This window comes from Nocardia sp. NPDC056064 (assembly GCF_042266925.1).
Classification (GTDB): Bacteria; Actinomycetota; Actinomycetes; order Mycobacteriales; family Mycobacteriaceae; genus Nocardia.
In genome coordinates this window covers 2,552,713-2,667,203 of sequence record NZ_JBHJWO010000001.1, presented here as the reverse complement: position 1 = coordinate 2,667,203, position 114,491 = coordinate 2,552,713, and the positions used below count along the sequence as shown (strand labels likewise).

The window sequence follows — 114,491 nt, the reverse complement described above, 5'->3', positions numbered from 1 at the left end:
CCGCCCGAATTGCCCGTCACCAGGCTTTATCGTAAATCGTCTATCGATACCGGCTGTATTGCTTCTCGCAGGAATTCTGCGAGTTCGCTCAGTGCCCGCGCGGCCTCGGTGACCAGCGCGGCCTGCAGTTGCGCGACATGCCACAGGCCGCGGGTTTCGCTGAAGCGGACGTGCACACCCGCCCCCCGAAGGGCCGTGACCAGCTGTCGGCACTGATCGTGTAACAGTTCGCTCACATCGACCTGCACGTAGGTGGGAGGCAGGCCGAACAGGTCACCGAGCAGGGGCGCGTAGCCCGCCTCGGTGACGGCGGCGTCGCCCAGATAGTGGGCGGCACACGCCTGTGACCACGCCCGGTTGATCACCAGGTCGCGGTCTTTGGTCGGTACCTGGGTCGGGTCGACCCAGGGTGCGATCAGGCCCAGCGCGGCAGGCGCGATGCCGTGGCGGGCCAGCAGTCGCTGCGCCAGGGCCAAGGCCAGGCCGCCACCGGCCGAGTCACCCGCCAGGCAGATCTGCTCGGGCCGGTAGCCGACGTTGTCGACCAGGTCGAGGAACGCGGCCTCGGCGTCGTCGAGGCCGGCCGGGAACGGGTGCTCGGGGGCCAGCCGGTATTCCAGCGAGTACACCGCGCAGGCGCTCTCCCTGGCCAGATGGGCCACCAGCGAGCGGTGCGTGGCCAGCGAACCGACCACGTAGCCACCGCCGTGCAGGTACAGGATCGCGCCGGCGGCGCGCTCCGGCGGGACCGCGTGGGTACGCGAACCCGGAATCGCGGTCTCGGCGATGACCCGCTCGGCCGGGCGGCCCCCCAGCTGCAGCCGCTGGACGATGGAACCGTCCGGCACCAGCTGCAGCAGGGAGACCGCGTCGAGCAGAGCGCGTTGCGCCGCGATCGGCAGGCGGGCGTTGAGTGTCACCCGGAAGACCGGGTCGAGCACCGCCCGCACGATCGGCAGCGGAATCTTGAACTCGCGCATGGGCGTCGTCCTGAGGTCAGTGCGGCATGAAGCGGCCGTTGACCACGGCCGAGATCCGGTTGTAGCCCGAGGCCAGGAAGCGCACGCTCGCGTCGAGCACCTTGGCCTCCCAGCCGATCAGCACGCGCGCGTGACCCTTGCGCACACCCTCGGTGATGGTCTGCGCGGCCATCTCCGGGCTGTGGATCGCCAGGTACTTGTCGAACAGCGAGGCGGTGTTGGCGCCGTCGATGCCCTCGGCGTAGGTGGCGTTGCGCGCCACCGCGGTCTTGATGCCGCCGGGGTGCACGCAGGTGACCTTGACCGGCGCCTTGGAGATCTTCATCTCCTGGTAGAGCGCCTCGGTGAAGCCGCGCACCGCGAACTTGGCCGAGTTGTAGGCCGCCTGGCCGGGCACGGTGACCAGGCCGAACAGGCTGGAGACGTTGACGACGTGACCGTCGCCGGAGTCGATCAGCATCGGCAGGAACGCCTTGGTGCCGTTGACGACGCCCCAGAAATCGACATCCATGATGCGTTCGATGTCTTTGAAGTCGGTCTTGACCACGTCACCGTGGTAGGCGATACCGGCGTTGTTGTAGATCTGGTGCACGACACCGAAGTGGGCCTTCACCGAGTCGGCGTAGAGCAGGAACGCCTCGCGCTCGGCGACATTGAGCCGGTCGGCCTTGACCTGCGCGCCCAGCGCCTCGACCAGGCGCACGGTCTCGGCCAGACCCTCGGCGTCGATGTCGGACAGCGCCAGCTTGGCGCCGCGGCGGGCCAGGTTCTCGGCCAGCGCGCGGCCGATGCCGGACCCGGCGCCCGTGATCACACAGACCTTGTTCGTGAAGTAAGCATCTTTGCTCACTGTGCTGCCACCACTTTCAGTTCGGTGTCGGAGTCGGTCGAAGAAGTCGTGTCGTAGGCAGCGACATCGAATTTCTTGGTCAGCCTACGGAACTGGAAGGTGAAATCGGGCCAGAGCGTGGTGTTGTTGCCGTGCTTGTCCATGTACCAGCTGGCACAGCCGCCGTTCATCCACACGCTGTCGGCCATCTTCGCCTGCAGTGCGGTGTTGTACGTGTCGACCACGTCTTTGCGGACCTCGACGGTACGCAGGCCCTCGGCGTCGATGGTGGCCAGGGCGTCGGCCACGTAGTTGATCTGCGATTCGATCATGAACACCATCGAGGTGTGGCCCAGGCCCACGTTCGGGCCGAGCAGGAAGAACATGTTGGGGAAGTTCTCGATGGTCGAGCCCTTGTAGCCGCGCTGGCCGACCTCGTCGAACTGCTCGGCCAGGGTCTGTCCGGTCTTGCCGATGATGCCCTCGAAGGCGGGGGAGTCGGTGACGTGGAAGCCGGTGGCCACGATCAGCGCGTCGATCTCGCGCTCGGTGCCGTCCTTGGTGACGATCGAGCCCGCCTTCACCTCGGCGATGCCGTTGGTGACGACCTCGACATTGTCGCGGTCGATGGCCGGGTAGTACTCGTTGGAGATCAGCATGCGCTTGCAGCCGATGCGGTAGTCCGGGGTGACCAGCGCGCGCTTGACCGGGTTGCGGACCTCGGCCAGCAGCTTGCCGCGCGAGATGGTCTCGAAGATCTTCATCAGCGCGGGGTACTTGGCCAGGCCGACCACCTGGGTCTCGCGGGCGGCGTAGATGGCCGCGCGCGAGAGGCGCTGCACGCCCGGGATGTACTTGAACGCCAGGCGCTCGGGCAGGAAGTACGGGCGGTCCATGCGCGGCAGCAGCCAGGGCGCGGTGCGCTGGTAGAGGTCGAGGTGGGCGACCTTGCTCGCGATGGCGGGCACGATCTGGATGGCCGAGGCGCCGGTGCCGATCACGGCGACGCGCTTGCCGGTCAGGTCCACCTCGTGGTCCCAGCGGGCCGAGTGGAAGATCTCGCCGGCGAAGTCGTTGATGCCCTTGATGTCGGGTAGCGAGGGCTCACAGAGGGCCCCGACCGCGGAGACGACGGTCTCGGCGGTGAAATCGCCCTTGCTGGTGGTGATGTCCCAGCGGGCGGTCTCGGCGTTCCAGCGCATGCCGAGCACATCGCAGTCGAACAGGTGCTTGTCGAGCACATTGTTCTTTTCGGCGACGCCGCGGATGTAGGCCTGGATCTCGCCCTGCTTGGAGAACGAGCGCGACCAGTCGGGGTTCAGCGCGAAGGAGTACGAGTACAGGTGCGAGGGCACGTCGCAGGCGGCACCGGGGTAGGTGTTGTCGCGCCAGGTGCCGCCGACATCGCTGCCGCGCTCGAGCACGAGGAAATCGTCACGACCCTGCTGATGCAGGCGGATGGCCATGCCGAGGCCCGCGAACCCGCTGCCGACGATGATCGTCTTGATGTGGCGGGCGGCGCTGCGGTCGACAACTTTGTCTGTAACCTTGCGACTCATGTACAGCAGACTACGGTCTTATTGAGCCGGAGTCAACAGCTATTGAATCGAGTTCAGTAGCGCTACGATGGGCGGCGTGACCATCAGGACTTCCGGCGAGACCAAGCGCATCCGGCTCAGCCCCGAGGAGCGTCGGCAGCAGCTGATCACCCTCGGTGCCGAAATGCTGGCCGGGCGTTCGCTCGAGGACATCTCGGTCGACGACATCGCCAAGCAGGCAGGCATCTCGCGTGGCCTGCTGTTCCACTACTTCGCGTCCAAGCAGGAGTTCCACGAGGCCATCGCCCGGCACGTGATCGAGGAGTTCTACACCGCGATCGCCCCGAACCGGGAGTTGTCGCTGTTCGACATGCTGCGCGATTCGATCGACCGTTTCGTCGACTACGTCACCGAGCACTCCGCGTCCTACCGCTCGGTGCTGCGCGGCCCGGCCAGCATCACCCCGGAGATGTCGGGCTACGTCGACAGCACCCGCGCCACCATCGCCGACCTCATCGTCAGCGAACTGCCGCTACCGCCCAGCGACCCGGACCTGGCCCGGCTCACCCTCGCCATCCGCGGCTGGATCGCCTTCGTCGAGGAGACCATCCTCACCTGGATGCTCGAAAAGCCGGTCACCCGTGAGCAATTGGTCGAACTGCTGGTGGAGTCACTGCCCGCGCTGGCCTTGAGCCCCGCGCTGATCACCGCGCTCCAGAGCTGAGGTCAACGCTGTGCGCGGCGGGCGAGCAGTCGGATCGTCACCACGGCCGCGCAGGCCGCCGCCGCGACCACCACGAGCGCCGTGATCGAGGGCGATGTCCAGAACATCAGAACCAGCGCTGCCAGGCCGACCGCGCACCAGCTCGCCAGGCCGGGTCGGCGGATGATCGCCGCCCAGCCCGTCGCGATCCGTGCCCGCACCGCTCGCGCGGGACGTGACGGCCCGGTCAGCAGCGCGAACACCACCAGCACGGCGCCGTAGGCGGCGACCACGCGCAGCTTCTCGCGCACCGGGTCGGTGACGGTGTCGAACAGCAGGCGCGCGACCTCCGGATTCAGCGACACCGCCGAGAGGTAGAAGTGACGGCCGAGCGCGATCGCCACCGCGAGCAGTGCCATGGCGGCGATCAGGATCGCGCCGTGCAGGGCGACCGCGCGGCGGCGGGTGCCCGGTGGGGCGATCACGATCGCGGCGACGGCCAGCAGCAGCGCGAGCACCGGCAGCCCGGTGGCCGCCCGGTCGAGCAGTCGGGTCCAGTGCTGGGCCCGCGCGATCCGTTCGTCCTGGAAGACGACCACTTCCGCGGTCATCGTGCGCGATTCGCCGGAGACCTCCACGCCGCGCTCCCGCAGCCGTTGTCGCACGACCTCCACGACCTGGTCGAGCGGGACGCGCACCGTGCCGTCTTCGTCGACCTCGAGTGGTCCGGAGCCGGTGAGCACCCCGCTCACCGCGGTGTGCGCCCCGCGATTGGCCGAGGTCCACAGCTCGGCGAACTGCTCGCTGCGCACCACCGATTCGGTGGTCTCGCGGACCAGATCGTCGAGCTCGGCGCGGAGCAGAGCGGGCAGGGCGCGCAGGGCGGCCTGCAGGCGGGGTGAGTCCGCGGCGGTGTCGTCATCGGTGAGGGCGGCGGCGAGGTCCTGGGCCAGGGATGTGTCGTCGAGGCGGTTCAGGATCGCCGCGCTGACCTGGTCGGTGACCGCGTCCTGGATGGCCGGTTCGGTGGCCAGTGGGCCCACGATGGCGACGTAGCGGTCGGTGTCGAGCAGGTCCGAGTGCAGATAGCGGGCCAGCACCCCGGCGATCACCAGCACGCCGGTGAGCAGCAGGAGCACGACGGTGACGGTGAACCGGAACCGGCTCGCCTTCGGGGAATGCCGCTCGCCCATCTGCCCTCCTCGGCGGAAGTGCTGGTCGGGCTCAGAATACGACCGTGGGCGAGGATCGCCGCCGGTCCCGGCCGGACGGGCGCGTTGCGGGATCGAGACCGTTGTCGCGGCTAACGAAGCGGTGTCCGCGTCCGACATACGGGTGCGGGGAAAGCATGTTTTCCGGTGTCGGGAAAGACCCCAAAACTGTTGTGCCCCTTGGTAATTCGTATTCCGAATCGAGACCTTTACGGTGGTTAACGGCTTCTGTGCCTGCCGCGAAGTACGGAACATGACTCTCACGAACAGCAAGTCCTCGCTTCCCCGCCGCGCCGGGATCGCCACCTTGGCCGCCGTCGCCGCCCTGGTCGGTCTCACCGGCCCGGCCACCGCGATCCCCAGCGATCCGACGGTCCAGTTCACCCCGACCCTCAGCCGCACGCCCGGTGCCAACTGCGCCGCGATCATCAATGCCTCGACCGTGCCGCAGCCGCAGTCCGGCCAGTTCGGCGTCAAGGTGAACATCACCCAGACCGGCGATTTCTGCCAGTCCTACCGCATCGCGGTGCGCTGGCGGAACCTCGACTCCGGCTACAGCGACGGCCAGTCGCACCGCGTGGAGAACGGCGCGCTCGTCGGCCTGCCCGACGGCGTGATCACCGGCATGGGGATGGGCCCCGGCGCGGGCCGGGTCGAGGCCTGGATCGTCACCACCGACGAGACCCTGCTGCAGCACCAGGAGCTCGAGCACATCTCCGGCCGGGCGAGCTTCACGCTCGGCTGATCGTCAGTCCGAACCCCGGGGGCGGGCGCGCAGATGAGCGCGCTCGCCCTGCTTGCCGAAGAGGCTGAGGAACTCGACCGGCTGGTCGTCGGCGGCGCCGAACCAGTGCGGGACATGGGTGTCGAACTCGGCGGCCTCGCCGGGGGTGAGCACGATGTCGTTGTCGCCGAGGATCAGGCGCAGGCGGCCGTTGAGCACGTAGAGCCACTCGTAACCCTCGTGCACCTGCGGGGTCTGCGGCCGGTCGGTCGCGCCCGGGGCGATGATCATCTTGAACGCCTGGATGCCGCCCGCGCGCTTGGTGAGCGGGAGCATGGTCATGCCGTGGCGGGTGATCGGACGCATGTGGATGCGTGGGTCGCCGGTGGCGGGGGCGTCGACGAGTTCGTCGAGGGTCACCCCGTGTGCCTTGGCCAGGGGGAGCAGCAGTTCGAGGGTGGGTTTGCGGTCGCCGGACTCCAGTCGCGACAGCGTGCTGACCGAGATGCCGGTCTCCTGGGAAAGGTCGGCCAGGGTGGTGCGGCGCTGCGAGCGCAGGGCGCGCAGGCGGGGGCCGACCGAGTCGAGGGTCTGTTCGAGGTCGTCCATGTCATCCAGTTTGCCATAGCGGCAAATAACCTTGCCGGTTCGGCGGGGTGGTCGGCATGGTGGTCGGCGAAGGAGGTCGAGATGAACGATTCGTATGACGTGGTGGTGATCGGCGGTGGCGCCGCCGGCCTGAACGGGGCACTGATGCTGGCCCGCTCGCGACGCTCGGTCCTGGTGATCGACGCGGGCTCGCCCCGCAACGCACCCGCCGAGGGTGTGCACGGACTGCTGGCCCGCGACGGGACGCCGCCCGCGCAACTGGTCGCGCAGGGGCGGGCCGAGGTGGTCGGGTACGGCGGGGAGGTGGTGGACGGGGTTGTCGTCGCGGTCGATCGGATCGACGGGAGCGATCAGGACTCGGTGCCCGGTCTCGCCGACGTGGCCGATCCTCGCGGTGCGGAAACGCTTGCCGGGGCGCAGGATTCGCCCGGATTCCGGGTGACCCTCGCCGACGGGCGGACCGTGCGGGCCCGGCGCCTGCTCGTGACCACCGGCATCACCGATGTGCTTCCGGAGATCCCCGGTCTGCGCGAACACTGGGGGCACGACGTGCTGCACTGCCCGTACTGCCACGGCTGGGAGGTGCGCGATCGGCGTATCGCCGTGCTCGCGAGCGGTCCGATGTCGGTGCACCAGGCGCTGCTGTTCAGTCAGCTCAGCGACGATGTCGTCTACCTGGCGCACACCGCGCAGGCACCGGGTGACGAGGATGCCGAGAAGCTGGCCGCGCGGGGCATCCGGATCGTGGAAGGCGAAGTCACCGAGGTCCTCTCGGCCGCCGACCGGCTCGCCGGAGTCCGCCTGGCCGACGGCACTGTGCTCGAACGCGACGCCCTCGTGGTCGCCCCGCGCTCGAGCATCCGCGCCGATTTCCTCACCGGTCTCGGACTGCCCCCGCAGCCGCACCCGTCGGGCATGGGTGATCACCTCCCCGCCGACCCGGTCGGCCGCACCGCCGTCCCCGGCGTCTGGATCGCGGGCAATCTCAGCGAGCCCACCGCCCAGGTCGGCGCAGCCTCGGCCGCGGGCGCGATGGCGGGCGCGCAGATCAACGCGGAACTGGTGATGGCCGAGACCGCCGCCGCGGTCGCCGCCCGCCGCGTCACCCAGCCCGTGCGATCGTGATCCCGGGGGCTGGTCCGCGGGTGCTGTCCACGCCTCGCGGACCAGCCGCCGCGCTGCGTCTGAGCAGCGATAATGCCCACTTGGTGCCGCTGCCGGTGTGCCATACTGGGCGGTGTCAGATGATCGCCGTACAATGAGCGAGGAACCGATGACAGCGGAGCCGATGCCACCGGGGGGCCGGGCCCCGTTGAGCTGGCCGGTGCCGCCACCGGGGGGATATTTCGCCGAGGACCTGGACCATCTGAGTGAACTGCCGCCGCACACTCAGTTGATCGACGGGAGCTTGGTTTTCGTGAGTCCGCAGATGATGTTTCACCTGCTTCTCATCCGATTCCTCGAATGGCAGCTGCTCGCGCAGATTCCCGGGGAGTACACCGTCATCCGTGAGATGACAGTGACGCTGGGTGCGCGGCAACGACCTGAACCCGACGTCATGGTTGTCGACACGGCGGCATTCACCGGGCTCGACCAGACCACGTTCCGTCCGGAGGACGTCGTCCTCGCGATCGAGGTCGTCTCCCCGGACTCCGTCGAACGCGACCGTCACCGCAAGCCCCAGCTCTACGCCGAAGCGGGTATCCCACACTTCTGGCGCGTCGAGAATGTCGACGGCCGGGCGGTGGTCTACGCCTACCAGCTCGACCCGGCGACAGGGAAGTACTCGACCACCGGCATCCACCACGGCCGCATGAAGGTCGACCTCCCCTTCCCCCTCGACCTGGACCTCGCCCGCGCCGTCGACCCCAAGGGCTCCGCCGACTGACTTCCCCGATTCACCGCCGCGCGAGCGCGGTGTCGATCGCCGCGGTGAGCAGGGTGTGGGCCCGGTCGGGGGAGATCTGGCCGAGGGTGGCGTGCAGGGCCAGGCCGTCGAGGAGGGCGAGGAGGGCGTCGGCGGCGGTGGTGGGATCGGGGTGGTCGGGGAGCATCGTGGCGAGATAGTCGCGGAAGGACCGTCCGTTGGTGGCCATGGTCGCGGCGACCTGGGGGCGGACGGACGCGAATGCCAGATAGCCGATGAGGCTGCGGGCGTCGGCGGCCGAGTCGGCGTCGGTGGGGAGCAGTGCGGTGAGGATCTGGCGCAGGCTGGGGTCCGTGCCCGCGGTGGCGACGCGGGCGCCGATCCGTTCGGCGATGGCGCCCGCCGCGTACTCCATCATGGAGTCCTTGCTGGGGAAATAGTGCTGTACCTGCCCCGCCGAGACGCCCGCTTCGGCGGCGACATTCCGCAGGCTGATGGCCTCCAGGCCCTCGCGCGCGAGCAATCGCATCACCGCGTCGCTGATCGCCGCCCGCCGTGCCTCATGATCCACCCGTTTCGGCATGGACCCATCTTTTCACGATGCAGTCGTATTGCCATATGGGCCTGCCGTTCTTTACGATGCATCTGTATTGCAAAGGAGGGGTTCGATGCGTGCGATGGTGCTGGGGTTCATCCGGCTGGAGACGGATATGTGGGTGAGCCTCGTGCGGGCGGTCGCGCGCAGGCCCGACACCGCCGACGGCGTGCCGATTCGCTACGCGGGCGCGGAATCGCCGGTGCTGTGGGCATTTCTGGTGGTGAGCGCGATCGAGATCCCGGCCGTGCACTTTCTCATCCCGTGGGCGCCGGTGCGGATCGTCGCGCTGGTGCTCGGCATCTGGGGAGTGCTGTTGATGATCGGCATGATCGCCGCGCATCATGTCTATCCCCATGTGCTCACCGGCGAGCGGCTGCGCGTGCGCTACCTGCGCCGCACCCGTCTCGACCTGGATCTGGACGAAGTCCGCGCGGTACACCAGGATCTGAGCGGCTACGACGGGAAATCCTTGCAGCTCAACGGAAAGACGCTGGCGGTCGTCGCGGGGAGTTCGACGAACGTTCGCCTCGACCTCGCCGAGCCCCGGACCTTCGTGACACCGCACGGCGAATTCACGGCGTCGGTCGTCGCGTTCTGGGCCGACGAACCCGGCGCGGCGGTGTCGGCGATCCGCGCGGGAATCGCGCTGAGCCGCACCGGGCGTGACGGCTGAGGACTACTTGTGCCCACCGCCGTGATCGTGACCGGTGGCGCACGTGTCGGTGCGGCGGCCGTCGGTGCCGGCCTGGCCCGCGCCGTGGCCTTCCAGCGCGGCGAAGGGGCCGCACTGGTGGGGCGCGATCCAGACGTGGACCATCGGGTTGCCGGAGCCGGGGTTGATGGAGTTGGGCGGGCAGTTGCCCTGCTCGTCGGTGACGCCGGCGACCTGCGGCCCGTTGTCGCCCGCGCGCCAGCAGAGGTTGTCGTGGACGTGCCACTGCATGAGGGCGCCGCCGTAGTCGACCAGGTCGGGGTCGTCGATCTTCTTGCCCTTGGCGATGTACATGGCCGAGACGAGTGTGCGGTTCGCGCCGTCGACGCGGTAGACCAGCGATTCGGGGCGGGTGGCGTCGAGGAAGGCGTCGTCGCGGAGGTAGCCGGTGTTGATGAAATGCTCGTAGCCGGTGGCGGAGTCGCCGATCGAGCGGAAGCCCAGGGCGCCGACGGTGTTCACGTCGGCGAAGGCGGGCAGGCCGTCGAGGGTGCTGCGGATCAGGGCGGTGGCGCGCTGTTCCTGCTCGGCGGTGACGCCAGGGACGCCGGAGACGTCGACCGGCTGGGTGGGGTCGAACGGGCGCGGCCAGGCGTCGCCGGTGTCGGGATGCTCGCCGTGGGAATGGTCCTCGCCGGCGGCGTGCGCGTGGTCGCCGTCGCCGTGACTGTGCACGTGCCCGACACCGTTGAGCATCGCCGCGAGCGCCAGCACGCCGACCGCGGCGGCCGCGATCCCGGATCGCAACGGCGGCAGACTCGCCCCGGGCCGCACCAGCCCGACCCCGACCGCGAGCACGGCCAGCGCACCCAGCGCGGCACACACCGTGTCGGCCACCTGCGGTGCCTCCGCGGTCAACCCGGCGATCCACGGCACATCCGCGAACCGGGTGAACACCCACATCGCCGCCGCGAACCCGTTCACCGCGAGCACCGACAGCGCGACCGCCTTGCGTTCGGTCACCAGCACCAGCAGCCCGGTCACACACTGCGCCGCCGCGAGCACCACCATCAGCCGCGCCAGTGTCGCGTGCTCGGTGTGCATGCCCGCCGCCAGGAAATGCACGGCGCCCGCCCCGATCGACGCCATCGCGCCGACCAGCAGGTACCCGTTGCGTGTGCCGGTCATCTCGACTCCTGTCCGTCCGTCCGGCGGACACTACCGGCCGGCCGTGAGCCGCACCGGGGAGCCGGATAAGAGAACTCTGTCAGTTGCGCCACGGGAGGGCCGTCGGCTCGGTGCGGGTCTAGTGTCGTCCCGGTGGGGGACATTCGGGGAAGCGCAAAAGCGGGAGGCGGCGGCCTGGTCCCCGCCGTGATCGGGTTCGTTCTCGGGCTGCTGGTACTGGCGGTGGTCATGGTGCTGGACAGCCAGATCCACCCACACCACGTCGTCGACCAGAACCGGCAGCCGGATACGGTCAGCTACGCCGACGGGTCGACCCACTACGTGGCGATCTACGAGACACGCACCCTGCTCGGCAGGGACCGCCACCACCAGATCTATTCCGGCCGCGACCCCTCCCTGTCCTACGGCCACTTCGTCCGCGTCGACTTCACCGGCACCGACAACCTGGAATTCGCCGCGGTCGACTGGCTTCCCGAAGGCGTCCGTCTCCGCTTCGATTCCGGCCACGAACTGTTCATCCCCGCCGAGAAGTTCGTCGGCGGCCGCTGAACGGCGGCCGAGCGGGTGCCAAAGAAATTGTGGGACTGCGAGATTCGTGGTTTGCTATGCGGTTCCGATCCTCGGGACCGTGTAAGAGGAGGCGGCCGCTTCCGTGCGGGACCGCTGTGGCGGCGGGGCGGACTGCCAGGTCATGACGTGGGCCAATGGGTGCGGGGCGTTGGTGTGGAGCGATCAGGGGTGGGTCACGGGCGCGTCGGGACGCACTCGTAGCGAGGCGATTCGCAAGGCCATCGACAACATGTCGGAGCACGTCCCGGTCGCGCGACTGGCCAACTTCGGGTCCTCCGAGCTCAGCGGTACCGAGGTCGTCGACGTGCTCTGCACAGCGAACGCGCGCTGACCACCGACCGGCCGACGGACGCCGGGTGAATCGTGTCGGCCCGCGCCGACGGTGTCGTGCGGTGGCCCACCAAGGGAGGCGAGTTGCCCGGGCCATCGTGGGCACCTAGATTCGATCCGACCCAGGGGTGTCGGGCGATGTCGCGCCCTGGACGGCGCGGTAGAAGGTGGGCAGGGGTGGAACGCGGAACACTGTTCGCCGGTTACACGATCGAACGGCTCCTCGGCACCGGCGGGATGGGGGCGGTGTATCTCGCCGAGCACCCGCGGCTGAACCGCCGGGTCGCGATCAAGGTGCTGGGCCACGGGCTGTCGCTGGACAGCAAGGCGCGCAACGCCTTCGAGCGTGAGGCGACGGTCGCCGCGCGGCTCGAGCATCCCAATATCGTCTCCGTCTACGATCGCAGCGGTCCGCAGGACCCGGTGCTGTGGCTGTCGATGAAATATGTCGCGAGTGGGGACGCGATCGGTCTGCTCGAGGCCGAGCCCGGCGGGCTGAACCCGGCCCGGGCCCTGCGGCTGATCCAGGGCGCCGCCGCGGCGCTGGACTTCGCGCACGAACAGGGTGTGCTGCATCGCGACGTCAAACCCGCGAACCTGCTCGTCGAACGTGACGCGGCGGGCCGGGAGACGGCGCTGCTCACCGACTTCGGTATCGCCCGTACGCTCGATGACACCGTCACCCTGTCCGGGATGGCGGCGACCTTCGCCTACGCCGCACCCGAACGGTTCCACGGGGCCACGGTGGATCATCGGGCCGACATCTACTCCCTCGGCTGCACGCTGTTCCAATTGCTCACCGGCCGAACACCTTTCCCACGCAGCGATCAGGCTGCCGTCATCGCCGCGCACCTCGGCGCGTCACCGCCACGCCCCTCCGAGCTCCGGCCGGAGCTGCCGCGCGCCATCGACGCGGTCATCGCGACCGCGATGGCGAAACGGCCCGAGGATCGATTCGCCCGCTGTGCCGATCTCGCCGCCGCGGCGACCAGGGTGTTCGAACCCGCGGCACCGTCCCCGAGCAGTTCGCCCGCTCTCGCGGCCGGGTCGCCCGATCAGCGGCGGAAACGACGCGGGCCGCTGCTGCCCTGGGCGCTCACCGCCGTGCTGACAGCGGCCACGGTCGCCCTGCTGGTCGTCATGACCACCACCGACCTGATCCGTGGCGAACCGGCCCGGGTCTACACCACGCAGAGTGTCGCGAACGCCTGTGAGCTGCTCGATCCGGCCGCCCTCGAACAGCTCGGCGGGTCGGCGCCCGAATCACCCGTGCACTCCGAATCCGGTGACTCCGATCCGTATTCGAGTCATCACTGCTCGGTCTCCTATCGCGGTCTCGGGGTCACCGTGCTCGCCAAGGTCGTGAACGACGGCCACAGTGCCGAGGCGTTCTTCCACAGCGACCGGGAGTCGGCGCGCGTGTCGGCGACCGGCACGACCGCGGGGGCGCGCACGCTCGGGGTCGGTGACGATTCCTATCTCTACGTGCGCCGTCTGGCCTTCATGTACGGCCCTACCTGCGAGTTCGGCCTCTTCGACGACAACGTGGTCGTCGCGGTCACGCTGCACACACCCGCGACGACGACGGTGGACGAAGCGGAGATGGTGAGTGCCTGTGAGCAGCAGGGACGAGCAGTCTGGGAGCGCCTCGCATGACGCCACGACGACGGTTGTCGCTGCCCTGGCTGGCCGCGTCGGTGTCGGCCTGTGTGCTGGCGGTGGTCCTCGTGATCGCCGCCGCGATGTGGCTGGGGCGTGGGGCGCAGGATTTGTCATGGATACCGGGCACGCCGATCGACACCCCGGCCTCGCGCAAGTACCGCGAACTGGAGCCCGACGATCACTGCGAGCTGGTGGATCTGGCGGAACTCAGGCGTCGCGGCAGCGCCGAGTGGCGGCAAAGCGACGGGGAGCCCCTCGGTTCGACCGGCTTCTGCTCCGGCACCTTCGGTGATCTCACCGTGTCGCTGACCCTGAAGGTCACGCGGGCGGATGGTGATCGGCGACGGCAATACGACAACTTCACCTACCTCGTCGGCGACCGTATCGCGGACCCGGACACGAGTTTCGAATACCTGGCCGGGCTCGGCGAAGACGCGTTCGTGCAGGAGAGCGCCGAGGAGGACGGGCGTGCGGTGACCGAGGTGCGCATCGGTGTGCTCGACGAAAACGTGTACGTGGACACCACACTGACGGTTCGCGGCAACCGGATCGGCCGCGCCGAACTGCGCGGGCTCACCGAACAGCACGTCCGCACGGTCCTGCGGAACCTGCTGGCCTGACAACGGCCGACGCCGGGTGGATCGTGGTGATCCACCCGGCGTCGGCCGTTGTGCTGGAAGAGATTACGCGGTCGGCTCGAAGGCCTCGGCGATGATCTCGGCCTGTTCCACGGCGTGGACCTTCGACGAACCCGAGGACGGGGCCGACATGGCGCGCCGGGAGATGCGGCGGAGCTTGCCGAGGTGGTCGGGCAGGACCTCCGGGAGGTTGAGGCCGAAGAAGGGCCAGGCGCCCTGGTTGGCCGGTTCCTCCTGGACCCAGGCGATGTCGGTCGCGTTGGGGTACTTGGCCAGTGCCTCGTTGAGGCGGTAGGTCGGGATCGGGTAGAGCTGTTCGATCCGGACGATGGCCACGTCCTCGCGCTTGTGCTTGGCCTTCTCCGCGGCCAGCTCGTAGTAGAGCTTGCCGGAGGTCAGCAGGATGCGCTTGACCTTGGCGGTGTCGCCGACGCCCTGCTCGTAGGTGGGCTCGTCGAACACCGAACGGAACTTCGACTCGGTGAAGTCCTTGATGTCGGAGACCACGGCCTTGTTGCGCAGCATCGACTTCGGGGTGAAGACGATCAGCGGACGGCGGATGCCGTCGAGGGCGTGGCGACGCAGCAGGTGGAAGTAGTTCGCCGGAGTCGAGGGCACCGCCACGGTCATCGAGCCCTCCGCGCACAGCTGCAGGAAGCGCTCGATACGGCCGGAGGTGTGGTCGGGACCCTGGCCCTCGTGGCCGTGCGGCAGCAGCAGCACCACGTCGGAGAGCTGGCCCCACTTGGCCTCACCGGAGGAGATGAACTCGTCGATGATCGACTGCGCGCCGTTGACGAAGTCACCGAACTGGGCTTCCCACAGCACCAGGGCGTTCGGATTGCCCAGGGAGTAGCCGTATTCGAAGCCGACCGCGGCGTACTCGCTCAGCGCCGAGTCGTGCACCGCGAACCAGCCCGGCTTCTCCGAGCCGATGTTGTGCAGCGGGGTGTACTCGTCGGCGTTGACGCGGTCGATGATCACCGCGTGGCGCTGCGTGAAGGTGCCGCGGCGCGAGTCCTGACCGGTCAGGCGCACGTCGTGGCCCTGGTCGATCAGCGTGCCGAAGGCCATCAGCTCGGCGAAGGCCCAGTCGACCTTGCCCTCGTAGGCCATCTCGCGGCGCTTCTCCAGCACCGGCTTGACGCGCGGGTGCACGTTGAAGCCGTCCGGCGGGGTGTTGAACGCGTCGCCGATGCGCTGCAGGATCGACTTGTCGACGGCGGTCTGCACGGTGGCAGGCACCTTCTGGTCGTCCTCGACCGACTCCGAGGGCTCCGGGCTGTACTTCTCCAGCTCGCGGACCTCGTTGAACACGCGCTCGAGCTGCCCCTGGTAGTCGCGCAGCGCGTCCTCGGCCTCCTTCATGGAGATGTCGCCTCGGCCGATCAGCGATTCGGTGTAGGCCTTGCGGACCGAACGCTTGGTGTCGATGACGTCGTACATCTCCGGCTGGGTCATCGAGGGGTCGTCGCCCTCGTTGTGCCCGCGGCGGCGGTAGCAGACGAGGTCGATGACGACGTCCTTGCGGAACTTCTGGCGGAAGTCCACGGCCAGGCGCGCGACCCAGTCGCAGGCCTCCGGGTCGTCACCGTTGACGTGGAAGATCGGCGCGCCGATGAACTTCGCGATGTCGGTGGAGTACTCGGTGGAGCGGCTGTTCTCCGGCGCGGTGGTGAAACCGATCTGGTTGTTCACCACGATGTGGATGGTGCCGCCCACGCGGTAACCACGCAGACCCGAGAGGTTCAGCGTCTCGGCGACCACGCCCTGACCGGCGAACGCGGCGTCACCGTGCAGCATCAGCGGCATGACCGAGAAGCCGTCGGGGCCGTCGCCCTTGTCGAGCAGGTCCTGCTTGGCGCGCACCAGACCCTCGAGAACCGGGTCGACCGCCTCCAGGTGCGAGGGGTTGGCGGTGAGCGAGACCGCGATCTCGTTGTCGCCGAACATCTGCAGGTACTGACCGTGCGCGCCGAGGTGGTACTTCACGTCGCCGGAGCCGTGGGTGGCCGCCGGGTTCATGTTGCCCTCGAACTCGGTGAAGATCTTCGAGTAGGGCTTGCCGACGATGTTGGCCAGCACGTTGAGGCGGCCGCGGTGCGGCATACCGATGACCACTTCGTCCATCGCGTACTCGGCGCACTGGTCGATGGTGGCGTCCATCATCGGGATGACGGCTTCGGCGCCCTCGAGCGAGAAACGCTTCTGGCCGACGTACTTGGTCTGCAGGAAGGTCTCGAACGCCTCGGCGGCGTTGAGCCGGTTCAGGATGTACTTCTGCTGCGCGACAGTCGGTTTGACGTGCTTCTGCTCGACCCGGTCCTGGATCCACTGCAGCTGGTCGGTCTCGAGGATGTGGGTGTACTCCACCCCGACGTGGCGGCAGTAGGCGTCGCGCAGGATGGAGAGCACATCGCGCAGCTTCATCCGCTCCTGGCCGTGGAAGCCTGCCACGTTGAAGGTGCGGTCGAGGTCCCACAGGGTCAGGCCGTGCTGGGTGACGTCGAGGTCGGGGTGGCTGCGGAACTTGTCCTTGACCAGGCGCAGCGGATCGGTGTCGGCCATCAGGTGACCGCGGTTGCGGTAGGCCGCGATCAGCTCGAGCACGCGGGCGCTCTTGTCCACGCCGCGCTCGCTGATGTCCTTGCGCCAGCGGACCGGCTCGTACGGCACGCCGAGGCCGTGGAAGATCTCGTCGTAGAACTCGTCGGAGATCAGCAGGTTGTGGATGGTGCGCAGGAAGTCGCCGGACTCGGCGCCCTGGATGATGCGGTGGTCGTAGGTCGAGGTGAGCGTCATCAGCTTGCCCACGCCGATGTCGGCGATGCGCTCGTCGCTCATGCCCTGGAACTCGGCCGGGTACTCCATGGCGCCCGCGCCGACGATCGCGCCCTGGCCCGGCATCAGCCGCGGCACCGAGTGCACGGTGCCGATGGTGCCGGGGTTGGTCAGCGAGATGGTGACGCCGGAGAAGTCGTCGGCGCCGAGCTTGCCCTCGCGGGCGCGGCGGACGATGTCCTCGTAGGCGGTGTGGAACTGGCCGAAGCTCATGTCCTCGGTGCCCTTGATGGCCGCGACCACCAGCGAGCGGTTGCCGTCCTTGCCCGCGAGGTCGATGGCCAGGCCCAGGTTGGTGTGGGCGGGGGTGACCGCGTTGGGCTTGCCGTCGATCTCGGCGAAGTGGCGGTTCATGTTCGGGAACGCCTTGACCGCCTGCACGATCGCGTAGCCGAGCAGGTGGGTGAAGGAGATCTTGCCGCCGCGGGTACGGGCCAGGTGGTTGTTGATCACCAGGCGGTTGTCGATCATCAGCTTGGCCGGGATCGCGCGCACCGAGGTGGCGGTGGGGATGGTCAGCGAGGCCGACATGTTCTTGGCGATGGCAGCGGCCGGGCCACGCAGCACCTTGGACTCGTCGGCGGCCGCTGCGGCCTTGGGCGCGGTGGTGGCCGGTGCGTTCGACACCGGGGCAGGGGTGGTCTGCGGTGCGCGCACGGTCGCGGGCTTGGGCGCGGCGGCCGGGGCCGGTGCGGGCTTCGCGGCGGGCGCGGGCTGCGGTGCCGGCTTCGCGGCGGGTGCGGCCTTCGGCGCCGGCGCCGGCGCGGTGGCCACGGCCGACTTGGGCGCCGCCGCGGCGGCCGGAGCCTGCGGCTGGCTGTTAGCGGACTCGCTCGCTTCGGGGGTGTAATCCGCGAGGAACTCGTGCCAACTGGCGTCGACCGAGGACGGGTCCTGTTTGAACTTCTGATACATCTCGTCGACTAGCCACTGGTTCTGTCCGAACTGGGAAGTTGAGCTGCTCACAGCTGGTGTTCGCCTCATTTCGTTCTTCGCGCTGCGACGTTTGTGACGTGCCCGGCAGGGGTATCAGCGGATGGCTGCCGATGCGCCCTCACCGAGCATATGCCCAGCGGCATATCGGCGTTGCTACTGACCCGATCTCCTCACCTACGACCGGTCCCGCGCCGACAGTATTCCCTCGGCGCCCGCACCCGCCGCCCAGAGTCGCGCGTAACGACCGTCGCGGTCGAGCAGTTCCCGGTGCGTCCCGAATTCGATGACACGTCCGGAATCGACCACGCCGATCAGGTCGGCGCGCGCGGCCGTGGCCAGCCGGTGCGCGACCACGACGGTGGTCCGGCCCCGGGCCAGTGATCGGCTCGCTACCAGCACCGATGCCTCGGTTTCGGGGTCGAGGGTGGAGGTGGCCTCGTCGAGCAGCAGCAGGTCGGGATGGACCAGTTCGGCCCGCGCCAGGGCGACCAGCTGACGCTGTCCGGCGGACAGGCCACGCCCGCGTTCACCGACCGGCTGGTCCATTTTCCGGGGTAATCCGGCGATCATTTCGGCCGCGCCGACATTCGCGGCCGCGGTGCCGATGTCCACTGCCGAGGCGAAAGGTTGCCCGAATGCAATGTTGCTCGCCACGTCACCGGTGAACAAGTGAGCTTCCTGAGGCACAATTCCCAGCCGCCGCCGGTAGTCGGTGAGCACAAATTTACGTAGTTCGACCCCGTCGACCCGGATCGAGCCCGCCGCCGGGTCGTCGGGCAGGTCGTAGAGACGGGCCAGCAGCTTCACGATCGTCGACTTGCCCGCGCCGGTCGCGCCCACCAGCGCCAGCGTCGCGCCCGCCGGAACGGTGAAGGAGACGTCGTCGAGGGCGGGCGTGTTCGCACCCGGGTAGCGGAAGCCGACCCGGTCGAAGACGATCTCGCCGTCGAGGCGGGTGACCGGCAGCGCGTCGGGGGGATCGGCGGCGATCGAGGACTCGGTGCGCAGCAGTTCAGCGATGCGGCGCAGGCCGACCCTGGCCTGCTGGTAGCCGTCGAAGACCTGGGACAGCTCCTGGATCGGGCTGAACAGCAGCCCGAGATAGAGGACGAAGGCGACCAGGGTGCCGGTGCTGGTTCGCCCGTCGGCCACGGCGGTGGCACCCAGGTAGACCACCACCGCCAGCGCGACATCGGCCCAGGCCAGGCCGAAGGAGAAATAGGCGGCGATGGCCCGCTGGGCGCGCACGCGGGCGTCACGGTAGCGGTGCGAGTACTCGGCGAAGCGGCGCGCGGCGACCGGTTCGTTGCGCGCGGCCTGCACCGCCCGCAGGCCCGCGATGTTCTCCTGGAAATCGGCGTTGACCACCGAGACCCGCTCGCGCGAGACGGTGTAGGCGCTCGACGAGACCCGCCGGAAGGCCAGCGTGGCCAGCAGCATGGGCGACACGGTGGCCAGCACCACCAGCGCCAGCCCGGCGTCGATGAGCACCAGGCCCACCGCGACGCCGACCAGGGTGATCATCGCGACCAGCCCGGTCGCCACGCCGGTCTGCAGGAAGGTCGACAGGGCGTCGACGTCGGTGATCATCCTGGTCATGATCCGGCCGGACAGTTCGCGCTCGTAGTAGTCCAGGCCGAGGCGCTGCAAGTGCGCGTAGCTGCGCACCCGCAGACCGAACAGCACCCGCTCACCGGTGCGCGCGGTGAGCACGGTGACCGCGGCGCCCACGGCCAGTCCGGCCAGCACCAGGCCGATCCCGGCGATCCCCGCGACGGCCAGCGCGGTGCCGTCGCCCGCGGTCACGCCGGTGTCGATGGCGTAGCGCACCAGCGGCGGGAAGGCGACGCCGATCAGCGCGTCGGCGGTGAGCAGGGCCATCACCGTCAGCACCAGGCCGCGCACCGGGCGCAGCAGCGCGCGCAGGCCGAAATCGGGCTGCGGCGCGCGCAGGTCGCCGGGCAGCCGGGGCGCTTCGGTGGCCGGGGGCAGGGCGTCGACGGCGGCGCGCAGTTCGGGGGTCTCGCTGAGTTCGGTGGCGGTGGCCGACATGGTGCGCGGCTTGCCGAGGTCGGCGCGCGGCCGGTCGGCGGCCGCCGGGCTCGGCACCACGGCCACGGCGGGGGCGGGCAACCGGATGACGCGATCGGCCCTGGCCAGCGTGGATTCGCGGTGGGCCAGGATCAGCGTGGTGCGCCCGCCGGGGTCGGGCAGACGGCGGAAGATCTCGGCCTCGGTGACGGCGTCCACGGCGGAGGTGGCGTCGTCGAGGACGAGCACGCGCGGGCGCGTCAGCAGCACCCTGGCCAGGGCGATGCGCTGACGCTGCCCGCCGGAGAGGGTGAGGCCGCGCTCGCCGATCACCGTGTTGTAGCCCTCGGGCAGCGCGGCGATGAACTCGTCGGCGGCGGCCGCGGTGGCGGCGGCCCTGATCTCGGCGTCGGTGGCCTCGGGGCTGCCCAGGGCGATATTGGCGGCGATGGTGTCGGAGAACAGGAACGGGTCGTCGAAGACCACGCCGAGCGCGCCGCGTAGGTCCTCGGCGCGCAGGTCGGCCAGGTCGGCGCGGGTGCCGTCGGCGCCGACCAGGCTGATCCGGCCCGCGTCGGGGGCGTAGAAGCGGGGCAGCAGCAGCGACAGGGTGGACTTGCCCGACCCGGCCGGGCCGATGATCGCCACGGTCTCGCCGGGACGCACGGTGAGATCGAGTTCGCGCAGCACCGGCTGTCCGGGATCGAAGCCGAAACGCACCGCCTCGAACTCGATGCCCAGCGGGCCCGGCGGCAGGTCGACCGGCCGGTCCGGGTCGACCAGCACCGGCGCCGCGTCGATCACCTGGAACACCCGGTCGACGGCGGCCTTGGTGAGCTGACCCATGATCACCACCGAGGTGATGGTGCGCGCCGAGGCCGTCATGGTGGCGAGGTAGGCGGTGAAGGCGAGGAAGGTGCCCACACCGATGGCACCGTGCCGGGCCAGCACGCCGCCGACGATGATCACCGCGACCAGCCCGGCCTGCGGCAGCGCCGAGACGACCGGCGCGAAACGGGCATTGATCCTCGCGGCGCGCAGCCGCTCGGCGAACAGCGCGCGGCCGTGCTCTTCGAGGATGTCGACCATCCGGGCTTCCTGCCCGAAGCCCTTCACCACGCGCACCCCGGTGACCGTCTGCTCGACGTGTTCGGCGAGGTCGGCGGCGCGCTGCTGGGCCGACCAGGTCGCGGCGTAGAGGCGGGGCCGCACCCGCAGCACGACCACCACCATCGCGGGCGCCACCAGCAGCGCGGCCAGGGCCAGCGGCGGGCTCAGCCACACCATCACCACCGCCGAGAGCACGAACTGCAGCACGGCCAGCCCCGACCAGGGCACCATCGCCAGCAGGCCCTGCACCAGTTGCAGGTCGGTGATCGAGCGCGAGACCACCTGTCCGGTGCGGATCGCGTCCTGGCCCGCGCCGTCGAGGCGTTGCAGCGCCGACAACAGGTCCACCCGCAGGGTGTGCTGTACCTCCAGCGAGAGCTTGCCCGCCCAGAGCCTGCGCGCGAAGGTCGCGGCGAAGCGGCCCACCGCGAGCAGCGCCAGCAGCGCGGCGGCACCACCGATCACCGCGGTATCGCCCGCCTGGGCGGCGTCGACCGCGCGCTTGGTGGCCAGCGGGGCCGCGATGGCGACCACCGCGCCCGCCAGCACCGACAGCGTGATGCCCGTGAGCAGCCGGGGATGACCCAGGCACTGCCGCCAGAGCCTGCGGATCCAGCCCGCCTCGGCGCGCACTACAGGTCGCGGGTGCGCAGGTCCCACCATCCGGCGGCACCGACCGCGGCGGTCCACAGCACCAGCACGACCAGGGCGGCGGGCGTCGGCGCGAAGACCTCGGCCTCCTGGAACGACCCGGCGCTCACCCCGGCGACGGTGGCCGACACGGGCAGGATCGCCGCCATGCCGCCCGCGCCGAAGCCCTTGGCCACCAGCCAGATCAGCGGTTCGAGCACGAAGGCCCAGCCGAGCACGAGCCAGATCGCGCCGCTGAGCGTGCGCAGCAGCAGCCCGATGCCCGCCCCGAGCACCGCCCAGCACACCGCCACCAGCAGCCCGGCGCCGAGCACCTCGACCAGCTGCCAGCCGAACTCGAACTTGCCGCGCCCTGCACCGAGCAGCACCAGGAAACTCGCCAGTTCGGCGACCACCGCGGTGGCGAGGGCGAAGCCCGCGGTGACCAGGTACTTGGCGGTGACGAGCCGGTCGCGGTCGGGCGAGAGCAGCACCGACAGCGCCATGGTCCGATGCCGGTACTCCCCGCCGGTGGCCGCGATGCCCAACAGCGCGGCCGCGGCGAACACCGCGATCATCCCGAGGTAGAGCCCGATAGTCGCGGCGCCGGTGGCGGGCTGACCCGTCGGATCGGCGGGCCCCGACATCAGGGCGGTGATCAGCGTGCCGACCAGCGCGAGCACCACCGGCGCGCCGAGCAGCAGCCGGACGCGGGGGACGGCGACGATCTTGCGCGCCTCGGTCTCGGCACCGGGCAGCAGGTCGGCGGGCAGCACAGCGGTCATCGGGGCATCCCATACGGGGTCGGTGCCGGGGCGAAGCCGCCGGGATTCGCGGGTGGGGTGGGGACGTGATGGGCGTGCCTGCGCGGTTTGGTCAGCGAGGCCAGCACCCGGTCGGGATGGATCGGGTCGGACACGATGCTGCCGATGCGCACCTGGGCCGCCTCGGCGATCGAGCGGATGGTCGCCTCGTCCGCCTCGGCCACCGCCAGGCGGCCGTCCGGCCGCATGACCGCGTCGGTGAAGCCCCGCGCGGCCAGCGCGGTGGCCAGCGCGATCGAGGGCTGCGCGGCCACGACCAGCCGGTCGGGATGACCGCGCCGCAGCTTGGCCGGGGTGCCCTGCCAGACCACCGCGCCCTCGCTGAGCACCACCAGCTGGTCGGCCACCGACACCACATCGGCGAGCGTGTCGGCGCTCACCAGCACCGCGCCGCCGCGCTCGACATGGCCGCGCAGCAGCCCGTGCAGCCAGCCGCGTTCCATCCCCTCGGCCCCGGCGAACAGGTCGTCGAGCACCAGCAGCGGGGGATCGGCCAGGATGGCGATGGCCAGCGCGAGCCTGCTCTGCTGCACCGGATGCAGCCGGGCCACCGGGGTCTCGGCGACCGCGGCCAGCCCGGTGTGTTCGAGTACCGCGGTGACCCGCCGACGCCGCACCCCGACGACCGGGGCGTAGCAGGCCAGCTGATCGCGCACGGTGCGCGCCGGATGCAGTCCGCGCGGGGTGAGTACCCCGCCCATCGCCGCGGGTCCGCTGCCCGGCACGTCGACGGTGATCTCCCCGGTCGTCGGCCGCTGTAGGCCCAGCACCATGCGCAGCACCGTCGACTTGCCTGCGCCCGCGGGCCCGACCAGCGCGGTCACCGCACCGGCGGGCACCGCGAAATCGATACCGTCGACGGCGACCGTCTGTGCGAACTGCTTGCCGACACCGCGCAGGCGGACAGCGTCACCGCGGCGGGCACTCACCGGTTCTTCACCTCGACGGACTCCAGCGCGGGCAGGGGATCGGCATCGATGACATTGTGCAGCGGGGTGGCCCAGCGCGCGGGCGCGGGCCCGAACGCCTTGCGGGCATTGTCGATGGTCACCTTGCCCAGCGCCCGGTTGCCCGCGCCACCGATGGCCGCGCCGATCCCCGCGGGCAGCACCTTGCCCGCCATCAGCGCGGCGCGCTTGGTGATGAAACGCTTGATGAACTGCTGCAACAGCGAGCTGTTGATGGCCCCCAGCCCGGGCACCTTGCCCGCCAGCGCGCCCGCCCAGTTCTTCGACGAGGTGCGCAGGCCCTTCTGCACGATGGCGATGCCGGTGTCACCGAGCACGACGGCCAGGACCATCGCGCGGCGGGCCTCCTTGTTCTCCGGCTCGATGCCGTGCACGTAGGCCTGGGCCAGGGTGAACAGGGCCGAGGCCTCCATGAAGAAGGCGGTCTCCGCGCCGACGGCGCCGAGCGCGGCGAGGGTGCCCACACCGGGGACGGCCGCGGTGGCGCCCACCGCGGCGCCGCTGCCGGTGACGGCGAGCAGGTACTGCTTCTCCAGCCGGGTCACGATCTGGGCGGGGTTTTCCGCCGGATGGCGTTCACGGAGGAATTCGACGTAGCGCCGCACGGCGGGCGCCTGCAGCTTGGAACCGGTGTCGAGTACATCGACCACGGCCTTTTCGATCGCGTTCTTGAACACGGCGTCGTCCTCCTCTTCGCCCAACGAATCGAACTGTAGGGCACTTCCGTGCGGGACAGCTCATCATGTCAACGACCACCGACATCCCGGGGTTCCTCGGGTTCTACGCTGACCGGATGAGTGAAACCAAGGCCACACGTCTGACGCGCGAATTCACCGACGCCGGTGCCGAGATCGCCACGATCACCCTCGCGCACCCGCCGCTGAACCTGTTCGATCGCGCGCTGATCGATGCGCTGATCGCCGATATCGCCGCTGTCGGCGCGCAGCCCCCGCGCGCGCTGCTCATCGACGCCGAGGGCAAGGTCGTCTCCGGCGGCGTGGACGTCAACGTCTTCGACGGGCGCAGCGTCGAGGAGGGCGCGCAGCTGTGGCGCGAACTGTTCGAGCAGATCATCCACCCGATCGAGGCGCTGCCGTGCCCGGTGGTCTTCGCCGCGCACGGGCTCACCCTCACCGCCGCCTTCGAGATCTCGCTGGCCTGCGACATCATCCTGGCCGCGCCGAAGGCGAAGTTCGGGCTGGTGGAGACCGTGGTCGGGCTCACCCCCTCGATGGGTGGCCCGCAGCGGCTGGCCGAGCGCGCGGGCTCGGGCCGGGCCCGGGAGTTCGTGATGACCGGTGACCTCTACGACGCGGCGACCATGGCCGAGTGGGGCGTGGTCAACGCCGTGCACGACGACGTCGCCACCGCCGCGCGCGCCCTGCTCACCCGGCTGGCCGAGGGCCCGACCAAGGCGCACGCGGCCACCAAGCAGATCATCGAGGCCTGGCGTTCCGGCGGTGTGGCACACGCGGATTCGGTGACGCCCGAGGTCTCCGGCGAACTGTTCGGCACCGCCGACCTGCGCGGCGCGGTGCGCAGTTTCCTCGAGGTCGGGCCGGGCAAGGCGACCTATCGCGGCGAGTGAGCGCGCCGAGTGCCTGACAGCACTGTGATCCACGTCATATAGTTCAGGTGCGGTGCTGCATCGACGTACGTGGAGGTCCGGATGGGTCACAGCGAGCACGAACCGGGCGCGACCATCATCGAGTTCCCCGGTAGCGGTGCGGCCGCGCCGCTGCGACGGGGTGCCGACGGCGTGCTGCGCTACGGCGATCTCAGCCCCGCGCTCACCGAACTGCTCGACCTGCGGGTGCACGCCTTCACCGGACGCGAGGCCGTCGTCGAGGTCGGCGGCCCGCGTCTGACCTATCGCGAACTCTGGTACAGCGCCGCGCGCATCGCCGGTGGACTCCAGTCGCACGGCATCGGTTACGGCGACCGGGTCGCGGTGCACATGCCGACCAGCGCCCGCTGGGTGCAGGCGTTCCTCGGCGCGCTGCTGTCGGGCGCGGTGCCGGTGCTGGTGCCCGACGCCCTGCCCGCGGGCGTGGCCGAACGCGTGATCGCCGACGGCAGAGCCGATTTCGTGCTCGGCCCCGAGGGCCCGCTGCCCGACGGCACCGCCTACATCGACGACGGCGCCGCCCTCGACGACCCGGCCCTGCTCTGCTACACCGGCACCGCCGCGCGTCAGCCGCTGCCGGCCGGGGTGGAGCTGAGCAACGAAAACCTGCTCTCGGCGGTCTCTTCGGTGGTCGCGGCGCTGGACCTGCCCGCCGACGGCCTGCGCAACCTGGTGCTGCTGCCGCTCGCCCACGCGAGCGGCTGTGTGGATCAGCTGCTGCCGACCTTCGCCGTCGGCGGCACGGTCGTCCTCGCGCCGCGCGCCCGGCGGCTGAGCGAGGTGCTCGACGCCGAACGCGTCGACACCGTCTCGGCCACCCCGCGCATTCTCGCCGGGCTGCTACCGGAACTGGCCGCGCGACAGGCGGGTTCGGCCGTGCGCCGGATCAGCAAGGCCTGTCACCGTTCCGAGCGCGCCGCCGCCGCGGCCCCCGCCACCCTCACCGCCGCCCTGCGTGGCCTGTTCCCTGCGGCTCGGCAGTGGTCGGTCTGGGGCGCCACCGAGACCAGCGGCATCGGCCTGATGGTCGACGACACCGACCTCACCGACACTGGCTCCACCCTCGGATTCGCCTTCGGCGGCACCGAATTGGCCCTGTCCGGCCCCGACGCCGACCGTGGCCGCGGCGAATTGCTCTGCCGCGGACCGAATGTCAGCCGCCGCTACTGGAACGACCCGGTGGCCTCGCGCGCCCGCTTCAGCGGATCGTGGTTCCACACCGGCGACCAGGTGAGCATCGACCGCGACGGCCTGGTCCGCGCCGAAAAGCAGGCAAGCGGCTGGTAGCCCACCCCGCAAACCCAACCACCACGGGTTTTCGGCCGCCTCGCGTCCGAGGGGCGAGACGTAACGGCGAAGCCGGAGTATCGCCCCTCGGACGCGAGGCCCAAGGGGCCGAGAACCCCGCGGCGCCAGCCGCCAACTACACCAACCGCAGGCGTAGTGCCTCGCGGAGTTCGCCGGTGAGGCCGATCTCGTCGAGGTAGCCCTCGGTGCCGCCGTAGCGCGCGTGCACCGTGGCGTCGGCCGTGCGCAGGTATTCCTCGTGTACCCCGAGCAGGTCCTGGGACAGTGCCGCGCCGTTGCCGATCTTGGGTTCGAGCAGCCGGCGCAGTGGTTCCACGGCGGCGTTGCTGGCCAGGAAGTCGGTGTAGATCGCGTCCTCGGTGACGCCCACCGCGCGCAGTACGGTCGCCACCGCCCAGCCGGTGCGGTCCTTGCCCGCCGCGCAGTGCACCAGCGCGGCGCCCTGGCCCGCGGCGATCGAGCCGGCCAGCCGGGTGATGGCGGTGTGGGCCTCGGGCAGCACCGGGAACTGCCGGTAGACCTCGATCATGTGGGCCTTGGCCGAGGTGGTCGCGGCCTCGTGCGGCGGGGCCTCGTCCATGCGCGAGTCGAACGGGGTGACGTGCAGGCGTACGTCCTCGGGCAGGGTGTCGTGGCCGATGTGGGCGATCTCGGCGTGGCCGCGCAGATCGTGCACGTCGGTGACCCGCAGTTCTCGCAGGGTCGCCAGTCCCTGCGCGTCGAGTCCGCTCAGCTGGGCCGAGCGCAGCAGCACGCCGGGGCGCACCGTGGCGCCGTCGGCGGTGCGCAGCCCGCCCACATCGCGGAAGTTGAAGGTGCCGCTGAGGGCGAACTGATCGGCAGAGGGGGAGAGAGTCACTTGTCCAGGTTATCGGCGGTTCCGCGCGCGACGCGCCCGAGTTCGTCCAACGGACACGCACTGTGTCGTGTCCGTTCCGTCGGGTGTCGCTGTGTCGTCTCCCACACGCGGGTAGCACCCCGATGTGGACTTGTACAATCGACCAGTATGTGCTTTTCGGCGGGTGGGGGCGCCGGATGTTTTGGAGTGCGAACAAATTCAGGCCGTATGGTCGGTTTTACAAAAGGTCGCATTCGGATAACAAAACAATCTTTCAGTCTGAAAAGGACGGCTGAACCAGTTCGTGAATCCAGAAAACCTTCTAAGATCGAGCTCGCTGGATAGGACGATCCGTGATCGAACGACCTGTCTACAGTGCTCGCATCGCCGCGGGCAGCGAAATTTGTTGCCGAGGAGTTGTCGTTGAGCGCCAGTTCTGAACTTACCGAAGCCCCGTTGCGACCTGCCGTCTGCGACGCGGTCGAACAAGCCGCCGCCAGTATCGACGTCACCGGTCTGCGGGCCCTGCGGGTATTCCTGCACGCGGGCATGAGCGCCTACTGGCCGCTGATCAAGGCCGCCCCGGTGCGTCAGGTCGCCGCCTACGAGTCGGCCCTGCAAACCCTGCGGCAACGGTGGTCGGCCTCGGGCGAGACCATCGGCGACCCGACCGCGGCCGCGATGTTCCGCCAGATGGACGAGGAGGCCGTCGCCTTCCTCGGCCTGTGCGCCCAGCGCTCGGGCACCCAGTGGATCGAACCGCTGGACTCGGTGGCCACCTACCTGGTCTCGGTGCTCTACGGCGCGGTGCTGCGCTGGCTCGCCGACGGCAACGACGAGACCACCCTGGTGGTCATCGACGACCTCGTCGGCTGCCTGACGCTCAAGGCCGCCGAAGTCTGATCGCGCCAATGCTGGACGCCTGACCAATTAGGTGGTTCAGTAGGGGAGTGACCGCCACGACATCGCTGCCCGAGCTGCACGCGGCGACCGCCGAGCTCGACCCGCCCCTGGCCGCCCTCGATCTGGCCGCCCTCGACGCCAACGCCGCCGACCTGATCCGCCGCGCGAACGGCGTCGCGGTCCGCGTGGCGAGTAAGTCGGTGCGCTGCCGGGCCGTGCTCGAACGGGTTCTCGGCTCCGGCCTCACCGCGAGCGGCGGCTTCGCCGGGATCATGGCCTACTCGCTGCGCGAGGCCATCTGGCTGGCCCGCCTCGGCGCCCGCGACATCCTGCTGGGCTACCCCGTCCTGGACCGGGCCGCCCTGGCCGAACTCGCCGGCGATCCCGGGCTGCTGCGCGCGATCACCCTGATGATCGACGATGTCGACCAGCTCACCCTCACCCGCGCGGCCCTCGGCACCGACCTGGTCCACCCGCGTGTCTGCCTCGATGTCGACGCCGCCCTGCGCATCGGCCCGCTGCACCTGGGCACCCGCCGCTCCCCGGTCCGCAGCCCGGACCAGGCCGCCGCGCTGGCCACGCGGGCCCGCCGTCTCGGCTTCGACGTGGTCGGCGTGATGACCTATGAGGCGCAGATCGCCGGCCTGCCCGACAGCAATCCCGCGGTGCGCGTGGTCAAGCGGCTCTCGGCGCTCGAGATCGGCCGCAGGCGCACCCGGGTGCTCGACGCGGTGCGCGCGGTGACCGGCCCGCTCGAGATCGTCAACAGCGGCGGCACCGGCTCGATCGAGGTGTCGATCAGCGACCCCGATGTCACCGAGGTGACCGCGGGCTCCGGCCTCTACGTGCCGACCCTGTTCGACCACTACCGCTCGTTCACCCCGCGCCCCGCGCTGTTCTTCGCCACCCCGGTGCTGCGCAAGCCCACACCGCGCATCGCCACCGTCTTCGCGGGCGGCTACATCGCCTCCGGCCCCGCCGGACCCAGCCGGGTGCCGCTGCCGGTCTGGCCGACGGGCCTGAAGCTGCTCGGTTCCGAGGGCGCGGGCGAGGTGCAGACGCCGCTGGCCGGCGCCGCCGAAGTCGAGATCGGCGACCGCGTGTGGTTCCGCCACGCCAAGGCCGGTGAGCTGTGCGAGCGCTTCGCCGAGATCCACCTCGTCGACGAGTCGGGCACCCGCGTCACCGTGCCCACCTATCGCGGCGAAGGGCAGTGCTTCGGCTGAGTCCTCAGCGCAGCAGCGCGACGACCTCGGCGTCGGCGAGCTGATGGAAATCGCTGTAGGCCATGCCCACTCCGCCCAGATCGGCGGGCGTCCACAGACACACCAGCTCGTCGCATTCCGGGCGCACCCGCCGCGCGGCCTCCGGCGACGACACCGGCACCGCCACCACGATCCGCGCGGGCTCCTGCTCCCTGGCCACCCGGCAGGCGGCGGCCACCGTCGCCCCGGTGGCCATGCCGTCGTCGACGATGATCACCGTGCGCCCGGTCAGCGGGATCGGATCGCGTTCGCGCAAGACCGCCTGCCTGCGCGCGAGTTCGGCCAGCTCGGCCTGCTCGACATCGAGGAAGGCGGTCTGCGAGACCCCGCTGCGGTCGACCACATCGCGATTGAGCACCACCACCCCACCCTCGCCGAGCGCGCCCATCGCCAGCTCCGGCTGCCAGGGCAGGCCCAGCTTGCGCACCAGCAGGACGTCGAGATCGCCGCCGAGCACCTCGCGCACCGCCGCGGCCACCGGCACGCCACCGCGCGGCAGGCCGAGCACCAGGGGGTCGGTGTCGCGCAACTGCTCCAGGGCCGTGCCGAGGACGCGGCCCGCCGCCTCGCGATCCGGGTACACCATCGCCTCGAACGCTACTCCGCGCCGGGCTCCGGCGATACGCGCTCGACGACCGCGAAGCGGCGCAGCGACAGGCTGGGGTTGGCGCTGCGCACCCGGGCCAGATGGGCCGGATCGACGGTCGCGACCAGCACGCCCGGCTCGTCGCCGAGTTCGGCCGTCACCGCGCCCGCCGGGTCGACGATCATCGAGGCGCCCGCCCCGTGCGGCGCGCACTGATCGGCGGCCGCCACGTACACCGTGTTCTCGATGGCGCGGGCCCGCAGCAGCGTGGTCCACTGGTCGACCTTGGCCGGGCCGGGAATCCACTGCGCGGGCAGCAGCAGCACGTGCGCGCCCGCCGCGGCGACACGCCGACAACCCTCCGGGAAACGCAGATCGAAACAGGTCTGCATGCCGACGATCACACCGTCGACGGCGAAGGTGGCGGGTTCGGTCACCGGACCGGGCACCACGACCTCGGATTCGTGATGGCCGAACGCGTCGTAGAGATGCACCTTGCGATACACCGCGACCACGTCGCCGCCGGGTCCGTGCGCCACCAGGGTGTTGCTGATCCGGCCGGATACACCGGCCGGGCGCTCCACCACACCGGCCACCAGATACACCCCGAATTCGGCTGCGAGCGCGCCGAGTCCGGTGGTGAACGGCCCGTCGAGCGGTTCGGCGACCGCCACCACGCGTTCGTCGAGGCGGGTCACCGCAAACATCGAGTATTCGGGCGCGAGCACCACCCGCGCTCCCGCCTCGGCGGCGGTGCGCACGTGTTCGCGCAGGGACGACAGATTCACGGCGGGGTCGGTCCGCGGCGCGAATTGGACGACCGCGATCGGCACCGTCACCGGCGCCGGTTCCTGATGCTCTGACCGGTTCTGCAGTTGCATAGGTCTCACCGTATTCACCTGGTGGTTGGGACAGCTACCGCCAGGCAGTAAACTCCTGGTCAATGAGTACCAATGAGGTCGACAGCGTTCCTGCCGACGACGACAGGCACGACGACGGCCCGACCTTCGCCGACCTCGGGATCGATGACCGCGTCCTGCGGGCCATCGCCGATGTGGGCTATGAGTCGCCGTCCCCGATCCAGGCGGCGACGATTCCCCCGCTGCTCTCCGGCGCCGACGTGGTGGGCCTGGCCCAGACCGGCACCGGCAAAACCGCGGCATTCGCGATCCCGATCCTGATGGGTCTGGACACCGCGCAGCGCAAGCCCAGCGCCCTGGTGCTCGCGCCGACCCGCGAGCTCGCCATCCAGGTCGCCGAGGCCTTCGGCAAGTACTCCTCGCACATCCCCGGCCTGCACGTGCTGCCCATCTACGGCGGCCAGAGCTACGGCGTGCAGCTGTCGGGCCTGCGCCGCGGCGCGCACGTCGTGGTCGGCACGCCCGGTCGCGTGATCGACCACCTGGAGAAGGGCACGCTGGATCTGAGCCAGCTGCGCTACCTGGTGCTCGACGAGGCCGACGAGATGCTCAAGATGGGCTTCCAGGAAGACGTGGAGCGCATCCTGCGCGATACGCCCGACGACAAGCAGGTCGCGCTGTTCTCGGCGACCATGCCGGGTGCGATCCGCAAGATCTCCAAGCAGTACCTGCACGACCCGGTCGAGATCACGGTCAAGTCCAAGACCCAGACCAACACCAACATCACCCAGCGCTACGTGCAGGTCTCGCATCAGCGCAAGCTCGATGCCCTCACGCGTGTCCTCGAGGTCGAGGACTTCGAGGCGATGATCATCTTCGTGCGCACCAAGCAGGCCACCGAGGAGCTCGCCGAGAAGCTGCGCTCGCGCGGATTCTCCGCCGCCGCGATCAACGGTGACATCGCGCAGAACCAGCGTGAGCGCACCATCGGCCAGCTCAAGTCGGGCGCGCTCGACATCCTGGTCGCCACCGACGTGGCCGCGCGTGGTCTGGACGTGGACCGCATCTCGCACGTGGTGAACTACGACATCCCGCACGACACCGAGTCCTACGTGCACCGCATCGGCCGCACCGGTCGCGCGGGCCGTTCCGGTGAGGCGCTGCTGTTCGTCGCCCCGCGCGAGCGCCACCTGCTCAAGGCCATCGAGCGCGCCACCAAGCATCCGCTCACCGAGATGCAGCTGCCCAGCGTGGACGACGTCAACGCCCAGCGGGTGTCGAAGTTCGGTGACTCGATCACCGAGAACCTGTCCTCGGACAATGTGGCGCTGTTCCGCAAGCTGATCGAGGACTACGAGGCCGAGCACAACACCCCGCTCGTCGACATCGCCGCGGCCCTGGCCGTCGCCTCCTACGACGGCGACAACTTCTTCATGGCCGCCGAGCCGGAGCCTGCCCCGCGCCGCGAGCGTGACCGCGACCGCGACCGCGATCGCGACCGTGAGCGCGCCCCGCGCCGCTACGACGACGAGGACCGCGGACCGCGTCCGCCGTCGTTCTCCCGTGAGTCCGGTCAGGAACTGGCCACCTACCGCATCAGCGTCGGCAAGCGGCACCGCGTGGTGCCCGGCGCGATCGTCGGTGCCATCGCCAACGAGGGCGGCCTGCGCCGCAGCGATTTCGGGCACATCAGCATCCGCCCGGACTACAGCCTCGTCGAGCTGCCCGCCGATCTGCCGCACGAGACGCTGGAAGCCTTGCGGCGCACCAGGATCAGCGGCGTGCTGATCCAGCTGCAGCCCGACCAGGGTCCGCCCGCGCAGCGGCTCGCCTCGCGGGGCCCGCGACGCGACCGCGATGCCCGGCCGCGCACGGAACGGCGCAAGCCGCGTTCCTGAGGCGAGGTCGGGGAGCCGACATGTCCGCGGGTAGCGCCCTGGTCGCCCGCGACGCTGGTTAAGGTGTTGCCGTCGGGTGTGCGTGAACACAGGAGGGCCGCGGTTGTTCGTGTCCGGTGATCGGGTGGTCGGTGCCGTCGGCGATCTCGCACGCGCGGCGAACTGCGAGTTCGCGCTCCTGCGGGCCGTCGACGCCGCCCTGGGCAACCTGCCCGCCGTACCGGACTCCCTTGCGCCGCTGCTGCGCTCGCGCCCGCCTGCTCCGGAGTTGCCGGCCCACTTCGGTTCCCGCCTGACCCGCATCCCGTCCCCGGAGATCCCGGGCGCCGACCCGGCCGCCCGCATCGCCGCGCTCACCATCGCCGCCACCTGCACCGCCGACGCGGTCCGCGCCGGCGCCGAGGCGATCGTCGGCGCCGTCTTCTTCGACGGCCGATTCGCCTGCGGGGTCGACCTTCTGCTGCGCACCGGCGACGGCCCCCGCTACACCATGTACGCGTCCATCGGCTCCGACACGGTCCGGCTGCCCGCCGGCCTGCGTCACCCGGCGATGGTCGGTGCCGCGTCCGACGGGCGCAGGGTGGACCGGCCGGGCACCCCGGCGGGCGACGGCGGACCGCGCGACTCCGAGCAGCGCCCCTGGGGCAACTCACCCGGCGCGACGGTGCGAGACACCGACCGGCGCGGCGGGTTCGATGCGGAGAGTCCTTCTCGGGCAACTGGTTCCGTCCGGGCGGATACCCGTTCGGGCGATCTCGGCAACGTGGATGGGGCTCGCGCGCTGCGGCGGGAAGTGGTCGCGGGGCGGACGCCCTTCGAGCGGGTGGCCGCGTCGGTGCAGGTGGCGCCCGCCGATCCGGTGCTCGAGGCTCTCTGCGCGCGGCTCGAATTCGCCGCCGTGGCTGAGGAACTCGCGGCGCTGGGGGCGAGTGTCGATCCGGTCGCGTATCTTTCGGGCCCGCACGGCGAAGAGCGCACGGCGGCGGCCGAACTCACGCCGCTGTACCGGGCCCGGCGGGCGCGCGTCGAGCACATCATCGAGGACAAGCTCGCCGAGCTGCTGCCGGTGCAGTGGGGCGACCCGCGCTACCTGGCCTGCGGACACTGCCCGATCTGCCGCACGGCCGTGGCCACGGCGCGGGACCTGTTGCTGGTGGCCGGAATCCGGCCCACCCAGCGCGCCCGGCTGCGCGAAGCGGGCGTGCTCACCGTCGACCGGCTGGCCACCACCAGCACCCCGGTGCCGGGCCTGACCCCGCGCACCGTGCACGCCCTGCGCCGTCAGGCCGAGATCCAGCTGCACCGCGAACGCACCGGCGAACCGACCTTCGCGCTGCGCGACGCGACCGTGCTGGGCGCTCTGCCCGCGCCGTGCCCCGACGACCTGGCCCTGATCATCGACCTCGACCACCACGGCGTCGTGCGCGCCGTGGAACTGGCCGACGCGGGCGCCGTCGTCTACCGGCCCGAGGTCCCGCCGGTGGCCGACGCGGCGCTGCTCGACGAACTGCTCGACATCATCGCCGAACACCGCGCGGCGAACCCGGACGTGCGTGTCTACCACTACGGTTCGGCCGTGCGCACCGCGCTGCTGGACTGGTCCGGCCGGGTCGGGGCCGGCGCCGATCTGCTCGACGCGCTGCTGGCCGCGGGTGCCCTGGTCGACCTCGCGCCGATCGTGCGCACCGCCGTGCTGATCGGCGAACAGTCCTACGACATCACCGGTCTGGCCGCCCTGCTGCCCGGAACGCACAGCCGCGCGGCCACCGTGCTCGCGCTGCGCGACTGGCTGCTCGACCGGGCCGCCGGCGCGGGCATCGAGGTGCCGGGCAGCCGGTTCGCCGTGGCCGCCGCCGATTTCCCGCCCTCGCTGCGCACCGGTTCGCTCGAGGCCGCGCTCACCGAGTTCGCCGCCGAGGGCACCGGCGACGCCGCCAGGGCCGCCGCGCTCACCGCCGCCGTGCTCGGCTACCACCGGCGCGAACGTCAGCCGCGCTGGTGGGCGCACATCGACCGGCTCGGCCTCCCGGTCGGCGAATGGGCCGACGAGCCCGGCGTGCTCATCGCCGACCGCGGCACCGTCGACACCAAATGGCATCGCACACCCCAACTTCCGACCATGCGCCGCTACCTGACCCTCACCGGTCGCCTCGGCACCGGCGCCACCCTCACCCCCGGCACCCAGATGGTCACCATCTACGACGGCGCCGCCGCGGCGGGCATGACCCAGACCCTGGGCCGCCGTGCCACCGCCACCGCCACCGTGCTCGGCTGCGCGATCGACGCCGACTTCGACGACACCGTCCGCCTGGAGGAACTGCTGCCCGCGGGCTGCCCGTCCTACGACGACCTGCCCGCCGCCATCGCCCCCGGCCCGCCCGACGGCGAGGCCGAGATCGAGGCCGCGCTCGAGTCCACCGCCCAGAACCTGCTGGTGACCCTGCCCAGGGTCCCCGAGAACGCCGTCTACGACCTGCTGCTTCGCCGCCCGCCCCGCCTGCGCGAGGGCATGGCCCTGCCCGAGGTGCACGGTGATCCGGCCGCCGCGCTGGCCACCGCGGTGGGCGCGCTGGAATCGTCCTACCTGGCCGTGCACGGACCGCCCGGCACCGGTAAGACCGGCACCCTCGGCCATGCCATCGAGCGGCTGGTCACCCGGCACCGGTGGCGGGTCGGTGTGGTGGCGCAGTCGCACGCGGTGATCGAGCGGATCTTCGACGCGGTGGTCGAGGCGGGCCTGCTGCCCGAACTGGTGGCCAAGAAGGACGTGGCCTCGGTGGGCCCGGAATGGTCGGCCATCGACGCCGCGCGCTACCCGCGCTTCCTCGACAATGCCGTCAACGGCTGCGTGATCGGCGGTACCCCGGCGGATTTCGTCGACGACGCGTTGATCCTGCCCGGCAGCCTGGACCTGCTGGTGATCGCCGACGCGGGCGAGACCTCGGTCCCCGACACCGTCGCGGTGGCGGTGAGCGCGCGCAATCTGCTGCTCGTCGGCGACCCGCAGCCCCCGCGTGCCCAGGCGGCGCACCCACTGCCCGTGCAGGTCTCGGCGCTGGGCTGGCTGTGCGACGGCGCGCGCACGCTGCCCGCCACCTACGGCTATTTCCTCGACCGCACCTGGCGCATGCACCCGGCGGTGTGCGCGCCGGTGTCGGCGGGCTGCTACGACGGCAAGCTGCGCGCCAGCGAAACCGTCACCCTCGCCCGCGATCTGGCCGGGATCGCGCCCGGGGTGAGCACCGTGCTCGTCGAACATCGCGGCAATGCCACCGAGGCCGACGCCGAGGCCCGCGAGGTGGTGCGCCGGGTGCGCCTGCTGCTCGGCGAGACCTGGACCTCGGCCGGGCGCACCCGCAAACTGCACCCGCACGACGTATTCGTGGTCGCCCCCTACGCCGCCCAGGTGGCCCGCATCCGGACCCTGTTGGCGCGAGCCAAGATCGAGGACGTCCTGGTCGGCACCCCCGACCGGTTCCGCGGGCGTGAGGCGGCGGTGGTGCTGCTGTCGATGACCACCTCGACCCCCGCCGACGCCCCCTTCGGCATGCGGGCCCTGCTCTCGCCCACCGTCATCCACGCGACCCTGAGCCGCGCGATGTGGAAGGCGATCATCCTGCGCTCCCCGCTGCTCACCGAATACCTCCCGGACACCCCGGAGGAACTCTCGGCCCTCAACGGATTCCTCCGTCTGGGAACCGAACCCACCGCGTAGCCGGAGGGATCAGACGTTGCGCAGCAGGTGACGCAGCCAGTCGACGGAGGATTCGGCGGTGGCGGGGGTGATGTCGACCCGGTGGGCGGTGTGTACGAGGTAGCGGCCGTCACCGGTGACATCGATCCACGACAGCACCCCGGACGGGTCCTTCTCGCGGCCCGCGGCGACCAGGATCTGGCCGATGCCGGTGCGCGGGCGTTGCAGCAGCCGCCGCACGCGCGCCGCGTCCGAGGGACCCGCGACGGGCGCGGTGACCAGATCGCGGCTGTCCTCGCGGACCTTGGCGACCGGGGCACCGAGCCGCGGCAGACTGCCTGGCCGCTGCGCGGGTATCCGCGAGAAGATCTGGGCGGCAAGCCGTCTCGTGCTGCCGACCTGCACGTGGACCGTGCCGCCGCGATCCTCGGCGCTGCCGGGCTCCTGCACCGCGAGCACCGCGATATCGGCGCTCACCGCACCGAGCATGCGCACCGGGACGGTGGTCCGGCCGCAGACCTCGACGCGGATCTCCGGATCGGCCAGCACCCGCAGCGCGGCCGAGAGATCGGCGTCGAGTACGCGGGCGCACCAGGCGTCGAGCGCGGGTTGCTGCGCGGCGCGCTCGACGGTGTCGCGAGCCGACGCGCGGACGGCGAGCGGATACGGGATCCGGTCGCCGTCGACGCGCGCCCAGGCCAGCGCGAACTGGTCCGGGGTGACATGCCAGTTCACTCGCGTTCGGTCCACTCACCGAGCACGGCGGGACTGGTCGGCTCCATCCGGCCGATCAGGGCGTTCACCTCGTCGGCGGGCTCGAGGTAGGTCGGTTCCTCGTCCAGGAACCGCAGGAACTCGTCGTCCTCGTCGTCGGGTTCCTCCGGCGGCGCGGGATGGCGGGGGCCGCCGGGCGAGCGCTGATTGTCGGCGGCGATGGCACCACCCATGAGCCCGCCGATCGCGCCCGCGCTCATCCCCGCCGCGGCCTCGCCCCCGGCGCCGGTGGCGTCGCGCTCCGGCCGCGCGTCGGTGGCGGCGGTGCCGGTGTCGTCACCCGACGTGCCGGTGGCGGGCGAGGTTCCGGCGGTCACGGTGGCATCGCCGGGGCGTGATGCCGGGTGCGTGGTGCCGTGTTCCGGTGTCGTGTCGGCGCCGAGGACCGGCGTCGTGGGGGCACCGTCGGAGTCGACGGGGGCGCCGGTGCCTGAGGTGCCGGCCGGTTTCCCGGAGCGGTCGCGGCGGGTGCGGGAGTCGACGCCCGGCAGCGAGCCCGCGAGGGTGCCGGGGGTTGCGGTGGACGCTCCGTTGCCCGCGGTCGAGGTCGTGGCGGACGGGGTGACCACGCCGCCCGGCCGGGTGGTGGCCGGTACGGTCGGCGCGGCGGCAGCGGTGACCGTGCCCGGGGCGGAAGTCGTCGCCGGGGTGGTCGAGGGGGTCTGCGGCTGGCTCTGGGTGGGTGCGGTGGTGTCGGCGGGGAGCACGGTGACCACGCCTGCCACCTGGGTCTCGCCGGTGGTGGTCGTCGACGGGTCCGCCGCGGACGGGTTCGCGCCGGTGAGCATGACCGCCGGGGTAGCGCCGGTGAGGGTGGTGCCGGTGCCGGGCGCGGTGCCCGCCGCGGTGTCGAGGACGGGGAACGACGGCACGCCCGAGCCCGTCGGTACCAGGGCGCCGCCGTAGATGGTCTCCATCGCCCGCACCGCGTCGAGCCGGGCGTTCTCGGCCCCGCGCACCAGGGTGGCGTTGTCGGCGGCCTGCTGGGAGTCCAGCAGCGCCGCGGACGGATCAGGTTGCGCCGCATCGGGTTCGGCGATGGCGGCGCGCACGGATTCGGCGGCGTCACCCGCGCGGGCCAGCCGCACGCCGACGGCGGTGAGCACATCGGCGATGCGCCTGCCCGCCTGCTCGAACTCGCTCACCGCGTCCACCGCCTGCTGGGCGGCGCCGCCGCGCCAGCCGTCGGCCAGTGCCGCGCGGATCTCGCCGTGCGCGTTGTCCACCTCGTCGCCGAGCCCGGTGGCGGTGGTCAGGAAGGCGTCGCCCGCGGCGGCCAGGGCGGCCGGGTCGAGCTGTTGCACGGCCTGGTGGATCTCGGCGTGCGAGAGATTGTCGAAGACCTCGACCACCGGCGCGTAGTCGGGATCGGTGCCGGAGAGCTTACGCATGGCCGTCCCCCTGGCGGTCGAGCGCGGCGGCCAGTGCCTGATCGTTCTCGCGGTAGGCCGCACCGGCCGCGCGGAACACCGTGGCCAGCTCGCGCGCGGTGCGCGCGTAGGCCCGCAGCTGATCCAGCGCGTCCCCGGTCTTGGACTCGAAGCCGGTGCGCAGCGCGGCGCCGGAGGCCAGCCCACCGAAGCCCGGCAGGGTCTGCGCCGCGCCGAGGACCTGCAACTGGGCCTCCACCGCGTCGGCCAGCCGCTCGTAGCGCAGCGCGCACCGCTCGGGTGCGCCGTCGGCCACCAGCACGCCGTCGATCCACAGCCCGCCCTCGTCGACGGCCGTGCCCAGTGCGGCCGTGTTCGGCAGCCCCGTTCGATTCGGTTGCACCGTTTCCCCCTTCGTCGTCATCGCCGCGTGGCGAGTACCCACTGCGCGATATCGGCCGCCACGCGCCCTCGCACCGGTTCGTGCAGCAGGTCGTGGCCCGCGTCGGCGTACTCGCGCAAATCTACCGATCCGTGGCGCGCTGTCCATAGCCGGATCACATCGATCGGCGCCCGCCGATCGTCCACGCCGTGCACCGCGAGGACCGCTCGCGCGGGGTCCGGGATGATCTCGGTGCCGCGGCGTGGAGTGCCGCAGAGCACGAGTCCGGCGAGATCGGGTGGCGCCGTGGCCGCCACGGTCAGCGCGGTGGCCGCGCCGAGCGAATGGCCCATCAGCACCGGCGCGCGCTCGTGCGCGGCGTGTGCCAGGGCGAGCAGTCTGCGGGCATCACCCGCGAGCTCGTCGAGGGTGCCCGGCGCGTCCGGATCGCCCTCGCTCAAGCCCTGCCCGGCGGTGTCGAGGGCCCACAGCTCGATCCCGGCCCGGCCCAGCGCGGCGGCGAACTGGTGGTAGTGCCCACTGTGCTGGCCGGTGCCCGGCAGCAGCACCACCGTGGCCGCAGGCCGCGCGAGCGACCACCGCCGGTAGTGCAGGCGGCCGCGGGCGCTGTCGAAAGAGGGCACCGCTCGATTATGGCCGTCCGGGCCGCGGTGAGCGTAGGGGCAGTGCACCGGATTTCGGGACGCGCTCTTGTGACACAGCGGCCCGGCTGCCGAATCATCCTGTGCGACAAGATCAGTCCGTGCGGGACTCGCCGTGCAAGCTGCCGCGTGCGAGGCTGATCCGGAGTGCAGAGTGCGCTCACCATCGATGCGCCGGAGCCGCTACACTTCCCGCGTCGAACTGAGTCAACAGAGTCGAGGTTTGTGCATGTTGTCGATCCGTCGTTGCGTCGCCCACGTCGTCGTCGGCGCGGCCGTGGTGACCACCGCCTCGATCGGCACCGGGACCGCGAGCGCGGCGCCGGTGGCCTCCTGCGCGCAGGCCCGCGAGGACATCGCCATCCGGTCGGCCGTGCCGCTGCTGGACTGGTCGGAGAACTTCGGCATCGACGGCGCCGGGAACCTGTGGGTCGCCCGGGTCATGCGCGGTGAGGTGCAGCGGTACGACGGCGACGGCAGGCTCACCGGCACCGTCGCGGTGCCCTCGCCCGGCGCGGTCCGCCTGGGCCCCGACGGGCTGCTCTACGTGGTCACCGGCAATTCGCCGCTGGCGGGCGCGGGCGGCATCGTCCGCTTCGACCCGGCCGCCGCCGACCCCACCCCGACCTCCTTCGCCACCGGTTTCGCGCACCCCAACGGTGCCGCCTTCGACGACGCGGGCAACCTCTACGTCACCGCCTCCGACGGCGTGCACCGCCTGCGTCGCGACGGCAGCGAGGACATGGACTGGTGGGCCGACGTGGCCGTCGACGGCCCCAACGGCATTGCCGTGTCCGGTGATTCGGTCTACGTCACCGCGAACTTCGTCGCCGGGTCCGGTCCCGTCGGGCGCGTGCTGCGCCTGTCGCGCACCGACCCCGCCGACAGCACCACCATCGCCGACCTGACCTCGCTCGGCTCCCTGCCCGACTTCGTCGACGACCTGGTCGTGCGCGACGGCGACCTCTACGTCACGACCCTGGCAGGGCACCTCGTGCGCGTCGACCCGGTCACGGGCACGGCCTGCACTGTGCTGTCCACCCAGCCGCTCACCGCGGTGGTCGCCGATCCGGCCGATCCGTCGGCGCTGCTGGCGGGTTCGGAAGAGGGCACCGTCCTGCGCATCCACCCCCAGGGCTGAACCACTCGGGATCGTCTGCGCGGCAACCGGTTCCAGGGCGCTACCAAACGCGATGGCTCGCCGGCCGCCGACGATGAGTGGCTGGGGCGGTCAGCCGTCGACGGTCACGGCCGACGGCGCGCTCGGTGCGGCCGGCGCCGGCGAAGGTGTGGTCGTCTCCGCGGGGGCCGGAGCCGGTGCGGGAGCGGGGGTTTCGGGTGCCGGGGCCTTGGAGGTGTTCGGTCCGCCGGAGTTCGATTCGCCCGAGCCGGGGCTGATCGGTTCGGGGGTGGGCGGGGCCGCGGGGGCCTCGGTCTGCTGGACCGGCAGATCCGGGACCACGAAGGTGCCCACGGTCGGGGTCATCACGCAGCGCGCGCCCGGGTAGTCGATGGCGCCCCACATGGAGGCGATCACCGTTCCGGCACCGGTGTGCACGGTCTTCGACAGCGAGGGCAGGTGGTATTCGGTCTGGTCGTCGAGGGCGACGATGCCGCTGTGCCCGGTGTTCACATTCACCCAGGCCACGCTCAGGCCCGAGGCCAGCGGCACACCGGAATGGCGCGGGCTCGCGCTGAAGCGCATGTCACCGGGGGTGAGACTGAATTCGTCGCGCGGGCCGGGGCCCTCGTAGGTGGCGGCGGCGATGATCGTGGTGATCGGGCCGTTGCTGCCGCAGCCGAAAGTCGGTGCGGCGTAGCTGAAGGGGGTGAACTGGGCCGCGACCTCGCGCAGCGCGTCCCCGCCGACGATCTCGGTGAAGCTGGTCAGCGCGCCGACCCCGGCCCGGGCGGCGGTGTCCTCCCCGGCGATCTCGGTGAGGTGGGTGAGGCCGTCCTCGAGTGGCGCGGCGCTCGCCGGTGCCGTCAGCAGCGCCAGGGCGCCGATGCTCGCCGCGGTGACCGTCGCCGCCCTACCTGCGATGGATCTGCCGTTCACCCGTACTCCTCGATGGATGCTCCGCGCCGGTTCCCCGGCCCGTCTGGCAACGTACCAGGTCGTCGGCGGGCCCGTAGACCACCGATGACGCGGCCGAGCCGGGCGTGCGATGGGTGTGATGTAGTCGACATCCGGGTTTACCAAGGGGTAGGTTTTCCCTCGACGGCTACGAGACGCTGGGAGACCCGTATGAAGCTGGCCTTGTCCCCCGAAGAGCTCGCTTTTCGTGACGAGCTCCGGCAGTTCTATCGCACCGAGATCCCCGCCGAGATCCGCGACCGGGTGAAATACGGACACGAATTGTCCCGCGAGGACATCGTCACCGCCAACAAGATCCTCAACGACCACGGCCTGGCCGTGCCCAACTGGCCGGTGGCCTGGGGCGGCAAGGACTGGACGCCCATGCAGCGCCACCTGTGGCTCGACGAGATGCAGCTGGCCTCGGTGCCCGAGCCGCTGACCTTCAACGCCTCGATGGTCGGCCCGGTCATCGCCCAGTTCGGTTCCGAGGAGCTCAAGCAGCGCTTCCTGCCGCCCACCGCCGCGCTCGACATCTGGTGGTGCCAGGGTTTCTCCGAACCCGACGCGGGCTCCGATCTGGCCTCGCTGCGCACCACCGCTATCCGCGACGGCGACTCCTACATCGTCAACGGCCAGAAGATCTGGACCACGCTGGGCCAGTACGCCGACTGGATCTTCTGCCTGGTGCGCACCGACCCGAACGCGCCCAAGAAACAGGCGGGCATCTCCTTCCTGCTCTTCGACGTGAAGTCCCCCGGTGTCACCATGCGCCCGATCAAGCTGATCGACGGCAGCTTCGAGGTCAACGAGGTGTTCTTCGAGAACGTCCGGGTGCCCGCCGACCAGCTCGTCGGCGAGGAGAACCAGGGCTGGACCTACGCCAAGTTCCTGCTCGGCAACGAGCGCACCTCCATCACCGGCGTCGGCAAGACCAAGGTCAAGATCGGCCTGGCCAAGGACCACGCCCGCTCGGTGAGCACCGGGCACGGCACGTTGCTCGACGATCCCGTCTTCGCCGCCCGGGTGGCCGAGCTGGAGAACGAGCTGCTGGCCCTGGAACTCACCCAGCTGCGGGTGGTGTCCAATTCCGCCGACGGCAAGCCCAATCCGGCGTCCTCGGTGCTCAAGCTGCGCGGCTCGGAGCTGCAGCAGGCGGCCACCGAACTGCTGCTCGACATCGCCGGCGCCGACGCGCTGCCGGTGGACGCCGAGGGCATCGCCTCCCCGCCGTGGGCCCAGCACAGCGGCCCCGGCTATCTGAACTACCGCAAGGTGTCCATCTACGGAGGCTCGAGCGAGGTCCAGCGCTCGATCATTTCCTCCACGATCCTCGGATTGTGAGGCGCTGCCATGGATCTCGCACTGACCGAAGAACAGACGATGCTGCGCGACACCGTGCGCGATCTGCTGCGCCGTTTCTACGACGGCGAGGCGCTGGCCAAGGCCGGTGACACCGACCCCGGCTGGAACCGCACCGTCTGGAAGCAGCTCGCCGACCTGGGCGTGCTCGGCCTGACCATCGACGAGGACGAGGGCGGCGCGGGCGCGGGCCCGGTCGAGGCCATGCTCGTGCAGGAGGAACTGGGCCGCGCGCTGGCACCGGAACCGGTGCTGGACGCGGTGGTGATCCCGGCCGAACTGCTCAAACTGGTCGGCAGTCCCGAGCAGCGGTCCCGGCTGCTGCCCGCGCTGGCCGCGGGGGAGAAGCTGCTCGCCTTCGCCCACACCGAGCCGGGCAAGCGCTGGCCGTCCACCGAACTCGCCACCACCGCGAGCGGTCAGGGCGATTCCTACACGCTGACCGGCGTGAAGAATCCGGTGTTGCGTGGTGACTGCGCCGACGAGCTGATCGTCAGCGCGGTGCTGCCGGGCGGCGGGGTGGGGCTGTTCCTGGTCGACCCGACCGGTGCCGGGGTGGTCCGGCGGACCTACCGCACCTTCGACGGGCGCCGCGGCGCCCAGGTCGAACTCGACGGCGCCGCGGGCGAACTGCTCGGCGACACCGTCGACGCGGCCGAGCAGATCGCGCTGGTGCAGGGCTACGCGCAGGCGGCGCTGTGCGCGGAGTCGGTGGGCGCGATGGAGATCGCGCTCACGCTGACCACCGAATACCTCAAGGCTCGCAAGCAGTTCGGCGTCACGCTCTCGAAGTTCCAGACGCTCACCCAGCGCGCGGCCGACTGCTACGTTTCGCTGGAACTGGCCCGCAGCATGAGCCTCTACGCCACCGCGGCGCTGGCCGACGGCGGCAACGACCCGGTGGTGGCCTCGCGCGCGCGGCTGCAGATCGGCAAGTCCGCCGAGCACATCGGGCAGGAGGCGGTGCAGATGCACGGCGGTATCGGCGTCACCGCGGAATATCCGGTGAGCCACTACGTCGCCCGGCTGACCGCGATCGGGCAGACCCTCGGTGGCGCGCTGGAACATCGCCGGGTGCTGGCCGACCGGGTCGGCTCCTACGATCTGCCGCAGCTCTAGCGTTCGGTACCGATGGTGCGTGCCCGGCTCGGGTGCGCACCATCGTGCTGTCAGCCGTCGGCGCGCGGGGTGGTGGTCGCCTCGGTGGGGGCGAGGGGAATGCGGGTGGGGGTGGGCCGGGGTGTGGTGTCGGCGGGATCGGTCGTCGCGTGGTCGTAGGCGTGGGTGGGTGGGAAGTCGGGGATGGTGACTTCCTCGTCCTCGTCGTCCGGCGTCGGGATCTGCAGCGGGGTGGTGATGCGGGGCGGGACGGTGCGCGTCGGGGTGGGGCGGGTGGTGGTGACGCGGGGCCGGGTGGTGGTCACCGGCTGGTCCTCGACGGTGGTGGTCTCGGGCGGGTGCGATTCGGTGGTCGCCTCGGACGGCCGGGAGCCCTCGGTCGGTTCGCCCTCGGCGGGCGGTTCGCTGGGGGAGGTCTCGGTGGAGCTGAGGCTGAACGGTTTCCGCGGTGACATCTGCGGTGCGATGCGCCAGCTCGGCGACGGCGGGATCGAGATGGTCGAGCTCGTCGAGGTGGTCTGCTCGTCGGCGACCGGGGCCGGTGCCACCGCCAGCTCCGCCTCGATCGGCGGGGGCGGAACATAGACGTCCTGCTGGCCGACACCGCACGCACCGATGATGATCAGTCCGAGCGACACCGCGCCAACAGCGATCGCCGGACCTACGATCTTGGCCCTGCTGTCATCCATCGCCTACTACTCCTCGTCGGCTTCGAGTCGCCTCACAGTAGTGCAGGTCGGCCGAAACAGCGCATTTTAAATGGTGACGGTCCACATATCGGATTGATCTCTTCGGCGTGTCGTGGGGACGTGTCGCGCGCGTTCGGCGTCCCCGAGTCGTAGCGTGTGTGAGCAAAGTTACGCATGAGACGCCCGGAACGAAACCCCTGAACGCGCGAAGCTGCGCGACGCAAGAATCTGATCGGCGTCATCGAGGGAGAATCTGATGGGAGCTTACTCGACATCCCGGCTGGAAAAGGCGGCGATGAACCATGATTCGGCCGCCGCGGCGCAGTTGCAGCAGGCACTGTCGACCGCGTCGGGCAACCGTGGGTTCGTCGTCGTGGCCCGGGTCCTGGGCTGGTTGTTCTTCGTCGGCGGACTCGTCGGCGCCGGGCTCGGCCTGGCCGGGCTGCACGTGGAGATCACCGTCGCGGGCCTGATCCTGGCCTGCACGGCGGGCCTGATCCTGCTGAAGCTACGCACCGATCGGGACGTGCTCGAAACACCCTGAGCGGCACCGAAAACCGGCTGCGAGCCCCGCCCGGGCCGCCTACCGTCGACAGGGTGCACGTCGACATCACCACGGGCGCGGCCCGGTTCCTGACCGCGGCCGAACCCTTCCTGCGCGCCGATCCGCTGCGCCACACGGTCATGGCCACCTGTGTCGTCAGCCAGCTGCGCAATCAGAGCGGCGGGATTCGTTTCCTCGCTCTCCGTGACGACGCGGCTGCGGTCACCGGGATCGCCCAGTGCACCACCGACGGCCGCGCCTACCTGGCCGCCGTTCCGCCGCCGGGTATTCCGGCCGTGGCCGACGCGTTGTCCGCCCTGGACGGGCCGCTCACCTGTGTCGAAGGACCTGCCGAGTCGGTGGACGCCTTCCTCGCGCACTGGTCGGCGACCACCGGCGGCACCCACCACCCGGACTACACCGCGCGCCTCTACGCCCTGAACACCCCGCACCAGCCCACTGCCCCCGGCGAACCCCGTCCGGCGACGGCCGCCGATCTCGCGTGGTGTCTGCGGATGACCCAGGAATTCGCGGCGGAGACGGAATCCACGCGCGGCATCTCCCGTGCGGTCGCCGAACGGCAGATCGAGGCCGGGATGTGGTGGTTGTGGGAGCGCGAGGGTGTCGCGAGCGCGTTCGTCGCCCGGCAGACCGAGGCGTTCGGCTGGGCGCGGATCGGTCCGGTGTACACCCCGCCCTCGGCGCGCGGCAACGGTTACGCGAGCGCGCTGAGCGCGGCGGTCGCGGCGCGGATCCGGGCCGAGGGCGCCGAGGTCTGCCTGTTCGCCGACGTGGCCAACCCGACCTCGAACAAGATCTACCGGGCCATCGGGTTCGAGGCGGTGTGTGACTTCGTGAACCACAGGCTGGTTCCCGCCTCGGCGTGAGTCCGCGCTCAGACCAGCGGCGCCGCGTGCCACCACGCGAGCATCTCGGCCTCGTCGGCGATGAAACCCCGGCTGTACATGAGCATCGCGGCGCGGCCCGGGTCGGCGTCGAAGCGGGTGACCATGCGTGGGGATCGCGCGGCGCTGTCGTGCAGGACGAAGTTCGTGTAGTCGCGTCCCGTGTGCACGGTGGGGCGGGCGTCGTTGGCGGGCAGGGCCGCGACCGCCGCGCGGGCCGCGTCGGCCGACGGGTAGAGGAAGAACTCGTAGGTGGCCTTGTTGCCGCCGCCGAAACAGCGCCACATGACCGACCAGTCGCCCATGTCGGCGTCGTCGCCATCGCGGCCGGCGGTGGCCGGGTCGTAGGCGAAACAGCCCGCGCTGCCCAGCCCGGAGCCCGCGTGCACCAGCGTGCTGGCCGTGGTGTGCGGGAGCATGCCCGGGAATTCGTCGCTGAGCTGGGCCGCGTTCGCGCCGATCACCGCGCGGTCGGCGGTCGTCGGCGCGGCGGTGGTGGTCCGCCGGCCGACGGTGGTGACGGAAGTGGTTGTGCTGTCCACGGTTTCGTTGGCCGCCGCGGCCGAGGCGTTGTCGTCCGCGGGCATGGTCAGGATCTTCACGGCGAACAGGACGACCAGCGCGATCAGGATGATCATCACGATCCACCCGCCGGGAGTGGCCTGCCAGCGTGACTTCCGTTTCGGGCCGAGGTAGGACTCGGCGACCGACTTCCGGCCCGAGCCGTTCCCGTCCGCGTCGGCGAGACGCTGTCCCGCGCGCGCGTTTCCGGGGACGTGCTGCCCCGGCCCGGAACCCGCCCACGCCCCGGGCACGCCCTGATTCCCGCCCGGCCACGAGCCTGCGCTCGCCCACGAGGCAGCGGGGGTTTGCCCGGTACCCGGCCTGGAGTCGGCGGGTGGTTGTCCGGCGCCCGGCCAGGAGTTGCCAGGCGCCTGGCCGTTGCCCGCCCACGACTGGCCGGGGCCGGAAACCGCGCCCGCGGGCCAGGATTCGGGGCCTGGCGCGGGCCAGGCGCCCGGTGTGGGGATTCCGCCGGTGCCCGGGATCGGGTAGCCCGGGGCCGGGGTGAAGGGTGAGTTCGGGGGATAGGTGCGGGTGGGGGCCGAGGCGGGGAAGGGGTGGGCGCCGGCGAGGGCCTGTTCGGCGGCGGTGGCGAATTCCACGCAGGTGGCGAAGCGTTCGGCGGGCCGCTTGGCCATGGCGCGGGCGATGACCGCGTCGAGGGCGGGCGGGAGTTCGGGGCGCAGGGCGCGGGCACTGGGCGGGGGGAGTTGCAGGTGGCCGGAGATGACCGCGACCGGGTTGCCGGACTCGAACGGCGTGGTGCCGGTGAGCAGCCGGAACAGGGTGCAGGCCAGCGAATACTGGTCGGCGCGACCGTCCAGGGCGATGCCGGAGAGCTGCTCGGGGGAGGCGAAAGCCAGGGTGGCGGTGAAGGTTCCGGTCTGGGTGAGTTTGGCGGCGGTGTCGTCGTGCAGGCGCGCGATACCGAAATCGGTGAGATACACCCGCTCGCCGCCGTGCGCCTGCTCGAGCAGGATGTTGGCCGGTTTGACGTCCCGGTGCAGCACCCCGCGGCTGTGCGCGAAGTCCAGCGCCGCCGCGGTCTCGGCGACGATGCGCACCGCCCGCGCCGGGTCCACCGGCACGGGCAGCGACGCCGCGTCGGAGCCCTCGATGTAGCGCATCGAGATCCACAGCTGATCGTTCTCGACGCCACGGTCGTAGACGGTCACGATGTTCGGATGCTCGAGCTGGGCGACCAGATCCGCCTCGCGCTCGAACCGCGCCCGGATCTCGTTGTCGCCGAACAGTTCCCGGTTCAGCAGCTTCATCGCGGTGCGCCGGGGCAGGCGCGGATGACGGGCCAGGTAGACCGAACCCATGCCGCCGCGGCCGAGCAGCCGCTCGATGGTGTAGCCGGCGAACACGCCGGTCTCGTCGTGCATCGTCAGTTCAACGGTGCCGAGCGCCACCAGCGCAGCACGTCGTCGGGGTCGCCGTAACCGTCGGTGAACATCAGGAACTGGGCGCGATCGGGATCGCCGGTGAACTGGGTGATGATCTTGTTCCCGTTGTCGGTGTACTTGTAGTTGGTGTACTGCTTGCCGCCGTTGCTGTCGGTGGACTTGGTGTTGGACGGCAGGCCGTTGATCACCGCCTGCACGTCGGCGGCGGAGTTGTAGACGTAGAACCGGTAGAACGGGTCGTCACCGGAACCGCCGCCGCCGTCGTAGCAGCGCCACTGCCACACCCACGCACCGAAATCCGGGTCGCCGTCATTGGCCGAGGGGGTGTAGTTGGTGTCGGTCTCCCAGCAGGTGGCCTGGTTGTAGCCGGTCTCGCCGTCGACGGTCGCGGGCACCATCCGGCTGAACGCGGCGCTGATCGCGTCGGCGTTCGGCGTCACCTGCTTGCCCGCCACCACGCTGGTCGTGGTGGAGCCGGTGGTGGTGGACTTGTCGTCGCTGACGGCCACCCCGATCGCGATGAGCAGCACGATCACCAGCAGCACCGCCACGACGATGCCGATGATCAGCCCGTTGTTGGATTTGCCCGGCGGGCGCGGGCCCTGCGGGTACTGGGCGAAGTTGCTCGGCGGCGAGGTGGGCGGCGTCGGGTACTGCGGCCGCGACTGCTGGGTGTAGGGATGCTGGGCGCCACCCGTGGACTGCGGGGTGGGCATCTGATTGGCGGTCATCGGGCCCTGGGTGCCCGCGCCGGTCATCGGCGCGGCCACCGGGTACGGCGAGCCGGTGTGCGGGATGGCGCCGCCGGTGGTCGGGCGCGGGCCGCCGGTCTGCGGAATCGCGCCGCCGGTGGTGGGACGCGGGCCGCCGGTCTGCGGGTAGGCGCCACCAGTCTGCGGGTAGGCGCCACCGGTGGCCGGATGCGGGGTGCCGGTCTGCGGGTACGCGCCGCCGGTGGCGGGTTGCGGACCGCCTGCCAGCGGATGCGCGCCGCCGGTGCCGGGGCGCGGGCCGGTGATCGGGAGGGCGGGCGAGCTCGGATTGTTCAGCGCGGCCAGCGCGGCGGTCGCGAAGTCCGAACAGGAGTCGAAGCGGTCGTCGGGGCGCTTGGCCATGGCCTTGGCCAGCACCGCGTCCAGGGCGTAGGGCAGGCCGGGCCGCACATTGCTCAGCGGCGGCGGCGGCTGCTGCAGATGGCCCTGGATGACCGCGGCCGGATTGGTCGCGGTGAACGGACCCGAGCCGGTGAACAGCCAGAACAGGGTGCACGCCAGCGAATACTGATCGGAGCGGTGATCGAGCGCGGCGCCGGTGAGCTGCTCGGGGGAGGCGTAGGCCAGGGTGGCGGTGAAGGTGCCGGTCTGGGTGAGATGGCCGGTGTCGTCACGCAATCGGGCGATACCGAAGTCGGTGAGGTACACCCGCTCGCCGCGGCCCGCGCCGGAGCGGGCGAGCAGGATGTTGGCCGGTTTCACGTCGCGGTGCAGTACTCCCATGCCGTGCGCGTAGTCCAGCGCGTCGGCTGTCTCCTTGACGATCTGCAGCGCGCGGGCGGGCGGCAGCGTCTGCGGGTCCACCGAGGCCGCGTCGACGCCGTCGATGAACTGCATGGAGATCCACAGCTGTTCGTCGTCGAGACCGCGGTCGTAGACGGTGACGATGTTCGGATGATCCAGGCGCGAGACCAGATCCGCCTCCCGCTCGAACCGCGCCCGCACCTCCTGATCGAAGAACATCTCGCGGTTGAGCAGCTTGAGCGCGGTCATCCGGGGTAGCCGGGGGTGCTTGGCCAGATAGACCGATCCCATGCCACCGCGACCGAGTTGCCGTTCGATGACGTAGCCGGCGAAGACATCTCCGTTGGCCAGCATGTCTGCTCCACTTCCCGCCGTGCGCCGGGACCCACCAGCGCACGCGCGTACAGCACGAAAGCCGCGGCCGGGTGGCCCGCCACGGGAAAATCAACGAAACCTTAGCAGCCGATCGGGACGCCGACCGGTGCCTCGATCACGACGGACGACGGGGCTGGGGCGGCACGATGAACCCGGGATGGTTACGCCCACCGGGGAAATCGATGGTCGCCGGTCGCGGCGCGACCCGGCGCCCCGGCGCCGACGGCGGACGCGCGGCATGCGGATGCGGCTGCGCGGGCGTCACCGGTGGCGGTGGGGACACCTGGGGATAGGGCTGCGGCGGTGTGTTCGGCCGCGCGTAGCCGGTGGGCTGCGGATACTGCTCGCGGGCGCGCAGGACGACGCCGGTGGCGGTGGGCTGCGGCCGGTGATGCCACGGACCCGGCGCGGCGAACAGCGCCGCCTTGGCGGCCTGCGCGAACTCCGCGCAGCTGGCGAAACGCGCCTCGGGCCGTTTGGCGGTGGCCTTGGCCAGTACGGCGTCCAGGGTGCCGGGCAGGTCGCCGCGCTGGCTGCGCAGCGGCGGCACCGGGGCGTTCAGATGCGCCTGGATGACGGTGGCCGGATTCGGGCCGGGGAACGGCACCGAGCCGGTCAGCATCCAGAACAGCGTGCAGGCCAGCGAGTACTGGTCGGCGCGATGATCCAGCGGCGCCCCGGCGAGCTGCTCGGGGGCGGCGTAGGCCAGGGTGGCGGTGATCGTGCCCGCCGAGGACAGGGTGGTCTCGCTGTCGCGCACGGCCGCGATGCCGAAATCGGTGAGCACCACCCGTTCCGGGCGGCCGATCGGCGGCTTGGCCAGCAGGATGTTGGCCGGTTTCACGTCCCGGTGCAGCACCCCGCCCGCGTGCGCGAAGTCCAGCGCGGTCGCGGTCTCGCTCACGATCTGCACGGCGCGGTCCGGGGTCAGCACGTTGACGTCGGCGGTCGCCACATCGGTGCCCGCCACGAACTGCATGGAGATCCAGAGCTGGTCGTCCTCGGTGCCGCGGTCGTAGACGTTGACGATGTTCGGGTGCTCGAGCTGGGCGACCAGATCGGCCTCGCGCTCGAAACGCTGCCGGATCTCGGCATCGGCCGACAGCTCACGGCTGAGCAGTTTGAGCGCGGTCAGCCGGGGCAACCGGGGATGACGCGCCAGATACACCACGCCCATGCCGCCCTGACCCAGTACACGCCGGATCGTGTACCCGGCGAACACGTCGCCTTTGCGCAACACGCGAAGTCACCCCCTCCAGGGCAGAGCACCCGTCGAAATTCTACCGATGTATCTCGGGTAGCTCCCAGAGTGCAACATCCCCCGATCCTGTCGGTGCGGGGGTTTAGGGTTTGGTCATGCGCATTGGAGCACACGTTCGTGAGGAGAGCGATCCGATCGGGTTCGGCGAGAAGCTCGGCGCCGAGGTCATCCAGATGTTCGTGGTGGACCCGCAGAGCTGGGACAAACCCCAGCCGCACCCGAAGGCCGCCGAGATCGTGGCCAGCCCGATCGACGTCGTCGTGCACTCGTCGTATCAGATCAATGTGGCCAGCCTGAACAACCGGCTGCGGATGCCCTCGCGCAACGCGGTGGCCCAGCAGGCGAAGGCCGCCGCCGAGCTGGGCGCGTTCGGCCTGGTCGTGCACGGCGGGCACGTGCGTTCCGACGCCGAGCGCGACACCGGAATCGACAACTGGCGCAAGCTGTTCGAACGTCAGCAGGACAAGGGCGGTTTCGCCGTGCCGATCCTGATCGAGAACACCGCGGGCGGCAATCACGCCATGGCCCGCCATTTCGATTCCATCGCCCGGCTCTGGGACGCCGTCGGCGACTACGGCGCCGGTTTCTGTCTCGACACCTGCCACGCGTGGGCGGGTGGGGAGGAACTGGTCGGGGTGGTCGAGCGGATCAAGGCGATCACCGGCCGGATCGACCTGGTGCACCTGAACTCCTCGCGCGACGAGTTCGACTCCGGTGCCGACCGGCACGCCAATTTCGCCGACGGCACCATCGACCCGCAACTGCTGGCCGAGGTCTGCCGGACCGCGGGTGCGCCCGTCATCCTGGAGACCCCGGCCGAAGGTGTCGCCGAGGACCTGGCCTACCTGCGGGAGAACCTCGGCTGAGCGGTTGCGATCAGCCGGAGGGAAAACCTGTCTGCCGAACGGATTTCGCGGTGTGCTTGATGCACATCAGCAACCGATCGAAGACAGTGAAGGTGATCCCATGACGGTCGACCACGCCACCCCCGCCACCGTGACGGTGACCAAGCTCGGCGCGCACATCGGCGCCCTGGTCGACGGCGTCCGGCTGGGCGGTGACCTGGACGCGGCGACCGTCGCGACCATCCGCCGCGCGATCAACGAGCACAAGGTGATCTTCTTCCGCGGTCAGCAGCACCTCACCGAGGACGGGCAGCACGAGTTCGCCGCGCTGCTCGGCAGCCCCACCACCCCGCACCCGACGGTGACGTCGCAGGGCGTGAAGAGCCTGGCCATCGATTCCGAGAACGGCCGGGCCAACTCCTGGCACACCGATGTGACCTTCGTCGACCGGATTCCGAAGGCGTCGATCCTGCGCGCGGAGTACCTGCCGAGCTACGGCGGCTCCACCACCTGGGCCTCCACCGTCGCCGCCTACAACTCGCTGCCCGAGTCGCTCAAGCTGCTCGCGGAGAACCTGCGGGCGGTGCACACCAATGTGTACGACTACGCCGCGCGCAATGTCGAGCCGATCCGGCCGAACTCGGAGAAGTACCGCGCGGAATTCCAGTCGACCTACTACGAGACCGAGCACCCCGTCGTGCGCGTGCACCCCGAGACCGGCGAGCGCGCGCTGCTGCTCGGCCACTTCGTGAAGAACTTCGTCGGCCTGTCCACCAGCGAGTCGCAGGCGCTGTTCCGCCTGTTCCAGGACCGCGTCACCCGCTTGGAGAACACCACCCGCTGGACCTGGGCCGACGGTGACGTCGCCATCTGGGACAACCGCGCCACCCAGCACTACGCCATCGACGACTACGACGACCAGCCCCGCCGCCTGACCCGCATCACCCTCGCCGGCGACATCCCGGTGGGCGTCGACGGCAAGCAGAGCACCGTCATCGAAGGAAACGCCGACCACTACTCCGTGGTCGAAGACGTAGAACTCCTCGCCTCGTAAATCGTCACACCGGACCGCAACCACCACGGTGTGCGGCCCGCCTCGCGTCCGAGGGGCGAGACGTCACGGCGCAGCCGAAGTATCGCCCCTCGGACGCGAGGCATAGGGGGGCCGCACACCCGCGGCGCCAGCCGCCATACTCAGAGCATGAGTATTCGGCCGTTGGACGGTGTGCGGGTTCTGGAGCTCGGTAACTATGTCGCCGCGCCCACGGCCGGACGCATTCTGGGCGACTTCGGCGCCGAGGTGATCAAGGTGGAGCGGCCCGGCACGGGCGACGAGCTGCGGAATTGGCGGTTGTACGGGGGTGACACCTCGATGCTGTACCGGACCGTCAACCGGAACAAGAAGTCGATCGTGCTGGACCTGCGCACCGAGGCGGGCCGGGCGGTGGTGCTCGAGCTGGTGAAACAGTGCGATGTGCTGCTGGAGAACTTCCGCCCGGGCATGCTCGAGAAGTGGGGGCTGGGGCCGGAGGTGCTCGAGGCCGCCAAGCCCGGGCTGGTGATCACGCGGATCTCCGCCTACGGCCAGACGGGGCCGATGGCGGCGCGCCCGGGGTTCGCGGCGGTCGCCGAGGCCGTGGGTGGGCTGCGGGAGCTGGTGGGTGATCCGGATCGGCCGCCGGTGCGGGTCGGGGTGTCCATCGGTGATTCGATCGCGGGCATCTACGCCGCGTTCGGCACGGTGATGGCCTTGTTCCAGCGGGAGCGGGTCGGTGCAACGGTGCCGCAGGCCGAGCGGATCATCGATGTGGCGCTCAACGAGTCGATCCTGTCGGTGATGGAGTCGCTGGTTCCGGATCATCTCGCCTACGGCATCACCCGGGAGCGGGTCGGCGGCCGGATGGAGGGCATCGCGCCGAGCAACGCCTACCCGACCAGCGACGGGTACAGCATCATCATCGGTGGCAACGGCGACGCCATCTTCCAGCGGTACATGAAGGTCATCGACCGGCCGGATCTGGCGGCCGATCCGGAGCTGGCCGACAACGCGGGCCGCTGGCGTCATCGCGAGCGCCTCGACGCCTCGATCGCGGAGTGGACCGTCCGGCACACCCGCGACGAAGCGCTGAAGCTGCTCGACGCGGCGGCCATCCCGTGCGGGCCCATCTACACCGCCGCCGACATCGTGGCCGACGAGCAGTATCGGGCACGCAATATGATCCAGACGTTCCCCGTCGACGTGGGCGAGCCCGAACCCCGGCAGGTGGGGTTTCCCGGCATCGTCCCGGTCATCGGGGGCGAGTCGCTGCCGATCCGGAATGTCGGCCCCGACCTCGGCGAGCACACCAGAGAGGTGCTCGGCGGGTTGCTCGGAATGACCGAGGACCAGATCGACGCGCTGGAGGCATCGTGACGAGGCGAGTACACGGCAGGCGCCGCCCGCCGGTGCGCAGCAAGTGGGAACCGCGCGGCCCCGGCCATGTGCGCCCGACCGTGCACCCGACCCCGGCCAGCGTCGGGGACAAGCCCTGCGGCGGGGTCATGTGTGTGCCGCATCAGGAGCCGGAGCAGCGGCGATGACGGCACCGCTGCTGCGCGATGTCACCCTGCGCGACGGCCTGCAGCTCACCGGCAAGGTGCTGGCGACCGAGCAGAAGGTCGACGTGGTCCGGCGGCTGCTGGCCGCCGGTGTGCCCGCGCTCGAGATCGGGTCCATGGCCCGCCCGGATCTGGTGCCGCCGATGGCCAACTCGCTCGAGCTGATCGCCGCGCTCACCCCGGAGGAACTGGCGAAATGCTGGGTCTGGGTGGCCACGCCGCGCCATGTGGACAAGGCCGCGGCGGCGGGCGCGCGCAACTTCCAGTACTGCTTCTCGGTCTCCGACGCGCACAACAAGGCCAATATCGGCCGCGACACCGAGACCTCGGTGGCCGCCATGCCCGATGCCATCCGCCTCGCCGAGCAGGCGGGCGGACAGCTCCAGCTGTGCCTGGCGACGGCCTTCACCTGCCCCTTCGACGGACCGGTCGACCCCGAGCGCGTGCTGGCCATCGCCCGCGACCCACGCACCGAGGGCGCCGCCGACATCGTGCTGGCCGACACCCTCGGCCAGGCCCATCCCGGCCAGGTGAGCGCCCTGGTCACCGCCGTGCGCGAGCAGACCCCGCCGCGCCGCATCGTCTTCCACGGCCACGACACCTGGGGGATGGGCGTGGCCAACACCCTCGCCGCCGTCGCGGCGGGCGCGTCCATGGTCGACGGGGCCCTCGGCGGCCTGGGCGGCTGCCCGTTCGCGCCGGGCGCCAGCGGCAACACCGCCTCCGAGGACATCCTCTTCGCCACCCGCCCGGACTGGTTCACCCCCGAGCGCCTGGCGAGCCTGGTCGGTCTCACCGAGGAACTGCTCGCCGATCTCGGCGAGCCGAACCGCTCCCGCGCCGCGCAGGGCGCGCGCTCGGAGGCCGCGGCCTTCGACTGGGTCATCCGGTAGGTCTCGGGGGAAATCCGGATGGCGAAGCGCACCACCGCCCGCCAGACTGGACACCATGACTTCACACCCCATGGGGACCGAGGCCGTCGACCCGGCGGCCGTCACCGAGCCCGCGGCCGCAGCGCTGGATCTGGTGAAGCTGTACGGCACGGGAGATACGCAGGTCAAGGCCTTGGACGGGGTGTCCGCCGAGTTCGCCAGGGGCGAGTTCACCGCGATCATGGGCCCCTCCGGCTCGGGCAAGTCCACCCTGATGCACTGCCTGGCCGGCCTCGACAGCGCCAGCTCCGGCGAGGTCCGCATCGGTGACACCGCCCTGACCGGCCTGTCCGACAAGCAGATGACCGCACTGCGCCGCGACCGTATCGGCTTCGTGTTCCAGGCGTTCAATCTCGTCCCCACCCTGACCGCGCTGGAGAACATCACCCTCCCGCTCGACATCGCCGCCCGCAAGCCCGACCAGGACTGGCTCGACACCGTGGTCAAGCGCCTCGGCCTCGGCGACCGCCTCGACCACCGGCCCTCGGAACTGTCCGGCGGCCAGCAGCAGCGCGTGGCCTGCGCCCGCGCCCTGGTCGGCAAGCCGGAGATCATCTTCGGTGACGAACCGACCGGCAACCTGGACTCGCACTCCTCCGGCGAGGTGCTGTCCATCCTGCGCGCCTCGGTCGACGAATTCGGCCAGACCGTCGTCATCGTCACCCACGACCCGCGCGCGGCCTCCTACGCCGACCGGGTGGTCTTCCTCGCCGACGGCCGCATCGTCGACGAACTGCGCGACCCCACCCAGGACTCGGTGCTGGACCGGATGAAGGCGCTGGAGACCAAATGAGCGCCGATGTCACGCGCGGTGGGGGCAACCCCATGCGCAAGGTCGCGCTGCGCAATCTCGCCGCGCACAAGGTGCGCCTGGCGCTGACCCTGCTGTCGGTGGTGCTCGGCACCGCCTTCATCTCCGGCTCGTTCGTCTTCACCGACACCCTGCAGCGCACCTTCGACAGCATCTTCGAGGGCCAGGCCCAGGGGGTCGACGTGCGGGTCGGGCCCGAGGCGCAGCAGTCGCTGGGTGTGCCGACCAATATCGTCGCGGCCCTGTCCAAGACCGAGGGTGTCGCGCGGGTGGCGCCGGGCGTGAACGGCCCGGTCGTGCTGCTCGAACCCGACGGCAAGAAGGCCGTGCAGACCGGCGGCGCGCCGAGTTTCGGCCTGTCCTACCTGCCGCCGGACAAGGCGGTCGAGGACCCGCAGACCTTCGTCGCGGGCACCGCGCCCGCCCGGCCGAACGAGATCGCGCTCAACACCACCGGCGCGGAGAAGGCCGGGCTGAAGGTCGGTGACAGGACCAAGGTGCTCATCCCGTCCAAGGGCGACCCGTTCGAGGTCACCCTGACCGGCATCTACGAGATGCCCGGCACCGAGGGCGGCGGCGTGCTGGCGGTGATGTTCACCGAGCAGCAGGCCACCGAGCTGTTCACCGACGGCACCCACGTCGCCTATGCCGATATCGCCGCCGCGCCGGGCACCTCGCCCGACGAACTGCGCGACCGTCTCGCCACCGCCCTGCCCGACTACAAGGTGCAGAACGCCGACGAGGTCCGCGCGGACATGAAGAAGCAGATCTCCGAAGCTCTCACCTTCATCAACTACTTCCTGCTGGCCTTCGGCGCCATCGCGCTGATCGTCGGCACGTTCATCATCTACAACACCTTCTCGATGATCGTGGCCCAGCGTCTGCGCGAACTGGCGCTGCTGCGCGCGATCGGCGCGAGCAGGTCGCAGGTCGGACGGTCGGTGGTGTCGGAGGCCGTGGTGATCGGCCTGATCGGCAGCGCGCTCGGGCTGGCGGCCGGTATCGGCCTGGCCTTCGGGCTCTCGGCCCTGCTCAACGCCTTCGATCTCGGCCTGCCCACCGGCTCGCTGACGGTGCTGCCGCGCACCGCGATCGTGGCGCTGCTGGTCGGCCTGATCGTCACCGTGGCCAGCGCCTACGCCCCCGCCCGCCGGGCGGCGAAGGTGCCGCCGGTGGAGGCGATGCGTTCGGAATTCGCCAGCGCGGGCGACTCGCTGCGGCTGCGGACCGTGCTCGGCGCGGTGCTGGCGGTGGCCGGTGGCGTGCTCGTCTACGTGGGCGCGCAGGGCACCGGCAAGGGTGCCGCGGTGACGGTCGGGCTCGGCGCGCTCGGGCTCATCCTGGCCGTGCTGCTCGCCGCACCGGCGCTGTCGCGGCCCATGGTGCTCGTGCTGGGCGTGCTCACCCGGCCGTTCGGGGCGATCGGCCAGATGGCGCGCAACAATGCCGTGCGCAATCCGCGCCGCACCGCCGCCACCGCCTTCGCCCTCACCCTCGGGCTCATGCTGGTCTCGGCCATCGGCATTCTCGGCGCCTCGGCCAAGACCAGCGTCGGGGTGCTCATCGACAAGGGCGTGAAGGCCGAATACGTACTGGCCGGGCCGCAGATGATCGGCGCCCCGATCGGCGCGGTGGACGCGGTGCGCAGCGAGGTGCCCGGGATCAGCGACGTGACCGGAATCCGCGTGGTCGCGTTCAAGGTCGACGGGGAGCAGCTCGCGGCCACCTCGCCGGACGGCCCGATCGACCCGGTGATGGACATCGACATGATCGGTGGCAGTTCCACCGTGGCCGATCGCGGCGTGCTGGTCGCCGAGACCGAAGCGGGCGATCACGGCTGGAAGCTGGGCGACAAGGTCGAGATCACCAGCCTCGACAACAAGAAGCTCGAGCTCACCGTCGGCGGCGTCTACGCCGACAATCCGCTGCTCGGGCCGATGGTCGTGGACCCGGGTGTCTACGAACAGCTGATGCCACCCAGCCTGCGCACCAATATCTTCGTGCTGGTCAAGGCGGCACCGGGCGCCGACCTCACCGCCATGCGGACGAATCTGGAGAAGGCCACCGAGCCGTTCGTGGTGGTGCAGGTTCAGGACCACGAGGAGTTCAAGGGCGCGCAGGGCAAGCAGATCAACACCCTGCTCGCCATCCTCTACGGCCTGCTCGCGCTGGCCGTGGTGATCGCGGTGCTCGGCATCATCAACACCCTGGCGCTGTCGGTGGTGGAGCGGCGCCGCGAGATCGGCATGCTCCGCGCGGTCGGCACCCAGCGCTCGCAGGTGCGCCGCACGATCTACCTCGAGTCCATGCTGATCGCCATCTTCGGCGCCATCGTCGGCCTGGTCCTCGGCGTCGCCCTGGGCGTCGGCTTCCTGCGCACACTGCGCGATCTGGGCATCGACCAGATCACCATCCCGTGGTCGCAGCTGGTGACGGTGCTCATCGCCTCGGCGGTGGTGGGTGTGCTGGCGGCGGTGTGGCCGGGCATCCGGGCCGCGCGCACGCCTCCGCTGGCGGCCATCGCGGATCTGTAGACGGGCGGTGGTGCGGCCGCCGGGGGAGGTCGCACCACCGGTCAGGCGGGGTAGCGGTCGACCCAGGTGTTCGGGGGGCGGCCGTGGGTGTCCTTGGGCGGGTTGAGGCCGAACTCGGTGCAGTAGTCGGTGGCGAGGCGGTGCAGGACCGGGGCGGCGTCGACGGTGCCGGACCAGCGGCGGGGCAGGGCCGGGCGGCCGTAGCGGGCGCCGAGGAGGCTGCCCGCGAGGGAGCCGGTGGCGTCGCTGTCGCCGGAGTGGTTGACCGACAACAGCAGTCCGGTGCGCACGATCTGGTGGGCCGGGCCGCCGATCGTTTCGGCGGCGAGCATCGCGAAGACGGCGACGGCGAGTGCTTCCGGGGCGATCCAGCCCTGGCCGAGGGATTCCAGGTCCTCGGGCGTGGCGGTCCGGCCCGCTCGCGCCAGGCGCGCTGCCAGCGTGCTCGCGGCGTCGAGCGCGGCCGAGGTCTCCTGGTGGCCACGATAATTCGCGAGTTCGGCGCGGGCCTTGTCGAGGGCGGTGGAGGTGTCGGTGCCGCGCGACAACTGGTAGACCAGCGCGGCCAGCGTGCCCGCCGGTAACCACCCGCTCGGATGACCGTGGGTGAGCGCGGCGGTGTCGCAACCCAATTCGAAGATGGCGCTCAGCGCCGCCCCGCTGCGGTCGGCCGCGTAGCCGAACCCGCAGGGAGCCGCCCGCATCACCGCACCACTGCCCTTGGAATCGTTGACCGGCCGCTCCCTGGTGCCGAGCGGATCGGTCGGCGCCCGGCGCTGCGCGGCCCGTCGCAGTGCCGTGTACACCGAATTCGCCAGTCCGCGTTGCTCGACCAGCTCGGTGTGCCCGCTCAGCGTGCTGAACAGCCCGCCCGGCTGCTCGGGCACCTCGTCGACCTGCCCCCGCAACCACACCAGCATCCCCTGCTGCAACAACCCCAGTGTCGCCCCGCCGACACCATCGGCCCTGGCCCGCACCGACCCCCGGATCAGCGCCTCCACGGTGAACGCGGTCAGCTGCGTCTCCTCCGAGATCCGCAGCGCCGCCACCTCTCGCACTCCCGCCGGGCCGTACTCGCTCCGGATCTGGCGCAACGATTTGTTCTCCACCGGCGCCCCGAGGGCGTCCCCGAGCGCCCCGCCGAGCAGACACCCGTGCACGGCGTCGAGCCAGGCCGGTGCCGCGTCGCCGCCCACGGTGGGCCGGACGGTCGGCGGCGCGGGTTCGCTGACATTCGGGCGACCGGCGGCGGTGCTGGGCGCGGTGGTGGCGAGACGGCTGGGGTCGTGGGTCGAGGCGCCGGGCACTGCACGGAGGGACCCGGTCGGGGTGCGGGTGCGCAGGGCGGTGGTGAGGGCGGTGGCGAACTCGGCGCAGGTGGGGAAGCGGTGGGCCGGGTTCTTGGCCATGGCCTTGGCGAGGACGGCGTCGACGGCCGTCGGCAGCGTGTCGCGGCGGGTGCTGGCCGGTGGTGGAGGGGCGTTGAGGTGGCCGAGCATGACGGTGGCCGGGTTGGGGGCGTCGTAGGGGCCGGTGCCGGTGAGCAGGCGAAAGACGGTGCAGGCCAGGGAGTATTGGTCGCCGCGGCCGTCCAGTGGCGCGCTGCTGAGCTGTTCGGGAGAGGCGTAGGCGATGGTGGCGGTGAACTGGCCGGTGCGGGTCAGGCCGCCGGTGTCGTCGAGGAGTTTGGCGATGCCGAAATCGGTGAGCAGCACCCGCTCGTCGAAGCCCGCGCCGACACCGGCCGTGCGCGAGAGCAGGATATTGGCCGGTTTCACGTCCCGGTGCAGGACGCCCTGGCGGTGCGCGTAGTCCAGCGCGCTCGCGGTCTGGGCCACGATCTGCGCGATCCGCTCGGTCCCGAACTCCCGCACCGGCACCGCCGCCGCGTCCAGCCCGTCGACGAACTGCATGGCGATCCAGAGCCGGTCCTCGTCCATCCCGCGGTCGTAGACGGTGATGATGTTCGGATGGTCGAGCTGGGCGACCAGGTCGGCTTCCCGCTCGAACCGGGACCGGATCTCGAAGTCGGTGAACAGATCCCGGTGCATGAGCTTGAGCGCGGTCAGCCGCGGCAGCCGCCGGTCCCGCGCCGCGTACACCGCGCCCATCCCGCCGCGCCCCAGTTCCCGCTCGATGACGAAACCGGCGAAGACCTCCCCGTGCCGCAACATCGCCTCACCCCGTTCACCGAACTCGATCGTTCGCAGCCTAGTTGGCCCCGGCCGGGAACGCTCCCGAGTCCACCGCACCGCCGTGCGCCGACGGGATCACACCGCCGGTGCGTGGGTGTCGGCCCAGCGGGTGATGTCGCCGCGGTCCAGCGCGGTCGCCAGCAGATCCGGGAACTTGTCCGGGGTGCAGGCGAAGGCCGGGATGCCGAGGGCGGCCAGCGCCGCGGCGTTGTCGCGGTCGTAGGCCGGGGCGCCCTCGTCGGAGAGCGCCAGCAGTACCACCACCTGCACCCCCGCCTCCTTCATCGCGTTCATCCGGCGCAGCATCTCCTCGCGCACCCCGCCCTCGTAGAGGTCGGAGATCAGCACGAACAGGCTGTCGGTGGGCCGGGTGATCAGCGACTGCGAGTAGGCGATGGCGCGGTTGATGTCGGTGCCGCCGCCGAGCTGTGTCCCGAACAGCACGTCCACCGGATCGCTGAGCTGCTCGGTGAGATCGACGATCTCGGTGTCGAACACCACCAGCGAGGTCTTCAGCGACCGCATCGAGGCCAGCACCGCCCCGAACACCGAGGCGTACACCACGCTGGCCGCCATCGACCCCGATTGATCGATGGCCAGCACCACATCACGCTGGACCGCCTGCGCCTTGCGGCCGTAGCCGACCAGCCGCTCGGGCACCACGGTGCGCTGTTCGGGCAGGTAGTTGGCGAGATTCTTGCGGATGGTGCGGTCGAAGTCGATATCGCGCAGCTTGGGCCGGTGCGTGCGCGCGGCCCGGTTGATCGCGCCCGACACCGCGGCCACCGTCTTGGCCGCGATGCGCCGCTCGATCTCGCGCACCACCTTCTCCACCACCATCCTGGCGGTGGCCTTGGTGGTCTCGGGCATCACCCGGTTGAGCCCGAGCAGCGTGCCCACCAGGTGCACATCGGGTTCCACCGATTCCAGCAGTTCGGGTTCGAGCAGCAGCTGGGTGAGATTCAGGCGCTGCACGGCGTCGCGCTGCATCACCTCGACCACCGTCGCCGGGAAGTAGGTGCGGATATCGCCGAGCCAGCGCGCGACCCGCGGGGCCGAACCACCCAGTCCGCCGGACCTTTTCGTCGACCCGCTCGCCTCGCCGGTGTTGTAGAGCGCGGCCAGCGCCTGATCCATCGCCTGGTCGGCACCGCCGGACAGGCCGCCGAGCTGTTCCTCGGCGGCGGTGCCGAGCACGAGCCGCCAGCGGCGCGAACGGGTTTCGTCGGAATCCGTCATCCTGTGTGCTCCTGGTGGTCGTGCACGGGGCGGTGCGTCGGTTGTGATCGGGCGGTCGCGGGCCTCGCGTGGTGGACTTCCCGTGCCGCGCGGTCGGTCGAGGACGGGAACCGGTGGTCGCGGTGCCACGCGGAGACCGCCCGCAGGGCGATCATCCGGCGGCGCCGAGGATCGTGGTGGCGGCCAGGAGCGCCCGTTGTCCCCGGGCGGGGTCGACGGCGGTGGTACCCGAGGCGACCGGGGTGGTGGTGCCGGTGTCGCGCAGGGCCTGGCCGATGGCGCGGCGCTCGCCGGATTCGAACGAGCCGAAGGTGCGGCGCAGCAGGGGGAGGGTGGCGACGAACTGGTCCTCGGCGAGGCCGCGCAGCCATTCGTCGATGCGGCGCAACAACTCCCGGTCGTGCACGAGCAGCAGGCCGCGGCCGCCGAGGAAGCCGTCGATCCAGGCGGCCTTGGCGGCGGGCGTGTTGCCGACCGACAGCGCCGCGGCCAGCCGGCGCGCGGAATCGGCGTCGTCGATGCGTTCGGCGTCGCACAGCAGCCGGACCGCGCGGCCCGCGATGGCGCCGTGCACGTCGTCGCGGTCGGCGATGCGCTGGAGCGTGGCGAGCCATTCGGCGGTGGCGTGCTCGTTGTCGCGGGTGCCGATCGCGGTGTGCGCGGCATCGATCTGGGCGCGCAGGGCCTCGGCGGCGTCGGTGTCGAGGCCGGTGACCGCGCCGGGCAGGCCGGCACAGATACGCACCAGCAGGCCGTCGGCCACGTGCGCCAGCGCCTTGGTGTCGGTGCCGCGGACATCGCCGTAGCGCAGAGTCCGGGTGAGACCGGGCAGCGCGGTGAGCAGATGGGTGACGTCGTGGTCGAGCGCGGCGGCGGCCTCGAGCCGGGTGATCAGACCCTCGGTGGCACCGCCGAGATCGGCCAGCAGCGCCAGCTCGAGCGCGTCGGCCAGCGCCGCGACGGTGACGTCGTCGCGGGACGCGGTGTCGAGGATCTTGGCCTCGGACGCCGTGCGCAATGTCGTCCCCCAGACCGCGGCCTCCACGATCCTGACCTCGAATTCCGGTTCCCAGCGCAGCGACCAGGTCTCGCGGAAGGTGCCGGTGTTGCGGGTCTCGCCGACCGTCGGTGTGCCCCAGTCGATCCCGAGCAGCCGCAGCCGGTGCAGCAGATGCGAGCGTTGCACCTCGCGCTCTTTGCGCAGGTCCAGGTCGACGGTGCGGGCCAGCGGCTCCTGCTTGAGCCGCAGGGTCTTGATCCGCGCCCGCAGGTCGGCGGCCAGCGGCACGGTGGGGGTGTCCTCGGGGACGCCGCCCAGGGTTTCACCCACCACGAGCTCGTCGACCACCAGCCGCAGCATGGTCTCGTCGCCGCCGCACATCACCGAGCGCACGGCCTCGGTGACCTCGGACAGCCCGGCCAGCGGCCGCCCGCGCAGCGCGGCCAGGGTGTCGGCCAGCCGCACCGATTCGATGATGTGCGCGCTCGACACCGGCAGATCGTGGGCCCGCAACACCCCGGCCACCTTGGTCAGCCACCGCGCCACCGGCCGCTCGGTCTCGCTGAACAGGTGGTGGTACCAGCCCGGCGAGGTGACTCCCGCGCCGTAGCCCGACCCGGCGGCCAGCCGTGAATGCGTCCAGGGCACCCAGGTCAGCGCGGCCTTGGTCTTCGGCAGACCCTTGAGCAGCCGCGTGTCCGGAGCCGCCGGGCCGAGCGGTCCGGTCAGCGCGGGCGCGTGCCACGCGCCGCACACCACCGCCAGCCGCCGCGCCCCACCCTTGAGCACCTGCCGCATGGTCTGGCGCATGTGCGCCTCACGTCGCAGGGTGTGCTGGTCGACGACGAGCGGAGCGAATTCCCTTGCCGCCGTGGCACTGCCCTCGCCGGGTGACGCGCCCGGGGCGCCGTCGAGCGTCTCCGGCGGTTCGACCGCCGAGGGGTCGGCGTCGGTGGCGTCCGTCTCCGGGGACACCGGCGCGTCTTCGCGCAGCGCGGCCATCGCCTCGGTGATGGCGTCGAAAGCGGTGCTGTCCGGGACGGATTCGACCACCGCGTCCCACCAGCGTTCGGCGTCGTCGTAGCCCGCCGCGGCGGCCAGGGTGCCCAGCGGGTCGGTGCGGTCGCCGCCGCGGTCCGCGTCGTCAGCGGCCAGGACCTGGGACGCGGGCAGGTCACAGAAACGGACCGGGACCGCGTGGTCGACGCCGTAGCGCATGGCCTGCCACTCCGGGGAGAACACCGCGAACGGCCAGAAGGCCGCGCGGGCAGGCGAATCCGGGACGTAGGCCAGCAGTGCGACCGGCGGGGTCATGGTGTCGGCGGCGACGAACCCGACCAGCGGATCGGCGTCGGCGGGACCCTCGATGAGGATCGCGTCCGGGCCGAACTCCTCCAGCGCCAGGCGCAGGGAGCGGGCCGAGCCGGGACCGTGGTGCCGGATGCCGAACACCCGCGTCACGGGTGTCGCCCCGGCGTCCCCGTCCGGTCCGGGAACCGTCGCGGTCCCGCCGGGCAGCGGGTTGGCGCCGTCGTCTGTCTGTTCACTCATCGAAACCCCATCGGTGCTGTGCGATCCGTCCTCCCCCGCGGTGTGCGGGTCAGCCGGCGATCTCGCGGCAGGCGCGGTAGAAGTCGGCCCAGTCGGGGCGCTCGCGGACGACGGCCTCGAGGTATTCGGTCCAGATCACCGAGTCGGCGACCGGGTCCTTGATCACCGAACCGAGCACCGCGCCCGCGATGTCGGAGGCGCGCAACACGCCGTCGCCGAAGTGCGCCGACAGCGCCAGGCCGTTGGTGATGACCGAGATCGCCTCGGCGGTCGAGAGCGTGCCCGAGGGCGACTTGAGCTTGGTGCGGCCGTCGGCGGTGATGCCCGAGCGCAGTTCGCGGAAGACGCGGACCACGCGGCGCACCTCTTCGGCGGCGGCGGGCACGGTCGGCAGTTCCAGTGCGGCGCCGAGCTGTTCGACCCGGCGGCTCACGATGGCCACTTCGGAGTCCTCGTCGGCGGGCAGCGGCAGCACCACGGTGTTGAAGCGGCGGCGCAGCGCCGAGGACAGATCGTTGACACCACGGTCGCGGTCGTTGGCGGTGGCGATCACATTGAAGCCCTTGGCCGCCTGCACCTCCGCGCCGAGCTCGGGCACCGGCAGCGTCTTCTCCGACAGCACCGTGATGAGCGCGTCCTGCACATCGGAGGGGATGCGGGTGAGCTCTTCGATGCGGGCGATGGCGCCGGTGCGCATGGCCGTCATCACCGGCGACGGGACCAGCGCGGCATCGCTTGGCCCCTCGGCCAGCAGGCGCGCGTAGTTCCAGCCGTAACGGATGGCCTCCTCGGCCGTGCCCGAGGTGCCCTGCACCAGCAGGGTGGACTCGCCGCTGACGGCCGCCGAGAGATGTTCCGACACCCAGGTTTTCGCGGTGCCCGGCACCCCGAGCAGCAGCAGGGCGCGATCGGTGGCCAGGGTCGCGACGGCGACCTCCATGAGCCTGCGCGGGCCGACGTACTTGGGCGTGATCACCGTGCCGTCGTCGAGGGTGCCACCCAGCACATAGGTGACCACCGCCCACGGCGAGAGCTTCCACGACGGCGGCCGGGGCCGGTCGTCGACGCGGGCCAGGGCGGCCAGTTCGTCGGCGAAGGCCTGTTCGGCGTGCGGGCGCAGCAGGGTGGTGGTGGCTTCGGCAGTGGTCATCGGAGCTCCTCGAGCATGGTCGCGCGGTCGGTGAGATCGTGGGCGAGTCGGTGGAAAGCCTGTTGCCAGGCCGGATCGTCGGTGGTGTCGGCCAGCGCGGTGATCCGGCCTGCCAGGGTGACGGGCAGGTGGACGCCCGCCGCGGTGAGTACGGCGCGATCGGCGTAGACGCCTGCGTTCGCGTGGGGTTGGCGGGCGGTGGTGCGGGCCCGCTCGCCCAGCAGCCGCACCACGTGTGCCGCGACCTGCTCCGGCCACGGATGGGCGAGGCCGGGCAGGATGGCGTGCAGTTCGGTGAGCTGGTGGGCGTCCAGGTCGAGAATGTGCGCGACCCGGTCGGCGGTGTCGAGCAGCGTGAACAGCTCCCGGCGGCGCAGCACGGCCTGCTCGGTCGGCGTCGCGCGGCCGAACAGTTCGCGCGCCCAGACGCTGTCGCGGGCGGCTAGCGCGGCATCGACCCACCCGTCGACGATCGCCTTCGCGTACCGGGCGGGCAGCGGGGTCGACAGGGCGGCCGTCGCCGTCGCGGCGGTACCGGCGGTGCCGAGAATGCCGGTCCAGGCCCCGAGCGGTGTCGCGGCGATCACCTGGTGCAGGGTCTGCACCGTGGCGTCGACGGTGTCCCAGCGCAGTGTGGGCTGGTCGGTGCTGTCGGTGATGCCGTCGCGGCGGGTCTGCGCGTCGACCTCGGCGGGTACCTCGACGAGCAGCGCGCCGTCCGCGCCCACCGTCACCCAGGTCGACAGCCGCGCCGTCATCCGCGCGCCGAACGCCGAACCCGGCAGCCGCGCCAGCAGCCCGGCCGCCGTGCGCCGTACATCCCCGCGCCGATCGTCGAGCGCCCGCTCGAGCAGCGGCTCGTCGGCGGGACCGAGCCCGGTCTTCAGCAGCCCGAGCAGCTCGGCCTTGACCGGCCCGGACTCCTTGGGCCACGCGGCGTCGAGCACCGCCAGGGCCGCGGCGGCGTCCGAACCGCGCAGCTCCCGGAACCAGTCCTTGCGTTCGCCCGCGGTCCCGAACAGCCAGATGTCGTGCCCCGGGAGGGTGCCGGTGGTGGCCTCCTCACCGGGAGCCGTCTCCGACGACAAGGTGTCACCGGTGGTTCCCGAGTCCGGCTGTGCGGCAGGCGCGGGTTCGCCCGAGGCCACGGTGCCGAGGGCGGGCTCGGCCGATTCGAGCACGCCGCGGTCGATGGGGAATTCGTCGGCGAGCTTGGCCCAGGCGGGGTTGCGGGCGGCCAGCCAGCGGCCCCGCCTGCCCGCCAGCCGCAGCAGCCTGCCGCGCGAGGACGTATCGGCGGCCGCGGCCGACAGCGCCTGCACGCACAGCACATCGGGCAGCCGGAAGTCGAAAGGTTCCGCGGCGGCGAACCATTCGGGCAGGAACGGCGACTTGTCGGCGAGCAGGCGGCTGAGCCGGGCGGCGGCCTGGCGTGGCAGCACGGGACGCGGGTCGTCCACGGCGGGAGCGGGTCTGGGGGCGGTGCCGGGCAGACGGCCCGCGCGCAGGTAGAGGTCCTGGAGAGCGGCGGTGTCGAGCAGGCGCGTCGCGGGTTCGCCGGCGCGCTGGGGGACAGCGGTGGTCACCGCGGAGTCCAGCGTGATGCCGTCGACACCGCGCCGGGCGGTGCCCATCAGCGCCACCGAGACCAGTTCGGCCAGTTCGGGAGTCGTGGTGGTGACGGTGGGGAACTCGGTCTCCAGGTCGGTGATCTGGCCGACGGCCAGCACCGAGACCGGATCGAATCCGTTGGCACCCCACTCGCCGGTCACCGTCACCGGATGACCGCCCGCCACCGCGACCAAACGCCACGGATGCACGCCGGCGGGCAGCGGCAGCGCCACCCCGTCGGCGTCGACGAGCTGCCAGCCGCGCTCGTCGAGCACGGGGACCACGTCGGCCAGGACGGCGGGCAGGCCCCGCAGCCACGGGTCGGCGCCCAGCGCGGCGGCGTAGGCGTCGAGCGCGTCGTCGATGCCGGTGCCGCCGACGGCGGGCACGGTGGTGAACGGTTCCGGCGCGCCGTGCCGGGTGCCCCACTGCGCGCGCAGCGGCACGGGACCGGGGTAGTAGTGCAGATCGGCGTCGACCTCGCTGCCCGGCGCGGGCACCTCACCGGTGAAGTTCGGGGTGCCGAAGGAGTGCTCCACCAGCACGGCCCAGCGACCGCTGGAGCGTCCACGCAGCCAGGTGCGGCGCGTGTGCAGGCGTTGCTCCTCGCTGACGCGCATCCCCAGCACCGACCAGCGGTCGCGCACCGCGGGCTCGGCCAGCACCGACTCGGCCTGCACCGGATAGCCGACCTGGGTGCGCACGCCCGCCCGCAGCGGTTCGGGCAGCGCGTCCAGCGAGCGATGCGCCTGCACCAGCAGATGCAGGCGGGCGTACTCGCGCAGCAGCACCTCGGGCCAGTGTTCGGTGGTGACCACCGCGGCGGGCAGCCTGCGCAGGGCCTCGGCGATGCGCGGCGCCTGCGCGTCCACCATCCGGGCCGCGATGGCCTCGTAGGCCGCGAACGAGCGGTCGGCCTGGGCCAGGCCCGTGCGGATCTGATCGGTGAGCCACACGTCGAGCTCGGTGAGGCCCGCCGACACCCGGGCGCGCCGTTGCTCGGCGGTTGCCTCCGACGGAACCTTCGCGGCCTTGGGCGCGGCGGGCGCGGCCGCCTTCGCCGCCCGGCCCGCCAGCCACTGCGCCGCGAAATCCGCCGGGTCCGCCGCCGCGGGCACCGCGCCGCCGGCCCAGGTGAGCAGCAGCGACAGGGCGTGCTTGCAGGGGAACTTGCGGCTCGGGCACGAGCACTTGTACGCGGGACCGGCCAGATCGACGATGGTCTGATACGGCTTGGAGCCGCTGCCCTGGCACAGCCCCCACACCGCGTTCGACGCGGTGCCGGTCTCGCGCCAGCGACCCGCCAGCTTGCGGGCGGCAGTCAGCGAGCTCGCGTCGGGTGCCAGCGCGCGGACCTGATCCTCGGTCCACGGTGTCTGCGCTTCGGTCATCGGTTCCCCCGTTCTGTGTCGCCGAAATATCTACCGCAGCACACCGACAACTTTCGGTCCGAGCACGGAAACCGCTGGAAAACGTTGGTGCGATGGCAGATTCGCGCGACCGCACTTGCCATGAACAGCAATGTCTGGCATTCTGACCTGTTCGGCTCGCCCGGACCACCCGCTCCGCTCGAGGGAGCGTATCGCGGGTGTGAGCACCTCATCGAGCTGCCCGCCGGGGTGGGCGAGGGGTGGACATCGAGGGCCCGCCGCGGCTCCGCGATGGCCATTCCACTCCCGCGGGCAGATTCGCTGGGGCCCAAGGCATCCCCTGGGCGAACGCCCGGCGATCGGGTAGCGTTCCGGGCAGGGTCACGGCGCCCGGGCAACCTGGTCGCCGCGTTGCGCGCGGGCGCGAAGGGGGTTGTCGGTAGTGTGCTCCGATCGGATCGCCGAGGTGGTCGCGCGCGAGCTCGCCGCCGATCCGGCTGTGGAGGACCGGGTCGCCGAATGCGTGCTCGCCGCGCTCACCGAGCTCGACGGTGAACAGCCCGCCGGGGAGGCGGGCGACACCGGCGTGTTCCTGCGCGCGATCACGGTGCACGGCTTCCGCGGCATCGGGCCCACGGCCACCCTGCGGCTGAATCCCGGCCCGGGTCTCACCCTGGTGGTCGGCCGCAACGGCAGCGGCAAGTCCAGCTTCGCCGAGGCCGCCGAATTCGCGCTGACCGGGGGAAATCGCCGCTGGGACGGGCGGTCCACGGCCTGGCGCGAAGGCTGGCGCAACCTGCACGAACCCGACCTGGCCCGGATCGAGGTGGATCTGCTCACCGCGGGTGACGAACCCGACCGCACCATCGCGACGTACTGGGCGCCCGGCACCGACCTGTCCGACGCGCGCTGGACCGAACGCCGGGGCGAGGCCGCACCGCGGCCGATCGACCCGCGCGCGCGGCGCAGGCATCTCGAGCTGTACCGCCCGTTCCTGTCCTACAGCGAGCTCGGCGCCCTGGTCGACGGCAAACCGAGCGACCTGTTCGACGCGCTGCACCGCCTGCTCGGCCTCGACGACCTGGCCGCGGCCGCCGAACGCATCCGCCTGCGCAAACTTGAACTCGAACGCGCCGTGAAGGATTCGCGGCAGTCCCGCGCCGACCTGCTCGCCGAGCTCGCCGAGGTCGACGACGACCGCGCCCGCCGCGTCGCCGAACTCCTGCGCGCCCCCGACCCCGACCTCGACGCGGTGGCCGCCGAGGTCAGCGGCCCGGCACTGGGTGCCGACGAGCTGCGCGCGCTGTTGCGGCCTGCCCTGCCCGACCCGGCCCTGGTCGCCGCCACCACCGATCGCCTCGCCGAGGCGGGCGCCGATCTGGCCCGGCACGCCACCACCGACGCCGAAGCCGACCTGCGCGTCCTGGACCTGCTCACCCGTGCCCGCGCCCACGCCACCGCGACCGGCACCTGCCCCTGCCCGGTCTGCGGCCGCGGCGATCTCGACACCGCCTGGCTCACCGCCGCCGACGCCGAAATCACCCACCGCCGCGAGCAACTCACCGCCCTGCGCGCGGCCCGCGCCGAATTCGACACCGCCCTCACCGCCACCCGGGCCCTCCCGACCCCGGTCCCACCGGAACTGGCCATCACCGCGCCGACCACAGACCACGCAGAAGTGGTGCGGCGCAGGTGGGCGGCATGGGCCGCGCTCGCGACGGCGGACCCCGGGGACGACTTCGCCGAACGGGTGCGTGACACCTTCACCGCGCTCGCCGCGGAGCTGGCCGCACTGCACGAGCAGGCGCGCGGCGAACTCGAGCGGCTCGATGCGGTGTGGTCGCCGCTGGTGCCGCGGATTCTCGCGTGGCTCGATCCCGCGCGGGCGGTCTCGGCCGACGCGGGGGAGTTGCGGGTGGTGAAGAAGGCGGCCGAGTGGCTCAAGTCGGCGACGGCGACCATTCGCGGGGAGCGGATGCGGCCGTTGGAGAGCACCGCGCGGTGGGTGTGGAGCACGCTGCGCCAGCAGAGCAATGTGGAGCTGGGCGCGATCCGGTTGCAGGGCAGCGCGGGGACGGCGCGGCGGGTACTGCTGGATGTGACCGTCGACGAGGTGGACGGCGCGGCGCTGGGTGTGATGAGTCAGGGGGAGCTGCACGCGCTGGGGCTCTCGCTGTTCCTGCCGCGGGCGACGGTGGCGCACAGTCCTTTCCGCTTCGTGATGATCGACGACCCGGTGCAGGCGATGGACCCCGCCAAGGTCGACGGGCTCGCGCGGGTACTCGCCGAGGTGGCCGTGGCCCGGCAGGTGGTGGTGTTCACCCACGACGAGCGGCTGGCCGAGGCGGTGCGGCGCATGCAACTCGACGCCACGGTGCTCGAGGTGCAGCGCCGTGACCGCTCACTGGTGGAGGTGCGGGTCACCGGTGACCCGGTGCGCCGCTATCTCGACGACGCCCGCTCGCTGGTGCGCACACCCCAGCTGCCGCCCGCCATCGCCGACGAACTGGTCGCCACCTGCTGCCGTTCGGCGATCGAGGCGGCCGGGCTGGCCAAGGCCCGCCACGAACTGCTCGCCCGCGGCCTCGATCACGCCGAGGTGGAACGCCGCGTGCGCAACGCGCACACCACCCGCGCCATGATCACCCTGGCCATCATGGGCCCCGGCGCCCGCGTCGACGATCTCAACAAGCACCTCAGCGCGGTCGGTGGCCGCTGGCTGGTCGGTGTCCTGCGCGACGCGACAGCGGGCGCGCACGTGCCGATCGACCGTCCGATGCGCGAATTGATCAGCGACACCGAACGTTTCATCACCTGGCTGCGCGCCCACGAACCGACCCTCACCCGCTCGTGAATCGGCGGGGCAGGCCCGCACGGGCGAAGTTCACGCGGCGGCCTTCGGTGGAAGAGCGGCTCGCCGCGGCCGAGCACCTGCTGACGGGGGCGGTGCCGGACGCGGGCGGGGTGTGGTCGCGCGCGGTGGCGTGGATTCTGCGGCTGGCGCTCGAGCAGGCGGTCGACGAGTTGTGGGCGCAGATCGCCCCGGAACTCATGCGCTGCCCGATGCGCGCACAGTTGCTCGCGCTGCGCGTCTACGCCGGACCCGAGACCGCCGGACAGGTCGGCGCGCTGTGGGCGGCCCTGTCGCGCGCGGCCCACCACCTCGACTACGAGATGGCGCCCGGTGTCACCGACCTGAGCCGCTGGCGCGAGCAGACCGCCGCCCTGGCCGCCGCCCTCGCGCTCGTCCCGCTGGCACACCAGCCGTTCGGCTGAGGCCGGTCGGCCGCCGCCGTCGCGGTCCGGCAGGATGAGCGCCGTGGCTGATCCGAAACCGTGTCCGTGCCGTCGCGGCGAACCGTTCGACCTGTGCTGTGGGCCGATCCTGGCCGGTGAGCGGGCGGCCCCGACGGCCGAGACGCTGATGCGCTCGCGCTACACCGCCTTCGTGGTCGGCGACGTGGACTACCTGCTGCGGACCTGGCATCCGAACACCCGGCCCGCCACGCTGGAACTCGACGCGGGGCAGCGCTGGCTGTTCCTCGAGGTCGTCCGGACCGAGCGGGGCGGGCCCTTCGACGACAACGGCACCGTCGAATTCATCGCCCACTACCGGCTCGACGGCGCGCGTGAATCCCTGCACGAGGTGAGCACGTTCGTCCGGGTCGACGGCGCCTGGGTGTACCTGGACGGCACGTTCCAGAGCTGACGCGGGGGATACTGCACCCATGCCCCGGATCGCGATCGAATACTGCACCCAATGCCGCTGGCTGTTGCGCGCGAGCTGGATGGCGCAGGAACTGCTGAGCACCTTCGCCACCGACCTCGGTGAAGTCGCGCTGATCCCCGGCGAGGGCGGGATCTTCCGCATCACCCTCGACGGCGAACAGCTGTGGGAACGCAAGGCCGACGGCGGTTTTCCCGAGATCGCCGTCCTCAAGCAGCGCGTGCGCGACCGCATCGCCCCCGACCGCGACCTCGGCCACAGCGACCGCCGCGACTGACCACGGGCCTCAGCAGCACCCGCCTCCACCACAGCAACCGCCGCCGGTGGGCCGCGGGGCCGGGGCAGGCGCCGAACCGCGTCCCACGGCCGCGAAGGTGGTGAGCAGTTTGACCGTGTCGTCGTGCCCGGCCGGACACGACGCCGGGTCCGACGACCGCGCCATCGGACGGCTGACCTCGAACGTGTCGCCGCAGGAGCGGCACCGGAAGCTGTAGTTCGGCATCGGCCCAGTGTAGGCACCGCCCGGGTTGGGATCACCCTGCGCTGAAGCCTTCGCCGCGCCCGCCGCGCTCCGTACCGTGATCGGTCACGAGTGACGGCGAGGTGTGGCACATGACGAACAGCAGTGCGGGGGCGGTCTTACAGGCGGTGCTCGCACTGGGCTCGGCGCCGCGCAGCATCGTGGCCAAACGGGCCGGAGTGTCCCCGGCGACGGTGACCTGCCAGAGCCGCGCGCTGCTCGAGGCCGGTCTGCTGGTGGAACTGCCGGAGACCGCGGGACCCGGCGGTGTGGGGCGCCCGCACAGCCCGATCGCGCTCGACAGCGCGGGCAATGTGGTGCTGGCGGTGCACATCGCGGCCGCGCAGAGCACCGTCGCGGTGGTCGACATCGCGGGCACCGTGCTGCACACCGAACAGCTCCCGCACCGCACGCTGGCCCCCTACGACATCCTCGACACCGCCATCGAGCGGGTCAGGGCCGTGGCCGAGGGCCTCGACGACAGCAGGCGTATCCGTGGTCTCGGCGTGGCGATCGGTGGCCGCGTCGACACCACCACCGGCTCCGTCATCGACCACTCCTACCTGCGCTGGCGCGACATCCCGGTGCGCGAGTACTTCGCCGCCCGGACCGGTCTGCCGGTGAGCGTGGACAGCCACACCCGCGCGCTCATGCACGCCGAGCAGCTCTACGGTCATCTGCGCGAGACGGCCAGTTCGATCGTGCTGTTCGTGGGCAATGTCATCGACGCCGCCTTCGCCGTGCATGGCCGGGTGCACTACGGCCCGCACTCCGGGGCCGGGTCGGTGGCCCGGTTGCTCAGTGCGACAGCCGATCCTGCCACCGATCTGGCCGACCTGGGCGATCAGGCCCTGCTGATCAAGGCGGGTGGGCAGCACGCCACGGTCCCCGAACTGGTCGCGGCCGCCGCCGCGGGCGGACCCGAACGCGCCTGCTTCCTCGAACGCGCCGCGGCCATGGGCGCGGTCGCGGCGGCCCTGATCGACCTGCTCGACCCGGAGGCCCTGGTTCTGGTGGATCGCGGCTTCGGGCTGATACCGGGCCTGCGCGAGGCCTACGACGACGCGGTGCGCGCGCATTCGGTGATCGGGGCCGACCCGGCCGAGGTGATCGTCGAATCGGCTTTTCCCGGGCGGGTGCTGGTGATGTCGGCCGCCGGCGTGGTGCTGCACGAGCTGTTCCGTGACCCGCTGGGGACGGTCGCCGCGCAGGCGGTTTGATTCGTGGTTATTTTAAGGCGGTCGAATATTGACCGGAATGGGCCCGGAAAGCGACAGTTGTCGGCATGAACGAAATGCACACCGGCGACGTCCGGGAAATTCCGGGTTCGCGGTGTTGTCGCGGTTCGAATTCTTATCGCACCATTCCATCGATTCGATCCGAGAAATCATCATGCGCAAAACCATTCGACGAATAGCTCTGCTCGCCGCGGCCACCTCGCTGCTGGCGGTGTCCTGCGCGACCGGCGAGGAAGACGACTCCGCGCTCACCGCCCCGCTGCCCACCGCCGTTCCGCCCGGTGTCTCGCTGACCATCGCGGCCAACAACGCGCGCGTCGCGCTGGAGGCCTCCGGCGAGCTGGGCAAGCTGCCGTTCACCGTGTCGTCGTGGCCCGCGGTCTCCGCCGGACCCGATGTGATCCAGGCTTTCCGCGGCGGGTCGGTCGACCTGGCCACCAACGCGGGCATCCCGCCGATCCACGCCCACGCCACGGGTTTCGACGCCAAGATCGTCGGCGTCAAGGTGCGCACGACCCCGCTGTACAAGCTGGCCACCGCGCCCGGTTCCGGCATCAACACCCTCGCCGACCTGCGCGGCAAGAAGATCGCCTTCTCGCCCGGCCAGGCGCAGGGGCTGGTGGTGCTGCGCACGCTCAAGGCCGCGGGCATCCGCACCGACGAGGTGCAGCTGGTGGAGATCACCGGCCCGAAGTTCCTCACCGCGCTGCAGGCCAAGGAGATCGACGTCGCCCCGCTGAGCGAGCCGACCATCACCAAGTACCTCGACAAGTACGCCTCCGAGGGCGCGACCGCGGTCGCCACCCCGGCGGTCGACGCGCTGAGCGTGCTGTGGGCGCCCACCTCGGTGCTGCGCGACGAGAGCAAGGTCGCGGCCGTCGCCGAATTCGTGAAATTCTGGGCGCGCGGCGAAGTATGGGCCTGGGAACATCCCGACGAATGGATCGACGCGTACTACGTGAAGGACCAGTCGGTGTCGGTGGCCGACGGCAAACGCATTCTGACCACGGTGGAAAAGCCGTATTTCCCGGAGAAATGGGACGAGGCGATCGCCTGGGAACAGGAAACGATCGAGCTGGTGACGAGCGCCGGATTCTTCGGTAAGTCGTTCGACGCCGAGCAGCTGTTCGACCGGCGCTTCGAGAAGATCGCCTACGACGCGGTGTCGGCGCCGTACCGCAACAAGGGGGCGTGATGACCATCGCCCTGCCCCGTGCCGCCGCGCCGGGCGTCGCGCCCGCCGACGACGGCTTCGTCGAACGCCGCACCCTGCGCAGGCTGGGTCTGCGCAAGGCCGTGCCCGCCGCCCGCCTGCTCGGCGTGGCGCTGATCCTCGCCGCCTGGGCCGGTGGCGCCCTGTTCGGGCTGATCGACCCGCGCAAACTCTCCGCCCCGTGGACGGTGCTGCAGACCGGCTGGGACCTCACGGTGAACGGCCCGCTGCTGGCCAATCTCGGTGTCTCGCTGCAACGCGCCATGCTCGGCCTGGTCATCGGCGTGCTCATCGGCACCACCCTCGCGGTGATCGCCGGGTTGTCGCGGTTCGGTGAGTCGATCATCGACGGCCCGGTGCAGATCAAGCGGGCCATCCCGACCCTGGGCCTGATCCCGCTGATGATCCTGTGGCTGGGCATCGGCGAGCAGTTCAAGGTCGTGCTCATCACCCTCGGCGTGATCGTGCACATGTACATCCAGACCCACGCCTCGCTCACCACGATCGACCAGAAACTGGTGGAACTGTCCGAGGTGCAGGGGGTTTCGCGGGCGGAGTTCATCCGCAGCGTGGTGATCCCCGGCTCGCTGCCCGGCTTCTTCCTGGGCCTGCGGCTCTCGGTGACCAGCGCGTGGCTGGTGCTGATCGTGGTCGAGACGGTCAACGCGACCGACGGCCTCGGCAAGATGATGACCAACGCCCAGAACTACGGACAGGCCGACGTGATCCTGGTCGGCCTGGTGGTCTACGGCGTCTTCGGCCTGGTCTCGGACTCGGCGATCCGGCTGCTGGAACGAAAGGTGCTGTCATGGCGACGCACGATCGCGGGGTGAACGCGACCAAGGTCGCCGGGGTGGCCGTGCGCGGGCTGACCCGCCGCTTCGGTGAGCGCACGGTGCTCGACTCGATCGACCTGACCATTCCGGCGGGCCAGTTCGTGGCCCTGCTCGGGCGCAGCGGGTCGGGCAAGAGCACGCTGCTGCGGGCCCTGGCCGGACTCGACTACGACGTCGACGGCAGCGGCACGCTGCGCGTCCCCGCGAAAACCTCGGTGGTATTCCAGGATTCGCGGCTGCTGCCCTGGCAGCGGGTACTGCCCAATGTGCTCTACGGGCAGCCGCGCACCCGGCGCACCGCCGCCGAACAGGTGCTCGCCGAGGTCGGGCTGGCCGGGCGCGAACGGGCCTGGCCCAGCGAACTGTCCGGCGGTGAACAGCAGCGGGTCTCGCTGGCACGCTCGCTGGTCGGCGAGCCCGACCTGCTGCTGGCCGACGAACCCTTCGGCGCGCTCGACGCGCTGACCCGCATCAAGATGCACGCGCTGCTGCGCGATCTGATCGCCCGGCACCGGCCGACCGTGCTGCTGGTCACCCACGATGTCGACGAGGCGGTCGCGCTGGCCGACCGGGTGATCGTGCTCGACGAGGGAAAGTTGTCGGTGGACACCCTCGTCGACCTGCCCGGCGGCCGCGATGCGAGCCTGCCCGCCTTCCAGCGCGTCCGGCGCACCCTGCTCACCGCGCTCGGTGTCGCCGACGACGTCATCCTCGAACCCGCCACCGTCGCCTGATCCGGCGACGACGCGGCCCGAAAGGCAAACCCATGTCCGAGAAACACCTGCACCTCAACGCGTTCCTGATGTCGGTCGGTCATCACGAGGCGGCCTGGCGGCTGCCCGAGAGCGACCCGCACGCGCACACCGACATCGACTACTACGTCAAGCTCGCGCAGACCGCCGAGCGCGGCAAACTCGATTCGATCTTCTTCGCCGACAGCCCCGTGCTGATGGGCGATCCGGGCCGCAGGCCCAGCGGCAAGCTCGAGCCCACGGTGATCCTCACGGCGGTGGCCGTGCAGACCAGCCGGATCGGCCTCATCGCCACCGCGTCCACCAGCTACAACGACCCCTACAACCTGGCCCGCCGGTTCTCCTCGGTGGACTGGGCCAGCAACGGCCGGGCCGGCTGGAACATCGTCACCACCGCGGGCGGGGACGCCGCGCGCAACTTCGGCCTCGACGACACCCCCGAACACAAGCTGCGCTACGAGAAGGCCGCGGAGTTCGTCGAGGTCGCCACCAAGCTGTGGGACAGCTGGGACGACGACGCCGTGCTCGCCGACAAGGAACTCGGCATCCACACCGACGCCTCCAAGGTGCGCAAGATCCTGCACCACGGCGAGCACTTCCGCGTCGACGGCCCACTGAACGTGCCGCGCTCCCCGCAGGGCTATCCGCTGCTGGTGCAGGCGGGTTCCTCGGAGGACGGCAAGGAGTTCGCCGCCCGCTACGCCGAGGCGGTGTTCACCGCGCAGCAGACCCTCGAGGACGCCAAGGCGTTCTACACCGACCTCAAGGCGCGCACCGTCGCCGCGGGTCGCGATCCGGAGACGATCAAGATCCTGCCCGGCATCGTGCCGATCATCGGTGACACCGAGGAGGAGGCCAAGGCGCTCGATGCCGAACTGGCTCGCCTGATCTCGCCGGAATACGCGCGCAAGCAGCTCGCCGACCGGTTCAAACTGCCCATCGACGAACTCGATCTCGACAGCGAACTGCCCGAGGACCTGCCCACCGAGGACGACATCGAGGGCGCCAAGAGCCGCTTCACCCTCATCGTGAATCTGGCCCGGCGCGAACGGCTCACGCTGCGCGAGCTGATCGCGCGCCTGGGCGGCGGCCGTGGCCACCGCACCTTCGCGGGCACCGCGGTGCAGGTCGCCGACGCCATCGAGGACTGGTTCCGCCAGGGCGCGGCCGACGGGTTCAACATCATGCCCGCCGTACTGCCCTCGGGGCTGGAACGTTTCGTCGACGAGGTGGTCCCGATCCTGCAGGAGCGCGGCCTGTTCCGCACCGAGTACACCGAGACCACCCTGCGCGGCCACTACGGCCTCGCCCGGCCCGCCAACCAATTCGACACCGCGGACGCGCTCGTGGCCGCCCGATGAGATCGGATTGGATCCGCTACCTGGTCGCGCGCTGTCTCGAGCACCGGCGGCTGGTGATCGTCAGCTACGCCGGTGCGCTGGCGGCGGCGCTGCTCACCGCGGCGCTGCCGCTGGTGGTGCGCCATGTGGTCGACACCCTCAGCGCCACCGCCGCCTCGGTGGCGCCGTGGGTGGTGGTGCTGCTGGTGCTCGGCGGGGCGCGGTTCGCGGCGTCCTACGCGCGGCGGGTGGCGTCCTCGGAACTCTCGCTCGGGGTGCAGCACGACCTGCGCCGTGACCTGTTCGCGGCGCTGCTGCGCCTCGACGGGCGCGAGCAGGCCCAGCTGCGCACCGGGCAGGTGGTGAGCCGGGCGATCACCGATGTGACGCTGATCCAGATGTTCCTGCAGCTCATCCCGATGATCGCGGGCAATGTGGCGCTGCTGGCCGCGGTGCTGGTGCTGATGACGGTGATGTCGCCGGCGCTGACGGTGATCGCGCTGCTGGTGCTGCCGGTGCTGTGGATCGTCACCCGGCGCAGTCAGCGTCAGCTGTTCCCGGCCAACTGGGACGCCCAGGCCCGCGCGGCCGAGGTGGCCATGCGGGTCGAGGCCGCGGTCGCGGGCGTGCGGGTGGTGAAGGGCTTCGGGCAGGAACGCTACGAACTCGACCAGCTCGGTGACAGCGCGCGCACGCTGTACCGGTCGCGGTTGCGGGTGGCCCGGATCACCAGCCGGTTCACCCCGCTCGTGCAGGCGATCCCGGCGGCCGGGCAGGCGCTGGTCCTGATCGTCGGCGGGCTGCTCGCGCTGCGCCAGTCCATCACGCTGGGCACCTTCCTCGCGTTCATGACCTACCTGAGCGCGTTCGTTGGCCCGGTGCGGCAGTTCTCGATGCTGCTCACCGTGAGTCAGCAGGGCAAGGCGTCACTGGACCGGGTGCGCGAGGTGATCGAGGCGCCCGCCACCGGCACACCGCCCGTGGGTGACCGGAGCGAGCCGGACGACACCGTGACCGCCGCGCCGCCGTCGATCGAATTCGACGCGGTCACCTTCGGTTTCGACGACACCCCCATCCTCGACCGGCTCGACCTGCGGATCGGGTCCGGCGAGACCGTCGCCATCGCGGGCGGCGCGGGCAGCGGCAAGACCATCCTGGTCTCCCTGCTGCCCGCCCTGCTCGACCCGGACTCCGGCGCGGTGCGTTTCGACGGCGTCGACCTGCGCGAGCTGCCCGATCCACGGGCCAAGGTGGCGATGGTCTTCGAGGACACCCACCTGATGGCCGACTCGATCCGCGCCAATGTCGCCTACGGCAGGCCCGAGGCCACCGACGAGCAGGTCCGGCACGCGCTGTATCTGGCCGCGGCCGACGAGTTCGTCGCCGCCCTGCCCGACGGGCTCGACACCACCATCGGCGAACGCGGGCAACGGCTCTCGGGCGGGCAGCGCCAGCGCATCGCCCTGGCCCGCGCCCTGCTCACCGACGCGCCGGTGCTGGTGCTCGACGACGCCACCTCCGCCATCGACGCCCAGGTCGAGGAACTGATCTACCAGCGCATCGGCGCCGAACTGCGCCAGCGCACCACCATCGTGGTGGCGCACCGCATCTCGACGCTCGCGCTGGCCGACCGGGTGGCCGTCCTCGACGGCGGCCGGGTCGCCGAACTGGGCACCCTGCGCGAACTGCAACACTCCGGCGAGCTGTTCCGCGCGCTGTTCACCCCGCCCGAGGTGGTCGGGATCGGTGCCGATCCGCAGCGTGACACGGCCCGCGTGGCGACCGAGGAACTGTGGGTGGCCCCGGAGGTCGACCAGGACGACGAGCGCACCATGGAACACCTGGCCAAGGCGTTCGCCCGTCGCTCCGCGGGTGCGCCCGCCGGGCCCGGTGGTGGTGCGGGCGGCGGCATGATGGCCAGTGCGCCGCCCAGCGGTGACATCGTCGCCCTGCTCGACAAGCTCCCGCCGGTGTCCGGCGAACCGGAGGTCGACGAGTCGTTCTCGCACACCCCCGATACCGCCTTCTCGCTGTCGCGGCTGCTGCGCCCGTTCACCTGGCCGCTGCTGGCCGGGCTGGGACTGGTCGGTCTGGACGCCGTCGCCCAGGTGCTGATCCCGTTCCTGGTGCGCTACGGCATCGACCACGGGGTGCTGGCCGGGGCGCGCGATGTGGTGCTGGGGGCGGCGGCGCTGGCGATCGTGGTGGTGGTGATCGACTGGGCGATCAGTGTGGCCCAGGTGCGCGTCACCGGGCGGGCGGGTGAGCGGCTGCTCTACGGGTTGCGCGTGAAGACCTTCGCCCATCTGCAACGCCTGGGCCTGCAGTACTACGAGCGCGAGCTCGGCGGCCGGATCATGACCAGGATGACCACCGATGTGGACGGCTTGTCGGCCTTCCTGCAGACCGGCCTGGCCACCGCGCTGACCAGCACCGTCACCATCGCCGGCGTGGTCACCGCGCTGCTGGTGATCGATGCCGGGCTGGCCGTGGTGGTGCTGGTGCTGCTGCCGGTGCTCGCGGTGGCGACGGTGGCCTTCCGGCGGGCCTCGGTGCCCGCCTACAACCTGGCCAGGGAGCGGGTCAGCGCGGTCAACGCCTATCTGCAGGAGAACGTCGACAACATCACCGTCACCCAGGCGTTCCGCCGTGAGGCGGTCAACCAGACCGAGTTCGAGCGCCGGTCCTGGGCCTATCGCACGGCGCGGCTGCGCTCGCAGGTGCTGATGGCGGTGTTCTTCCCGTGCATCGAGCTGATGTCGGTGATCGCCACCGCCGCGGTGCTCGCCGTGGGCGTGCACCAGGTGCGTGAGGACCTGCTCACCGCGGGCACGCTCATCGCCTTCCTGCTCTACATCGAGCTGCTGTTCGCCCCGATCCAGCAGCTCTCGCAGGTCTTCGACAGCTACCAGCAGGCGGTGGTCGGCGTCGACCGCATCGGCGAACTGCTGCGCACCCCCGTCGACACGCCGGAGGCCGACGATCCGCTGCCGGTGACCCGCCTCGACGGCGCGGTCGAACTGCGCTCGGTGAGCTTCGGCTACGCCGCGCGGACCAAGACCGTGCTCGACGGACTCGACCTGCGCATCGAGCCCGGCCAGAAGGTCGCGCTGGTCGGGGAGACGGGAGCGGGCAAGTCGACGCTGGTCAAGCTGCTCGCGCGGTTCTACGACCCGACCGAGGGCGCGGTGCTCGTCGACGGGGTCGACATCCGGCGGTTCCGGCTGCGGGAGTTCCGCAAACGGCTCGGCGTGGTGCCGCAGGAACCGTTCCTCTTCGGTGACACCGTGCGCGAGGCCATCGCCTACGGGCGTCCGGAGGCCGAACCCGCCGAGATCGAGTGGGCCGCGCGGGCCGTCGGCGCGCACGAGATGATCGCCGCGCTCGAACACGGCTACTACCAGCCCATCGGCGCGCACGGGCGCAGCCTGTCGGCGGGGCAGCGCCAGCTGCTCGCGCTGGCCAGGGCCCAGCTCGTCGACCCGGACATCCTCATCCTGGACGAGGCGACCGCGTCGCTGGACCTGGCGACCGAGGCCAGGGTGCGTGCCGCCGTCGACGTGCTGACCACCGGCCGCACCACCATCGTGGTGGCGCACCGGCTGGCCACCGCGGCCGACGCCGACCTGATCGCGGTGGTCGGGTCGGGGGCGCTGGTGCAGGTGGGCACCCATGCCGAACTGCTGGCGACGGACGGCCCGTATCGGCGATTGTGGGCCGCCTACGTCGGCGACGAACCGCAGCGCATTTCCAGCTAACCGGCGTGGAGTCGGCTGCCGTCCGGAGGGGGTGCTCCGGGCGGCAGCCGGTTTTCCGGTCGTGGGGGCCGGAAAACGTCGGTCGGCCGGTTTCACCGGTGTTGCGTGGAGTAACAGTTACCTGCGGGAATGCCGCGTTGCGGGCGCATTCGGGTCCCGCGCACGTACGCTCGTAGTGAGTCACCAGGTGCTGTGACCCGCGGAGCTAATACCCAGGCACCCCGTGCGGTCGCACCGGCTAGGAGGTGTGCGATGAGCATTCAGCCCGAGATCGAGCCCGAGGTGCGGGCACCCGAGGCCGAACCGGTGGCGCGCACACAGGACGGAATCGTCCGCGGGATCTGGGACGGGCCGGTCGCGGTGTGGCGCAGCATCCCCTACGCCGCCCCACCCGCCGGACCACACCGCTTCGCGCCGCCCCGCCCGCCCGAGCCCTGGGACGGCGTGCGCGACTGCGCGGTCTTCGGCGAGATCGCCCCGCAGGCCATGGGCGCGATGGTGCCGGTGGACTCCGACCTGCGGATGGGCGAGGACTGCCTGTGGGTCAACGTCTGGTCGCCGCGCCCCGAGCCCAGCGACGACGAACCCCGGCCCGTGATGGTCTGGCTGCACGGCGGCGCCTACTGCCTGGGCACCGCCGCGCAGACCATCTACGACGGTCGCAGACTCGCCGAGGCGGGCGAGGTGGTCGTGGTGTCGGTCAACTACCGGCTGGGCGTGTTCGGGTTCCTCGACCTGTCCTGCTTCGGCGAGGAGTTCACCCCGAATCTCGGCCTGCGCGATCAGCTCGCCGCGCTGGCCTGGGTCCGCGACAACATCGCCGCCTTCGGGGGCGACCCGGGCAATGTGACCGTCTTCGGTGAGTCCTCCGGCGCGGGTTGTGTGACCGCGCTGCTCACCTCGCCCGCCGCGTCCGGGCTGTTCCACCAGGCGATCGCCCAGAGCCCGCCCGCCACCACGGTGTTCGGGCAGGAGCGCGCGGCCGTGGTCGCCCAGCGCTATCTCGAGCTGCTCGAACTCGGCGCGGGGCAGGCGCGGCAGCTGCTGGAACTGCCGGTCGAACGGCTCGTCGAGATCGGGGCCGTGCTGCTGGACGAGGTGCCCACCCGGGAACCGGGCAGGCTGGCGGCCGCGCCGGTGGTCGACGGGGATCTGCTGCCCGGGTATCCGATCGACCGCTTCCAGCAGGGACGTTCGCATCGGGTGCCGCTGCTGATCGGCACCAATCGCGACGAGGCGTCGCTGTTCCGGGTGCTGCGCTCACCGATCATGCCGGTGACGCCCGACGCGGTGAACGCCATGCTGCGCGATGTGGCCGCCTCGCATCCGGAGATGTCACCGGAGCGGATCGCCGAGATCACCTCCGCCTACCCGCATCTGGCGAAGACCAGGGGCGCGCTGGCCATGTCGACCGACGCGGCGTTCCGGATGCCCGCGGCCTGGGTGGCCGAGGCGCACGCCCAGCACTCACCGACCTGGATGTACCGCTTCGACTACGCCACCCCGATGCTCAAGGCGGCCCGCGTCGGCGCGGGCCACGCCACCGAATTGCCCTATGTCTTCGGCAATTTCGGCACCCTCAACCACGACCCGACCTTCTGGCTCGGCGGCCGCAAAGCCTCCGTCGCCGTCTCGGGCCGCATGCAACGCCGCTGGCTGGCCTTCGCCGAACACGGCGTCCCCGCCGCCCTCGACGGCTCCAAACACTGGCCGCACTACCGCCCGGCCGCCCGCACCACCCTGCTCATCGACACCATCGACCGCGTAGTCGACAACCCCGACGCCGACCTGCACTCGGCCTGGGGAGACCAGGCGGTCGGCTTCAGCTGACCTACACGTCGGTCGAGAAGCGGATGCCGCCGTCGGGAATCTCCACGCCCGGCCACACCCGGGCGCCGCGCAGCAGTTCGCAGCGGGCGCCCACCTGGGCGCCGTCGCCGATGACGCCGTCGCGGACCAGGGCGCGGGGGCCGATGCGGGCGCCGAAGCCGACGATGGAGCGTTCGACGGTGGCGCCGGCTTCGACGACGGCGCCGTCGAAGATGACCGCGCCGTCGAGGCGGGCACCGGCGCCGATCTCGGCACCCCGGCCGACCACGGTGCCGCCGATGAGCAGCGCGCCGGGCGCGACACCCGCGCCGGGGTGCACCAGCGATTCGCCGCGCTGACCCGGCAGGGCGGGGGAGGGGGCGATGCCGCGCACCAGGTCGGCCGAGCCGCGCACGAAGTCCTCCGGGGTGCCCATGTCACGCCAGTAGGAGGCGTCGACGTGGCCCTGCACCCGGGCGCCCTCGGCCAGCAGCGCGGGGAAGACCTCGCGCTCCACCGACACCGGGCGACCGGACGGGATCTTCTCGATGTACTCGCGGCGGAACACGTAGCAGCCCGCGTTGATCTGATCGGTCGGCGGGTCCTGGGTCTTCTCCAGGAACGCGGTGACCCGCCCGTCGGCGTCGGTGGGCACACAGCCGAAGGCGCGCGGGTCGCTGACCCGGACCAGATGCAGCGTGACGTCGGCGTTCGACTTCTCGTGGGTGTCGAGGATCGCGCCCAGATCGGTGCCGCCGAGCACGTCACCGTTGAAGACCATCACATTGTCGGCGCGCAGCTTGGGCAGCACATTGCGGATGCCGCCACCGGTCCCGAGGGGCTCGGTCTCGGTGACGTACTCGATCTCGAGCCCGAGCTCGGCGCCGTCACCGAAGTGCTCCTCGAAGACCTCGGCCTTGAACGAGGTGCCCAGCACCACGTGGGTGATCCCGGCCTCGGCGATGCGGGCCAGCAGGTGGGTCAGGAAGGGCAGCCCGGCCGTCGGCAGCATCGGCTTGGGCGCCGAGAGGGTGAGCGGACGCAGCCGCGTGCCCTGTCCGCCGACGAGGATGACCGCGTCGGTGCCTGAGTTGCCTGCCATCGAGTTTCCCCTGTTCACAGTGACGGCACCCTGTCTCAGGCGCCGGTGCGCGCTTTCTCGCGCAGCGCCGATCGAACCGCAATCCGGGAGCGAACCGCAAGTCCGGCCCGCAACGCACCCCGCAACGGGGCCTGCCACCAGTGCGGATGCCGGTCGGCCTGGAAGCGGTAGGCGCTGGCGTGATGGGCCGGGAGCATGATCTCCGGGTGCTTGCCCGCGGCGTGGCCCTTGGCGTGGGTCACCTCGGCGTCCGGGACGAACACATTGTGCCAGCCGGCCTTGCCCATGCGGTCACCGAAGTCCACGTCCTCCATGTACATGAAGTAGCGCGAGTCGAAGCCGTCGATGGTGTCGAAGGCGGCCCGGCGCACCAGCAGGCACGAGCCCGACAGCCAGCCCACGATCCGCTCGGAGACCTGCTCGTTCTCCTGGCGATACCGCACCGACCAGGGGTTCTTCGGCCAGATCGTGCCCAGGATCGCGTGGCCCGCGCCGTCGGCGAGGCCCGGCACCCGGCGCGCCGAGGGATAGACGCTGCCGTCCGGCTCACGCACCATCGGCCCGATCGCGCCCGCGCGCGGCCAGCGCCTGGCGGCCTCGAGCATGATGTCGATGGAATCCACGCCCCAGCGGATGTCCGGGTTGGCCAGGATGACGAACTCGACCGACGGATCGATCTCGGCCACGGCCCGGTTGATGGCACCGCCGTAGCCGATATTGCCGCCGGTGCGCAGCAGCCGCACGTGCGCGTTGGCCTCGGCGACCAGCTCGGGCACACCGTCGGTGGACCCGTTGTCGGCCAGGATCACCTGCGGCTTCTCGCTGGTGGCGTCGGCCAGGGTGGTGATGAAGTGCTCGAGGTGCTCGCCCGGTGAATAGGTCACCGTGACGACCGCGAGGCTCGCGGGGGCTGGAGAATCGGCTGCTTCGGCTGCGTTCACGACTGCGGAGCCTAGTCGGACAACTCGCGCAGTGTGGCGGTGAGTGCGCAACGCCAGGACCGCAGCGGGGTGAGCCCGGCCGCGTTCCAGGCGGCGGGGGACAGCACCGAATAGGGCGGGCGCGGTGCGGGTCTGGGGAAGGCGGCGGAGTCGCAGGGCAGCACCCGGGCGGGGTCGGCGCCGAGGTCGGTGAACACGGCGACGGCCAGGTCGAACCAGGTCGCGGCGCCGGAATTGGTGGCGTGCAGCACACGCGGGGAGTCCGGTCGGGTGCTCAGTTCCAGCAGCGCGGCGGCCAGATCGGCGGCGCTCGTCGGCGAGCCGAGCTGGTCGTTCACCACGGTGACGGTCTCGCGTTCGCGTTCGAGCCCGCGCATGGTCGCGACGAAATCCCCCTCGACACCGGAGTACACCCACGCGGTGCGCACCACCTGGGTGCCCGTATACGCGAGCACGGCCTGCTCGCCCGCCAGCTTCGAGGCGCCGTAGACGGTGGCGGGGCCGGTGGGGTCGCCGGGTTCGTAGGGGGCGTGGGCGGTGCCGGGGAAGACGTAGTCGGTGGAGACGTGGATGAGCCGGGCCCCCGCGTCGGCGCAGGCCGCGGCCAGCACGGCCGGGCCGGTGGCATTGGCGGCGAAGGCGGCCTCGCGGTCGGTCTCGGCGGCGTCGACGGCGGTGTAGGCCGCGCAGTTGAGCACCACCGCGCCCGGGGCCAGCACGGCGTCGACCGCTGCCCGGTCGGTGATGTCGAGTTCGGCGCGGCCGAAGCCCTCGGCCGACGGTGCCAGTCGCAGGATTTCTCGCCCCAGCAGACCGCGCGCGCCGGTTACGATCAGGCGGGCGGGGTCGGGGAAATCGGCGTTCACGCGGCAAGTCTGGCACGCCGGAGCACCTGCGGTTGGGCCCGGCTGTGGTAACTGTTGGTTAGCCTGTGATGGCTGCCGGGCGAAGGGGTTGTGCGGGGAGTTCGTCGAGAGGATGCGCGAGTGCGAGAGTCGACACGGCCGCCAGCGGTCAGCACCCCGATGGGTGCTGTCGGTCCGGCCAAACTCATGGTGGCGATCTCGGCCGTGCTGGTCCTGGCACTCACCGGATTCGCCTGGCGCAGTGTCGACAACCTCGTCGCCAACATCGATCGCATCGGCGGCCTCGGGCTCGGCGGCGAACGCGACGGCGCGGTCGACATCCTGCTCGTCGGCGTCGACAGCCGCACCGACGCGCACGGCAACCCGCTGACCACCGCCGAGCGCAACATGCTGCACGCCGGTGACGAGGTGGGCACCAACACCGACACCATCGTGCTGGTCCGGGTGCCCAACGACGGGCGCTCGGCCACCGCCATCTCCATTCCGCGCGACTCCTACGTCGACGTGCCGGGCCAGGGCAAGGCCAAGATCAACTCCGCCTACGGCGCCACCAAGGAGACCGAACGCGCGAAGCTGCTGGCCGACGGCAGCTCCGAGGCCGAGGCCGAACGGGAGTCGACCAAGGCGGGCCGCACGGCGCTGATCAAGTCGGTGGCCACCCTCACCGGCATCACCGTCGACCACTACGCCGAGGTCAGCCTGCTGGGGTTCGTGCTGCTCACCGATGCCGTCGGCGGTGTCGAGGTGTGCCTGAACGAGGCGGTGGACGAACCGATGTCGGGCGCCGACTTCCCCGCCGGGTCCCAGCGCCTCGACGGGCAGCAGGCCCTGAGTTTCGTGCGCCAGCGCCACGGGCTGCAGCGCGGTGACATCGATCGCATCGTGCGCCAGCAGGTGTTCATGGCCCAGCTGGTCGGGCAGTTGCTCAATGCCAAGGTGCTGGCCAATCCGGGCAAGCTCAGCGATATCAGCGAGGCGGTCGGGCGCACGGTGGTGCTCGACGAGGACTGGGACGTGCTGGCCTTCCTGCAGCAGCTCAAGGACCTGTCCGGCGGCAAGGTGGAATTCGAGACCATCCCGGTGGCCGACCTCAACAGCATGACCCCGGCGGGTGAGTCGGTGGTGCGGGTGGAACCGAAGAAGGTGCAGGCGTATGTGAGCGGCCTGGTCGGGGAGGAGAAGGAGGCCGCGGCGGAGACGCCGAAGATCGATCCGTCGACGGTGACGGTCAGCGTCTACAACGCCGGTGGCGCCACCGGCCTGGCGGGCAAGGTGTCGAGCGCGCTCACCGGGAAGGGTTTCACCGAGGGCACCGTGGGTAACTACACCGGTGGCAGCGTGACCTCGAGCCGAGTGCTCGCCGCCGACACCGCCGATCCGAAGGCCGCCGCGGTGGCCGAGGCGCTCGGTGGTCTCACCGTCGTCGCGGATTCGTCGCTGTCGGCGGATACGGTGAGCGTTGTCCTGGCGAGCGACTACTCTGGTCCCGGCTCGAACGCGGCGAGCATGTTCGACCTCGACTCCTCGTCCACGGCGACCGCGACGCCGGTACCGCCCGCCCCGCCGATCGACGCAGGCCAGAACGGACCGAAATGTGTGAATTGATCCATGCGTGAGCCGAATTCGACGCTGACCGACACGCTCCTCGACCCGATCCTCGAACGCGACCCCGCGGGCCCGCGCGTCACCTGGTACGACGACGCGACCGGCGCCAGGATCGAGCTGTCCGGCCTCACCCTGGCCAACTGGGCGGCCAAGACCGCCAACCTGCTGCGCGACGAGTTCGCGCTCAGCCCCGGCGCCAGGGTCGCGGTGCTGCTGCCCGCGCACTGGCAGACCGCCGCGGTGCTGCTGGGCTGCTGGTGGGCCGGGACCGAGGTGGTGCTCACCCCCGATCCCGACGCCGACCTTGCCCTGGTCACTCCCGACCGGCTCGACGACGCCGACGGGGTCGGCGAGGTGGCGGTGCTGTCGCTGGACGCCATGGGCACCCCCGTGCGCGATCTGCCGCCCGGCGTCACCGATTTCGCGACCGCGGTGCGGGTGCACGGTGATCAGTTCCGCCCCGGTGGTTTCCGGGCCGCCCTCGACGGGCTCTCGGTCGGCGAGGTGCTCGACGCGGCCCGCAGATCGGCGCAGCTGCAGGGCATCGCGGCCGGGGACCGGGTGCTGTCGAGTACGCCGTGGGAGACGGTCGAGGAACTGGTCGACGGTTACCTCGCGGTGCTGTCCGCGGGGGCGTCGCTGGTGCAGGTGGTCAATCCCGATCCCGCCGCGGTGGCCCATCGCGTCTCGACCGAACGGGTCACGGTGCAGCGCTGACCGCTCCGGCCACGCCCGGCGCCCTCTCTCCTACCCAGGTATAGGCCGGGCTCCTTCCGTGGGACGTGTCGTGTGTCACAGGGTGCCGGTACCGTGAATGACACGTTCGACACGGCGGCACAAAGGGGTGGCGATGATTCCGCGGTACTGGTGGCGATGGTCGGCCGAGCACGGGGCGCCCCGTGCCATCCTGCGCTGGCGCTCGTGGCGCCGCGATCCGTTCGCGATTCTGCTCAGCGGTGAGCAGGGCCTGCACGACCCCTATCCGCTGATCGACGAGTTGCGCGCCGAGGGCGGCCTGCGCCGGACCCCGCTGGCGTATGTCACCTTCGAGCACGCCCAGGTGCGGGCCATCCTGCGCGACAACCGCTTCGGCGTACGCCCCGCGATCACCCAGGACGTCCCGCCGCCGTGGAAGGGGCTCGCCGACCGCGTGGCGGTTCCGCCCAATCCGGTGGAGCCGCCCTCGATGCTGGTGCTCGACCCACCCGAGCACACCCGGATGCGCAAGCCGGTGGCCTCGGCCTTCACCCCGCGCGCCATCGCCCGGCTGCGGGATCGGGTGGAGGTGGTCACCGCCGAACTGCTCGACGCCATGCCGTCGCACGGCTCGGTCGACCTGATCACCGATTTCGCGGCCAGGGTGCCCATCGCGATCATCGCCGAGATGCTCGGTTTCCCCGCCACCGACCGCGAGCTGTTCCTGCGCTGGGGCGACCGGGTCACCCCGCTGCTCGACATCGGCACCTCCTGGCGCACCTACCGCACCGCCCTGGCCGCCATCGAGTCCATGGACGACTACCTCGCCGCCCACATCGCCAAACTGCGCGAGCGGCCGGGCGAGGACATCCTGTCCACCCTGGTCACCTCCGGCGACCTGAGCCTGCCCGAGTTGCAGGCCAGCGCCAGCCTGCTGATGGGCGCCGGGTTCGAGACCACGGTGAACCTGATCGGCAACGCCATCGCGGCCCTGTCGGCGTATCCCGACCAGCTCGCCCTGGCCCAGGCCGACCCCGACCTGTGGCCCGCGGTGGTGGAGGAGACGCTGCGCTTCGATCCGCCCGTGCAGACCACCGCCCGCCAGACACTCGAGGATGTGGAGATCGACGGCGTGCGCGTGCGGGCCGACAGCACGGTCATCCTGTCGCTGGCCGGAGCCAACCGCGACCCGGCCGTCTTCGGCGACCCGCACCGCTTCGACATCACCCGCCCCAATGCCAAGGACCACGTGGCCTTCAGCAGCGGCATCCACTCCTGCCTCGGTGCCAGCCTGGCCAGAATGGAAGCGGTCCACGCCCTGCGCGCCCTCTACGAGCGCTATCCGGACCTGCGGCTGCGCGGCGAGCCCACCCGCCGAAACCTGTTCACCCTGCACGGTTTCGAACACATGCCGGTCGACCTGGGACCCATCGCCCGCACCACCGCCCCCGACGACCTGGCGGGCGCCGCGCACCGAGGATGAGCTATGCCCCCGCGCGCCAGCGGTAGCGGGTCTTCGGCCTGCCCGCGCGGCCGTAATCCGCACGGCGCTCGGCCAATCCGTCATCGGCCAGCTTCTCCAGATACCGCCAGGCGGTGATCCGGGAGACGCCGACGACCGCGGCCGCGTCGGTGGCGGTGATGCCGGACTCGGCCGAGCGGACGGCCCGCGACACCTCCTCCAGCGTGTGCTGCACGACGCCCTTGGGCGCACCCGCGCGCTGGTCGGCGGTGCGTAGCGCGCCGAGGGCCCGGTCGATGTCGTACTGCGACAGCGCCGCCTCGCCCGCGGGCAGCGCGGTGTCGAAATCGCGGTAGCGTTCCAGCTTCTCGCGGAAGGCGGCGAAGGTGAACGGCTTGAGCAGATACAGCACCACGCCGTGGGCCACCGCGTTGCGGACCATGGTCAGCTCGCGGGCGGAGGTGATCGCGATGACGTCCGGGCGCGGTTGCAGGGCGTTGAGCGCCGCGGCTACCTCCAGCCCGCTGATGTCGGGCAGGCCGATGTCCATGAGCACCAGGTGGAACGGCTTGTCCGCGTCGATCGCCTCGGCCGCCAGCGCGAGCGCGTCGCGGCCGGTGTGGGCGACCCCGCCGGTGACGAAACCGTCGAGCCGTTCGAGATAGGCCCGGTGGGCCTGCGCGATCAACGGCTCGTCCTCGACGATCAGGACGCGGATCATGGCTTCTCCCTCAACGGAATACGAACGATGACCGCGCTGTGTGGTGCGGCCGTGGTGGTGATGGCGCCGCCGTGCCGGTCGACGAGGCGGTGCACCAGCGCCAGGCCCAGCCCGGCGTGGTCGGATTTCGTGGTGTAGCCGCGTTCGGCGGCCCGCACGAACATGTGGGCCGACATGCCCGGTCCGCTGTCGGCGACGCGCACGACCAGGTCGCCGTCGTGGTGATGCACCGACACCGCCACCCGCTTGTCCACGGTGCCCGCCGCGGCGTCGATGGCATTGTCGATCAGATTGCCGACCAGGGTGACGGTCTCCTGGGCGGAGAGCGGATCGGTGGAGTCCAGCGCGGTGTCCTCGGTGATGGCCAGGCCGACCCCGCGCTCGGCGGCCTGGTCGACCTTGCCGAGCAGCAGCGCGGCCAGCGCCGCGTCACCGACCGCGGCCAGCAGCCGGTCGATGAGTACCTGCGACAGCTTCAGCTCGGCGGTGGCGAAGGCGACGGCTTCCTCGGGTTTGCCCAGTTCCACCATGGTCACCACGGTGTGCAGCCGGTTGGCCGCCTCGTGGGCCTGCGCGCGCAGCGATTCGGCGAACCCGCGCACCGAGTCGAGCTCGCCGAGCACCGCGCGCAGCTCGGTCTGGTCGCGGATGGTGAGCACGGTGCCGATGGCCTTGCCCTCCCAGCTCACGACGTCCTGGTTCACCAGCAGGACCCGGTCGGTGGTCACGTGCGTCTCGTCGCGCACCACGCCCCAGCGCATCTGCTGTAGCGAGACCGGCAGGTCGCTGCGGTGCACCGGGCCGTCGGGCAGATCCAGCAGCGTGCGGGCCTGATCGTTGACCACCTCGGCGGGCCCGAGCTCGGCCCCGAAGACCACCAGCCCCTCGTGCACCGAGTGCAGCACCGCGTCGTGGTGTTCGTAGAGCGCGCGCAGTTCCTCCGGCGCCAGGCCGTGGGTCTGGCGCCGCAGCCTGCGGCTGAGCAGGAACGACGAGAACGCCGCCAGCGCGAGCCCCGCCGCGGAGACCCCCAGGATGACCGGCACCTGCGAGGCCACCTGCGTGCCGATCTTGGCGCGGGTCACCCCCGCCGAGACCAGCGCCACCACCTTGCCGTTGTCCAGGACGGGCGTGACCGCGCGGATCGAGGGGCCCAGGGTGCCGGTGAAGGTCTCGGTGAAGGTCTGCCCGGCCAGCGCCTTGTCGATATTGCCGACGAAGGGTCTGCCGATCATCTCCGGGGTGGTGTGGGTGAAGCGGGTGCGGTCCGGGGCCATCACCACGATGAAGTCCATGCCGGTGTCGGCGCGGATGCGTTCGGTGGTCGGTTGCAGCAGCCCGCTCGGGTAGGGGGAGTTCACCGCGGCCAGCGTGGAGGGGGAGCGGGCCACGGTCACCGCCACGTCGCGGACCTGCAGTGTCGTCGCCACATCGTGGTCGTGGCGCGCGTCGAGCACCGCCAGCACGGTCCCCGTGCCGATCATCAGTGCCAGCACCACCAGCTGCCAGACGAAGGCCTGCCCAGCGAGCGACAGCCGTCCTCGTCGCATCGTGCGTCCGACCTCGTTCCTCGATGTTCCAGAAACGCGACCCTACCGACTGGTTGTGTTGTGCGGCGACCTTCACCCCGATAACGGCGAAAGGCCCCGCGATGATCGCGGGGCCTTGCTGCCCGGGAGTCGCCGGAGTCACATCGCCAGGGCGACCGGGCGTTCGGCGGTGACGCCCCGGTGTTCCAGCAGCAGCAGACCGCCGGTGAGGGCGACCAGCAGCGCGGTGAACCCGTGCACACCCAGGGCGGCGGCCGTGGACCCGTGCCAGCTCAGCACGGTGATCATGTCGCCGAGCGGCACGAGCGCGATCACCAGCGTCACGATGCCGAGCGCGAAGCGCTGGCGGGCGGCCAGCAGCGCCAGGATCAGCAGGCCGCTGACGGTGTCGCGCACGCCCTTGAGGTTCAGGAACGCCGACGCCTCGCCTTCGGGCCAGGTGGGCAGGCCGAAGCCGGGGGCGATGGTCTCCGGGGTGATCAGGTAGCTCAGACCGATATAGAGGATGAAGGCCGCGCCGATCACGGACAGGACGGTGGCGATACGGGAGACGTTCATGGGGTGCTCCTGGCTTCAATTGTTGTGCTCGAAAATCTAGCGTCGCTAGGTGTCGAAAGGAACGATAGCGCGCTCCGAATCTCCTGTCTAGCTTTGCTAGAATTTCGAGCATGAGTACGCAGACGCGCAAGGAACGGGACCGCGCCCAGCGGCGGCAGGCGATCGTCGACGCGGCCAGGGAGCTGTCCGCCGCCGACGGCTGGGACGCCGTCACGATCCGCAAGCTCGCCGAGCGGATCGAATACAGCCAGCCCGTGCTCTACAGCCACTTCGCGGGCAAGGCCGCCATCGTCGGCGCCGTCGCGATCGAGGGCTGCGTCGAACTCACCCTCGCGCTGCGCCGCGCCCACGACGTCGCGCGCACCCCCCGCGAGGTGATCGACAACATCGCCCGCGCCTACCTCGACTTCGCCGACGCCGACCCCGCCCGCTACGACGCCATGTTCGTGCTCACCACCGACCTCACCTTCGGCCTGGACGCCCCCCAGCCGCTGCGCGACGCCTTCGCCGCCATGGAGGCGATGTTCCGCGGCACCGCCGAGGGCGACGAACTCGGCGCCCGCACCGAGGACGCCTGGAGCGCCCTGCACGGCCTGGTCACCCTGGACCGCTCCGGCCGGTTGCGCCCGGAACTCCGCGAACGCCGCATCGAACTGCTGGTCGACATGTGGAGCTCATTGAGCTGAGCCGCCACGCGGTGACCCTGCCCAGTGACCACCATCGCGTCGGCGCGCACGCCCGGCCCGCGTACGTTGGAGGCAACAGAACCGTCGAGCTGGGAGGACATCGATGGCGGAGGTCGTAGTAGTCGGCTCCGGCCCGAACGGCTTGGCCGCCGCGGTGATCGCGGCCAGGGCCGGGCTCTCGGTGCGGGTGCTCGAGGCCCAGGACCAGGCCGGCGGTGGTTCGCGCACCGCCGAACTCACGCTGCCCGGGTTCCACCACGATGTCTGCGCGGGCGCGCACCCGATGGCGCTGGCGTCCCCGTTCTTCCGCGCCTTCGACCTGGCCGCGCACGGCGTCGACCTGCTCGCGCCCACGGTCTCCTACGCCCACCCGCTCGACGGCGGCATCGCCGGATTGGCCTGGCGCAACCTGGAATCCACGGTCGCCGACCTCGGCCGCGACGGTCCCGCCTGGCGCTCGCTGTTCGCCCCGCTGATCGAGCACTGGCCCGACGTGGTCGAGCTGGCCATGTCGGATCTGCGGCATCCGCCGCTGCGGATACCCACCGGCGTGCGCTTCGGGCTGCGGCTGCTGGAGCAGGGATCGCCGCTGTGGAACAACCGTTTTCACGAGCAGGTCGCGCCCGCGCTGCTGACCGGTGTCGCCACGCACGCCATCACCGTGCCGCGCGCGCTGCCCGCGGTCGGCGCAGCCCTGCTGCTGGGCACCCTCGCGCACGTGGGCGGCTGGGTGATCCCGCGCGGCGGCAGCCAGGCGATCCCGAACGCGCTGATCGCGGAACTGGAACGGCTCGGCGGCGAGGTCGTCACCGGTCACCGGGTCGACGATTTCGCCGAACTCGCCACGGCCCGCGCGGTGCTGTTCGACACCTCGCCCGCCGAATTCCTGCGCATCGCCGGTGACCGTCTCCCCGAGCGCTACCGCCACCGCCTGGGCCGGTTCCGCTACGGCGGCGCCGCCTGCAAGGTGGACTTCGCGCTGTCGGGCCCGGTGCCCTGGGCCGCGCCCGGCGCCGAGCTGGCGGGCACGCTGCACCTGGTCGGTACCCGCGCCGAGGCGATGACGGCCGAACGGCAGGTCGCCGCAGGACGATTCGCCGACCGCCCCTACGTCCTGGCCATCCAGCCGGGCGTGGTCGACGACACCAGGGCCCCCGCCGGTCAGCACACCTTCTACACCTACGCCCACGTGCCCAACGGTTCCGACCGCGATATCAGCGAGACCGTCATCGCCCAGGTCGAACGCTTCGCCCCCGGCTTCCGCGACCTGATCCTGGCCACCCATGTGCGGCCTGCCGCCTTCATGCCCGCCCACAACGCCAACTATGTCGGCGGTGACATCTCCGCGGGCGCGATGACCCTGCGCCAGACCGCCTTCCGCCCATTGGCCCGCTGGAACCCCTACGCCACCCCGATCCCGGGCAGCTACCTGTGTTCGTCCTCGACGCCACCCGGCCCCGGCGTGCACGGCATGTCCGGCCTGCACGCGGCCGGGCACGTCCTACGCACGCGCTTCGGTATCGTCACCGACCCGCTCGACCTCCTGCGCGGCGCGACACCCTCGTATCACCGCTGATCACGGTCCGGCCGGCTGCCCGGCCGGATCATGTCCGGCTCCAGATAGACCGTGCCGGTGGTGGGTACCGCCGCGTGAACCCGCTCGTCGGCGGCATCGAGCGCCGCGCCCACCTCGGCGATATCCAGCTCCGGCCGCAACGCGATCTTGGCGTTGACCAGCATGTCGCTGGGCCCGAGGTACTGGGTCTGCATCCGGATGACCCGCACGATCCGCGGATCGGCCAGCAGCGCGGCGCGAATCGCGGCGTCCTCCTTGGCCGTCGCGCCCTCACCGATGAGCAGGCTCTTGGTCTCGACGATCAGCACGATGGCATTGCACCCGAGCAGCAGGCCGATGCACAGGGTGCCGATCCCGTCCCACACGGGATTGTCGGTCGCCATGGTCAGCCCGACCCCGGCCAGCGCGAACACCAGGCCCAGCAGCGCGCCCGCGTCCTCGAGCAGCACCACCGGCAGTTCCGGATTGCGGGTGTTGCGGATGAAATGCCACCACGAGTGCTTGCCCTTGAGCGGAGCCGACTGCCTGCGCGCGGTCCGGAAACTGGCGCCCTCGAGCACCATCGACACCAGCAGGATCACGATCGCCACCGTCGGCGATTCCAGCTGCTCGGGGAACCGGATCTTGTGGATCGCCTCGTTCACCGCGAACAGGCAGCCCATGGTGAACAGCACCAGCGCCACGACGAACGAATAGAAGTACCGGTTGCGCGAATACCCGAACGGGTGCAGCGCGTCGGCGGGCTGACCGGCCCGCTTGCGCCCGACCAGCAGCAGCGCCTCGTTGCCGGTGTCGGCCACCGAGTGCACCGCCTCGGCCAGCATCGACGACGACCCCGTGATGAACGCCCCGACGAACTTCGCGATCATGATCCCGGTGTTCGCCGCCAGCGCCGCGATGATCGCGATCGCGCTGTCTTCGCCCTGCGCCGCCATACCCGGCGACGCTACCCGCCGATCCGTACGGCCCCGTCGACTTCACCCCCGGTGTCGGCCGAAAACCCCGCGGCGCCAGCCGCCGACGTCACAGCGTGCGGTACAGGTCGGGCTCGAGATAGATGAGGCGCGCGGTCGGCACCGCCGTGCGCACCCGCATCTCCGCCGCGTCGATCGCCTCGGCGACCCCGGCGATGTCGAGCCCCGGCGCGATGGCCACCTTGGCCGCGACCAGCATCTCCTCCGGTCCCAGGTACTCCGACTTCAGGTGGATCACCGAGGTGATCAGCGTGCCGTCGACCAGATTGTCGCGGATGGCGCGGTCCTGCTCGGGAGTGGCGCCCTCGCCGATGAGCAGGCTCTTCATCTCCACGATCAGCACGATCGCGATGAGACCGAGCAGCACACCGATGCACAGGGTGCCGATGCCGTCGTAGATCGGGTCGTCGGTGACCACGGTGAGCCCCACCGCGCCGAAGGCCAGGACCAGACCGATCAGCGCGCCGGTGTCCTCGAGCAGCACCACCGGCAGTTCGGGGCTGCGCGAGTTGCGGATGAACCGCCACCAGCTCGCGGACCCCTTGAGCGGCTTGGATTCCCGTACCGCGGTGAGGAAGCTGAAGGTCTCGAGCCCGATCGCGATGCCCAGGATGACGATCGCGACGATCGGCTGACTCAGCTCCTCGGGATGCTGGATCTTGTGGATGCCCTCGTAGATCGCGTACACCGAGCCGAGGGTGAACAGCACCAGCGCCACGACGAAGGAATAGAAGTACCGGTTGCGCCCGTAGCCGAACTGGTGCAGTTCGTCGGCGTCCTTGGCGGCCGCGCGCTGCCCGAACAGCAGCAGACCCTGGTTGGCCGTGTCGGCCACCGAGTGCACCGCCTCGGCCATCATCGACGCCGATCCGGTGATCGCCGCGCCGACGAACTTCGACACCGCGATTCCCGCGTTGGCCGTCAACGCGGCGATGATCGCCTTCTTACCACCACCAGCCGACATATCCGCCCGCCCTTCCGCTTCGCTGAACACCTTCGTGCCCGCAACAGCCTAGGCGGCGCACGGCGATCCGCGCGCTCCGGCTCAGTGCCCGGTGCCCACGCAGGCGTTGAACAGCTGGGCGGGCCCGCGCACCGCGCGGGCGCGGATGTCGCTGTCGGTCGCCGAGATCCAGGCCGCGCTGCCGCGCTCGACGGTGAGGGTGCGCCCGTTCTGGGACAGTTCGACCGTGCCCGCGGTGCACAGCACGATGCCCGGCCCGGCGTCGGCCAGCACCACCGCGTCGCCGTCGGCGGGCAGGTCGAAGCGGCACAGCGCGAATTCCGGTGCGGGCGTGCGATACCGCACCCCGCCGTCGGCGCCGGGCTCCGGTTCGATCACCGGCAGGTCGACCGGCTCGAAATCGAGGACCCGCAGCAGTTCCGGCACGTCGACGTGCTTGGGGGTGAGCCCGCCGCGCAGCACATTGTCGGAGTTGGCCATGATCTCCACGCCCACGCCACGCAGGTAGGCGTGCAGGTTCCCGGCATCGAGGAACAGGCCCTGGCCGGGTTCGAGGGTGAGCCGGTTGAGCAGCAGCGCGGCCAGGACGCCCGCGTCACCGGGATACACCTCGGCCAGTTCCAGCGCCGTGCGCACCTCGGCGGCGAACGGGCGCGGACCACGCCCGGACAGGTAGCGCACGCAGCCTTCGAGCACCGCGGGCAGCAGGGTGGACAGCGCCGCGGGTGGCAGCGTGATCCAGGTGGTGAACAGCGTGCGCAGCCCGGCCGAATCGGGCTGGGCGGCAAGCAGTCCGGCGTAGACGTCGAGACCGGGCACGGCGAGCGCGCGCAGCAGCTCGACGGTGCGGTGCGGGTCGCGGAATCCGGCCAGTGCCTCGAACCGGTCCAGCGCGACGACCAGTTCGGGCTTGTGGCTGTCGTCGCGGTAGTTGCGCATGGGCGAGTCCAGCGGCACCCCGGTGCGGTTCTCCCGTTCGAAGCCCGCCTTGGCCTGCGCCGAACTGGGGTGGGCCTGCAGCGACAGCGGTTCCTCGGCGGCCAGGATCTTCAGCAGGAACGGCAGCCGGGTGCCGAAGGTGTCCGCGGCCGGTCCGAGTTCGCGGATCGGGTCGGCGCTGACCACCTCGAGCAGCGAGAGCTTGCCGTCGACGGTCCGCACGTGGGCGGGGTCGGCCGGGTGCGCCCCGAACCAGAGTTCGGCCTCGGGATGGGCCGAGGGCACCGGGCGGCCGCACAGCTGAGCGAGCGCGGTGCGCGATCCCCAGGCGTAAGAACGCAGCGCACCAACGAGTTCCTGCACTAGTAGCGTCCCCCGTCGTGGAATCGGTCCGGGCCGGGCGCGGTCGCGCCGCGCGCCTCCAGGAGTCGGAGATAGGCCGCCGCCATGTCCAGGCGCAGCGCCAGCACGGCCAGTTGCTCGATCTCGCTGCCGTGCCCGCCACCGGCGGCGGAGGTGGCCGCCGCGCTCTCCTGGGCCGGGGCCACGCCGGGTTCGGCGAGCTGGGATTGCAGCACGTCGACATCGGCGTGCACCAGATCCGCGTCGACCAGACCCGCGCCCGCGCCGTCGAAGACCGCCAGTTTGCGCCGCGCGGCCGCCTGGTCGGGGTGCACGCTCAGCGCCAGCACCCGCACCCGGTCGACCGGGGCCGGGCCGTCGAGTTCCTCGTCGTGGAACAGCGGGTCGAAGCCCGGTGCCGTGCCCGCGGCCTCGGTGAGCCTGCCGATCGAGGCGACGGCATCGGCCAGATCGGCGGCCGCGGCCAGCGTGCCCGCCGACTGCAGCAGCACCTCGGCGCCGTGGGCGGCGAGCTCGACGGCGGCGGGGGAGTCACCGGCCAGGACCACGCCCACGCCGTGCATGCGCGCGGCCAGGGTCTTGGCGGGATTGTGGAAGACCTCGTTGTGCGGCCCGTCGCGCAGCGCCTCGGCGTCGAGCATGTCGGCCAGTTCGGTGAGATCGGGGGTGGCGGGCACGCTGCGCTGGGCGTCGACCGCGCGCAGCACCGCGATGCCGACGGCGAGGAAACGCAGCAGCCGGTTGTGGTCGAGCACCGGCACGCGCGGCTCCAGCACGATGGCGCGACCCGCGGCGACCGCGCGCAGCGGTCCCTCGTTGGGCGCGGCCACCACCACTTCGGCGCTGCGGCGCAGCGCGCGGTCCACGGCGTCGATCAGGCGCGGATCGCCCGCGTCGTCGCCGGCGACGAGCACCACGTCGAGTGGGCCCACCCACGGCGGCAGCGCGGTGACCGGCACGATCGGCAGCCCGGCCCGGTCACCGAGGGTGGCGACCAGCAGGCCCGCCGCGCGCGCGGCCCGTCCCGACCCGGTGACCAGCACCAGGCTGCGCGGTCGCAGATCGGCCAGGCGTTCGGTGAGCGCGGTCTCGGCGACCGCGGCCGCCGTCGCCCGCACCTGGGCGCCGCCGGAAGCCGCCGAGCGCAGGGCGCCGCCGGTGTCGGCCGCCTCCAGCGATGCGGCATCGTCGAGGTCGAATACCGGTGTTCCAGCGATCATCGCCGAGTCCACCTCCCCTCATCGCACCGTGTCGTCTGTGATTCCACTATTCCAGTCAGGCGCCGACGATGGTGAGATTCCCGGGACCGACCATGCGATTCCACCTGCACTGGTTTCATTTTCCCGCATCAAGCGCGGACGATGCCCAGGATCTCGGTCACGATGGCGTTTACTTCGGCCTGCGATCCGGCCTCGACATTGAGCCGCAGCAGCGGTTCGGTGTTGGACGCGCGCAGATTGAACCAGGCGTGCTCGCCCAGGTCCACGGTCACCCCGTCGAGCCGGTCCACCGATTCGGTGCGGTCGGCGAAGGCGGCCAGCACGGCCTCGGTGCGTGCGGCGGCGTCGGCCACGGTGGAGTTGATCTCGCCGGAGGCCGCGTAGACGTCGTAGGCGGCCATCAGCTCCGAGACCGGCCGCTGTCCCTCGCCGAGGGCGGCCAGCACGTGCAGCGCGGCCAGCATGCCCGAGTCGGCACCCCAGAAATCGCGGAAGTAGTAGTGCGCGGAGTGCTCGCCGCCGAAGACCGCGCCGGTGGCCGCCATCTCCTGCTTGATGAACGAGTGGCCCACCCGGGTGCGCACCGGCTTGCCGCCCAGCTCCTCGACCAGTTCGGGCACCGCGCGCGAGGTGATCAGATTGTGGATGACGGTGGCGCCCGGCTCCTTGGCCAGCTCGCGCTGGGCCACCAGGGCGGTGATCGCCGAGGGCGAGACCGGCTCGCCGCGCTCGTCGACGACGAAGCAGCGGTCGGCGTCGCCGTCGAAGGCCAGGCCGATGTCGGCGCCGCTGCTGCGCACCAGCGCCTGCAGGTCGACCAGGTTCTTCGGATCGAGGGGGTTGGCCTCGTGGTTGGGGAAGGAGCCGTCGAGCTCGAAGTACAGCGGCACGATGGTGACCGGGCCCAGGGTGCCGAGCACCGCGGGGACGGTGTGGCCGCCCATGCCGTTGCCCGCGTCGACCGCGATGGTCAGCGGCCGGATGTCGTCGAGGTCGACCAGCTCGCGCAGGAAGCTCGCGTAGTCGGCCAGCAGGTCGGTGCTGGTGGCGGTGCCGGGGGCGCCGTCGTAGGCGGGCACGCCGGCGACGATCTCGGCGGAGATGGTGGCCAGGCCGGTGTCCTGGCCCACCGGCAGCGCGTTGGCGCGGCACAGCTTGATGCCGTTGTAGCGGGCCGGGTTGTGGCTGGCGGTGAACATCGCGCCGGGACAGCCGAGCTTGCCGGAGGCGAAGTAGAGCTGGTCGGTGGAGGCCAGGCCGATGTGCACCACATCCAGGCCCTGGGCCAGTACGCCGTCGGCGAAGGCCCGCGACAGCTCGGGCGACGACTCGCGCATGTCGTGGCCGATCACGATCCGGGTGGCGCCCTCGGCCCGCATCAGCCGGGCGAAGGAGGCGCCGACATCGGCGACGAACCCCGCGTCGATCTGTTCGCCCACCACCCCGCGGACGTCATAAGCCTTGATCACGGCGTTCACGAGTTCGCTGGAGCGCGCGACAGTCGTCATGACTCCTACCCTAAACGGCGCAGTGACCTGATAGTGACCAGGCACCCACCCGAGCGCATTTCGCGCGGGCCCGGCCTACGGATCGGGTAGCACGCGTAGGTGCCCGCGGCGGCCCGTGCGGCCGGTGCGTGGGGGAGCCGACTCGGCGTAGCCCGGCTGGTCCGGGTCGGACGGGCGGCGGCGCAGCCCCGCCTCGCGGACGGCCTCGGCCAGGGCGGTGAGATCGTCGTCGTCGGGGGAGCTCGAGGAGAAGCCGCCTTCGTGGCGGACCAGTTCCCAGCCCTTCGGGGCGGTGATGCGGCAGGCGTGGGTTTCGCACAGATCCCAGGAGTGCGGTTCGGCGACGGTGGCCAGCGGTCCGACGACGGCGGTCGAGTCGGAGTACACATACGTCAGCGTCGCTACGGCCGGGTTCTTGCAGCCGGGTCGGCAGCAACGACGCATGGGGATCACGATGTCGAGGTTAACCCTCCGGCTCGCAAAAGGGGATACGGACACGCCCTCATTCGGGTTCCGGATCGATCAGATCGGGGTCTACACCGAGGTAGGTGGCGATCTGCTGGACGAGCACCTCGCGCAGCAGTTCCACCAGATCGTCGGGGTCGGCGGCGCGCAGTTCGAGCGGTTTGCGGAACAGCACCACCCTGGCTCGGGTGGCCGCACCGTGCCGGTCGACTCCGGCGGGAATCAGCCGCGACAGCGGCACCGGGCCGTCGGCGACCACCTCGTCCGGCCAGGTGACCGAATCGGGGTGCAGCGGACGGATTTTCGGGACGTCGTCGACGGCGATGTCGAGCTTGGTGAGCCGGTCGTGCCAGCGGGTGTCCAGCGGTGCGAAGGCCTCGAGCACCAGCCGGTCGAACTTCTGCCCCCTGGTGCGCCAGGCGGGTACCGTCGGCGGGAGCATGGGGCCTCGAACCCCGCGGCCGCGACGGGTCACCGATCGTGCGGTGGGCGCCGGGAAATGACGCCGGGAGCGTGCCATCGTCTTGTCCGCCTCTCTCGCGTGTACTGGGTGGTACCCGCGCCGGCGTCGAAGACCTGCGACGCGACTGCTGGGCGTTCGCCCGGAGACACCGACGTACTGCGCCTGCGTGTGCTCCGGGCCAGGCCTCAGAGTCTACTTTCGAACGATTCTCTAACCGATTCCGCGCTTCAGCCTGCGGCGCTCTCGTTCCGAGAGACCACCCCAGATGCCGAAGCGTTCGTCGTGTGCCAGTGCGTATTCCAGGCACTGGTCACGTACTTCACAGCCCATGCAGATGCGCTTGGCTTCGCGAGTCGAGCCGCCCTTCTCGGGGAAGAACGCCTCGGGATCGGTCTGGGCGCACAGCGCGCGTTCCTGCCACTGCTCTTCGATGGATTCGAACATTTCGTCGAAGCCCGTCACGACCAGACTCAGCCGGGGCGCCGCGACTTCGGTGACCACGTCCGGTTCCTGCCAGCTCACCTCGGCGCAGACAGCATGAGCTGCGCCTGCTGTGGAATCGGTCGGCGAGACCATATCTTCGGTCATCGTTCCGCCTCCTCACTATGTGTTAGCGCAGAATGATTCTTTCCGTCGGACCGATACGAACCCCGACGGCACAACACCGCGATGTCGTCTCGCGGGCTTCCCCGAACCTGTCCTCCGGCGAGCCAACACCCTCTCGCAAACGCCCCCGCGCTATGCCTTCTCGCGGTGACCGGAATGACATGTCTGTGATTAGACACGCCGCACTTACGCGTGGTCAACCCGCCGTCACCCTTCCGTTACACTCCGGACCCGCCTTTCGTGTTGATCTTGTTATGTGCTGTGGCAAATGATCAGCAACTTCGCTCTTCCTCGGCGCCGGAGCACCCCCGCGCCGCCACTCACTAGGCTGTGATCTCGTGACTGCACAACACGCGGTGCGCAAGCCCGAGATCGCCGTCCTGGTCGGCGGCGTCGGCGGTGCCCGGTTCCTCCAGGGCGTCCGGCAACTGCTGCCCGACGCCGAGATCTCCGCCATCGTCAATGTCGGCGACGACGTGTGGATGCACGGTCTGCGGATCTGTCCCGACCTCGATACCTGCATGTACACCCTCGGCGGTGGCATCGATCCCGAGCGTGGCTGGGGCCACGCGAACGAGACCTGGCACGCCAAGGAGGAGCTGGCGAAGTACAACGCCCAGCCCGACTGGTTCGGTCTGGGCGATCGCGACATCGCCACCCATCTCATCCGCACCGAGATGCTGCGCGCCGGATACCCGCTCTCCGCGGTCACCGAGGCGCTGTGCAACCGCTGGCAGCCGGGCGTCAAGCTCATCCCGGCGACCGACGATCGATGCGAAACCCACGTCGTCGTCAGCGATCCCGACAACGCCGGCGAACGTCGCGCGATCCACTTCCAGGAGTGGTGGGTGCGCTACCGCGCGGCGCTGCCGACTCACGGATTTGCCTCGATCGGCGCCGAACAAGCCTCTCCGGCACCGAATGTGACCGAAATCATAAGCTCCGCCGACGCGGTGTTGCTGGCCCCGTCCAACCCCGTCGTGAGCATTGGCGCGATCCTCGCGGTGCCCGGTATCCGGGGCGCGCTGCGCACCACCGAGGCCAAGGTCGTCGGCCTCGCGCCGGTGATCGACGGAAAGCCGTTGCGCGGCATGGCCGACGAGTGCCTGTCGGTGATCGGGGTGGAGTCCACCGCCGAGGCGATCGGCCGCCACTACGGTGCCCGCTCGGCCACCGGCATCCTCGACGGCTGGCTGGTGCACTCCACCGATACGGCCGAGGTTCCCGGCGTGGAGGTGCGCAGCGTGCCGCTGCTGATGACCGATCCCGAGGCGACGGCCGAAATGGCCCGCGCGGCACTGGAACTCGCGGGGGTGAAGGCATGAGCGCACCGTCAGATCACGCTGCCGGGGAGCTGCGGATTCTGCCCGTCACCGGGTTGCCGGAGTTCCGCCCGGGCGACGACATCGCCGAACACCTTGCGGCACAGGCACCGTGGCTCGCCGACGGGGACGTCCTCGTGGTCACCAGCAAGATCGTGTCCAAGGCCGAGGGCCGCATCGTGGCCGCGCCGACCGACCCCGAGGAACGCGACACCGCCCGGCGCGCGCTCGTCGATCAGGAGGCCGTGCGCGTGCTCGCGCGCAAGGGCCGCACCCTGATCACCGAGAACCGCCTCGGCATCGTGCAGGCCGCCTCGGGTGTCGACGGCTCCAATGTCGCCGAGGGCGAACTGGTGCTGCTGCCCACCGATCCCGACGCCAGCGCCAAGGCGCTGCGGGCCGCCCTGGCGACCCGCCTGGGCGTGGACGTGGCGGTGGTCATCACCGACACCATGGGCCGGGCTTGGCGCAACGGCCAGATCGACGCGGCCATCGGCGCCGCGGGCCTGCGGGTGCTGCACGACTACGCGGGCGCGGTCGACGGGCAGGGCAACGAACTGTTCGTCACCCAGGTGGCGATCGCCGACGAACTGGCCGCCGCGGCCGACCTGGTGAAGGGCAAGCTCGGCGGGGTCCCGGTGGCCGTGGTGCGCGGGCTGCCGATCGACGACGACGGCTCGAGCGCGGCGGCGCTGCTGCGCGGCGGCGTCGACGACCTGTTCTGGCTCGGCACCGCCGAGTCGATCGAGAAGGGCCGCAAAGAGGCTGTGCCGCTGCGCCGTTCGGTGCGCGCCTTCGCCGCCGAGCCGGTGGACCCGGAACGGATCAGGGCCGCCGTCGCGGCGGGCCTGACCGCGCCCGCGCCGCACCACACCCACCCGGTGCGCTTCGTCTGGTTGCGCGACCCGGCCAAGCGCGCCGCCCTGCTCGCCGCCATGGCCGACAAGTGGCGGGCCGATCTCACCGCCGACGGACTCGACCCCGAACGGGTGCAGCGCCGGGTGGCGCGTGGGCAGATCCTGGCCGACGCGCCGGAGGTGATCATCCCGTTCTGCGTGCCCGACGGCGCGCACGACTACCCCGACGCGCGTCGGCAGGCCGCCGAGCAGACCATGTTCACCGTCGCGGTCGGCGCGGCCGTGCAGGGCCTGCTGGTGGCGCTGGCCGCCGACGGTCTGGGCAGCTGCTGGATCGGCTCGACGATCTTCGCCCCGGAGGTCACCCGCGAGGTATTGGGCCTGCCCGCCGACTGGAACCCGTTGGGCGCCATCGCCATCGGTCATCCGCTCGAGGAGCCCACCCCCCGCACCGTCGGCGCGCCCGGCCCCGGCCTGGTGGAGCTGTGAGCGCGGAGTCGCTGCACGCCTCGGCGACCGAGCTGCTCACCGCGTGGAAACCCGAAGCACGACAGGACAATTCGCTGCGCGAGGCGATGCTCGCCTTCCTCGGCTCGGCCCCGAGGGGCTGCCTGCGTGAGCACGCGCCCGGCCACATCACCGCCTCGGCGATCGTGTTCTCGCACGACCGCTCCGAGGTGCTGCTGACCCTGCACCCCCGGGTCGGCCGGTGGATCCAGCTGGGTGGGCACTGCGAGCCCGGGGACGAGACCGTCGCCGACGCGGCACTGCGCGAGGCGGTCGAGGAGTCGGGCATTCCGGACCTGGTGCTCACCCCCGGTCTCTACGCCGCGCAGGCGCATCCGATCACCTGCTCGCTCGGTGTGCCGACCCGGCATCTGGACCTGCTCTTCGAGATCGTCGCCCCGCCCGGCGCGGTGCCGGTGCGCAGTGCCGAATCGACGGATCTGCGCTGGTGGCCGGTCTCCGGGCTACCGCCCGGCGCGGACGTGTTGCTGCTGCCATAACCGGTCGCTGACCGGACCCGAAAGACGGTCACGCCCACCCGGGCGTGACCGTCTTTTCGTTATCTCGCCGTTGCAACTTTACAAATCTGCGGATTTGTCTAGACGCCGGACAATTCGGGACCTATCGTCTGTGACAGAGAGTTACGCACATCACAGCTGTGAGATGTGCCTCAGAAGGAGACGACGATGTCGACCGATGCCAACACGTCCGAGCAGCGGGTCGCGCCGCCGCAGTGGCGTGATTCCAAGCGTTACCTCTGGCTGTGGGGGTTGTTCGCCCCGACCGGCCTGTTCACGATCGCGATCCCGCTGATCTGGGGCCTCAACCAGCTCGGCTGGCATCGGCTGGCCGAGGTCCCGTTCTGGCTGGGCCCGGTGCTGGTCTACCTGGTGATCCCGCTGGCCGACCTGTTCTTCGGTCCCGACGGCGACAATCCGCCCGACGAGGTGATGGAGTACCTGGAGAACGACAAGTACTACCGGTACCTGACCTACCTGTACCTGCCGTTCCAGTACGCCTCGCTGATCTTCGCCTGCTACATCATCACCGCCGACAACCTGCACTGGCTGGGCTTCCCCGGCGGGGCCAATGTGGTCGACAAGATCGGCATCGCCATCAGCGTCGGCATGATCGGCGGCATCGGCATCAACACCGCGCACGAGCTCGGGCACAAGAAGGTCGACCTGGAGCGCTGGCTGGCCCGCATCGCGCTGGCCCAGTCCTTCTACGGTCACTTCTACATCGAGCACAACCGCGGCCACCACGTGCGCGTCGCCACGCCGGAGGACCCGGCCAGCTCGCGCATCGGCGAGAGCTTCTGGGCGTTCTGGCCGCGCACGGTCTGGGGCAGCCTGCGCTCGGCCTGGCACCTCGAGAAGGACCGCCTGGCCCGCCTGGACAAGAGCCCGTGGACGTTGCGCAACGACGTGCTCAACGCCTGGGCCATGTCGGTGGTGCTGTGGCTGGGCCTGATCGCGGTCTTCGGCATCGAGGTGCTGCCGTACCTGATCCTGCAGGCGGTGATCGGTTTCAGCCTGCTCGAGTCGGTGAACTACCTCGAGCACTACGGCCTGGTCCGGCAGAAGACCCCCAGCGGGCGCTACGAGCGGCCTGCGCCCACGCACAGCTGGAACAGCGACCACATCGTCACCAACATCTTCCTCTACCACCTGCAGCGCCACAGCGACCATCACGCCTACCCGACCCGGCGCTACCAGACGCTGCGCAGCTGGGACGGCGCGCCCAACCTGCCCAGCGGCTACGCCAGCATGATCCTGATCGGCTACTTCCCGCCGATCTGGCGCCGGGTCATGGACAAGCGGGTCCTCGCGCACTACGACGGCGACGTCACGCGCGCGAACATCGAGCCCAGGCATCGCGACAAGGTGCTGGCGCGGTACGGAACGGAGAATCCGGCATGAGTTCTTATCGGTGCCCGGTCTGTGATTATGTCTACGACGAAACGAAAGGTGCCCCGCGCGAAGGTTTTCCGGCAGGCACGCCGTGGGCCTCGGTGCCCGAGGACTGGTGCTGTCCGGACTGCGGGGTCCGGGAGAAGATCGACTTCGAGGCAGTAGGAGTTCCGCAGTGACCCCGTACAAGCTCTACCAGTGTGCCCAGTGTGGTTTCGAGTACGACGAGGCGCAGGGCTGGCCCGACGACGGCATCGCCCCCGGCACCCGCTGGGACGACATCCCCGAGGAATGGACCTGCCCGGACTGCGGTGCCCGCAAGTCCGACTTCTTCATGGTCGAGATCGAACGTTCGTGAACGTGGGAGCGCCGCGGACGGGTCGGCGCATCCCGTACCAGGAGGCGGCGCGCGAACTGCTGCGCACCTCGGTACTGGACGGCATGCGCGACCTGCTCACCGAACGGGACTGGTCCAAGATCACCCTCGGTGACGTCGCGGCGCGGGCCGGAGTCAGCAGGCAGACGCTCTACAACGAGTTCGGCTCGCGCTCCGGCCTGTCCCAGGCCTATGCCCTGCGGCTGGCCGACGAGCTCGTCGACCACGTCCGCGAGGCGCTCTACGCCCACGTCGGCGACGCCCGCGCCGCCATCCGGGTCGGCATGACCGGCTTCTTCCTGGCCGCGGCCGCCGACCCGCTGGTGCGTTCGCTGCTGGCCGGGGAGATGAAGCCGGACCTGCTGCGCCTGATCACCCTGGACGCGGGCCCGCTGCTCGAGCACGCCACCGCGCGGCTGGCCGAGGTCTTCGTGCACAGCTGGGTCGACGCCACCGACACCGAGGCCGACGTGCTCGCGCACGCGCTGGTGCGCATCGCGCTCAGCTACATCCCGAATCCGCCCGTGCCCGAGCGCGACGCCCCCGCGGAGATGAGCGCGCTGCTCGGTCCGTACGTGGAGGCGATCGTGCAGGTACGCGGCATCCGGGACCCAACCGGTGAGCGGGATCACTGAGACATCTCACGAGCTCTGATTCGCCACTGTGTAACCGTCACCACGTTTAGGAAGCTGACGCTGTGTAACGCGCCTACGGTCTGTCACTATTTCACTCGGTCGGCGAATGGTCTTTTTTACAGCGGAGCGGGTGTGCAAACGGTTGGCAAACCGGGGGGTTTTCGTGATCCCAAACGGTATCTCTGGGCTCTAGGGTTGATCGCTCCGGCGTCCGCGCTGTTGCCTTCCCAGCTCGTGTACCGCACCGGTGCCGAGGTGTTCTGGTGGATCGGGCCGGTCATCGTGCTCATCGCCATTCCGGTGCTGGACTGGATCGTGGGCGAGGACGGCAACAATCCGCGCGACGAGGACTACGAGGCGCTCTCGGCCGACCGGTACTACCGGTGGTGCACCTACCTGTTCCTGCCGGTCCAGCTGATCGGGCTGGGTATCGCCTGCGCGATGTGGGCCGGTGACGATCTCGACGTCGTCGACAAGCTCGGTCTGGCCGCCACGGTCGGCTTCGTGAGCGGCATCGGCATCAACGCGGCCCACGAATTGGGGCATCGCGTGGAGCGTGCTGAAAGATTGCTGTCGAAGATCGCGCTGGCCCAGTCGGCCTACGGGCACTTCTTCGTCGAGCACAATCGGGGCCACCACGCCCGGGTCGCCACACCGGAGGACCCGGCCAGCGCGCGGCTGGGGGAGTCGCTGTGGGAGTTCTTGCCGCGCAGCGTGATCGGCGGCTTCCGCTCGGCGATCCACCTCGAGGGCGCGCGCCTGCGCAGGCAGCGTCGTGGCTGGTGGAGCCCGCGCAACAACATCCTGCAGGCCTGGGCGATGAGCGCGGTGCTGTTCGGTTCGCTGACGCTGGCCTTCGGCCCGGCCATCCTGCCGTGGCTGCTGCTGCAGGCCGTGGTCGGCGTGGGTCTGCTCGAGACGGTCAACTACGTCGAGCACTACGGACTGCTGCGCGGACGCAAGCCCAACGGGCGCTGGGAACGCTGCTCCCCGCGCGACAGCTGGAACTCCGATCGCCTGGTCACCAACATCTTCCTGTTCCATCTGCAGCGCCACAGCGACCACCACGCCAACCCCGGCAGGCGCTACCAGACGCTGCGCAGCAGCCAGGAATCACCGCAGCTGCCCGCCGGCTACGCGACGATGATCCTGCTCGCCGCCGTCCCGCCGCTGTGGCGGGCCGTGATGGACCCCAGGGTGGCCGCCCACTACGGCGGCGATCTGACGCTGGCCAATGTCGCGCCCGCCAAGCCGCGGCGTTTGCTGGCCCGATACCGCGCCGCGGCCTGACCCGCGGCCTGGCGAGGACCGGGGAACGCGCACGCCGTCAGGCGGTAGCCTTGCCTCGGTACTGACTACCAGGAGAGGCTGATGACGACCTCAGAACTTCCCGCGCGCACCGAGCTCACCGCTGACGTCCGCAACGGCATCGATTACAAGGTGGCAGATCTCTCGCTGGCCGAATTCGGCCGCAAGGAGATCCGCCTCGCCGAGCACGAGATGCCCGGCCTGATGGCACTGCGCCGCGAATACCACGATGTGCAGCCGCTGCGGGGCGCGCGCATCTCCGGATCGCTGCACATGACGGTGCAGACCGCCGTCCTGATCGAAACGCTCGTCGCCCTCGGTGCGGAAGTGCGCTGGGCCTCGTGCAACATCTTCTCCACCCAGGACCACGCCGCCGCCGCGGTCGTCGTCGGGCCGCACGGCACCGTCGAGGAGCCCAAGGGCACCCCGGTCTTCGCCTGGAAGGGCGAGACCCTCGAGGAGTACTGGTGGGCCGCCGAGCAGATGCTCACCTGGCCGAACGAGCCCGCCAACATGATCCTCGACGACGGTGGCGACGCGACCATGCTCGTGCTGCGCGGCGCGCAGTTCGAGAAGGCCGGCGTGGTGCCGCCCGAGGACGACGAGCACTCCGCCGAGTACAAGGTGTTCCTCAACCTGCTGCGCCAGAGCATCGAGGCCGACAAGACCAAGTGGAGTGTCATCGCCGACTCGGTCAAGGGCGTCACCGAGGAGACCACCACCGGCGTGCTGCGGCTCTACCAGTTCGCCGCCGCGGGTGAGCTGGTGTTCCCGGCGATCAACGTCAACGACTCGGTCACCAAGTCGAAGTTCGACAACAAGTACGGCACCCGCCACTCGCTCATCGACGGCATCAACCGCGGCACCGACGTGCTCATCGGTGGCAAGAAGGTGCTCATCGCCGGTTACGGTGACGTCGGCAAGGGCTGCGCGGAGTCGCTGGCCGGCCAGGGCGCGCGCGTGCAGGTCACCGAGATCGACCCGATCAACGCGCTGCAGGCGCTGATGGACGGCTACGACGTGGTCACCGTCGAGCAGGCGATCGGCGAGGCCGACATCGTCATCACCTCGACGGGCAACAAGGACATCATCACCCTCGAGCACATGAAGGCGATGAAGGATCACGCGATCCTGGGCAACATCGGCCACTTCGACAACGAGATCGACATGGCCGCCCTCGAGCGTTCGGGCGCGACGCGGATCGTCATCAAGCCGCAGGTCGACGAGTGGACCTTCACCGATTCGGGCAAGGCGATCATCGTGCTGTCGGAGGGTCGCCTGCTCAACCTGGGCAACGCGACCGGTCACCCGTCGTTCGTGATGTCGAACAGCTTCTCCAACCAGGTCATCGCGCAGATCGAGCTGTGGACCAAGCCGGAGCAGTACGACAACGAGGTCTACCGGCTGCCCAAGCACCTCGACGAGAAGGTCGCCAGGGTGCACGTCGAGGCCCTCGGCGGCACGCTGACCAAGCTCACCAAGGATCAGGCCGAGTACATCGGTGTGGACGTGGAGGGCCCGTACAAGCCCGAGCATTACCGCTACTGAGCCCCGCGCACGCGACCCCGCCGGCCTTCGGGTCGGCGGGGTCGTCGGCTCACCGAGGGGGTAATCTCACCGGTCATGGGCGTGCTGATTGCGGTGGAGGGCCTCGACGGTGCCGGAAAGCGGACGCTGATCGACGGCCTGATCGCCGAATTGTCGGCGAAGGGGCTGCGCGCGGGCAGCATGGCCTTCCCGCAGTACGGCCGGTCCGTGCACGCCGACCTGGCCGCCGAGGCGCTGCGCGGCGGCAACGGTGACCTGGCGGGCTCGATCAACGCGATGGCCATCCTGTTCGCGCTGGACCGCTCGGCCGCCTCGGCGGAGCTGTCGAACCTGTTGGATGCCAACGACATCGTGATCCTGGACCGCTGGGTGGCCTCCAACGCCGCCTATTCGGCCGCGCGCGCCGAACAGGACGCCGACGGCGAAATCGTCGCCTGGGTCGGTGATCTGGAGTTCGGCAGGCTGGCGCTGCCCCCGGCCGACCTCACCGTGCTGCTCGACGTACCCACCGAGGTCGCCGCCGAACGTGCCCGCCGCCGTGGTGAACTCGACGACGCCCGCGCCCTGGACGCCTACGAACGCGACGGCGGCCTGCAACGGCGCACCGGCGCGGTCTATCGTGAGCTGGCCGACCGCGATTGGTACGGCCGGTGGTGGACATACCGATCCGATGACGACAGGCCCGCACTGCTCACCCTCTGCACGGAAATCTTTGCCGGATAAGGTTGGATACGGCGACGGGTTCACACCATTAATGGCGTGGCGGCCCGATCCTGGCCTGGGAGATGACAACATAGGACTATGAAGCCCAAGATTCTGGTCGTCGACGACGATATGGCACTCGCTGAGATGCTGACCATCGTCTTGCGCGGGGAAGGGTTCGACCCGCACGTGGTCGGCGACGGCACGCAGGCCCTGTCGGCGGTGCGGGAGATCCGCCCCGACCTGGTGTTGCTGGACCTGATGCTGCCCGGCATGAACGGCATCGACGTGTGCCGCGTGCTACGGGCCGATTCCGGCGTCCCGATCGTGATGCTCACCGCCAAGACCGACACGGTCGACGTGGTGCTCGGTCTGGAGTCCGGCGCCGACGATTACATCGTCAAGCCGTTCAAGCCGAAGGAACTCGTCGCCCGTGTCCGCGCGCGCCTGCGCCGTACCGAGGACGAGCCCGCCGAGCTGCTCTCCATCGCCGACATCGTCATCGACGTGCCCGCGCACAAGGTGACCCGCGGCGGCGCGCAGATCTCGCTCACCCCGCTCGAGTTCGACCTGCTGGTCGCGCTGGCGCGCAAGCCGCGTCAGGTGTTCACCCGCGAGGTCCTGCTCGAACAGGTGTGGGGATACCGGCACGCCGCCGACACCCGCCTGGTGAACGTGCACGTGCAGCGACTACGCGCCAAGGTCGAGAAGGACCCGGAGAACCCGGAGATCGTGCTGACCGTCCGCGGTGTGGGTTACAAGGCCGGACCGCCGTGATCGGTCGCTGTGAGGCGCCGCGGTGACCGAGAGTTCACAGCCGCGTCTACCAGCAGGCGATCCGGCGCAGGGTGGACGAGCACAGTCCGCCGTCGCGCAGGTGCGGCAGTGGGTGGCCCCGGTGCTGGCCTGGTTCCAGACCATCGGGACCGCCCTCGGTCATCTGTGGCGGCGCTCGCTGCAACTGCGGGTCATCGTGTCCACGTTGACCCTGTCGCTGATCGTCATCACGATCCTCGGGGTCGTGCTCACCGGTCAGATCACCGACCGGCTCCTCGAAGCCAAGATCAACGCGGCCGTCGAGGAGATGGATCGTGCCCGCAGCACGATCGAGAACATGCTCTCGGGCGTGCACGACGCGAACAGCCAGCAGCAACAGCTGGCCGACGCGCGCGCGGCCCTGTCGAGCCGGGGTGGCACCGGCCAGTCCACCGGCGCGGCGGGCAGCTTCAACTCGGCGCTGGCGATGATCGGCGGCACCCCGCCGCAGGAACTCACCACCGGCCCGGTCTCGGAGGTGCCCCCGGAACTGCGCCGGTTCGTCCAGCGCAACCAGGTCTCCTACCAGTTCACCACCGTCGCCGACCCGGACGGCTACCGCGGGCGCGCGCTGATCATCGGCAGCCCCAGCGCCGAGGTGGCGACCCTGGAGATCTACCTGATCTTCCCGCTGGCCAGCGAGGAGTCGAGCCTGTCGCTGATGCGCGGCACGATGCTCATCGGTGGCGTGGTGCTGCTGGCGGCGATCACCGCGCTGGTCACCCGGCAGGTGGTGCTGCCGATCCGGTCGGCGGCGCGGATCGCGGGCCGCTTCGCCGACGGCT

Annotated in this window: 97 protein-coding genes and 2 pseudogenes; 55 read left to right on the top strand and 44 right to left on the bottom strand. The window is 70.9% G+C overall.

Annotated elements, in window-relative coordinates; translation table 11 throughout:
- Positions 1–26: 26 nt before the first annotated feature.
- The 3 genes from ACFC06_RS12160 to ACFC06_RS12150 are packed head-to-tail and all read right to left on the bottom strand — an operon-like array spanning position 27 to position 3,368.
- Entirely contained in the window at positions 27–980 is a 954-nt protein-coding gene (locus ACFC06_RS12160; protein WP_375929796.1) for an alpha/beta hydrolase, read from the bottom strand.
- A gap of 16 nt (positions 981–996) precedes the next feature.
- Complete coding sequence (locus ACFC06_RS12155) at positions 997–1,830, bottom strand: SDR family NAD(P)-dependent oxidoreductase (RefSeq protein WP_375929795.1); 834 nt, start codon at positions 1,828–1,830, stop codon at positions 997–999.
- On the bottom strand, positions 1,827–3,368 hold the full coding sequence (locus ACFC06_RS12150) for a flavin-containing monooxygenase (RefSeq protein ID WP_375929794.1): 1,542 nt from the start codon (positions 3,366–3,368) through the stop codon (positions 1,827–1,829). The genes ACFC06_RS12155 and ACFC06_RS12150 overlap by 4 nt, the downstream gene beginning before the upstream one ends.
- Positions 3,369–3,435: 67 nt before the next feature.
- Here ACFC06_RS12150 and ACFC06_RS12145 point away from each other — a divergent pair, with 67 nt between their 5' ends.
- Complete coding sequence (locus ACFC06_RS12145) at positions 3,436–4,071, top strand: TetR/AcrR family transcriptional regulator (RefSeq protein ID WP_375929793.1); 636 nt, start codon at positions 3,436–3,438, stop codon at positions 4,069–4,071.
- Positions 4,072–4,073: 2 nt separating this feature from the next.
- Here ACFC06_RS12145 and ACFC06_RS12140 read toward each other — a convergent pair whose 3' ends face one another.
- A complete protein-coding gene (locus tag ACFC06_RS12140; protein WP_375929792.1) occupies positions 4,074–5,243 on the bottom strand; it encodes a hypothetical protein in 1,170 nt (389 codons plus the stop codon).
- Positions 5,244–5,514: 271 nt separating this feature from the next.
- Here ACFC06_RS12140 and ACFC06_RS12135 point away from each other — a divergent pair, with 271 nt between their 5' ends.
- A complete protein-coding gene (locus tag ACFC06_RS12135; protein WP_375929791.1) occupies positions 5,515–6,006 on the top strand; it encodes a hypothetical protein in 492 nt (163 codons plus the stop codon).
- Between the two features lie 3 nt (positions 6,007–6,009).
- Here ACFC06_RS12135 and ACFC06_RS12130 read toward each other — a convergent pair whose 3' ends face one another.
- Positions 6,010–6,594, bottom strand: a complete 585-nt coding sequence (locus ACFC06_RS12130) for a helix-turn-helix domain-containing protein (RefSeq protein ID WP_375929790.1) — start codon at positions 6,592–6,594, stop codon at positions 6,010–6,012.
- Between the two features lie 81 nt (positions 6,595–6,675).
- Between ACFC06_RS12130 and ACFC06_RS12125 the strand changes: the two genes are divergently transcribed.
- Both ACFC06_RS12125 and ACFC06_RS12120 read left to right on the top strand, forming a co-directional pair.
- Positions 6,676–7,719 carry an NAD(P)/FAD-dependent oxidoreductase gene (locus ACFC06_RS12125; protein WP_375929789.1) on the top strand — a complete coding sequence of 348 codons (1,044 nt, stop codon included), beginning with the start codon at positions 6,676–6,678 and terminating at the stop codon, positions 7,717–7,719.
- Positions 7,720–7,867: 148 nt separating this feature from the next.
- Positions 7,868–8,482, top strand: coding sequence for a Uma2 family endonuclease (locus ACFC06_RS12120; protein ID WP_375929788.1), 615 nt, complete (start codon positions 7,868–7,870; stop codon positions 8,480–8,482).
- 10 nt (positions 8,483–8,492) lie between these two features.
- Here the strand turns inward: ACFC06_RS12120 and ACFC06_RS12115 are convergent, their stop codons facing one another.
- On the bottom strand, positions 8,493–9,044 hold the full coding sequence (locus tag ACFC06_RS12115) for a TetR/AcrR family transcriptional regulator (RefSeq protein ID WP_375929787.1): 552 nt from the start codon (positions 9,042–9,044) through the stop codon (positions 8,493–8,495).
- An 85-nt stretch (positions 9,045–9,129) separates the two neighbouring features.
- Between ACFC06_RS12115 and ACFC06_RS12110 the strand changes: the two genes are divergently transcribed.
- Positions 9,130–9,732 (top strand): hypothetical protein, encoded by a 603-nt coding sequence (locus tag ACFC06_RS12110; RefSeq protein WP_375929786.1) that lies wholly within the window; start codon positions 9,130–9,132, stop codon positions 9,730–9,732.
- Positions 9,733–9,735: 3 nt separating this feature from the next.
- On the opposite strand, the gene ACFC06_RS12105 is transcribed toward ACFC06_RS12110, so the two are convergent.
- The gene (locus ACFC06_RS12105) at positions 9,736–10,899 is read right to left on the bottom strand and encodes a hypothetical protein (RefSeq protein ID WP_375929785.1); all 1,164 of its coding nucleotides are present in this window, start codon (positions 10,897–10,899) and stop codon (positions 9,736–9,738) included.
- Positions 10,900–11,085: 186 nt separating this feature from the next.
- On the opposite strand from ACFC06_RS12105, the gene ACFC06_RS12100 reads away from it, so the two are divergent.
- The 4 genes and pseudogenes from ACFC06_RS12100 to ACFC06_RS12085 all read left to right on the top strand — a co-directional run bounded on the left by ACFC06_RS12100 (position 11,086) and on the right by ACFC06_RS12085 (position 14,081).
- Positions 11,086–11,448: a hypothetical protein gene (locus tag ACFC06_RS12100; RefSeq protein ID WP_375929784.1), complete on the top strand. Its 363-nt coding sequence runs from the start codon at positions 11,086–11,088 to the stop codon at positions 11,446–11,448.
- 97 nt (positions 11,449–11,545) lie between these two features.
- Positions 11,546–11,692: pseudogene (locus tag ACFC06_RS12095) on the top strand (DUF4189 domain-containing protein); the annotation flags it as partial.
- 284 nt (positions 11,693–11,976) lie between these two features.
- Entirely contained in the window at positions 11,977–13,455 is a 1,479-nt protein-coding gene (locus ACFC06_RS12090; protein WP_375929783.1) for a serine/threonine-protein kinase, read from the top strand.
- Positions 13,456–13,508: 53 nt separating this feature from the next.
- Positions 13,509–14,081, top strand: a complete 573-nt coding sequence (locus tag ACFC06_RS12085) for a hypothetical protein (protein ID WP_375929782.1) — start codon at positions 13,509–13,511, stop codon at positions 14,079–14,081.
- A gap of 63 nt (positions 14,082–14,144) precedes the next feature.
- On the opposite strand, the gene ACFC06_RS12080 is transcribed toward ACFC06_RS12085, so the two are convergent.
- From ACFC06_RS12080 to ACFC06_RS12060, 5 genes are all read right to left on the bottom strand, one after another.
- Positions 14,145–17,855 carry a multifunctional oxoglutarate decarboxylase/oxoglutarate dehydrogenase thiamine pyrophosphate-binding subunit/dihydrolipoyllysine-residue succinyltransferase subunit gene (locus tag ACFC06_RS12080; RefSeq protein ID WP_375929781.1) on the bottom strand — a complete coding sequence of 1,237 codons (3,711 nt, stop codon included), beginning with the start codon at positions 17,853–17,855 and terminating at the stop codon, positions 14,145–14,147.
- Positions 17,856–18,050: 195 nt separating this feature from the next.
- A complete protein-coding gene (locus tag ACFC06_RS12075; protein ID WP_375929780.1) occupies positions 18,051–21,680 on the bottom strand; it encodes an ABC transporter ATP-binding protein in 3,630 nt (1,209 codons plus the stop codon).
- Positions 21,650–22,432, bottom strand: a complete 783-nt coding sequence (locus ACFC06_RS12070; protein ID WP_375929779.1) for an ABC transporter permease subunit — start codon at positions 22,430–22,432, stop codon at positions 21,650–21,652. The genes ACFC06_RS12075 and ACFC06_RS12070 overlap by 31 nt, the downstream gene beginning before the upstream one ends.
- A complete protein-coding gene (locus ACFC06_RS12065; protein WP_375929778.1) occupies positions 22,429–23,400 on the bottom strand; it encodes an ATP-binding cassette domain-containing protein in 972 nt (323 codons plus the stop codon). Before ACFC06_RS12065 ends, ACFC06_RS12070 begins: the two co-directional genes overlap by 4 nt.
- Positions 23,397–24,140 (bottom strand): hypothetical protein, encoded by a 744-nt coding sequence (locus ACFC06_RS12060; RefSeq protein ID WP_375929777.1) that lies wholly within the window; start codon positions 24,138–24,140, stop codon positions 23,397–23,399. Before ACFC06_RS12060 ends, ACFC06_RS12065 begins: the two co-directional genes overlap by 4 nt.
- 92 nt (positions 24,141–24,232) lie before the next feature.
- On the opposite strand from ACFC06_RS12060, the gene ACFC06_RS12055 reads away from it, so the two are divergent.
- Positions 24,233–25,027 (top strand): enoyl-CoA hydratase/isomerase family protein, encoded by a 795-nt coding sequence (locus ACFC06_RS12055; protein ID WP_375929776.1) that lies wholly within the window; start codon positions 24,233–24,235, stop codon positions 25,025–25,027.
- Between the two features lie 81 nt (positions 25,028–25,108).
- The gene (locus tag ACFC06_RS12050; protein WP_375929775.1) at positions 25,109–26,353 is read left to right on the top strand and encodes a class I adenylate-forming enzyme family protein; all 1,245 of its coding nucleotides are present in this window, start codon (positions 25,109–25,111) and stop codon (positions 26,351–26,353) included.
- Positions 26,354–26,489: 136 nt separating this feature from the next.
- Here ACFC06_RS12050 and ACFC06_RS12045 read toward each other — a convergent pair whose 3' ends face one another.
- A complete protein-coding gene (locus ACFC06_RS12045; RefSeq protein WP_375929774.1) occupies positions 26,490–27,233 on the bottom strand; it encodes a tyrosine-protein phosphatase in 744 nt (247 codons plus the stop codon).
- Positions 27,234–27,635: 402 nt separating this feature from the next.
- Between ACFC06_RS12045 and ACFC06_RS12040 the strand changes: the two genes are divergently transcribed.
- Together ACFC06_RS12040 and ACFC06_RS12035 are read left to right on the top strand one after the other, a co-directional pair.
- Entirely contained in the window at positions 27,636–28,115 is a 480-nt protein-coding gene (locus ACFC06_RS12040; protein WP_375929773.1) for a TetR family transcriptional regulator, read from the top strand.
- Positions 28,116–28,162: 47 nt separating this feature from the next.
- Positions 28,163–29,341, top strand: coding sequence for an alanine racemase (locus tag ACFC06_RS12035; protein ID WP_375929772.1), 1,179 nt, complete (start codon positions 28,163–28,165; stop codon positions 29,339–29,341).
- A 4-nt stretch (positions 29,342–29,345) separates the two neighbouring features.
- On the opposite strand, the gene ACFC06_RS12030 is transcribed toward ACFC06_RS12035, so the two are convergent.
- A complete protein-coding gene (locus tag ACFC06_RS12030; RefSeq protein ID WP_375929771.1) occupies positions 29,346–29,966 on the bottom strand; it encodes a phosphoribosyltransferase in 621 nt (206 codons plus the stop codon).
- Between the two features lie 11 nt (positions 29,967–29,977).
- Positions 29,978–30,847 (bottom strand): carbon-nitrogen hydrolase family protein, encoded by an 870-nt coding sequence (locus ACFC06_RS12025; RefSeq protein WP_375929770.1) that lies wholly within the window; start codon positions 30,845–30,847, stop codon positions 29,978–29,980.
- Positions 30,848–30,909: 62 nt separating this feature from the next.
- Here ACFC06_RS12025 and ACFC06_RS12020 point away from each other — a divergent pair, with 62 nt between their 5' ends.
- Together ACFC06_RS12020 and ACFC06_RS12015 are read left to right on the top strand one after the other, a co-directional pair.
- Positions 30,910–32,724, top strand: a complete 1,815-nt coding sequence (locus ACFC06_RS12020; RefSeq protein WP_375929769.1) for a DEAD/DEAH box helicase — start codon at positions 30,910–30,912, stop codon at positions 32,722–32,724.
- A 109-nt stretch (positions 32,725–32,833) separates the two neighbouring features.
- Positions 32,834–36,439, top strand: a complete 3,606-nt coding sequence (locus ACFC06_RS12015; protein WP_375929768.1) for an AAA domain-containing protein — start codon at positions 32,834–32,836, stop codon at positions 36,437–36,439.
- A 9-nt stretch (positions 36,440–36,448) separates the two neighbouring features.
- On the opposite strand, the gene ACFC06_RS12010 is transcribed toward ACFC06_RS12015, so the two are convergent.
- Genes ACFC06_RS12010 through ACFC06_RS11995 form a run of 4 tightly spaced genes read right to left on the bottom strand, consistent with a single transcriptional unit; the run spans position 36,449 to position 39,588 of the window.
- Positions 36,449–37,153 (bottom strand): ESX secretion-associated protein EspG, encoded by a 705-nt coding sequence (locus ACFC06_RS12010; RefSeq protein ID WP_375929767.1) that lies wholly within the window; start codon positions 37,151–37,153, stop codon positions 36,449–36,451.
- A complete protein-coding gene (locus tag ACFC06_RS12005) occupies positions 37,150–38,583 on the bottom strand; it encodes a WXG100 family type VII secretion target (RefSeq protein ID WP_375929766.1) in 1,434 nt (477 codons plus the stop codon). Before ACFC06_RS12005 ends, ACFC06_RS12010 begins: the two co-directional genes overlap by 4 nt.
- The gene (locus tag ACFC06_RS12000; protein WP_375929765.1) at positions 38,576–38,965 is read right to left on the bottom strand and encodes a hypothetical protein; all 390 of its coding nucleotides are present in this window, start codon (positions 38,963–38,965) and stop codon (positions 38,576–38,578) included. Before ACFC06_RS12000 ends, ACFC06_RS12005 begins: the two co-directional genes overlap by 8 nt.
- Positions 38,966–38,982: 17 nt before the next feature.
- On the bottom strand, positions 38,983–39,588 hold the full coding sequence (locus ACFC06_RS11995; protein WP_375929764.1) for an alpha/beta hydrolase: 606 nt from the start codon (positions 39,586–39,588) through the stop codon (positions 38,983–38,985).
- A gap of 247 nt (positions 39,589–39,835) precedes the next feature.
- Here ACFC06_RS11995 and ACFC06_RS11990 point away from each other — a divergent pair, with 247 nt between their 5' ends.
- Positions 39,836–40,747 carry a hypothetical protein gene (locus ACFC06_RS11990; protein ID WP_375929763.1) on the top strand — a complete coding sequence of 304 codons (912 nt, stop codon included), beginning with the start codon at positions 39,836–39,838 and terminating at the stop codon, positions 40,745–40,747.
- Positions 40,748–40,837: 90 nt separating this feature from the next.
- Here the strand turns inward: ACFC06_RS11990 and ACFC06_RS11985 are convergent, their stop codons facing one another.
- Positions 40,838–41,665: a hypothetical protein gene (locus ACFC06_RS11985; RefSeq protein ID WP_375929762.1), complete on the bottom strand. Its 828-nt coding sequence runs from the start codon at positions 41,663–41,665 to the stop codon at positions 40,838–40,840.
- Between the two features lie 189 nt (positions 41,666–41,854).
- Between ACFC06_RS11985 and ACFC06_RS11980 the strand changes: the two genes are divergently transcribed.
- Together ACFC06_RS11980 and ACFC06_RS11975 are read left to right on the top strand one after the other, a co-directional pair.
- Positions 41,855–43,027, top strand: coding sequence for an acyl-CoA dehydrogenase family protein (locus tag ACFC06_RS11980; RefSeq protein WP_375929761.1), 1,173 nt, complete (start codon positions 41,855–41,857; stop codon positions 43,025–43,027).
- A 9-nt stretch (positions 43,028–43,036) separates the two neighbouring features.
- Complete coding sequence (locus ACFC06_RS11975) at positions 43,037–44,164, top strand: acyl-CoA dehydrogenase family protein (protein WP_375929760.1); 1,128 nt, start codon at positions 43,037–43,039, stop codon at positions 44,162–44,164.
- Between the two features lie 50 nt (positions 44,165–44,214).
- Here the strand turns inward: ACFC06_RS11975 and ACFC06_RS11970 are convergent, their stop codons facing one another.
- Positions 44,215–44,853 carry a hypothetical protein gene (locus ACFC06_RS11970; RefSeq protein WP_375929759.1) on the bottom strand — a complete coding sequence of 213 codons (639 nt, stop codon included), beginning with the start codon at positions 44,851–44,853 and terminating at the stop codon, positions 44,215–44,217.
- A 256-nt stretch (positions 44,854–45,109) separates the two neighbouring features.
- Here ACFC06_RS11970 and ACFC06_RS11965 point away from each other — a divergent pair, with 256 nt between their 5' ends.
- Together ACFC06_RS11965 and ACFC06_RS11960 are read left to right on the top strand one after the other, a co-directional pair.
- A complete protein-coding gene (locus tag ACFC06_RS11965; RefSeq protein ID WP_375929758.1) occupies positions 45,110–45,397 on the top strand; it encodes a hypothetical protein in 288 nt (95 codons plus the stop codon).
- Between the two features lie 53 nt (positions 45,398–45,450).
- Positions 45,451–46,284 (top strand): GNAT family N-acetyltransferase, encoded by an 834-nt coding sequence (locus tag ACFC06_RS11960; RefSeq protein WP_375929757.1) that lies wholly within the window; start codon positions 45,451–45,453, stop codon positions 46,282–46,284.
- An 8-nt stretch (positions 46,285–46,292) separates the two neighbouring features.
- Here the strand turns inward: ACFC06_RS11960 and ACFC06_RS11955 are convergent, their stop codons facing one another.
- The 3 genes from ACFC06_RS11955 to ACFC06_RS11945 all read right to left on the bottom strand — a co-directional run bounded on the left by ACFC06_RS11955 (position 46,293) and on the right by ACFC06_RS11945 (position 51,407).
- Entirely contained in the window at positions 46,293–48,254 is a 1,962-nt protein-coding gene (locus tag ACFC06_RS11955) for a protein kinase (RefSeq protein WP_375929756.1), read from the bottom strand.
- Between the two features lie 2 nt (positions 48,255–48,256).
- Positions 48,257–50,146, bottom strand: coding sequence for a protein kinase (locus tag ACFC06_RS11950; protein WP_375929755.1), 1,890 nt, complete (start codon positions 50,144–50,146; stop codon positions 48,257–48,259).
- A gap of 136 nt (positions 50,147–50,282) precedes the next feature.
- The gene (locus ACFC06_RS11945; protein WP_375929754.1) at positions 50,283–51,407 is read right to left on the bottom strand and encodes a serine/threonine-protein kinase; all 1,125 of its coding nucleotides are present in this window, start codon (positions 51,405–51,407) and stop codon (positions 50,283–50,285) included.
- A 116-nt stretch (positions 51,408–51,523) separates the two neighbouring features.
- Here ACFC06_RS11945 and ACFC06_RS11940 point away from each other — a divergent pair, with 116 nt between their 5' ends.
- From ACFC06_RS11940 to ACFC06_RS11910, 7 genes are all read left to right on the top strand, one after another.
- Positions 51,524–52,294, top strand: a complete 771-nt coding sequence (locus ACFC06_RS11940; protein ID WP_375929753.1) for a deoxyribonuclease IV — start codon at positions 51,524–51,526, stop codon at positions 52,292–52,294.
- A 100-nt stretch (positions 52,295–52,394) separates the two neighbouring features.
- A complete protein-coding gene (locus tag ACFC06_RS11935; protein ID WP_375929752.1) occupies positions 52,395–53,327 on the top strand; it encodes a TauD/TfdA dioxygenase family protein in 933 nt (310 codons plus the stop codon).
- 147 nt (positions 53,328–53,474) lie between these two features.
- Positions 53,475–54,686, top strand: coding sequence for a CaiB/BaiF CoA transferase family protein (locus ACFC06_RS11930; RefSeq protein WP_375929751.1), 1,212 nt, complete (start codon positions 53,475–53,477; stop codon positions 54,684–54,686).
- The gene (locus tag ACFC06_RS11925) at positions 54,683–54,853 is read left to right on the top strand and encodes a hypothetical protein (RefSeq protein ID WP_336085865.1); all 171 of its coding nucleotides are present in this window, start codon (positions 54,683–54,685) and stop codon (positions 54,851–54,853) included. Before ACFC06_RS11930 ends, ACFC06_RS11925 begins: the two co-directional genes overlap by 4 nt.
- Entirely contained in the window at positions 54,850–55,764 is a 915-nt protein-coding gene (locus tag ACFC06_RS11920) for a hydroxymethylglutaryl-CoA lyase (RefSeq protein WP_375929750.1), read from the top strand. The genes ACFC06_RS11925 and ACFC06_RS11920 overlap by 4 nt, the downstream gene beginning before the upstream one ends.
- Before the next feature lie 55 nt (positions 55,765–55,819).
- A complete protein-coding gene (locus ACFC06_RS11915) occupies positions 55,820–56,596 on the top strand; it encodes an ABC transporter ATP-binding protein (protein WP_375929749.1) in 777 nt (258 codons plus the stop codon).
- Complete coding sequence (locus tag ACFC06_RS11910) at positions 56,593–59,148, top strand: ABC transporter permease (RefSeq protein WP_375929748.1); 2,556 nt, start codon at positions 56,593–56,595, stop codon at positions 59,146–59,148. Before ACFC06_RS11915 ends, ACFC06_RS11910 begins: the two co-directional genes overlap by 4 nt.
- 41 nt (positions 59,149–59,189) lie before the next feature.
- Here the strand turns inward: ACFC06_RS11910 and ACFC06_RS11905 are convergent, their stop codons facing one another.
- The 5 genes from ACFC06_RS11905 to ACFC06_RS11885 form a co-directional block, all read right to left on the bottom strand.
- The gene (locus tag ACFC06_RS11905; protein ID WP_375929747.1) at positions 59,190–61,322 is read right to left on the bottom strand and encodes an ADP-ribosylglycohydrolase family protein; all 2,133 of its coding nucleotides are present in this window, start codon (positions 61,320–61,322) and stop codon (positions 59,190–59,192) included.
- 96 nt (positions 61,323–61,418) lie between these two features.
- A complete protein-coding gene (locus tag ACFC06_RS11900) occupies positions 61,419–62,582 on the bottom strand; it encodes a VWA domain-containing protein (protein WP_375929746.1) in 1,164 nt (387 codons plus the stop codon).
- 151 nt (positions 62,583–62,733) lie between these two features.
- The gene (locus tag ACFC06_RS11895; protein WP_375929745.1) at positions 62,734–65,133 is read right to left on the bottom strand and encodes a DUF5682 family protein; all 2,400 of its coding nucleotides are present in this window, start codon (positions 65,131–65,133) and stop codon (positions 62,734–62,736) included.
- A gap of 49 nt (positions 65,134–65,182) precedes the next feature.
- Positions 65,183–66,283 (bottom strand): AAA family ATPase, encoded by a 1,101-nt coding sequence (locus tag ACFC06_RS11890; RefSeq protein WP_375929744.1) that lies wholly within the window; start codon positions 66,281–66,283, stop codon positions 65,183–65,185.
- A complete protein-coding gene (locus ACFC06_RS11885; protein ID WP_375929743.1) occupies positions 66,280–69,285 on the bottom strand; it encodes a DUF5691 domain-containing protein in 3,006 nt (1,001 codons plus the stop codon). Before ACFC06_RS11885 ends, ACFC06_RS11890 begins: the two co-directional genes overlap by 4 nt.
- A 421-nt stretch (positions 69,286–69,706) precedes the next feature.
- Between ACFC06_RS11885 and ACFC06_RS11880 the strand changes: the two genes are divergently transcribed.
- Genes ACFC06_RS11880 through ACFC06_RS11865 form a run of 4 tightly spaced genes read left to right on the top strand, consistent with a single transcriptional unit; the run spans position 69,707 to position 73,268 of the window.
- On the top strand, positions 69,707–72,118 hold the full coding sequence (locus ACFC06_RS11880; RefSeq protein WP_375929742.1) for an AAA family ATPase: 2,412 nt from the start codon (positions 69,707–69,709) through the stop codon (positions 72,116–72,118).
- A gap of 47 nt (positions 72,119–72,165) precedes the next feature.
- Entirely contained in the window at positions 72,166–72,540 is a 375-nt protein-coding gene (locus ACFC06_RS11875; RefSeq protein WP_375929741.1) for a hypothetical protein, read from the top strand.
- A 34-nt stretch (positions 72,541–72,574) separates the two neighbouring features.
- On the top strand, positions 72,575–72,973 hold the full coding sequence (locus tag ACFC06_RS11870; protein WP_375929740.1) for a YchJ family protein: 399 nt from the start codon (positions 72,575–72,577) through the stop codon (positions 72,971–72,973).
- 19 nt (positions 72,974–72,992) lie between these two features.
- Complete coding sequence (locus tag ACFC06_RS11865) at positions 72,993–73,268, top strand: SelT/SelW/SelH family protein (RefSeq protein WP_375929739.1); 276 nt, start codon at positions 72,993–72,995, stop codon at positions 73,266–73,268.
- A gap of 9 nt (positions 73,269–73,277) precedes the next feature.
- Here the strand turns inward: ACFC06_RS11865 and ACFC06_RS11860 are convergent, their stop codons facing one another.
- On the bottom strand, positions 73,278–73,493 hold the full coding sequence (locus ACFC06_RS11860) for a zinc ribbon domain-containing protein (RefSeq protein WP_375929738.1): 216 nt from the start codon (positions 73,491–73,493) through the stop codon (positions 73,278–73,280).
- A gap of 110 nt (positions 73,494–73,603) precedes the next feature.
- Between ACFC06_RS11860 and ACFC06_RS11855 the strand changes: the two genes are divergently transcribed.
- The 7 genes from ACFC06_RS11855 (at position 73,604) to ACFC06_RS11825 (ending at position 84,478) form a co-directional block, all read left to right on the top strand.
- Positions 73,604–74,731, top strand: a complete 1,128-nt coding sequence (locus tag ACFC06_RS11855) for an ROK family protein (RefSeq protein ID WP_375929737.1) — start codon at positions 73,604–73,606, stop codon at positions 74,729–74,731.
- A 172-nt stretch (positions 74,732–74,903) separates the two neighbouring features.
- Entirely contained in the window at positions 74,904–75,944 is a 1,041-nt protein-coding gene (locus ACFC06_RS11850; RefSeq protein WP_375929736.1) for an ABC transporter substrate-binding protein, read from the top strand.
- Positions 75,944–76,795 (top strand): ABC transporter permease, encoded by an 852-nt coding sequence (locus ACFC06_RS11845; protein ID WP_375929735.1) that lies wholly within the window; start codon positions 75,944–75,946, stop codon positions 76,793–76,795. The genes ACFC06_RS11850 and ACFC06_RS11845 overlap by 1 nt, the downstream gene beginning before the upstream one ends.
- Positions 76,771–77,532 (top strand): ABC transporter ATP-binding protein, encoded by a 762-nt coding sequence (locus tag ACFC06_RS11840; protein WP_375929734.1) that lies wholly within the window; start codon positions 76,771–76,773, stop codon positions 77,530–77,532. Before ACFC06_RS11845 ends, ACFC06_RS11840 begins: the two co-directional genes overlap by 25 nt.
- A gap of 32 nt (positions 77,533–77,564) precedes the next feature.
- The gene (locus ACFC06_RS11835; RefSeq protein WP_375929733.1) at positions 77,565–78,911 is read left to right on the top strand and encodes an LLM class flavin-dependent oxidoreductase; all 1,347 of its coding nucleotides are present in this window, start codon (positions 77,565–77,567) and stop codon (positions 78,909–78,911) included.
- Positions 78,908–82,648: an ABC transporter ATP-binding protein gene (locus ACFC06_RS11830; RefSeq protein WP_375929732.1), complete on the top strand. Its 3,741-nt coding sequence runs from the start codon at positions 78,908–78,910 to the stop codon at positions 82,646–82,648. The genes ACFC06_RS11835 and ACFC06_RS11830 overlap by 4 nt, the downstream gene beginning before the upstream one ends.
- A gap of 252 nt (positions 82,649–82,900) precedes the next feature.
- Positions 82,901–84,478 carry a carboxylesterase/lipase family protein gene (locus tag ACFC06_RS11825; RefSeq protein WP_375929731.1) on the top strand — a complete coding sequence of 526 codons (1,578 nt, stop codon included), beginning with the start codon at positions 82,901–82,903 and terminating at the stop codon, positions 84,476–84,478.
- Position 84,479: 1 nt separating this feature from the next.
- Here ACFC06_RS11825 and ACFC06_RS11820 read toward each other — a convergent pair whose 3' ends face one another.
- Genes ACFC06_RS11820 through rfbD form a run of 3 tightly spaced genes read right to left on the bottom strand, consistent with a single transcriptional unit; the run spans position 84,480 to position 87,366 of the window.
- Positions 84,480–85,559 carry an NDP-sugar synthase gene (locus ACFC06_RS11820; RefSeq protein ID WP_278263326.1) on the bottom strand — a complete coding sequence of 360 codons (1,080 nt, stop codon included), beginning with the start codon at positions 85,557–85,559 and terminating at the stop codon, positions 84,480–84,482.
- Positions 85,560–85,594: 35 nt separating this feature from the next.
- The gene (locus tag ACFC06_RS11815) at positions 85,595–86,500 is read right to left on the bottom strand and encodes a glycosyltransferase family 2 protein (protein WP_375929730.1); all 906 of its coding nucleotides are present in this window, start codon (positions 86,498–86,500) and stop codon (positions 85,595–85,597) included.
- A gap of 11 nt (positions 86,501–86,511) precedes the next feature.
- Positions 86,512–87,366, bottom strand: a complete 855-nt coding sequence (gene rfbD / locus ACFC06_RS11810) for a dTDP-4-dehydrorhamnose reductase (protein ID WP_375929729.1) — start codon at positions 87,364–87,366, stop codon at positions 86,512–86,514.
- 159 nt (positions 87,367–87,525) lie between these two features.
- Between rfbD and ACFC06_RS11805 the strand changes: the two genes are divergently transcribed.
- The 3 genes from ACFC06_RS11805 to ACFC06_RS11795 all read left to right on the top strand — a co-directional run bounded on the left by ACFC06_RS11805 (position 87,526) and on the right by ACFC06_RS11795 (position 91,150).
- Entirely contained in the window at positions 87,526–88,971 is a 1,446-nt protein-coding gene (locus ACFC06_RS11805) for an LCP family protein (RefSeq protein ID WP_375935412.1), read from the top strand.
- A 3-nt stretch (positions 88,972–88,974) separates the two neighbouring features.
- On the top strand, positions 88,975–89,688 hold the full coding sequence (locus tag ACFC06_RS11800; protein ID WP_375929728.1) for a TIGR03089 family protein: 714 nt from the start codon (positions 88,975–88,977) through the stop codon (positions 89,686–89,688).
- A 133-nt stretch (positions 89,689–89,821) separates the two neighbouring features.
- Complete coding sequence (locus ACFC06_RS11795; protein WP_375929727.1) at positions 89,822–91,150, top strand: cytochrome P450; 1,329 nt, start codon at positions 89,822–89,824, stop codon at positions 91,148–91,150.
- Between the two features lies 1 nt (position 91,151).
- On the opposite strand, the gene ACFC06_RS11790 is transcribed toward ACFC06_RS11795, so the two are convergent.
- From ACFC06_RS11790 to ACFC06_RS11780, 3 genes are all read right to left on the bottom strand, one after another.
- The gene (locus ACFC06_RS11790) at positions 91,152–91,850 is read right to left on the bottom strand and encodes a response regulator (RefSeq protein ID WP_375929726.1); all 699 of its coding nucleotides are present in this window, start codon (positions 91,848–91,850) and stop codon (positions 91,152–91,154) included.
- On the bottom strand, positions 91,847–93,400 hold the full coding sequence (locus ACFC06_RS11785) for an ATP-binding protein (protein ID WP_375929725.1): 1,554 nt from the start codon (positions 93,398–93,400) through the stop codon (positions 91,847–91,849). The genes ACFC06_RS11790 and ACFC06_RS11785 overlap by 4 nt, the downstream gene beginning before the upstream one ends.
- 138 nt (positions 93,401–93,538) lie before the next feature.
- Positions 93,539–93,958, bottom strand: coding sequence for a DUF4267 domain-containing protein (locus tag ACFC06_RS11780; RefSeq protein WP_375929724.1), 420 nt, complete (start codon positions 93,956–93,958; stop codon positions 93,539–93,541).
- A 110-nt stretch (positions 93,959–94,068) separates the two neighbouring features.
- On the opposite strand from ACFC06_RS11780, the gene ACFC06_RS11775 reads away from it, so the two are divergent.
- Entirely contained in the window at positions 94,069–94,644 is a 576-nt protein-coding gene (locus ACFC06_RS11775; RefSeq protein ID WP_375929723.1) for a TetR/AcrR family transcriptional regulator, read from the top strand.
- A 103-nt stretch (positions 94,645–94,747) separates the two neighbouring features.
- Positions 94,748–96,220, top strand: a complete 1,473-nt coding sequence (locus tag ACFC06_RS11770; RefSeq protein ID WP_375929722.1) for a phytoene desaturase family protein — start codon at positions 94,748–94,750, stop codon at positions 96,218–96,220.
- On the opposite strand, the gene ACFC06_RS11765 is transcribed toward ACFC06_RS11770, so the two are convergent.
- The 8 genes from ACFC06_RS11765 to ACFC06_RS11730 all read right to left on the bottom strand — a co-directional run bounded on the left by ACFC06_RS11765 (position 96,211) and on the right by ACFC06_RS11730 (position 103,560).
- On the bottom strand, positions 96,211–97,155 hold the full coding sequence (locus tag ACFC06_RS11765) for a cation diffusion facilitator family transporter (protein WP_375929721.1): 945 nt from the start codon (positions 97,153–97,155) through the stop codon (positions 96,211–96,213). The genes ACFC06_RS11770 and ACFC06_RS11765 overlap by 10 nt on opposite strands.
- A gap of 88 nt (positions 97,156–97,243) precedes the next feature.
- Positions 97,244–98,158, bottom strand: a complete 915-nt coding sequence (locus ACFC06_RS11760) for a cation diffusion facilitator family transporter (RefSeq protein ID WP_375929720.1) — start codon at positions 98,156–98,158, stop codon at positions 97,244–97,246.
- 81 nt (positions 98,159–98,239) lie between these two features.
- The gene (manA, locus tag ACFC06_RS11755; RefSeq protein WP_375929719.1) at positions 98,240–99,460 is read right to left on the bottom strand and encodes a mannose-6-phosphate isomerase, class I; all 1,221 of its coding nucleotides are present in this window, start codon (positions 99,458–99,460) and stop codon (positions 98,240–98,242) included.
- A complete protein-coding gene (locus tag ACFC06_RS11750) occupies positions 99,460–100,680 on the bottom strand; it encodes a tobH protein (protein WP_375929718.1) in 1,221 nt (406 codons plus the stop codon). The genes manA and ACFC06_RS11750 overlap by 1 nt, the downstream gene beginning before the upstream one ends.
- A 128-nt stretch (positions 100,681–100,808) precedes the next feature.
- Positions 100,809–102,188, bottom strand: coding sequence for a phosphomannomutase/phosphoglucomutase (locus ACFC06_RS11745; protein WP_375929717.1), 1,380 nt, complete (start codon positions 102,186–102,188; stop codon positions 100,809–100,811).
- Positions 102,189–102,263: 75 nt separating this feature from the next.
- The gene (locus ACFC06_RS11740; protein WP_375935409.1) at positions 102,264–102,632 is read right to left on the bottom strand and encodes a DUF3499 domain-containing protein; all 369 of its coding nucleotides are present in this window, start codon (positions 102,630–102,632) and stop codon (positions 102,264–102,266) included.
- A gap of 58 nt (positions 102,633–102,690) precedes the next feature.
- A complete protein-coding gene (locus ACFC06_RS11735) occupies positions 102,691–103,173 on the bottom strand; it encodes a metallopeptidase family protein (RefSeq protein WP_278263341.1) in 483 nt (160 codons plus the stop codon).
- Positions 103,174–103,326: 153 nt separating this feature from the next.
- Positions 103,327–103,560, bottom strand: a complete 234-nt coding sequence (locus ACFC06_RS11730; protein WP_085999665.1) for a WhiB family transcriptional regulator — start codon at positions 103,558–103,560, stop codon at positions 103,327–103,329.
- A 500-nt stretch (positions 103,561–104,060) separates the two neighbouring features.
- Here ACFC06_RS11730 and cofD point away from each other — a divergent pair, with 500 nt between their 5' ends.
- From cofD to ACFC06_RS11670, 12 genes and pseudogenes are all read left to right on the top strand, one after another.
- Positions 104,061–105,047, top strand: coding sequence for a 2-phospho-L-lactate transferase (cofD, locus tag ACFC06_RS11725; protein ID WP_375929716.1), 987 nt, complete (start codon positions 104,061–104,063; stop codon positions 105,045–105,047).
- Entirely contained in the window at positions 105,044–106,390 is a 1,347-nt protein-coding gene (locus ACFC06_RS11720) for a coenzyme F420-0:L-glutamate ligase (RefSeq protein ID WP_375929715.1), read from the top strand. The genes cofD and ACFC06_RS11720 overlap by 4 nt, the downstream gene beginning before the upstream one ends.
- Positions 106,387–106,908 carry an NUDIX hydrolase gene (locus ACFC06_RS11715; protein WP_375929714.1) on the top strand — a complete coding sequence of 174 codons (522 nt, stop codon included), beginning with the start codon at positions 106,387–106,389 and terminating at the stop codon, positions 106,906–106,908. The genes ACFC06_RS11720 and ACFC06_RS11715 overlap by 4 nt, the downstream gene beginning before the upstream one ends.
- Before the next feature lie 186 nt (positions 106,909–107,094).
- Entirely contained in the window at positions 107,095–108,330 is a 1,236-nt protein-coding gene (locus ACFC06_RS11710; protein ID WP_375929713.1) for an alkane 1-monooxygenase, read from the top strand.
- The gene (locus tag ACFC06_RS11705) at positions 108,327–108,500 is read left to right on the top strand and encodes a rubredoxin (protein WP_375929712.1); all 174 of its coding nucleotides are present in this window, start codon (positions 108,327–108,329) and stop codon (positions 108,498–108,500) included. The genes ACFC06_RS11710 and ACFC06_RS11705 overlap by 4 nt, the downstream gene beginning before the upstream one ends.
- Positions 108,497–108,679, top strand: coding sequence for a rubredoxin (locus tag ACFC06_RS11700; RefSeq protein ID WP_375929711.1), 183 nt, complete (start codon positions 108,497–108,499; stop codon positions 108,677–108,679). Before ACFC06_RS11705 ends, ACFC06_RS11700 begins: the two co-directional genes overlap by 4 nt.
- A gap of 2 nt (positions 108,680–108,681) precedes the next feature.
- Complete coding sequence (locus ACFC06_RS11695) at positions 108,682–109,332, top strand: TetR family transcriptional regulator (protein WP_375929710.1); 651 nt, start codon at positions 108,682–108,684, stop codon at positions 109,330–109,332.
- Positions 109,333–109,527: 195 nt separating this feature from the next.
- Entirely contained in the window at positions 109,528–110,622 is a 1,095-nt protein-coding gene (locus ACFC06_RS11690) for an alkane 1-monooxygenase (RefSeq protein ID WP_375929709.1), read from the top strand.
- Between the two features lie 81 nt (positions 110,623–110,703).
- Positions 110,704–112,188: an adenosylhomocysteinase gene (gene ahcY, locus ACFC06_RS11685; RefSeq protein ID WP_375929708.1), complete on the top strand. Its 1,485-nt coding sequence runs from the start codon at positions 110,704–110,706 to the stop codon at positions 112,186–112,188.
- A gap of 75 nt (positions 112,189–112,263) precedes the next feature.
- Positions 112,264–112,911, top strand: coding sequence for a dTMP kinase (locus ACFC06_RS11680; RefSeq protein WP_375929707.1), 648 nt, complete (start codon positions 112,264–112,266; stop codon positions 112,909–112,911).
- Positions 112,912–112,989: 78 nt separating this feature from the next.
- Positions 112,990–113,667, top strand: coding sequence for an MtrAB system response regulator MtrA (gene mtrA, locus ACFC06_RS11675; RefSeq protein ID WP_019048752.1), 678 nt, complete (start codon positions 112,990–112,992; stop codon positions 113,665–113,667).
- A 124-nt stretch (positions 113,668–113,791) separates the two neighbouring features.
- A pseudogene (locus ACFC06_RS11670) lies at positions 113,792–114,491 on the top strand (two-component sensor histidine kinase); the annotation flags it as partial.

Excerpts from the sequence above, each read along its gene's own strand:
- ACFC06_RS12160 (WP_375929796.1), bottom strand. The coding sequence starts at position 980 with ATGCGCGAGTTCAAGATTCCGCTGCCGATCGTGCGGGCGGTGCTCGAC.
- ACFC06_RS12150 (WP_375929794.1), bottom strand. The coding sequence starts at position 3,368 with ATGAGTCGCAAGGTTACAGACAAAGTTGTCGACCGCAGCGCCGCCCGC.
- ACFC06_RS12145 (WP_375929793.1), top strand. The coding sequence starts at position 3,436 with ATGGGCGGCGTGACCATCAGGACTTCCGGCGAGACCAAGCGCATCCGG.
- ACFC06_RS12140 (WP_375929792.1), bottom strand. The coding sequence starts at position 5,243 with ATGGGCGAGCGGCATTCCCCGAAGGCGAGCCGGTTCCGGTTCACCGTC.
- ACFC06_RS12135 (WP_375929791.1), top strand. The coding sequence starts at position 5,515 with ATGACTCTCACGAACAGCAAGTCCTCGCTTCCCCGCCGCGCCGGGATC.
- ACFC06_RS12130 (WP_375929790.1), bottom strand. The coding sequence starts at position 6,594 with ATGGACGACCTCGAACAGACCCTCGACTCGGTCGGCCCCCGCCTGCGC.
- ACFC06_RS12125 (WP_375929789.1), top strand. The coding sequence starts at position 6,676 with ATGAACGATTCGTATGACGTGGTGGTGATCGGCGGTGGCGCCGCCGGC.
- ACFC06_RS12120 (WP_375929788.1), top strand. The coding sequence starts at position 7,868 with ATGACAGCGGAGCCGATGCCACCGGGGGGCCGGGCCCCGTTGAGCTGG.
- ACFC06_RS12115 (WP_375929787.1), bottom strand. The coding sequence starts at position 9,044 with ATGCCGAAACGGGTGGATCATGAGGCACGGCGGGCGGCGATCAGCGAC.
- ACFC06_RS12110 (WP_375929786.1), top strand. The coding sequence starts at position 9,130 with ATGCGTGCGATGGTGCTGGGGTTCATCCGGCTGGAGACGGATATGTGG.
- ACFC06_RS12105 (WP_375929785.1), bottom strand. The coding sequence starts at position 10,899 with ATGACCGGCACACGCAACGGGTACCTGCTGGTCGGCGCGATGGCGTCG.
- ACFC06_RS12080 (WP_375929781.1), bottom strand. The coding sequence starts at position 17,855 with ATGTATCAGAAGTTCAAACAGGACCCGTCCTCGGTCGACGCCAGTTGG.
- ACFC06_RS12075 (WP_375929780.1), bottom strand. The coding sequence starts at position 21,680 with ATGGTGGGACCTGCGCACCCGCGACCTGTAGTGCGCGCCGAGGCGGGC.
- ACFC06_RS12070 (WP_375929779.1), bottom strand. The coding sequence starts at position 22,432 with ATGACCGCTGTGCTGCCCGCCGACCTGCTGCCCGGTGCCGAGACCGAG.
- ACFC06_RS12055 (WP_375929776.1), top strand. The coding sequence starts at position 24,233 with ATGAGTGAAACCAAGGCCACACGTCTGACGCGCGAATTCACCGACGCC.
- ACFC06_RS12050 (WP_375929775.1), top strand. The coding sequence starts at position 25,109 with ATGGGTCACAGCGAGCACGAACCGGGCGCGACCATCATCGAGTTCCCC.
- ACFC06_RS12030 (WP_375929771.1), bottom strand. The coding sequence starts at position 29,966 with ATGGTGTACCCGGATCGCGAGGCGGCGGGCCGCGTCCTCGGCACGGCC.
- ACFC06_RS12025 (WP_375929770.1), bottom strand. The coding sequence starts at position 30,847 with ATGCAACTGCAGAACCGGTCAGAGCATCAGGAACCGGCGCCGGTGACG.
- ACFC06_RS12020 (WP_375929769.1), top strand. The coding sequence starts at position 30,910 with ATGAGTACCAATGAGGTCGACAGCGTTCCTGCCGACGACGACAGGCAC.
- ACFC06_RS12005 (WP_375929766.1), bottom strand. The coding sequence starts at position 38,583 with ATGCGTAAGCTCTCCGGCACCGATCCCGACTACGCGCCGGTGGTCGAG.
- ACFC06_RS11990 (WP_375929763.1), top strand. The coding sequence starts at position 39,836 with ATGTTGTCGATCCGTCGTTGCGTCGCCCACGTCGTCGTCGGCGCGGCC.
- ACFC06_RS11980 (WP_375929761.1), top strand. The coding sequence starts at position 41,855 with ATGAAGCTGGCCTTGTCCCCCGAAGAGCTCGCTTTTCGTGACGAGCTC.
- ACFC06_RS11975 (WP_375929760.1), top strand. The coding sequence starts at position 43,037 with ATGGATCTCGCACTGACCGAAGAACAGACGATGCTGCGCGACACCGTG.
- ACFC06_RS11970 (WP_375929759.1), bottom strand. The coding sequence starts at position 44,853 with ATGGATGACAGCAGGGCCAAGATCGTAGGTCCGGCGATCGCTGTTGGC.
- ACFC06_RS11965 (WP_375929758.1), top strand. The coding sequence starts at position 45,110 with ATGGGAGCTTACTCGACATCCCGGCTGGAAAAGGCGGCGATGAACCAT.
- ACFC06_RS11955 (WP_375929756.1), bottom strand. The coding sequence starts at position 48,254 with ATGCACGACGAGACCGGCGTGTTCGCCGGCTACACCATCGAGCGGCTG.
- ACFC06_RS11950 (WP_375929755.1), bottom strand. The coding sequence starts at position 50,146 with ATGCTGGCCAACGGAGATGTCTTCGCCGGCTACGTCATCGAACGGCAA.
- ACFC06_RS11940 (WP_375929753.1), top strand. The coding sequence starts at position 51,524 with ATGCGCATTGGAGCACACGTTCGTGAGGAGAGCGATCCGATCGGGTTC.
- ACFC06_RS11935 (WP_375929752.1), top strand. The coding sequence starts at position 52,395 with ATGACGGTCGACCACGCCACCCCCGCCACCGTGACGGTGACCAAGCTC.
- ACFC06_RS11930 (WP_375929751.1), top strand. The coding sequence starts at position 53,475 with ATGAGTATTCGGCCGTTGGACGGTGTGCGGGTTCTGGAGCTCGGTAAC.
- ACFC06_RS11920 (WP_375929750.1), top strand. The coding sequence starts at position 54,850 with ATGACGGCACCGCTGCTGCGCGATGTCACCCTGCGCGACGGCCTGCAG.
- ACFC06_RS11915 (WP_375929749.1), top strand. The coding sequence starts at position 55,820 with ATGACTTCACACCCCATGGGGACCGAGGCCGTCGACCCGGCGGCCGTC.
- ACFC06_RS11910 (WP_375929748.1), top strand. The coding sequence starts at position 56,593 with ATGAGCGCCGATGTCACGCGCGGTGGGGGCAACCCCATGCGCAAGGTC.
- ACFC06_RS11905 (WP_375929747.1), bottom strand. The coding sequence starts at position 61,322 with ATGTTGCGGCACGGGGAGGTCTTCGCCGGTTTCGTCATCGAGCGGGAA.
- ACFC06_RS11900 (WP_375929746.1), bottom strand. The coding sequence starts at position 62,582 with ATGACGGATTCCGACGAAACCCGTTCGCGCCGCTGGCGGCTCGTGCTC.
- ACFC06_RS11895 (WP_375929745.1), bottom strand. The coding sequence starts at position 65,133 with ATGAGTGAACAGACAGACGACGGCGCCAACCCGCTGCCCGGCGGGACC.
- ACFC06_RS11890 (WP_375929744.1), bottom strand. The coding sequence starts at position 66,283 with ATGACCACTGCCGAAGCCACCACCACCCTGCTGCGCCCGCACGCCGAA.
- ACFC06_RS11885 (WP_375929743.1), bottom strand. The coding sequence starts at position 69,285 with ATGACCGAAGCGCAGACACCGTGGACCGAGGATCAGGTCCGCGCGCTG.
- ACFC06_RS11870 (WP_375929740.1), top strand. The coding sequence starts at position 72,575 with ATGAGCGCCGTGGCTGATCCGAAACCGTGTCCGTGCCGTCGCGGCGAA.
- ACFC06_RS11865 (WP_375929739.1), top strand. The coding sequence starts at position 72,993 with ATGCCCCGGATCGCGATCGAATACTGCACCCAATGCCGCTGGCTGTTG.
- ACFC06_RS11860 (WP_375929738.1), bottom strand. The coding sequence starts at position 73,493 with ATGCCGAACTACAGCTTCCGGTGCCGCTCCTGCGGCGACACGTTCGAG.
- ACFC06_RS11855 (WP_375929737.1), top strand. The coding sequence starts at position 73,604 with ATGACGAACAGCAGTGCGGGGGCGGTCTTACAGGCGGTGCTCGCACTG.
- ACFC06_RS11850 (WP_375929736.1), top strand. The coding sequence starts at position 74,904 with ATGCGCAAAACCATTCGACGAATAGCTCTGCTCGCCGCGGCCACCTCG.
- ACFC06_RS11845 (WP_375929735.1), top strand. The coding sequence starts at position 75,944 with ATGACCATCGCCCTGCCCCGTGCCGCCGCGCCGGGCGTCGCGCCCGCC.
- ACFC06_RS11840 (WP_375929734.1), top strand. The coding sequence starts at position 76,771 with ATGGCGACGCACGATCGCGGGGTGAACGCGACCAAGGTCGCCGGGGTG.
- ACFC06_RS11835 (WP_375929733.1), top strand. The coding sequence starts at position 77,565 with ATGTCCGAGAAACACCTGCACCTCAACGCGTTCCTGATGTCGGTCGGT.
- ACFC06_RS11830 (WP_375929732.1), top strand. The coding sequence starts at position 78,908 with ATGAGATCGGATTGGATCCGCTACCTGGTCGCGCGCTGTCTCGAGCAC.
- ACFC06_RS11825 (WP_375929731.1), top strand. The coding sequence starts at position 82,901 with ATGAGCATTCAGCCCGAGATCGAGCCCGAGGTGCGGGCACCCGAGGCC.
- ACFC06_RS11820 (WP_278263326.1), bottom strand. The coding sequence starts at position 85,559 with ATGGCAGGCAACTCAGGCACCGACGCGGTCATCCTCGTCGGCGGACAG.
- ACFC06_RS11805 (WP_375935412.1), top strand. The coding sequence starts at position 87,526 with ATGGGTGCTGTCGGTCCGGCCAAACTCATGGTGGCGATCTCGGCCGTG.
- ACFC06_RS11800 (WP_375929728.1), top strand. The coding sequence starts at position 88,975 with ATGCGTGAGCCGAATTCGACGCTGACCGACACGCTCCTCGACCCGATC.
- ACFC06_RS11795 (WP_375929727.1), top strand. The coding sequence starts at position 89,822 with ATGATTCCGCGGTACTGGTGGCGATGGTCGGCCGAGCACGGGGCGCCC.
- ACFC06_RS11790 (WP_375929726.1), bottom strand. The coding sequence starts at position 91,850 with ATGATCCGCGTCCTGATCGTCGAGGACGAGCCGTTGATCGCGCAGGCC.
- ACFC06_RS11785 (WP_375929725.1), bottom strand. The coding sequence starts at position 93,400 with ATGCGACGAGGACGGCTGTCGCTCGCTGGGCAGGCCTTCGTCTGGCAG.
- ACFC06_RS11780 (WP_375929724.1), bottom strand. The coding sequence starts at position 93,958 with ATGAACGTCTCCCGTATCGCCACCGTCCTGTCCGTGATCGGCGCGGCC.
- ACFC06_RS11775 (WP_375929723.1), top strand. The coding sequence starts at position 94,069 with ATGAGTACGCAGACGCGCAAGGAACGGGACCGCGCCCAGCGGCGGCAG.
- ACFC06_RS11770 (WP_375929722.1), top strand. The coding sequence starts at position 94,748 with ATGGCGGAGGTCGTAGTAGTCGGCTCCGGCCCGAACGGCTTGGCCGCC.
- ACFC06_RS11765 (WP_375929721.1), bottom strand. The coding sequence starts at position 97,155 with ATGGCGGCGCAGGGCGAAGACAGCGCGATCGCGATCATCGCGGCGCTG.
- ACFC06_RS11760 (WP_375929720.1), bottom strand. The coding sequence starts at position 98,158 with ATGTCGGCTGGTGGTGGTAAGAAGGCGATCATCGCCGCGTTGACGGCC.
- ACFC06_RS11750 (WP_375929718.1), bottom strand. The coding sequence starts at position 100,680 with ATGATCGCTGGAACACCGGTATTCGACCTCGACGATGCCGCATCGCTG.
- ACFC06_RS11745 (WP_375929717.1), bottom strand. The coding sequence starts at position 102,188 with ATGACGACTGTCGCGCGCTCCAGCGAACTCGTGAACGCCGTGATCAAG.
- ACFC06_RS11740 (WP_375935409.1), bottom strand. The coding sequence starts at position 102,632 with ATGCGTCGTTGCTGCCGACCCGGCTGCAAGAACCCGGCCGTAGCGACG.
- ACFC06_RS11735 (WP_278263341.1), bottom strand. The coding sequence starts at position 103,173 with ATGGCACGCTCCCGGCGTCATTTCCCGGCGCCCACCGCACGATCGGTG.
- ACFC06_RS11730 (WP_085999665.1), bottom strand. The coding sequence starts at position 103,560 with ATGTTCGAATCCATCGAAGAGCAGTGGCAGGAACGCGCGCTGTGCGCC.
- ACFC06_RS11720 (WP_375929715.1), top strand. The coding sequence starts at position 105,044 with ATGAGCGCACCGTCAGATCACGCTGCCGGGGAGCTGCGGATTCTGCCC.
- ACFC06_RS11710 (WP_375929713.1), top strand. The coding sequence starts at position 107,095 with ATGTCGACCGATGCCAACACGTCCGAGCAGCGGGTCGCGCCGCCGCAG.
- ACFC06_RS11705 (WP_375929712.1), top strand. The coding sequence starts at position 108,327 with ATGAGTTCTTATCGGTGCCCGGTCTGTGATTATGTCTACGACGAAACG.
- ahcY (WP_375929708.1), top strand. The coding sequence starts at position 110,704 with ATGACGACCTCAGAACTTCCCGCGCGCACCGAGCTCACCGCTGACGTC.
- ACFC06_RS11680 (WP_375929707.1), top strand. The coding sequence starts at position 112,264 with ATGGGCGTGCTGATTGCGGTGGAGGGCCTCGACGGTGCCGGAAAGCGG.
- mtrA (WP_019048752.1), top strand. The coding sequence starts at position 112,990 with ATGAAGCCCAAGATTCTGGTCGTCGACGACGATATGGCACTCGCTGAG.